We start from the raw sequence: 115343 nt of genomic DNA, 5'->3' as shown, positions 1-115343 counted from the left end.
TCGGCCTGCCGCGTCCGGCCGGGCCGGGCGGGGCCGACGCGCCGGCGACGCACGGCGCCGGAGCGGGCACCGGCGGGGAGACCGTCCCGGCGGAGAACCGGCCGGCCTTCCTGCGGCTCTCCCTCGTCGTGGTCGTCCGCTCCGTCGTGTTCATCGGCCTGAGCACCTTCATCGCGCTGTACGTACGTGAGCGCGGCGGCAGTGAAACCGCCGGCGCCGTCGCCCTGTTCGCCCTGTTCGCGGGCAGCGCCGGCGGCACCCTGCTCGGCGGCCGGCTCGCGGACCGCTGGGGCCGGGTCACCACCGTCCACCGGGCGTACGCCGCCGCCGTGCCCGCCATCGCCGGGATCCTGTTCCTGCCGCTCCCTCTGGTGTACGGGTGCGCGGCACTGGCGGCCACCGCGCTGTACGTGCCGTTCTCCCTCCAGGTCACCCTGGGCCAGGACTACCTCCCGACGCGCATGGGCACGGCCAGCGGGGTCACCCTCGGCCTGACCGTCAGCGTCGGCGGCCTGGCCGGCCCGCTGATCGGCGCCGCGGCGGACACCGCCTCGCTGCGCGTCGCGCTGCTGCCGCTGGCCGTGCTGCCGGTGCTGGCGTGGGCCCTGTCGCGGCGGCTGCCGGAGCCGGAGCCGGCGAGGTCCGCGCAGCCCGTCACCGCGACACCGAAAAACCAGTAAGGCAGACTTGCAAGTTTGACTGTATGTCCCCTAGCGTCGGGATATGTCCACAGAGCATCCCGAACCGGACGTGCGGGAGATCCAGCCGCGCGACACCGCGGAGGAGCTCCAGCTCGCCGTCGGCATGCTGGTCCGCCGGATGCGCGCCGCCTCCGGTGGCGGGGTGAGCCTGTCGCAGGTGTCCGTACTCAAACGGCTCGACCGGCTCGGACCCTCCACCGCCTCCGAACTGGCGCGCGCCGAGAGGATCCGACCGCAGTCGGTGATCGCCACGGTGAACGCCCTGCAGGCCGGCGGGTACGTGACGCGGGCCCCGCACCCCACCGACGGCCGCCGGCTGCTCGTCTCCCTCACCCCCGAGGGCCGGGCCTTCGTCGGCGAACGCCGCAGGGCCGGCCACGGGCTGATCGCCGAGCTGATCGCCGAACGGCTGAGCCCCGCCGAGCGGCATCTGCTCGCGGAGGCGGTCCCGCTGCTGCGCCGCCTGGCCGAGCACTGACAGCACACCCCGAAGGAGCCTCCATGCCCCACGCCCCGACCTCCGCCGCCGACGACTCGAACCGCCTCGCCCTCGGCAGCGACACCGCCCTGGTCCTCATCGACCTCCAGACGGGCATCCTGGCCCTGCCCACCGCCAAGCCGTCCGCCGAGATCCTCAAGAAGGGCCTGGCGCTCGCCGAGGCGTTCCACGCCCGCAGGCTGCCGGTCGTCCTGGTGAGGGTCGCCTGGTCCCCCGACGGCGGCGACCTGCCCACCGTCAACGTGGACCGTCCGGGCCCGGCGTCAGCTCCGCCGGCCGCGTTCTCCGAGATCCCGGCCGAGCTCGCCGCGCTCGGCGACGTCGTGGTCACCAAGCGCCACTGGGGCGCCTTCACCGGTACCGAGCTCGACCTCCAGCTGCGCCGCCGCGGCATCCACCGCATCGTGCTGGCCGGCATCTCCACCAGCGTGGGCGTCGAATCCACCGCACGGACCGCCTGGGAGCACAGTTACGACCTGGTCTTCGCGGAGGACGCCACCGCCGACACGGACGCCGACTCCCACGCCCACAGCTTCGGCAAGATCTTCCCGCGCATCGGCAAGGTCAGCACCACCGACGAGATCATCGCCGCCCTGGATTCCTGACCGGCGCGGGAACGGCCACTTCCAGCCAGACGCACTTCCCCCCGGGCCACGGCGTGGAACCCCACCGGCTGGCCAGCCGTTCCACGATCACCAGTCCGTGCCCGCCGGGCCGCCCCGCCTCCGTGGCCGACCGCGGGCGTATGGGCACCGGCGGGTCCGGGTTCCCGTCGGTCACCTCTATCCGCAGCCGCTCGTCCGTGCAGTCGAGCTTCAGTGCGCCCGGCCCCCCGCCGTGCAGGCAGGCGTTCGCGACGACCTCGGACACGAGCAGGAGCACGTCCTCGGCGGCTTCCTGCTCGGCTTCCGTTGTGGCCGGCAGCCAATTCCACGCGGCCAGCGCCCGGCGTACGAAGTCACGACTGCGCGTCACGACATCGGTGGCCCCGTCCAGCACCAGGGACCGGGTCCGGTCGGGTGACCCCCGCTGTTCCATGACGCTCAGACTCCTCCATGTCGACGCGCTAGCTGGACGGATCGCTGGACTCCCCCAGCGCGTCCGCCACCCCGGCGTGTACGGGGAACAGCCCGTCCGCGCCGGTGATACGGAACATCCGGGCGACCGGCCCGTGCAGCCCGACCAGTTCGAGGCTGCCGCCCGCCTCCCGGGCGGCGAGCCGGCCGTGCAGGAGCACGTTCAGTCCGGTGGAATCGCAGAACCCCAGCCCCGCCAGGTCCACCAGCACCCGCCCGCCCGGAGCGACCGCCGCATCGAGGGCGTCCCGCAGGGGCCGGACCGTGTCGTGGTCCAGCTCCCCCGCGACCTCGAGGACGACGGCATCGTCCGCCGCACGCACCGCGACGGTAAAACGCTCACTGTCCGCTCGCGCGACCATCCGGCACCACCCTTCCGTTCACTTCCTGCACCTTCCCAGAAGCCACGGAGATACGCCTTCCGCCCCGCAGACCCCCTCGCGGGCGGCGGGTGCCGTCAGCGGCGCAGGTACGCCACGCCCGAACGCACGCCCCACCGGTAGGTGGCCAGGGCGCACAGGGCGACCGCCACCGTGTCCCACGGCGCCGGGATCACCCCCGCTCCGCCGAAGCTGCCGAGGGCCGAGAGCACCAGCAGCCACCCGAGGTAGCCGAGGAGCCAGGCACCGGTCCGCAGCTCGGCCCGCAGGTCCAGCGTGCGGCGGCGCAGTACGGAGAACAGGAGCACTGCGGCCAGCAGCTCGGGCAGCGCGATCCGCAGGTTGTCCCAGGCGGACCAGTGGACCAGCTCCGAGGCGACCACGAATCCGGCCGGCGCGATCCACCCCAGCCCGCGGACCCAGCCCGCCAGCCGCTCGGGGGCGGCGGCGCGGAACGTGCCGGCCGCCACGGAGCACAGCGAGTAGGTCAGCAGGGCGAGCGCGCCGACCACGGCGATGAGCTCGCGCCACCCGCTGGACGGCAGCAGGATGACGACGCTCAGGACGTAGTTCAGCACCATCGCGTTGCGCGGCACACCCGCGCGCCGCGACACGGCGGAGAAGCGGCGGGGCAGCGCGTCGTTCTTGGCGACCGCGTAGGTCTCCCGGCTGCCGGCCGCCACCGTCACGTAGGTCGACCCGCCGGGCGAGAAGACGGCATCGGCGTAGATGACCGCGGCCAGCCAGCTGAGGTTGAGCAGCAGCGCGAGCTCGCCGAACGGCGAGGCGAAGTCCAGCCCCTGCCATCCCGCGCCGAGGCTCTCCGTCGGCACGGCGAAGATGAAGGTCAGCTGGAGCGCGACGTGCAGGAGGACCGAGAGCCCGATGGCGGTCAGGACCGCGCGGGGTATGTCCCGCCGGGGGTTGCGGGCCTCGGCGGACAGCTCGATCGGGGAGGCGAAGCCGTCGATGGCGTAGACGATGCCCGCGCTCGCGATCGCGGTCAGTGCGGCCGACCACCCGTAGGGGGCGAGCCCGCCGCCCGCGGAGACGTTGCCGGGGTGGAAGCTCGACCAGAGCAGCGCCACCACGGTGAGCACCGGGACGAGCACCTTGACCACGGTGACGAGCAGGTTCAGCCGGGCGAACAGCTTGACCCCGAACCAGTTCAGCACGACCAGCAGCAGGAGCAGTCCCGCTGCCGCGAACCGGCCCTTGGCGGTGAGCGCGTCGTCCTCGTACACGCCCGGCAGGTAGCGGTTCGCGTACTGGACGATGGCCGAGGCCTGGGCCGCCATCGTGCTGGCCACGGCGAGGAGCATGGTCCAGCCGATCAGCGTGCCCGCGAGCGGCCCGTTGGCCAGCAGCGGCCACCGGACCATGCCGCCGGCCTCCGGAGTGCCGGCGCCCAGCTCGATGAGCACCAGGGCGATCAGCGTCAGCGCGGCGCCGCCGATCACCCAGGAGATCACCGCTGCCGGGCCCGCCGCCTGGGCGCCGTAGAACGAGCCGAACAGCCAGCCCGAGCCGATGATGCCGCCGAAGGCCACCCCGGTCAGGCTCCAGTAGCCGAGCTCGCGCCGGAGGTGGTGGTCCTGTCCCGGTTTGGGCGGGGTCTCCGGGCCCGTTGTCGTGGCCGTCACGCCGGCCCTCCGCGGCTCGTCCCGGCGGCGGGTGCGACGGGTTGGTGCGTTCTCGGTTCCACGGTGTGTCCCCCTGGTTCGCGGCGATCAGCTGGTACGTGCATCGGATTCAGGCGCGGTCGGCGACGAGTGCGGCCAGCCGGCCGAGCCCCAGGTCGATCCGGTCGGCCGACAGGACGCTGAAGGACAGCCGGATCTGGTGCGATCCGCCGTCCCCCGCGTAGAAGTGGTGCATGGGCGTCCACAGCACCCCGAAGCGGCCCGCGGAGTACTCGAGCATGGCGTCGTCCGCGCGGAAGGGCAGGGTGACGACGACGAACATGCCGCCCGCCGGGACGTTCCACGAGACCCCGGACCCGCGCCCGGGAGCATGGTCCGCGAACCGCTCCCGGAGCCCGGTCACCACGGCGCGCAGGTTCTCGCGGTAGACCCGGGCCTCGCGCACGGTGGCGCGCTCCACGCTGCAGTCGTTCTCCAGCAGGAAGCCTCCGACGACCGCCTGGGCGACCGTGGAGGTGTTGAGGGTGAGCATGCTCTTGAGCTTCGCGAGCTCGTCGGCGAACAGCCCGCCGTCCGCCATGGGCTGGTCCGCGACCACGTACCCCACGCGCGCCCCGGCGAAGGCGGTCTTCGCGAAGGACCCGAAGTAGACCACGCGGCGCCCGGTGTCCATGGACTTCACGGTGGGCAGCCGGCCTCCGCCCGCGTGGAACATCGAGTACGGGTTGTCCTCCAGGACGAGGATGTCCTCCCGCTCGGCCAGCTCCAGCAGCCCGCGGCGGTCGGCCGCCGACATGCTGACACCGCTGGGGTTGGCGAAGTCGGGAACCACGTAGCAGGCGCGCGGACGCAGCCCTTCGGCCCGGGCGCGGCGGATCTGCTCCGCCAGGTCCGCCAGGTCGATGCCGCCGGGCCCTTCCGCCACCGGCCGCACCGGCATGTCGACGAGCCGGGTCGCGCCGAGGAATCCGACGTACGAGGGGTACGCCGCGAGGACCACGTCGCGGTCGTCGCGGCGCAGCGCCCGGAGCACCAGGACCATGGCCTCCTGGCAGCCGGTGGTCACCACGACCGACTCGGGGTCGACGGACATCCGCTCGTCGTTGAGCAGGTGCCGGGTGATCAGCTGGTGGATGAACCCCTTGGTGCGGCCGTACTGGAAGAAGGTCCGCCGCACTTCCTCGGGGTCCAGGCCGAGATCGGACACCAGGTGCCGCTCGAAGGTGCGCAGGTGCCTGCCGAGCCCGGCGACCTCGTAGAAGCCTTCGTAGGGGCGTCCCGCGGCGAAGGAGACGGCGTCCGGGTAGCGGCCGGCGATCTCGTTGAGCAGCGTCATCGACGTCAGGGCCGGGTCGCTCACCGAGGCGTGCAGGTCGGCCGGCTCCAGCCGGACACCGGGGGGCGCGTCGGTCAGCTCCACCGCAGCGCTGCCGAAGGCCTGGGAAACACTGGGCATGTGGGGGGTCCTGTTCTCGCCGCGGGGGGCGGCGGATCAGCGGATCGGCGGATCAGCGGATCGGCGGATTCAGTCGGGCAGGACGTCGGCCCGGAGTTCCACCAGGCGTTCGGGCTCGGCGAGGTCGGCCAGGACCCGGTCCAAGTCGTCGCCCACCGCGATGACATGGGCGTAGCGGGTGAGGAACGCGGCGGGCGGGAGGGCCAGTTCGTCTCCGGATGCGGCGGTGATGCCCGTCTCGTGGATCGTCGGTCCGAAGCGGTCCTGGTGGACGACGACCTCCGTGGTCCGGCAGTGCCCCTCGGGCAGCAGGAAGCGGACGGCCGCGGCCTTGCGGTGCTTCGGGGTGAGGTCGCTCTTCGTGCCGGCCGCGGCGTGCGCCGCGGCGACCGTGGGGTCGACGCCGGTGGCGAGCAGGCCGAGGTAGGGGATGAGGTCCCCGCCGAGCCGGGCATTGACCTCCACCAGGCGCGGGCCGTCGGGGGTCAGCTTGAACTCGGAGTGGGTGGCGCCGTGGACGAAGCCGAGGGCACGGTGGATCTCGCGGAGCTGGCCGAGCAGTTCCTCGTCGGCGAACAGCGGATCGGCCGCGTCGACGTCGTGGCCGGTCTCCTCGAAGTACGGTTCGAGGCCGAGGCGCTTGCGGGCGATGACGGTCGGGGTGACCTCGCCGTCGTGGATGACGGCGTCGACGCTGATCTCCGGCCCCGTGAGGAACTCCTCCACCAGCACGTTCGCCGGGTAGCGGGGCAGGTTCATGAAGTCCGCGCCGTCCGCCGCGGCGAACGCGGCGGCGATGTCCGCGGGTCCGTCGGCGCGGACGACGCCGAAGCTGGCGGCCATGGCGCGCGCCTTGACGATCACCGGGTAGCCGATCTTCTCCGCCGCCGCGAGGGCCTCTTCGGCGGTGGTGACGGTGACGGAGGCGGGCTGGGGCACGCCGGCGGCGGCCAGGGCGGAGCGGGTGGCCGCCTTGTCGCGGCAGCTGGTGATCGTCTCGGGCGGACTGCCCGGCAGTCCGAGGTCCTGCGCCAGGCGCGCGCAGAAGACGACCTGCGTCTCGTCGTAGGTGAAGACACCCACGACCGGAAGGGAGTTCACGACGGCCAGCGCCGCATCGCGCACGGCCTCGGCGTTCCGGGTGTCGACGCGGGTGGCACCCGTGCAGTACTCCAGCTGCCAGGTGGCCTCGGCCGAGTCCAGGAGCCACAGCCGGTAGTGCTGCGAGACCGCGGCCAGGATGTACTCGCGGTAGGGGCGGTACCCGCTGCCGACGAGCAGCAGGACCGGTGCCTCCTGCGCGTCGGCGTCCGGGGTGTGAACGGCCAGGTCGGTCATGACGGTTCCTTCGGTCTGTACGGAGACGATCGGTGAACGCGGGCCCGCGGCGCGGCCGGCGGCCGGCCCGTGTCCGGCGGCGGATGCCGAGGGACGGCAGCGGGGCGCGGCAGCGGATGAGGGGTTCCCCGGCCGGCGGGGAGGAACGGGCGCACCGGCCGGGGATTTCGGCTGCTGCGAACAGCCGGCGACCGCCCCACCGGACAAGATTTCGACCAGGCCTGATTCTTACCGTCCCCCTGAATGGATGTCAACGGATTGCAGAATCCCGGCAATTACCATGGATATCCGAATACGCGGACACCGAAATACCCCCGGACCATGGCCGCGTGCGATCCGGGCGGCTAATGTGCGCCGCATGGATCTTCGTACACGGAACAATCGGGGGAACTCCGCATTCCCCCTCGCGGAAAACCGGCCCGGCCGGGGAGGCCGGTCGTGATCACCGTATGGCTGCCGACCGCCGAATCGGAGGCCCTCATGGGCGGGCTCCCGGCGGGATTCCGGGCCGACGTGTGGACCGGGGAAGACGGGCTCCCCGCGTCGGCGGACACCGTGGAGGTGATCGTCCCGCCCTACGGCCTCGGGCGCGAGCGGCTGTCCCTGCTCGCCGGACTGCCCCGGCTGCGGCTGGTGCAGCTGGAGTCCGCGGGCGTGGAGTGGATCAGGCCGTACGTGCCGGGCGGCGTCGTGCTGTGCAACGCCCGGGGCGCCTACGACCGGGCGGTCGCCGAGTGGGTCACCGGTGTCGTGCTGAACCATCTGCTGCGACTGCCCCGTTTCGAGCAGGCCCGGCGCGAGGAGCGGTGGGACTACACGCACACGGACACCCTGGAGGGCAAGCGGGTGCTGCTCGTGGGGTACGGGTCCCTCGGCTCGGCGCTCGCGCCGGTCCTGGCCGGGTTCGGCGCCGAGGTCACGGCCGTGGCCCGGCGGCCGCGCGCGGGCGTGCACGGCGTCGAGGAGCTGCCCGGACTGCTGCCCGGGGCGGACATCGTGGTCCTCCTGCTGCCGTTGACCCCGGCCACCACCGGCCTGGTGGACGCCGCGTTCCTGGGCCGGATGCGGGACGGCGCCCTGCTGGTGAACGCCGGACGCGGCGGCCTCGTCGACACCGACGCCCTGGTCGGCGAGCTGTGCGGCGGCCGGCTGTACGCGGCGCTCGACGTGACCGCCCCGGAGCCGCTGCCGGCCGGCCATCCCCTGTGGTCCGCCCCCGGGCTCCTCCTGACCCCGCACACCGCCGGGTCGAACGGCACGCCGCCGGCCAGGGCCATGGCCCTGGCCAAGGCCCAGCTGGTCCGCTACGCGGCCGGTGAGCCGCTGGCCAACGTGATCGGACCGGCGGGCTACTGACGGGCCGCGGGTGCCGGCCCCCGGGCCCGGAGGCCGGCACCCTGCGCGGCTCACAGCCAGCCGGAGCGGACCAGCGCCTGCAACTGCCCCTCGGCGGGGGCGGGCGGTTCACCCTCCGGCGGGTTCCCGAGCTCGCCCGCACGGACCCGGTCGAGCAGCCTGCGCGTCGCGTCCACGATCTCGGGTGCCGTCCTGCGGAGTTCAGCGGCGTCCGTCGGGCCGGCCGTGTCGGCGGGGAACCCGGCCGTCTTCAGCAGGCCGTCGAGGTCGGCCAGCCTGGCCCCCAGCCAGCCCAGCGGGTCCGCTGACAGTTCCCGGACGAACACCCGGTCGCCCGGGTCCCAGCCGGTGAACACCGGGTGGTGGTGGGTCCGGTCGAAGCTCCCCGGCCTCCCGTCGACCGATTCCAGGAAGTCGGCGCGCCACACCGGCCGGTCCACGGAGATCGGGTAGGCCGCGTAGATGGAGTCGACGAGCGTGCCCTGCTCGACCACCCTGAGCTCCAGGCGGACGCCGTGCTCGGGGCTCTCCTGCCCCTTGATGGGTTCGGGATCGACGAAGTACAGATCCCCCACCACGATGCCGACCTTGTCGAAGGCGAACATGTACAGCATTCGGTTTCCTCTCGCAGAGTGCGGTGCGCGGAGTGCGGTGCGCGGTTGCGACGGTGGCCCCTCGCGGGCCCTGTCCTAGGCTGCCGTCCCGCCTTCCGGTTCGGCCCGCGCTGCGCGGATGCTGCGCGCGCCCGTCCACAGCAGGACGGCCAGGGCCGAGGTGACCAGGGCCGGGGCGAACCGCAGCACCTGCTCCGACAGCGTCACGGACCAGCCGAGGAGCAGCGACGACAGGGCGGCGCCGCCCAGGATGAAGGCGCGCATGACCGCGTTGACCCGGCCCGACATCTCCTCGGGTATCGCCCGGAAGCGGTACTCGTTCGTCGTGACGTTCATGCCTCCCTCGCCGGCCATGAGGGCGCAGAAGCCGAGCACCACCACGGCCTCCCACGGGGCGAGCAGCGCGGCGCAGGCGACCGCGCAGACGGTGAACCAGAGGCCGATGCGCCGCTCCGCGGGCGCGTCCGACCGGACCCGGCCCCCGAGCCAGGCCCCCAGTGCGCTGCCGGCGGCCCCGGCGGCGAGCACCATGCCCGCCCAGCCGCTGGACCAGCCCCAGGTGCGGGCGGCGAGCACCAGGATGACCGTCGGCACGGCGCCCGCGCCGAGGTTGTAGACCGAGAGCACCAGGGTCAGCCGCGGCACGCCGCGGATCCGCCGGAAGCTGCGGAAGCCCTCGACCTGCATGCGCAGGAACCCGCGTTCGACGACCGGTTTCTCCCCGCGCGGCAGTACGGCCGCGACCACGGCGGTGACCAGGAAGGTGGCCGCGTCGATCCACAGCGCCCAGTACCCGCCGAACGCCGCCAGCACCACGCCGGCGACCGCGGGCCCTGCGCAGCGGGCCAGTTCCGTGGCGGCCCCGAACCTGCTGTACGCCTCGGTCACGCGGTCGGCCGGGGCGAGCATGGGCAGCAGGCTGAAGTCGCTGGTCAGGTTGGAGGTCACGGTGCCGCAGCCGGCGACCAGCAGGACCAGCAGCACGAGTTCGACCTGGTCCGCCATGAGGAGGAACGGGGTCAGTGCTACGAGCACGCCCTGCACCAGCTCGGAGACCATGAAGACCATGCGGCGTTCGTAGCCGTCGATCAGGGTGCCCAGGAGGGGCGAGGCGACGAACGGCAGGTACTGCACGCCGAGGCTGAGCGCGGCCATCACGGGCGAGCCGGTACTGGCCAGGATCGTCCACGGCATCGCCAGGTGCAGGAAGGTGTTCCCCAGTTCGGAAACCGACGCCGCGGAGGTCAGCAGCCAGAACTTGCGCCACGTCTCCTGCACGGGCGGCCGCCCCGGCGGGCGGGTCGCGGCCGGGGCCGCCCCGGACCCGTCGGACTCCGTACTGTCCATGCTCTGTCTCCTTGATTCCGTTGCGGACGGCAGCGCCGAGCACGCCCGCTCACCGCGGGCGTGCTCGGCGAAAGGGGGCTCAGCTCACGCGAGCGGCGATGGCCCGGGCACAGTCCAGCGATTCGGTGCGGGTGGTGTCGACCTCGACGTCGTAGACGACGCCCTTGTGCACGATCTCCGCCTGCGAGGCGGCCATGCCGATGACCCGGTCGCCGCGGGCGATCTCCCGGCCGGCCGCGATCTCGGGGTCGCAGTGCACGCCGACCCAGAGGACCTCCAGGCCTTCGAGGTGGGCGCGCAGGCGCTCCTGGGAGGCCGCTCCGCCGAGGAACACGTCGTCGATGATGACCCGGGCCCCGGCGCGCGCCATCGCGGCGATGCCCTCGGTCCAGGCGGCCTCCATCTCGCGGAAGCCGTCTCCGAGCACGACCTCTCCCTGCTGGCCGAACTCGACGCCGGAGCCCGACTCGACCAGGGAGGGCGGCAGCCGGTCGATCAGATCGTCGACACCCAGGCTGATCCACGGATGGGGGAGGATCGCCTTCAGACAGCGGGTGATTCCCGTCTTGCCGGAGCTGGATCCGCCGTTCAGGACAATGACTTGAGTACTCACTTGATCGGCTCGCCTTCGAGAGTGATGCGTTCCATTTTGCGGACGTGCGGCCAGTAGTCGGAGACGGCGTAATGCTGGCTCGCCAGGTTGTCCCAGATGGCCACATCACCCTCCTCCCAGGAAAAGCGGCACTGGAATTCCGGCCGCCATGCGAGCAGGTGCACCATGTCGAGAATGCGCCGGCTCTCGGCCTCGTCGAGGCCTTCGATGCGAACTCCGGAGACCTTGTTCGAGAACAGCGACTTCTCGCCGGTGAAGGGGTGGGTGAGGACCAGCGGGTGGGACTGGGCCGGATACTTGTCCCGCATCCGCTGCAGCGCCTCGTCGTTTCCGTCGAAAGCGGGGAAATAGATCTGCATCCAGTCGTGGACGACCCGCAGTCCGTCCAGCTGCTCCTTGACCTCGTCGCTGAGCGAGGCGTACGCGGCCGCCATGTTCGCCCAGCAGGTGTCGCCGCCGCGGGGCGGGATCTGCACGGCGCGCAGGATGGAGCCGAAGGTCGGGACCTCCCGCCAGTTGAGGTCGCTGTGCCAGGCGTTGAGGTTCCCGGTGTGCTTCTCGTCGTGGTAGATGCCGGTGATCTCGGGGTACTCGCCGTAGGGCTGGAACGGCGAGATGCCGTGCACCACGGGCTCTTCCTCGGAGATGAAGGGGTGCACCTCGGTCCTGCCGAGCCGCTTCGCCACCTCCATGAAGGTGTGCCGGTCGAGGTGCTGGCTCTTGAAGAACACCACCTTGTGCTGGAGCAGCAGCTCCGTGACGAAGTCGCGGAGCCCCGGATCGGCCGGGTCCAGCCGGTAGTCGTCGACGACCACCCCGATGTGCGTGCCGAGCTTCGTGCGGGCCACTAGTCCCCTGCCTTCGTTGTGAGTGTGTAGGTGTTGACGATCCGCGTCATGTCCCGCTCCACCGAGTCGGTGGATTCCCCGCTGACCAGGAAGCGTCCCGCGGTGGGCCAGATGTCGCCGCCGGCGTTGAGCACGTCGCCCGCCGCCGGCGTGTCGACGCCCACCACCGAGGGGGGCAGGGCGTCGAGTCCGGTGACCTCGACGACCCGGACGCCCCCGGTCGTCGCGGCGGCCGGCATGTACAGCCAGCCGGAGGCTCCCACCTCGCGGTGGTCCAGCATGGTCGCGGGCGCGGCCAGTTCCGACGGCCGGCCGAGGCAGGCCAGTACCGCCTCGCGCGCCAGGTCGACGCCGTAGACCGTGCGCTGGTGCCAGCTGATGCCGGCGCCGCCGAAGCGGTTGCCGATCTCGAGGAAGACCAGCTCGTCGTCCGGGGTGTGGAACAGCTCCAGGTGGAACGTGCTGTCCGTGAGCCCCAGGCCGTCCAGCACGGTGGCGGTGAACCCGCGCATCCGTGCCACCAGTTCGGGGTCGTCCGGGGTCACCGCGGCCAGCGGGACGCCGCCGTACTGGAAGTCGAAGCAGGTGTCGAGGTAGCGGGAGGCGCAGAACCAGCGGATCTCCGAGTCCCGGACGACGCCGTCGATGTGGTGGATGGAGCCCGCCACGAACTCCTCGGCCTCGTACCCCTCCTCGATGGCCCCGGCCTCGGCGAGCGCGAGGAGCTCGGCGGCGCCGTCGAGGATGCGCACGCCGATGCTCGCACCCTGGCTGCGGGGCTTGAGGACGATCCGGCCGGGCATCCGGCCGGCGAACTCCTCCAGTTCGGCGCGCCCGGTGTCCGGGCCCACGGCCAGGAACCGCGGCACCCGGATGCCCGTGCCCGCCAGGGCCTGCTTCATCGGCACCTTGTCCCGGCACAGGAGGGCGGTCCGCACGTTCGTGCCGGGCACCCCGAAGTGCTCGCGCAGCCGGGCCGCGGGCAGGGTGGTGTGCTCGTAGAGGCCGACGATCGCCGCGGGCGGGCCGAATTCGGCCGCCAGCTCGGCGACGAGCTCGCGCATGCGGTCCACGGCCCGGTCGTAGGTGTCGAGGTCGTCCGAGTCCGGCAGGTCCAGTACGGCGATCCGGGCGAACCTCGACGCCAGCTCGGCGGGCAGCCGGGCGGCGCTCGCCCGGGGCATCACGGCGGTCACGTGGTCGGCGTCGAAGTCCACGGTGTGCGCCTCGGAGGCGTGGAACCCGACGTGGACGACGTGCTGCTTGCCGGCGTTCACGGGCGCACCGCCATCGTCTCGTGCAGGAACAGCCGCTTCGCGGTGCCGCCCCGCTCCTTGACGTACGCGACCAGCCGGTCGCTGTCGACCATCGCCGGGTGCGTCTCGTCGTATTCGACGCACATCACCGCACCGAGCCAGGGTTCCTGCCCCATCGCGTACACGTAGACGGAGTCCGCCCCGAGGGCGTCGACGATGGCCGCCGCCTGCTCGAAGTTGCTGCCCTTGAGCCGTCGGCCCGCGTCGATCCGGCGGTCCAGCTTCTCGGGGAAGAGCGGACCGTAGAGCCAGCTGACCGCCGCGCCCACGCTCTCCATGCCGATGAACACGGTGTGCACGCGGCCCAGCGCCGCCGTCACCTGCGGGTACAGCTGCGGCGAGACGTTCGTGGAGTCCGCGGCGAACAGCACCCGGGTGCCGTCCAGGTCGAGCATCCAGCCGCACTTGGTGCGGATGCGGATGTCGCCGTGCTCCCCGAGGAACGGCACGGCGGTGATGGTGCCCCCGGGGGTGTCGAGCGTGTCCAGGTCGTCGAGTTCCACCACGTCCCGGAAGCCGAGCAGGGTCAGCACCCGCTTGAGGTCGGGGTCGACGAGGCTGGAGTTGGCGGACTTGGCGATGACGACGCGGCCGACCCGGTGACGGATCCTGAGCAGGGTCTCCAGGAGCATGTGGTCCTGGTGGTTGTGGGTGATCATCACGTGGTCGATGCGTTCGGGCAGGTCGTCGAAGGTGAACCTGCCGTCGCTCTCGCGCGAGTAGCCGCTGTAGCTGATCACGGGGTCGACCAGGAAAGTGGTGCCCCGGTGGCGGACGAACACGCAGGCGTGGCCGACGTATTCGATGACGTCCTCACCGGTGTCCCGCGGTGCGGAGGCCGGCGCGGGATCCTCCTCGAAGAAGCTCAGGAAGGCGGCGGCGCGGTCCCCGTCCAGGCCGAGTTCGGCGGTCACCCGGTCCAGTTCCCCGGAGGTGAGTCCGCCGCGGAAGACCGTGTCCAGCAGCTCGGAGCCCAGGGGCACGGTCACCAGGACCTGCTCGGGGGTGTACTCCAGCACCGGCGTGGTCAGGGCGAACTCGCGTGCGTCCTGGTGGATCTCGGAGAACCTGACCTGCTGGAGGGCGGGGTCGTAGTAGGGGGACGCGTACAGGAACGGTTCGATGAAGCGGTAGTCGGGGGTGCGGTTGTCCCGGTTGTAGAACAGCTCCACCCGGCCCGCCAGCGGCTCGGGCAGCTGCCGGTACACCTCCTCCATCGACGCCCCGGTCAGGCCGGGCAGGATCTTCTGCTCCAGCTCGTCGATGGCGTCGGCGAGTTCGAGGAGCGGAGCCTGCCGTTCGCGCGCGTCGTCGTACCAGCGCCGGATCCGGTCGTAGGAGCCCTCCCGCTCGTGGACGAACGGCCCGCCCTGGAAGCGGGACTGGCGCAGCGCCGTGCGGTGAGTGTCCGGGTCGGCGAGGTAGGACTCGGCGATGTTCCGGTAGTGGTTCTTCAGGTACTTCGCCAGCGTGTGCGGAGGGATCAGGTACGACCATGCGTACCACCCGGCGACGGCCGGCTCCGCGATGACGTTCTTCTTCAGGAACAGGGTCACATCAGCCTCCGTGTTCGCACACGTAGTACTGGAAGAGGTAGTCGTCCTGGCGCGCGACGCTCTGCCGTACGCGCAGTCCGGCGCCCTCCAGGTCCGGGGTGTCGAGCAGGACGGGGCTGTGACCGAGCAGCACCATGGTGCCGCCGGGGCGCAGCGTGCGGACCAGCTCCGGCAGGATCGCCCGGGCCTGTGCGGTGGAGACGACCTCGGAGTTGAGGAAGCGGCTGAACAGGATGTCCACGGTGCCCGGTTCGACGGCGGGGGTCATGGCGTCGCCGCACACCACCCGCTCCAGGCGGGAGGCGGCGAAGTCGGCCATCTGCCTGCTCAGGTCCTGGCCCACGGTGCGGATCCGGGCCGGGTCCAGGGCGGCGAACTCGGACAGGAACTGGCCGGTCGAGCAGGCCGGGTCGTAGGCGAGGACGTCCCCGTCGGCCGCGGCGAGCCACGGGCCGAACCGCTCCCGGGTGTAGCTGCGTATGTGGTCCTCCCCGAGGCCGAGGAAGGCGGCGCGCTCTTCGGTGACGAGCCAGCCGTCGGCGGGGCTGGTCTTCTCCCGGCCCGGTTCGCGCTGCTTGGTGAACGGGTGGACCAGCTCGGTGAGCGGGGTGATCGCCTCGAAGGCCGCCCGGCGCCCGGTTTCGTCCAGCGGGCGGAAGACGATCCGCGCGTCCGCGTCGGAGGTCCGCAGCGACGTCACCGTGCCGACCACGTTGTACCAGTACACGCGGCTGCAGAAGACGCCCGGCATGCCCCGGTCCAGGACGTAGTCGGAGATCGTCTTGCAGCCGGCGTACCAGCGGTCGCCGGCCTGGAAGAGGAACAGGCGCTCGGGGAAGTCCGTCAGCCGCTCGCGCAGTTCGTGACCGCCGGGCTGCTGCCAGCGGGTGAAGTCGCCCCGGCGGAGTTCCTCGCGGATGGCGCTCTCGCCGTCGACGAACGCCGTGTCGAGGGGGTCACCCGGATCCCAGCGCTGCTCGGGGGCCGTGGTGGTGGCCACATCTGGATTCATGTGTCAGATCTCCAAGGTCTGGGTGAGTTCCCGGATGATCGGCCGGCACGTGGTGCGCACCGGCCCGGTCCAGCCCGGCTCGTTCAGCCAGAGCCGTAGGGCGGCCAGCACGCGGGTGTCCGCGGTGCCCGCCTCGGTCACCGTGGTGAGCCATTCCTGCGGGTCCACCAGGCGGACGTCCCCGAGCTCCGCCCGCAGTTCTTCGATGCCGTACGTCCGCTGCACCAGCACGGAGCGCCGCTCCTTCGCCCGGCCGGTGGCGGCGGCCAGAACGGAGCCGGTGACGTCGGCGACGTGGCAGACGGGGACGAGGCCGGTCAGCCGGGGCAGGATGCCCTGCGCCCTGGAGATCCTCAGCAGGTTCGCGAAGACGTCGTCGGCGAGGTGGGCGGCGTCACCCGGCGTGTGCCCGTACACCAGTCCGGCGCGCAGCAGGGTGACCTCGCAGTCGTCCGCTTCCAGGGCGCCGGCGTAGGCCTCGGCCACGAACTTCGACTGGGAGTACGGGTCGCCGACCGCCGCGAGGGCGTCCTCGGTGAACGGCACGAACTCCTGGCCGGCGGACGCGGCGGAGACGAACACGAACCGGTGCGCGCCCCGCCGGGCCGCCGCCCGTACCAGGGTCCGGGTGGCGGCGACGCTGCCCTTGAGGTGCCGTTCCAGCGGCAGTACGTGGTTCACCTCGTAGCCGCAGTGGACGACGGCGCCCCAGCCGCCGGTGTCGCCGGCGGCCGCCTCCAGGTCGCCGTAGGTCAGGAACCGGACGTCCGCGAAGTCAGCCTGCTCGCGTCCGAAGCGTGCGCGGTGGCGCTCGACGAGCCGGCGGGGATTGCTGGTGGTGACGACGGTCAGCGGCCGGCCGGTGCCGAGCAGCCGGTCCAGTACGTGCCCGCCGATGAAACCGCCGGCTCCGGTGACGGTGACCGCCTGCGGGTCGCCGTCGGCTTCCCGCCGCAGCGCGGCGAGGGCGTCGGGGAGGCCGGCCAGTTCGGCGGAGACCGTGCGGAACACGGAGGGCACGGGGGACGCCGCGGGCTGCGGGCGCTCGCCCAGCGCGGCGAGGAAGCCTTCGACGGTGAAGTCGTAGTTGAGCAGGTCGAAGGCCTTCTGCACGTGTTCCTCCCCGTACAGCCGGGAGAGTTTCACCTGGAGTTGCACCAGTCCGAAGGAGTCGCCGCCCGCGTCGAAGAAGGAGGTGTCGGGTGCGATCCGGGTACCGAGGATCCCCTCGACGAGGTCGCTGACGGCCTCCTGCCCTGCCGCCCGGCCGGCGGACGCCTCGGGCGGCGGTGCGGTGGCGTGGCGCTGCGCGAGGGCGCGCAGCGCGTCCTTGTCGGCCTTGCCGGTGTGGGTGACGGGGATGTCGGGGACCGCCAGCACGATGTCGGGCACCTCCCAGTTCGGGAGGAGCTCGCGCAGCCAGGCCTTCAGTTCCGGCTCCGGCCGGTCGGTCGCGCTGTGCGCGAGGACCAGCGAGCCGTCCTGCGTCAGGACCGCGACGCGCGATCCGAGCAGCCGGGACAGTCTGCCCTCCAGGTCGGTGAGGGCGATCCGGTGGCCGAGCCGCTTGATCTGGTCGTCGAGGCGGCCGAGGTAGAACACTTCGCCGTCGCGCAGTTCGACCTCGTCGCCGGTGTGGTAGGCGGGGCGGCCGTCGACCGTGGTGAACGGCCCGTCCGCGGGTTGCGGGCCTTCGTAGCCCAGGGCGACTCCGTCGCCGACGATCACCAGTTCGCCGCGGCCGGACGGGGCGTACGCGTCGCGTTCCCGGTCGTGGACGAGGGCCTCGTACCCGTCGATGGGGCGGCCGACCGAGGTGGTGAACCGGTTCGGCTCCGCCACGGAGAAGCACACGGTGCCCTCGGTGGGGCCGTAGGCGTTGATCACCCGGCTGAACCGGGCCGCGGCCCGGAACTCCACCTCGGTCAGGGCTTCCCCGGCGAAGACGACCGTACCGATGGTCTTGCGCGCCTCGTCCTGGAGCCGTGCGTACACCGACGGCGGCAGCGTGATGACGTCGCAGCCGTGCTCGGCGAGGTGGCGGCCCACGGCGTTGACCCACGAGCCGCCCTCCCACACGGGTACCACCAGCGTCCCGCCGGCGTACAGCGTCACCAGCAGTTCGGCGATGGAGGCGTCGAAGGCGAGGGAGGAGAACTGGAGTACCCGGTCGCCCGGTTCGATGCCGAACAGGCGGGCCTGCGCCCGGCAGAGGTCCTCGATCCCCCGGTGGCCGACGTTCACCAGCTTGGGCAGCCCGCTCGACCCCGAGGTGAACACCGAGTACGCCGCCTCCTGCACGGGCCAGGTGGCCGGCGCCTCGCCGGGCTCCGCGGACGGCTCGCCGGTCAGCTCGTCCGCGCTCACCACCCGCCGCCCGATGTCCTGCTCGCGCAGGGCGCCGGGCGTACAACAGAGCACCAGATCGGGCCCGGCCACCCGCAGGGCCTCGCGCATGCGTTCCGGGGGCAGCCCGGGATTGAGCGGGGTGTAGACCAGCCCTGCCCGCATCACGGCCAGTGCCCAGACGAGCGCCTCCGCGGTGTGCTCGCCGGCCAGCGCGACCCGTACGGCCTCCGGGTGGAGCCTGCGCAGCTGCGCGGCGCGGTCCCGGGTGACCCGGTCCAGGTCGGCGTACGACCAGGTCCGCGCGCCGGATTCCAGGGCGGTCTGGGCGCCGCGCGCGCCGAGGTGATGAGCAAGGAGCGTGGAAAGGTCCACGGGACTTCCCCTCTGGTTGGCTTGTCGGTTGGGAGGGGCCCGCCGCACGGGCGGACGGGCGGGAGGGAAGGGCGGCCGGCGCCTCACGACTCCTCGGGGCCCGTCCGGCCGGCCGTCAGCTCGCGCAGGATGCCGACGTACTCGGCCAGCGTTCGTTCCGCCGTCGGCAGGTCCATGACGTCGGCGCTGTAGGGGAGCACCACCACCAGCTCGTCCCCGACCTCGTTGATCTCGACGGTCAGGTCGGCCTTGGCTGTGCCGTTGTCGACGAGCCAGGGCACGACACGGGTGCCGGCGAGCGCGGCACGGGGCCGCAGCGGCCCCTGATGGGCCAGGACGACCTGGACGAGGGGCTGGCCCGCCGCGCCCGCCCGGGCCCCGACGGCCCGCACCACGTCGTTGAACGCGACGTACTGGTGCTCCAGCCCCTCCTGGATCCGCTCGTCCACCGTGCGCAGCAGGGACAGCGGGTCCGGCTGGTCGTCCAGGGTCACGCGCATCACCACGGTGTTGGTGAAGAATCCGATGACGTCCTCGGCCTCGCGGCTCGGGCGTCCGGAGAACGGGGACCCGATGAGCACGTCGCGCTGCCCCGTCCTCCGCGACAGCAGGAGGGCGAGCGCGAGGAGGCACACGGCGTACGGGGTGGTGCCGGCCTCCCGGGCCAGCCGCTCCACGGCCGCCCGCAGTTCGGCGCCGGTGGCGCGGTTCACCCGGCCGCCGAGGTGGGTGAAGGAGGCGGGCCGCGGGGCGCCGGTGGGCAGGTGCGTCTCGGTCGGGGCGCCGTCGAGCCGGGCGCGCCAGTGGTCCAGTCCGGCGGCGAGCACGGGGTGTCCGGCCGTGGCGCGCTGCCAGAGCGCGTGGTCGCGCGGCCGCAGCGCGGTCTGCGGGAGCGGGTCCGGTTCCTTCCCCGCGAGGCGCGCCGCGTAGCACTCCGACAGGTCGAGGTCCAGCACGTCCTGGGACAGGCCGTCCGCAACCGTGTGGTGGGTGACGAGGACCAGCACCCGCTCGTCGGCCGCCACGGTCAGCAGCACCGCCCTCAGCAGCGGTGCCCGCTCCAGGTCGAAGGGTTCGGCTCCCAGCTCCGCGGCCCGCCGGGCGGCCTGCGCGAGGGGTTCGGCGGAGCCGGTCAGGTCCTCCTCGGCAAGGCCGACCGCCACCTGCGGGGCGACGTCGACGCGGAGGTCGGCGCCGTCCAGGTGCAGGCTGCTGCGGAAGGCCTCGTGACGGTCCGCCAGGTCCTGTACGGCCGCACGCAGGGCGGGCAGGTCCAGCGGGCCGGTCACGTGCAGGGCGGAGGTCTCGTTGTAGGCGACGGACGCGGCCTGCTTCATCCTGGCCTGCGCCCACAGCCGCCGCTGGTGCAGGGAGGCGGGGTGGGACGTGCCGTCGGCGGTGTCGGCCCGGGTGAGCGGGGGCAGCGCGGGGCGCTCCCCGCCGCCGGCGGCCAGGAGCCGTGCCAGCTCCGCGAGGGTGCCGCTGCCCAGCACCTCGCGGACGGTCAGGGGTACGCCGAAGTGCTCGCGGACGCGGTTCTGTACCCGGATGGCCTGCAGCGAGGTGCCGCCCAGGGCGCGGAAGCGGTCGGCGGCGCCGATGCCCTCGACGCCCAGTACGTCCTCCCAGATCCGGGCGAGGTCCGCCTCCGGTCCGGCCTGCGGCGCCGTGAAGGCGGTACGGGAGGCCGTCCCCGTCCCGTTCACCCGGTGCGTGCGGAGCGCCGCCAGGTCCACCTTGCCGTGCTGGTTGAGCGGCAGGCGCTCCAGGCGCACGACGAACGAGGGGACCATGACGGGCGGCAGCTGTGCGGCGAGCCGCTCGGGGAGCTCCTTCTCGATGCCGGGGGTGCCGACGGCGAAGCCGACGAGCCTGGCGTCCGGGCCGTCGCCCTGGACGACCACCGCACACGACTGCACGCCCGGATGGGCGGCCATCACCGCTTCGATCTCGCCGCGTTCCACCCGCTGGCCACGCACGTTGAGCTGGCCGTCCACCCGGCCCAGGAAGTCCAGGTTCCCGTCGGGCAGGAGCCGTACCCGGTCGCCCGTCCGGTAGAGGCGGGCGCCCGGCCGGCCGCTGAACGGGTCCGGCGGGAACTGCCGTTCCGTGAGCTCCGGAAGTCCCCAGTACCCGCGGGCCAGTCCTCGCCCCCCGACGTAGAGTTCGCCGGGCTCCCCCTCGGGCACGGGCCTCATCTGCTCGTCGAGGAGGTGCAGTTCGCGGCCGGGCAGGGCCTTGCCGATGGGGGGCGCGTCGCCGGGTGGGCGTTCGTCCGAGGCGCTGGCCGCGACCGTCACCTCGGTGGGGCCGTAGAGGTTGATCAGGCGCCGGCCCATCCCCCAGCGCTCGGCCGCCTGCGGCTGACATCGCTCACCGATGTAGGCGAGCGTGTGCAGCTCGGGCAGGGGCGGTTCCTCGGCGAGTTCGGCGAGCAGCGCGGGGGGCAGCATCGCCCCGGTGACGCGGGCGTCGCGGAGGAACTCCACCAGGCCGGGCCCCGCCGTCTCGGTCCCAGGGGGCGGGATGACGACGGTGCCGCCGGCGGCGAGCACGGCGTAGATGTCGAGCGCCTGGGTCTCCCAGGTCAGCGGGTAGAACTGGAGGAAGCGGGTGCCGGGCCCCAGGACCAGGTAGGGGCTGATCATGCCCATGAACCAGGCGATGGAGTCGTGCACGGCCATGACGCCCTTGGGGCGGCCGGTGGTTCCCGAGGTGTAGGTGATGAAGGCGAGCCGGTCGGGATCCCCGTCGGGCAGCGCCGTCGTCATCGCGGGAGGCACGGCCCCGTCCGGCGGCGGTGCAGCGGCCAGGTCCTCGGCGGTGAGGAGCTCGATGCCGGTCGCGGGGATCGCGTCCCGCATCGTCCGGCTCGCCACCGCGAGGCGCGGGCCGATGTCCTCCAGGATCCAGCGCAGCCGGGCCTCGGGGTGGGCGGGGTCCAGGGCCACGTAACCGCCCCCGGCCTTCAGGATGCCCAGCAGTGTCACGACCATGGCGACGGAGCGTTCCAGGGAGACGGCGACGAACACGCCGGGGCCGACGCCGTGCGCGCTCAGCCGCTGCGCCGCGGCGTCGGAGCGGCGCTCGAGTTCGCGGAAGTCGAGGCGCTCCGTGCCGTCCTCGACGGCCGGAAGGTCGGGATTCGCCTGGGCCCGTGCGGTTATCAGGCCATGAATGGTGGAGCGACTCATTTACGGTAATCCACGGTGCGTTTTCCTCTGCCATGTGCAATGCGTCCGCCACGGAACGTGCTCTCGGGCGCAACGGAAGGAACGGCGAGCGGACATGAATGTCGCTCATTCCAGTGGAATCCGACGGATCCGGACATACGGATGATCCGGCGGTAATCAAGGATGAAGGATCACGACGGTACGGCGGTGCGTGCGCATCGTGATGAAGGGGCGATATCAGACCCCGAAACGGCCACCGGGCCCGAAAAGGGCAATCTGCGCCCGCAGCAGCGGGCGACCGGCCGATCTGAAGGATGCAGAACGCGCACGCCGAACCCCGGAGCGCGTATGGAAAATGTCCGAAACCGTCCCCGGAGCCGAAAGCGGCGAGCTGGGGAAATTCCACGCGGCGACCAAGGTCCCGTCGCCGGCTGTATCCGCCCTGGACCTCACAGAATATCCCCCGTCAGCACCATGATCGGCCTGCCTCGTGAGCAGCTGGAGGCACTGTAGTTTGGGCTCGGAGGCGAGGCAAGTGGCAATCTTGCGGCCGAACTGCCCCTGGAAGCACATGTCTTGCGCCACCCGATCCTTTCTGTTTCGATGACGAACGCATGAGGCGAAGGCCTTGACACGGGGGTGTCTTGACGGGCGACACAGCCGGGTCATGCCCGAATGCGCCATATATCTCCGCGGCGTTGTGCATTCACAGGCCGTCGGCACCGCAGCCGTTTGCCAATCGGCCCGCAGCCGAGGACTCCGTGGCGCACGTCCGGTCGTGACTCCGTTCGCTCCGGAGTGACCAGACCTTCCGAAGTCGCCGCCGCATCAACTGCCGAAACCGCGCGGTTCCGGCCGCCCTGATGCGTTTTCGCCATTCCCGGCGAGAGGAATGGCCGAATCCGGTGTGCCCTGACCGGCTCGTTTGCCGGCCATGCACACCGGGTCAACAGTGCCGATTCGGACGGCCGAACCCCGGAATCAGTCGTGACGTCAAGGGAGGGTCCTGGTGATTCAGGTACGTGAACCGGCACAGCCACCGGATGCCGTCGGCGGTGATCCCGCCGACGGCACGGTCGCGCCACTCGACGAGGTGACGATCACGCTCACCGACGCCGAACGCGAGGCGGCTGCGGAGGCGTTCGCCTCGTCGGCCCGTGCGCTGAAGGACCGGTCGCTGGACGACGAGGAGTTGCTGACGGAGGCCGAACTCGCCGGCCTCCGGCTGCCGCGGCGGGTGCTGGAGACACTGCGCAGGTTCCGCCGGCACGGGAACGACGCCGGTGTGCTCCTCCTCCGGAACATGCCCACCGACCTCGAGGCCCCGCCGACTCCGCCGGACGGGTTCCTGCCCGACTGGAACGACCTCCCGGTGGCCACCTTCGCGCAGCTCGCCGTGGCCTCGACCGTGGGCGACGTCATCGCCTACGCCGACGAGAAGGCGGGCCGGATCGTCCAGGACGTCGCCCCCGTCGAGGGCGCCGAGCGGCGCCAGGAGAACTCCGGGACGGTGTACCTCGAACTGCACACCGAGGACGGATTCCACCCGCACAAGCCGGAGTTCATCACCCTGATGTGCGTACGTCCCGACCACGAGCGCCGGGCGCACACCGTCGTCGGCGCGGCGGCGCGGGCGCTGCCCCTGCTGTCCGAGCGGAGTGCGGCGCTCCTGCGGGAGCCGCTCTTCCGCCTCCGGGTGAGCAGCTCGTTCGGGGACGGCTCCACCGAACTGCTCACCGGCCCGCTGCCCGTGCTCTCCGGGACGGCCGCCGCGCCGGACCTCCTCGCCGACTTCCACGCCATGGAACCGCTGGACGAGGACGCGCGGGCGGCGCTGGAGGAACTCAAGTCCGCGTTCCTCGCGACCTTGCGGGGCGGCGTCCTCGAGGCGGGCGACCTCCTCGTCGTCGACAACCGCACCGCGATCCACGGGCGTTCCGAGTTCGCCGCCCGGTTCGACGGAACGGACCGCTGGCTCAGGCGCTGCTTCGCCGTCACGGACATCCGCCGCTCACGCGCGGTCCGTCCGCCCGGCTCACGCGTCTGCGCCTCCCTGCGGGACATCGGCCTCTTCGCCCCCGACCCACTCACCCCCACGATACGAATCGAGGACCCGGCGTGCACCGGTTCATAACGAGCCTGGAAGAACTCGCCGACCGGCCGCCGCGGCACATGCTGCTGCTGTACTCCGGCGGGCTCGACGGAACGTACCTCCTCCAGCGGCTGCAGTCCCTGGGTTCCACCGTGACGGCGCTGCACGTGCGCATCGGAGACCGTGAGCCCTCGGCGGCGGCGGCCGAGCAGGCCCGCGCGTTCGGCGCGGGTTTCGTGGACGTCGACGTCACGGACCGCTTCTTCGGCGAGTTCGCGCCCGCCGCCGTCCACGCGGACGCCCTGTACCAGGAGCAGTTCCCGGTCGGCTCGACGCTCACCCGGCCGCTCATGGCGCAGACCGCCGTACGGGTGGCGCGTGAACTCGGCTGCGACGTGATCGGCCACACGGCGACCTACATGCAGAACAGTTCGATCAGGCTGAGCGGTTCGATCGCCGCGCTCGACCCGGAGATCGGCGTCGCCGCGCCCTTCCTCGGTTCGGACCTCCCGCGGGAGACGAAGCTGGCCGCACTGTCGGACGCCGGCATCTCCTTCCCCGAGGGCATCCACAGCGTCGACGCGAATCCCTGGGCGCGCGTCATCGAGTGCGGTTCCCTGGAGAGCCCGGAGAACCGCCTGGACGAGAGCGTGTTCCGGTGGACGCGGGACGTGGCCGACGCCCCCGCCGACCCCGTCGAGATCCTCCTCACGTTCGAACACGGCCTGCCCGTCGCCCTCGACGACCGGCCGGTCGGCTTCGGTGAACTCGTGGAGCACCTCAACGTGCTCGCCGGCGAGCACGGCGTGGGCCGCTCCTCAGGCCTGGAGGACACCCCGTTCGGGGTGAAGAACCACGAGGTGCGCGAGGCTCCCGCCGCGACCGTCCTGATCAAGGCGCACCAGGTCCTGGCCAACGCCGTCTACACGGCCCAGGAGCACGCGGTGCGCGGGTCCATCGCCCGGGAGTGGACCACCACCGTGGTCCAGGGCGGATGGTTCAGCCATCTCGGCGAGAGCCTGGCGAAGTGCCTGGCCGACCTGGACCGCCCGCTGGACGGTTCCGTGCGGCTGCGGCTGCACCGGGGTTCGATTACGGTGCTCAGCGTGAACTCGCCGAACGGCCTCTACTACACGCGCCTCGGCAAGTCCTTCCACGCGTCGATGTCCCAGTACTCCTACACACCATGGCTGTCGCTGGCCACGCTGCCCAGCCGACTGCGACGATTCGGAGATCCGCGATGACCAACGGCAAGAGGGACCTCGTCGACCTGTCGCACGTGGTGCGCGAAGGCATGACCACCTATCCCGGCCTGCCGGGACCGGTTATCGAGGACCACATGTCGCGGGCGGACTCCCGCGACCGGTACTCCCCCGGGACCGAGTTCCAGATCGGGCGCATCACCCTCGTGGCGAACACGGGCACGTACGCCGACGTCCCCTTCCACCGCTTCGACGGCGGCGCCGACCTCTCGGAGGTACCGCTGTCCCGGTTCGTCGACCTGGAGGGGGTGGCCGTCAGTGTCCCCGCCGGGACGAGCGGCATCGGCCCGGAGGTGTTCGAGGGGCTGGAGGTGACCGACCGGGCGGTGCTCGTCCACACCGGCTGGGACCGGCACTGGGCCACCCCGTCCTACGGGGACGCGGGCCACCCCTTCCTCACCGAGGAGGCCGTGGCGTGGCTGGCGGCCCGGCGCCCGGCCCTCGTCGGGATCGACTCGGTCAACATCGACGACATGGCCGACCTGGCCCGGCCCGCCCACACCGGGCTGCTCGCCGCCGGGATCCCCGTGGTCGAGCACATGACGGGCCTGGAGCAGGTGGTGGGCCGGGAGTTCCGCTTCCACGCGGCGCCCATCCCCATCGCCGGAATGGGGACCTTCCCGGTGCGGGCCTACGCCCTCGTCGACGGTCAAGGGTGACCGGACGGGGCCCGAGAGGACACCCAACTACTTCTACGAAGGTCGTGGACATGGAGAAGTACCACCTGGACGCCCAGGCCAACGCGGACATCGACGACCTGGTACGGGAGTTGACCCGTGACCTGTCGAGCGTGCACGACGCGGCGTTCCACAGGAAGGCCGCGGTGCTCGCGCACGGACTGCCGCGGGAGCTCCGGGAGGCGCTCGTCGGGTTCCGGCTCGGCGAGCCGTCGGGGGGGTTCCTGCTCTCCGGCATCCGGGTCGGTGACGCGATCGGGCCCACCCCCGGCCACTGGCACCAGGCCGAGGGCGAGGTCTCGCCGGCGCTCCGCGAGGAGGCCGTGTTCGTCCTGTGCGCGCAGCTGCTGGGCGACCCCTTCGGGTACGCGACCCTGCACAACGGGCTGCTGATGCACAACATCGTGCCCATCAAGGGGCACGAGAAGGAGCAGATCTCCTCCGGCTCGGAGGAGCTGCTGGAGTGGCACACCGAGGAGGCGTTCCACCCCTACCGCTCGGACTACACCGCGCTGATGTGCCTGCGCAATCCGTACGGGGCTCCGACCACCTACGCCGAGATCTCCGATCTCGACATCGACGAGGCGGACCGCGGCATACTCCGGCAGCCGCTCTTCGCGACCCGGCCGAGCGGCTCGCACTCCGCGGAGCGCAACGCGTACACCACCCACCTGCCGGAGGAGCGGCACGCCCGCGCGCGGGAGAGCTTCGACCGGATCGAGGAGCTGCACCGCAACCCGCCTGCCGTCAGCATCCTGTTCGGCGACGACGCCGATCCCTACCTGTGCGTCGACCCGGACTGCATGACCCCGCTGACCGAGGAGGCGGCCGGCGCACTGGAGCGGCTGTGCGCCGAGATCAACCGGAAGATCCAGGACATCGCGCTCACCCCCGGCGACATCCTCTTCCTCGACAACCACAGCGCCATCCACGGCCGTCGGCCGTTCAAGGCGCGGTTCGACGGCTCGGACCGGTGGCTGAAGCGGATGAACATCACGCGCGACCTGCGCCGTTCGCGGGCCCGCCGGCTCTCGGCCGACGGCCGTGTCGTCCAGTAGGGCGTCCGCGCCCGGACATGTGGCGCCTGCGGCTCCGGCCGCAGGCGCCGCACGTGCTCAGCCCACGGCGAGCAGGAGCGGGAAGGCTTCGTCCACCGATGCCACGACCCTGCCCGGGACCGGGCCCCCGGTCGGGAGGAGCCTGCCGCCCGAGACCCAGATCGTGGACATGCCCACCCCGACGGCGCCCGCGATGTCGTGCTCCAGGGAGTCGCCGACCATCCACGCCCCGTCGAGCCCGGTGGCCGCGCGCTCGGCGACCAGCCGGAAGATCTCCGGATCGGGCTTGCGCGTCGCCTCGTCGTCGGCGAAGCACACCACGTCGAAGAGGTCCGCCATGCCGTCCTGCATCTTGGGCTGCTGGTCCGCTTCCGTGCCGTTGGTCAGCAGGGCGGTCCGCCACCCTCGTTGACGCAGTGCCCTGAGATTGTCCAGGACGCCGTCGAACGTCCGGGAAAGCCGCGGTACCCGGTCCAGGAAAATGCTCCGGAGTTCATCGGGGGATTCCGTGAACCCGAATCGGTCGATGATGGCTTGAAAAGACTCCCGAGGAGATACCGGACGCTGTTGTTCCGCCCGAAGGAACTCCAGCCCGTCCGCGCCCAGATTCCGCTGTTCCGTCAATTCGACGAACCACCGGTCCACTGCTCCGACGCTGTCCACCAGCGTGTCGTCGAGGTCGAATATGGCAAATCGGTTCACGTGCGCCCCATCGTTTTTCGGGTACGGAAGGACAGAAGACGGCAGCCGCTATTCGCGGGCCCCCACCGGCTCCGGCAGCGCGTCCAGCTCGGCGAGGTCGGCCGCGGACAGGACGAGCTCGGCCGCCCCGGCGTTCTGCTCCAGGTAGCGCGGGGTCTTGGTGCCCGGGATCGGGACGACGTGGTCCCCCTGCGCGAGCAGCCAGGCCAGCGCCACCTGGGCGGGGGTGGCGCCGAGGCGCTCACCGACCGAGCGGACGACCCCGACCAGCTGGGCGTTGGCCGCCATCGACTCGGCCGCGAACCGGGGCATATCGGCCCGGAAGTCACCGTCGCCGAGGTCCGCCGGTGCGCTGTAGCGGCCGCCCAGCAGGCCGCTGCCGAGCGGCGAGTGACACAGGAAGGCGATGCCGTGCTCGCGGCAGAAGGGGACGACATCACCCTGGAAGTCCCGCGTGAACAGGGAGAACTCGGACTGTACGGCGGCCACCGGGTGCACCTCCCGGGCCCTGCGCACCTCGTCGGCCGACGCCTCGGAGATGCCGAGGCCGCGCAGCTTGCCCTCAGCCACCAGCTCCGCCAGGGCACCCCAGCTCTCCTCGACGGGGACCCGCGGGTCGACGCGGTGCAGGAAGTAGAGGTCCACGTGGTCGGTGCGCAGGCGCCGCAGGCTGGCGTCCACGGCGGACCGGAGGTACTCGGGGCGCCCGTCGAGGGAGAAGTCGACCCCGTCGTAGCGGACACCGCCCTTGGTCGAGAGCACGGCCTCGTGGCGCCGGCCGAGCAGGGCGCGTCCGACGAGTTCCTCATTGGTGAACGGGCCGTACACGTCCGCCGTGTCGATCAGGTTGACCCCGAGATCGAGCGCCCGGCGCACGACGGAAAGAGAAGTCTCGTCGTCCCGGTTCTGCGGATCGTAGGCAAAGGACATCCCCATCGTGCCCAGGCCTATCCGACCGACGACCGGCCCCCCGGAACCCAGCGTGGTGGTGCGCACGGAACATTCCCTTCAGGAGGAGGCGTGAATACGGCCTTGCCGTCGCCACGACGCCATCGGCCGGATCAGCATAGAATCCGCCGACACGGCCCGACAACCCCTCAGGAAAACGGCAGTTGGCATTCCCGGAAGAATCGCGGAGTTCCCCCCTGGAATTCCCGCCCGCCCCGGCCCGCAAGGGCACGCAGGCGTGCGGGGCCACCCCGCGGATCACACCTGCCGCAACGACGTGCGTCGCGCGCCCGTCGGGCGGGGATTGCCGTGGCGGTCCTGGCGACGGCGGCGGGGTACAGAGCCAGCGGGGTGCTGGCCAAGGCCTGGACGGAGTTCCCGTGAGAGACCGCCGACCCCCGCGACCACGTGGTCACGGGGAAGGAGGCAGTCGGGCGGGTTCGTGCCCGCATCGCACAGCCACGAACAGCGGTCTCCGGAGTGCCGCGTTCTCGCCTTGCGGGGGCGGGTGGAAGGCTTGGGGCATGGCCCTTCCGGCATGGTTGGACGTCCGGCGTTTCGGGGAGCCGGGGCACGCGCCCGCGCTGCTGGTGATCCCGCTCGGACTGATCGTCACGGTCTGCGTAGTGGATGTACTGGCTCCGCCGCACGTGCACCTCGGTCCACTGCTCGTGGCAGCGCCCGCGATCACGGTGGCGTTCGCCGGCGCCCGTACGACGGCGGTCATGGGGGCTCTCGCGGTGGCGGCCCAGGTGCTGATCGGCGTGCTCAGGGGGGTCTTCGGCACCGCCAACATCCAGGCCCAGATCGCTGCCCTGATCGTCGTCTCGGCCGTCTGCGTCGCCATCTGTGTGGTGCGGGACCGGCGCGAGCAGCAGCTGCACCAGGTGCGGTCGGTGGCCGAGGCCGCCCAAAGGGTTCTGCTGCAGCCGCTGCCCGCACGCTCCGGCCCGCTGCAGATCGCCGGCCTGTACATCCCCGCCGACGAGGAGGCCGAGCTGGGCGGGGACCTGTACGCGGCCGCCCGCACCGCCCACCACAGCACCCGGCTCCTCATCGGCGACGTGCGCGGCAGCGGTCTGGCCGCCATCAGCAACACCGCCCTGCTTCTCGGCGCCTTCCGGGCAGCCGCCCACCGGCAGGCCACCCTTCCCCGCCTCGCCGTCCACCTGGATGCCGCCTTCCGCTGGGACACCCGACAGTGGCGGTCGCCGACGGAACAGGACACCGTCGAAGACTTCGCCACCGCCGTGCTGCTCGACATCCCCGACGACGAGCCGGTCGTCCACCTCATCAGCTGCGGACACCCACCACCGCTCGTCCTCCGCGGAAACCGGCTCATCCCACTCGTGCCCGAGGCCAGCCACCTTCCGATCGGCTTCGGCGGAACCTTCGGCACCGCCGACTACGAGGTCCAGACGTTCCCGTTCGAGGCCGGTGACCTGCTGCTCCTCTACACCGACGGCGTCATCGAAGCACGCAACACCGACGGGCACTTCTACCCCTTCACCGAGCGCGCACCACAGTGGAGCACCGACGCCCCCGACGCACTCCTGCGTCATCTCCAGGCCGACCTGCTGGCCCACGTCCACGCCCACCTCAACGACGACGCGGCCGTCGTCGCAATCCGCCGCACGGCATCTGACCCTCCGCCGTCCGGCCCGGCCCTGTGAACGAGGGCGGCGCACCGTGTGATCGAGACCGTCACGAAGCGGCTCCAGCAGCTGCGCCCGGATCCGTAGCTATCTCCAATGCCGACCGCTCAGACGCAGCCATCTTCAGGTCATATGCCAAAGATTTGCCAGGAGATTGTCGAATATTCATCGCAGATGCAGGATGAATCGTGAAGGTGTGCGGGTGAGGAGGTGGCCGGTGAACGACGGAGAGAAGCGCGGCGACAGCGTCCGCGAGTGGCTCCGGGGTATCGAGGTGTTCACAGGGCCGTTGCCCGGGTTCACGCCCGAGCAGGCCCCGGACGATCCGGTGCCCCTGTTCCTGTCCTGGCTGTCCGACGCCGTCGCCGACGGCGTGCGCGATCCGCACGCCATGACCCTGTCCACCGTCGACGAGTCGGGCGACCCCGATGCGCGTGTACTGATCCTCAAGGGCGTGGACGGCTCCGGGTGGCAGTTCGCCGGGCATGGCTTCAGCCCCAAGGGGCACCAGCTGGCCGTGCACCCTCGGGCCGCACTGACCTTCTACTGGGCCGAGCACGGCCGGCAGGTCCGCCTGCGCGGGCCTGTCACACCCGGGTCCGCGCGAGACAACGCCGAGGACTTCCTCGCCCGCTCGGCCACCGCCCGCGCCGAGGCCCTCCTGGCCCGTCAGAGCCAGTACCTGGCTGATATGGCCGAGCGCGATCAGGCCCTGGAGAAGGCTCTGGCGAGGGTCGGGAAGGAGCCGTCGCTCGTCGACTCCGCCTGGACGCTCTACACCCTGTCTCCCGTGCAGGTGGAGTTCTGGCAGGCGGCGAAGAACCGCGTCCACACCCGGCTGCGCTACGAGCGGACGACCAGCGGCTGGGAACGGCTCCGCCTCTGGTCGTGACGCCTCCGGTCCGCACCCCCATCCGTCCCCAGGCCCCGCCGGCGCAACCGCGGGCGTGCGGGCTCCCCCAGTTCCTGCTCACAAAGCGAGGTACCCCATGACGGCACGGACCCAGGACGGCAGCGCCGGCGACGTCGACTACGGGGCGATCGGCGACGGCTACGCCTCCTATCGCCGACCCGACGAGCACATCGCCCGGTTCATCGCCCAGGCCTTGGGCGACGCCCAGTCCGTGCTCAACGTCGGGGCGGGCACCGGTTCGTACGAGAACGCGGCCCGCAAGGTGACGGCCGTCGAGCCGTCCGAGTCGATGCGTGCCCAGCGGTCGCCGCGACTGGCCCGCGCGATCGACGCGGTCGCCGAGGACCTGCCGTTCCCGGACGGGGAATTCGACGCGACGATGGCGCTGTTCAGCGTGCACCAGTGGAGCGACGTACAGGCCGGCCTGCGGGAGATGCGGCGCGTGACCCGCGGCCCCGTGGCCATCCTCACCTGCGACCCCGCCCGGGTGCGCGACTTCTGGCTCTACCGGTACGCACCCGAGGTGCTCGACACCGAGGCCCGCCGGTACCCGAGTGTGGAGGAGCTGGCGTCCGGCCTCGGGGGCGACGGAGCCGTGCAGACCGTACCGGTCCCGCTCCACTGCACCGACGGGTTCAACGAGGCCTACTACGGGCGCCCGGAGCTGCTGCTGGACCCGGGCGCCCGCCAGGCCTGCTCGGCCTGGAGCTTCGTCGACGACCAGGTCCGCGAGCACTTCGACAAGTCCCTGCGCAGCGACCTGGAATCCGGCGCCTGGGACGAGGAGTTCGGCCACCTGCGGCGCCAACCCACCTACGAGGGCTCGCTCGTCATCGTGCGCGCCACCCCCTGAACAGGCGAGGAACCGCCCGCCGACCGCGTCATCGGCGCCGATGACACCGGCACCGTCCACTTCGGCCCGCTCCTCGGCGGGCACGGAACGGACCTCAGCCGCACCATCGCCCTCGGCAACGACCCGGCCGGCAGCTGTACGCCGAGCTTCGCACCCTCGCCGACAAGACGGGCTGGGCGCTGGGCGGACGGCACGCCGGTCATCTGGTGGGCGAGACTCCGGCTCCCAAGCCCTGCTCGACGAGCACGTGGGCTTCGGCGGCTCGCACAAGGGGCTCCTCGACCTGCTGTGAAGGGGTTGCCGCGGCACACGGATCCGGTCCGTGGCAGGACTGCAGGCCTCCGCCGGGCCACCAGGGCAGTGGCGGCCGGCCCTGGCCTGGTGGGGCCACTTCTGCTTCCCTGCGTGCTGATCGCCATCGGCTTGATCAGAGCGACGGCGGAGGTGCCGGAGGACAGGCCGAGGGCCTCGACGGCGTCCGACGGGGCCGGTAGGGAGGGCTGCGAACACCACGCGACCACCTACGGCAGATCCGCGAGCCCTCAGCCGACTCCGCTCGGCATGCGCCGCCAGCCTTCAGGCCACGGCCAACCGGCCGCGGACGCACGAAAGGCCGTTCTCTCATCAGTGAGAGAACGGCCTCCGTCCTGCGTTTCCGCGTGGTCGGGACGACAGGATGACCCTTGACCCCTAGCCGGATTATACGGATATACCACGCTTATCTGGGACGCAGACCGTGTACAGAGAGGTGCTTCGTGCACCACCGCTTCCATCGTATGGTCCCCAACTGGTCCCCAAGACCACTGAGGTGACGGTGAGGTACGCGAGCTGTTCGTGATCACTGCAAGGCGGGCGGGCTCTTACCCGGCAGCCTGCCGGTGCCCGCGCACAGCCTGGTGACACGCTCTCGGTTCGCGGTGAGATTCGTCATGTCGTGCTCGGTTCTGACTTCAGGTCGGAGGCCGGGGGGATCCTCATCAGTGCCGCGTGTCTCCCCGCCTGCTCGCAAGCGGGCGGGGAGCCAGGAAGAAGAGGTCAGGAAGGATCAGCGGATCGCTGCTTCTCGGCTCGGCGTCGTTGCTCTCGGACAGCCTCGCGCCAGGGCCAGTGGCCTTCCACACCCCAGCCCTCGCGGCTCCCAGGTTCCCAGTCAGCGAGCTCTTCCAGATGGTTGACGACAGCCTCGATGTCGACCGGAGCTCGGTGTGGCCGACTGTCGTCCAGCTGCCTGGTGATGTCGTGCAGGCTGTGCGCTGCCCGGTAGTACGAGAGCTGGGTGTCGGTCAGCCGGCGTACGGCGTAGCCGCCGCACTTGCTGCACCAGTCGAAGTCGTCGCGGGCCAGCAGATCGGCCACCGTCAGGAGGTCGTCGCTCGCAACAACGCCCCGCTCCCGTGTGTGCCGGCACAGGGGCGAGTGTCCCTTGCCCTCCAGCCGTGGGTCCGCGTTGGTGGTGTAGATCTGAGCGTGGCGCAGCACGCCGAGGGGAAGACCGCTGCCGCTGCGCCAGCGGTCGCTGTTGGGCGGGCGGAACGGGGAGAGGTCAAGCCGAGCAGGCGCGAGGAGGCCTTCCCAAACGGCTGGGGGCAGGGTGGCGGAGCGGCCCGTGTCGAGGGTTCGCAGATCGGAGACGCCGCGTGCCATGGCGAGCAGGCGCAGGTTGTGCTCCTTGGCCCGGTCCCCGTGTGGCCAGCGCACCGCGTCCTGGGCTCCGGCCGTGAGGCTCAGGGCGCCGCCGAACCCAGGCTGCCGTGCGTCGCTTGGGTCTGACGTGTCTGGCGCGAGGGCGACCTGCTCGACCCACGGGCTGATCACGCTGTTCGGGAGGTCCGAAGCGCTGGCCACGATGACCCCGGTCCAGCCCTGGGCGAGTCTCCGCTCGATGGCGTCGAGAGACAGGACTTCGGCGCCGCCGCCCGTCGAGAAGACGATGTACAGCTGGTCGGCCGCGTACGAGTAGGCACGCAGGGCCCGGAGGTGCGCCAGCGTGACGGGCTGGCGGGCGAAGACCTCGGAATCGTCAAAGATCCCGGGGCGGAGGGTATCGGCCTGCTCCCGGACATCGGCCTCGATTGGTGCGTCTTCGGTGCCGCCCGGGACGCAGGTGATGCCGCCCGACATGGCGAGGAGCCGGTCGGCAACGAGTGCGGGAACCTTCAGAGTCAGGATTCCGCGGCTCCAGTCGGCATGGACGGCCCAGGTCACCAGCACGCCCGTGGTCCACGGGTCCATGCCCTCGAGGACGTCCGCCGCGCCCTCACCCGGGCGCGCAGGCTCCTCCTCGCGCTCCGGTAGACGTGCCGTGATGAACAGCGTCGGTTCCATGACCGTCGACTCGGCTACTGCCCGGGCTTTCTCCTCCCAGGACCGAATCAGACGGGCGGCACCGGCCAGGGCTTCGTCGTGCCCCTTCTTGTTGGACCTGATGTCCCGTACGAGGTGGTAGCGAACGATCTCCCGTGAGTCCGGTCCTTCCCACCCTCGCTCGGCGTCGTACTGCCACCGCCTCCAGAGCGCGCTCAGCCCGGCGGAGATCTTCTTGCCGTCGCCGAGCACCGCGAAGGCCGGGTCGTCGGCCGGCAACTGAGGCACCTCCAGTGCCGCAGCGGCAGCAGCGACGACAAGCCCTGCCGGATCCACGAAGAGAGCCGCCTGCGCCCTCAGAGTGGCGAGGTAGTTCTCCTTCACGACCACCTTCGGCCTTGCCCAGTCCGTGAGCCATGGGAAATGAGCGATGACAGCCTGTGACCGATAAAGGCTCTCGGCTGCATGACGCCAGCGGGACAAGACCCGGTCCTGGAGCTCCTCGGCTTCCCGGCGCGCCTCCCTCCGGCTGTCGTCGTCATCCTCTTCCGGATCCGGTTTCGCGCGCAGGAGCTCGGCGGCGGCTCGTACTTCTTCCTGGGTCCAGTACACGTCCTCGTCCGGCTCTGCATAGGCCTGCAGTTGGTGGAGCAGTCCCGCTCCACCGAGTGCGCCCATGAAGATGCCCAGCCCCGTCGTCGGCCGGACCCTCGGCCCCCAGTCCGCGCACCCGGAGCAGAATCTGTCCACGACGGCCGCGTTCAGCGGGACCTCAGTAGTCATTACGTTGGACGTTCGCAGTTGGCCACACTCCCTGCGGACGTGCAGTTTCGCGTTCTTCCCCTTGGCCGAGTGGACCGTGATCTCAGTCCTTTCGAACGGCCCGAGCGGTACGTCGGCTGTCAGCATGCGGTCGCGCACGTAAGGCCCCCTTCTCCTGCCTCGCGAGCTTACGACCGAGCAATGACACCCGCCGATGGACAGAGAATCTCCACCCCCACGATCAGCCACCACATGCCTTCCGTTGCCCGGGCGGCCATGGTGGCGCCCGCGCCAGCAGAGTCGGCGCCCTCCGCTCCGGGAAAGCACCCGCGAAGTCGGCCCGGACACCTGGGCCTCCACGCGACCTGCGGCAAGTACCTCGCCGGTGTCCGGCCGCGGCCGGGCCCAGCGCCAACGATCCGGGGACTGCACGGAGACCGCGCGACGGAATGACGCGCCGTGTCACTCCGGCTGGTCGATCGTTGGCAGGGCATGAAGAAGATCATCACCACCACCGCCCTGGCCCTCGCCACCGTCGCCCTGGCTGCCCCCGCGCACGCCGACAACGATTCGAACTTCGGCGCAGGCGTGAACGCGGCCAACAACTGGAACTTCACCGCTGCCGCCGTCTGTCTGCAGGAAGTCGCCGTCGCACCCCTCCTCGGCGAGTGGGTGGGCGACCACACCAACAACTGCTCGAACGGCAACGTCATCGACCACTCGAAGTAGTCCCGCGAGCCGCACGATCCGCATCACCACCGGGTCCGGCTGCTCCGGTCCCTCTCCGCCGCATCCACCGCGGACGGCGGGCCGCAGCCGGTCGGCCGGGGCCGCCCGCCGTGTGCAGGGCCAGTTGCGAAAGTGATCCTCGCAGGTCCCCAGCGCCCGTGATGCCGAAGCGGCGCAACAGGACGACCATGAGCAAGGGTGCGTCGTGCTTGGAGAGGCGCGCGCTCCCCATCCCAGATGAACTGAGGAGATGGACAAGGAGCAGGTCATGGTGGAGAAAAGCCCGAACAAGACTGCCGCACAGGACGCGCCCCGTACGCCGGAGCGCGAGACGAGCGAGCCTGCGACCGCCAAGAAGCCGTCGGATGTGCGTTACGACTTCTGCCCGCCTGCTGTGCAGGACGGACTCGTCGACCTGCCCGAGCACCTCGACGACAACAACAAGTGAAGGAACGCAGCTCCCTCGAGGCCGCTTCCGGGTCCGCAGCGCTGTAGTGAGCGACTGTCCCTGGCCTGTCGGCAGGCCAGGGACAGTCGCTCACCCTGACGTCAAGCACTCCTCGGGCTGCACTCCTCGAGGTCGAGTAGTGCCCGAGCTGCGGTAAACAAGACCACCTGCCCGCTGGCGACGCAGCGTGGGCTTGGGTGTGCGGTCGGGGGGCTGGACGTCAGGGCCTTTCGACGACCTTGATGTCGGTGATGAGGGGGCCGCAGGCGTGGTTGGTGTCGGAGATGAACTGCAGGCGGCTGAAGCGGTCGGTGCCCCACAGGGTGGCGCGGCGAAGGGTCCAGGTGCTGCTGCGGGCCGGCTTGGTGATGCTGCCGAGGTCGAAGTGCTCGGCGTGCTCGGGGTCGGCGGCGAACTGGACGCGGAACTCCTGGACGACGTCGCGGGCACCGGAGACGCAGTCGGGGTGGTCGTTGATCTTCGTCTTGAAGGTGACCTGTTCTTCTGCGTCCTTCTCGGTCGCGATGGTCTGCTCGATGCCTCCGCGCTCGCTGCCGCCGAGGTCGATGGCCTGTGACCCGTCGGGAGTGCGGGAGGCGGCGCGGCCGAACACGTCGACGCTGCCGAGTACGACGCGCCAGCCGGGGATCGCGTTGCTGCCGAGGGTGACCCGCAGGAGCGAGGAGGCGTTGTCAGGATCGACGTAGGGCTGGATGAACGCCGGATTGGTGACCGGCACGACGGTGGCCGCGCTGGCACTGGTCGCCGCGGTGCCCGCCAGCATCGTGGCCAGCGACACGACCAGGGCAGTACGGGCCGCGGCGCGCGACCGGGAGGTGTTGCCCATCTCGACTCCTCGTTTTCGGGTCTGCCAGGGGAGGGGGGACACCCCTGGCGGCTGCTTCGCCGAGAGGGCGCCGCGGCAAGACCAGCACGGCGATCCAGGCCTGACGACCCCGAGATCGTTTCTGCGCCCTGAAAGATCACCCGGCTGGGCGAGGTCGGCGGAGCAGGACCGTTTTACCAGGTCAGAGCCCATGACCGCGGGCGATGACCACTCATGCCAGGCGGTGCGGAGGCGACTTCCTCCCCGCTGCCGGTGGCGCAGATCGGATGAAAAGGGGTGAGGGTTCGGGCGGTGTGGGCTACTCGGGTGAGGAGCAAACGATCCCGCGCTGCCCGGGGGTTCTTTCCGCTGCTCTGCCGTCGCCACGATGCCGCTGGACGGGCCGCCGCCGGCATGACGGGCGTCGACAGACCCGTCGCGTCGCGTTCTGCGACTGTCCGTGCCCATCTCCTGTGGTTTCCCGAACGAAAGAGGTTCCTCTGTGGCTTTGACGCTTGCGACGATCGACGCAGAGCTGGAAGCAGCCGCCAAGGTCGGAGATCCGAAGGCTGACGCACTCGTCTCGGACCTGATCGACAACAAGGAGATCGACGGGGTCAACGCCCTGTTCCGCACCATCGGCACCCTCAAGCCCGGGATGGACCTGTCCACCCTCCCGCCGCGCCTGGCCGGGTTCCTGAAGGAGGCGGCCGCCCCGCCGCCGGACTGGTCGGAGGCGGACGTCAAGGCCGCGGAGAGCTTCTTCGCGCACCACCACGGCGAGGTGTCCATGCTCCAGGGCACGGTCGGCCTTATCGGCACCTACCTCTCCCCGACCGGGGCCTTCACCCTCCGCTCCACCGGCCGCCTCGGCGGCGTCGAAGGACCCGGCCGCCGCCTGTCGCAGTCCTCGCGCCTGTTCCTCGACATGGGCAACAAGAACGCGCTGCGCGACGGCACCCTGGCCGCCAACGTCACCAAGGTCCGCCTCGTCCACGCCTCCGTGCGCCAGCTCCACAAGAAGAGCGGCGAGTGGGACTACGCCAAGTGGGGCGAGCCGGTCTCCCAGAAGTACACCGCCGGCGCCTCCATCATCTTCTCCACCCAGATCCTCAAGGCCATGGAACGCCTGGGCATCGATGTCTCCAAGGACGACGCCAAGGGCTTCATGTGCGCCTGGCACTACGTCAACCACTACCTCGGCACCCCCGACAAGTGGCTGCTCCCCAAGGACCCCAGCCTCGCCGAGGCTCTCTGGGACCACGAGCGCGACAAGGAGTGGAAGAAGACCGACGACGGGGTCTTCATGACCAAACAGGCTGTCGACTTCTACAAGAAGTTCTACCCGCCGGGCGTCCACGACGCCTTCATCGCGATGGTCCGCCACGCCCTGAGCGACAAGTACGCCGACATGGCCGGCCTGCCCAAGAGCGTCCTGGACGCCGCCGCCAAGCCGATCGCCGCCGGCAACGACCTGATCAGCGGCGTCGGAGGCGGCCTCCTGGGCGGCGGCGCGAAGAAGGCCACCGGCGTCAACCCCTACAAGGAGATCGTCGGCATCGCCTCCAAGGGCTTCAACGAGGTCCAGAAGTTCGCCCTCACCCAGGGCGAGGACGACCAGCCGCAGATGCACCAGGAACTCGGCGACAGCCGCTGAGCACTCCACGCCTGCTGGTCGGCGCGCCCGCGGCTCCGGCACGCTGGCCAGCAGGCATCCGGACGCGACACGCGTCCGCCCCGGGGACGGGACAGCTCACCGGAGACATGCCACTTCACACCCCCGCCGTCCCGCGTGCGGCACGGCCGACCGAGCCGGGTGTGCTGCTGGCACGCGGGAGGAAATGATTCTGCGCCTGTCCTGAGGGTGATTCTGGTGGGATCGCTCCCGACAACCACGTACCGGCCCAGGCCGCTTCCAGGAGAGCAGGAACCGCATGACGCTGACCAGTGGCCACGAGCACCCGGCCGCCGATACCTCACCGAACGCCGCCGACGACGGAAGCGACGATCCGAGCAACAGCAGCACCCATTCCTCCAGTCCCGTGTCGAAGCCCACGAAGTCCCACGGCCCCGACGACTCCAGCCTCTTCTAGCGGCTGGCATCGGTGCGACCAGCAGTGATCGAAGCGGGAGACGACCGGATGCTGGAGCACTCGGTCGGCCGCTTCCATCTGCGGCGCGGGCTGAGTGTCCAGGGCTGCCGGGGCGTGTACGAGGCCGAGGACGGCCAAGGGCAGCCAGTGAGCGTGCGGACCGTCTGCCTCGACGCCGAACGGGGCCTGCACCGGCGGCTGGACAACGAGTACCGCTCCCTGACCCACCTCGCGGGCAGGGGCCCCGCTCCCGCGGTGATCTTCGCCGGCCGCACCGCCACCCTACGGTATCTGGTCACCCAGTGGGTCGACGGGCGGCCGCTACGTGAGCGGGCCAGGCGCAGCGACCTGCGTACCCTGGGCCGGGTGCTGCCCGCCACGGCAACGGCGCTCGCGGGGCTTCATGTCGGCGGTGTGGTCCACGGCGACCTCAACGGCGGCAACATCCTCATGGGCGAGGGCGGCCGGATCTACTTCGTCGACTTCGAGTCCTCGCTGGTGCGCGACGATCCCAGGCCGGTTCAGGACTTACCCAGGAGGGTGACCTGGGTTCACGCCGCACCCGAGCTGTACCGGGCGGCGCAACAGCACCTGCCGCTCGTCCCGACGCCGGCGAGCGACCAGTACGGTCTGGCCTCCCTGCTGTACCGCTACCTCACCGGCCACCGCCACCGCGACATCCCCGCCATACCCGAATCCGACCGCCCCCTGCCCAGCACACCGCCTCTCCCCCTGGAGGGCGCTGCCACCGCCCTATGGCCCCGTCTGCCAGCGGTCCTGGCCACCGCCCTCGCCGACGACCCCGACCACCGCCACCCCACCACCGGCGACTTCGCCCACGCCCTCCACCACGCCATAACGCCCGCAGCCCAGCCACCCGACCACCGCGGGCCCGGCCTGCCGGCCGCCGACAGACACTCGACGGACTGACGAGCCCGGCTTATCGGCAGTGTCGGCAGACGGCGCCCCGGGCAGTGTGCCCATGCGGCCCGTGCGGCCAGGCGGGAAACCGGGACGGGCAACAGCAGTGGCTGGGGGGCGAATGGGTGCGGTGCAGGGTCGTGACGGCGCGGTCTTCCTGCAGGCGCGCCACCAGTCCATTTGGGCCGGCTCCCCGGAACCGGAAGCGCCCGGACGCAGGCTGGTAGTGCATCATGCAGAGGCCCGGCGGCTCCTGACCGATCCCCGCTGCCTCCTCTCCCCCGGGCATCTCGCGCAGGGCCCCGCCTCAACGATGTCGGTCGCCCAGCTGGACCCACCCATGCACACCCGGATCCGTGCTCTGATCAACGGCGCCTTCGCCGCCAAGTCGATGCGGCAACATCAGCCCGTCATCGAACGGCGGGCCCAAGCGTTGGCGGCCAGGCTCCTGGCTCGCGGCCGCCCCTTCGACGCCGTCGCCGGATTCTGCGTGCCCTACGCCTTCGGAATCCACTGCGACCTGCTGGGCGTGCCCCAGGAGTTCAGGCTGCGGCTGTACCGCTGGTCCTGGGCGCGCGCCGCCGACCCCGATGCCGGCCCCGAGCAGAAGCGAACAGCCGAGACTGAGCTGCACCGCATCGTCACCGGTATCCTCCACGCGCTGGGCGGCGACGGCCAGCGCGTGGGTGTGCTGGGCGGTCTGCTCGGCGTCCACGACCGAGGGGTACTGACGCGTGGGGAGGTGCGGGGGCTTGCCGCGTCGCTGTTCTTCGACGGCGCACACCTGGCAGCAGCCCAGCTGGCCACCGCCCTACTGTGTCTCCTCCTGCACCCCGAGCAGCTCACCCTGGTCCGAACCGGCCAGGCCCCCCTGTCCGGGGCAGTGGAAGAAGTCCTGCGCTACAGCCCCGCCATCACCCTCGGCATGGCCCGCGACCGCACCGGACAGTCCCCGTCTGGTCCCGCGACGTGCGTGGCGTTCGGGCCCGTCAACCGCGACCCAGCCGCCTTCACCACACCGGACGTCTTCGACATCACCCAGCACCCCAGCCCCCACCTCAGCTTCGGACGCGGTATCCACCACTGCCTCGGCGCCCACCTCACCCGCCTTCAACTGAGCACCGCTCTGCGCGTCCTGCTCCTCGAACACCCGGTCCTACGTCTCGCCACCCCACCGCACACGCTGGCCTGGACAGCCAGCCCCACCTTGCGCACACTCACCGCCGTTCCCCTCACCTGGCACTAACTCGACGCGGGCAAGGGCTCGGAGGCGGAGCCGACGGACGTTGTGGACGCCGCTTCGATCCAACGCGTCACACAATGACCACCCCTTGCGCCGCCGTCATCGCCGCGGCGGTGACAGAGCTCCGGCAGGTGCAAAGGGTCGCCGGGACGCGAGCGCGTCTGCAGAACCCCTGAACCCCACATCACCGCTGCTGATACACACATCAAGTCCACGCCCACCAGCCGTCGGCGGGTCAACCGATCCAGCTCTCACTGTCAGCATCTGCCCACATCCTGACAGTTGCCTAGTTCGAGGGGGGACGGTGTCAACGGTTCGTTCAAGCCGCAGGATCGAAAGGGCTGGCGCTAACGCCCTGCGCACACTTCTTGAGGACCACGCTCACATCGTTCAGGAGATCGACGGTGGGCGCCCGGAGTCTCGGGCTGCGGCAAGACGCGCAGACCGCTCCGGGCATCGACACGAGGGCCTCTCCCGTCACTCGATCCCTCGGCCCAGACTACGTGAACGTCTTCTGGGTGCTGGCTGAACTGGGATTTCGCCAACAGCCAGCTCGAAAGGGCCTCAACGGCCGCGAGACCTGACACCAACGCATGCGGCGCAGAGAGGTGATCCCCTTGCCCAACAGGCCGGCCGTGCCCCTGCGAGGGCCAAGGGCATGGCCGCCGGCGGAGGGTCAGTGGGATGCGATGTCGTCGGTGATGGCGCTGCTGTACCTGCTGACGCGGGTGTAGACCCCGGGCTTGCGGGGCCGGCCACAGCCGTCTCCCCACGACGTGATGCCGACGAGGACGCCCTGGATGAGCAACGGCCCGCCCTCGTCGCCCTGGCAGGTGTCGACTCCGCCTTCCTGGTACCCGGCGCACAGCATGCTGTCCGCGTTGAAGTGGGAATAGGACTCTTCGCAATCGTCGGGGGCGACGATCGGGACCTGAGCCTTCCTGAGGTGCGAGCTGCGGGTTCGACTGCTCTGAGCGGTGTCACCCCATCCCGCGATGGTGCCTTGCGTACCGGTCGCGTACGAGGCATCCGGTGCAGGAAGGCGCGCGGTCTCGTACGTGGACAGCGGTGTGGCAAGGTGCAGCACGGCGACGTCCCGGCCCTGCTCGACGTTGCTGAAGCCGGGCTGGATCCAGATCCGGGAGACCCGTACCGCTGCACCGGCCTTGGTGCGCTTGTCGTCCCGGCCGGCTACGACAATGAGGGCCGATGCCTTTGTGTTCACCACGCAGTGGGCGGCCGTCACGGCGGCGTCCGGGGCGACGAGGGTAGCTCCGCAGAACTGGGTGCCTCGTGCGTCGAGCAGCATCAGCATGAACGGCAGGTCCTTGGTCGAGGCCACGGAGCCGCCCACGACCGCCTGGGCGGCCGGGGCGGACGCCGCCAAGACGCACGACAGCATGCCCACGAGGGCGAGCAGTTTTCTGATCATGCCGGGCTAACGAGGCCATGCGTCGAACAGGCACGACGGCGCCGGGGGTGGCTCTCAGGCACCGCCTGCCCGAACCGCGGCGGGAACCTGTCCGTCCCGTGCCGTGTGGATGGCCGGGGGTGCCACGCGGTGGGAGACGTGGCCGAGGGCCATGAGGGTGAAGATGTCGCCGAGGACGGGGATGCGGAACACGAAGGGGCGTGGCCCGATGGAGTCGGAGATCGAGTCGACGCTCCCTTCGCTGTTCTGCCTGGCCATCAGGTATTCGATCCCGGCGGCGACCGGGCGCGGGTCCGACTGGTGGCACAGCGCGATCACGGCGTAGGCCGTGCTGACCGGGTCACTGGTCGATGCCGGTTGCTGGCCCCAGCCTCCGTCGGTGTTCTGGCTGTTCAGGATGTGTGTCAGGGCCCGTGATTTCAGTTCTTGCGCGTGCGGTGCGTCGGACTGCGAGACGGCCAGCACGGAACGGAACATCGTGTGGAGCCGGCTGGAGCTCCAGTCCGGAGGGAAGGTGCCGTCCGCGCGCTGTTGGGCGGCGAGGTACTCCAGGGCGGTGCTGAGCACGGCGGGGTCGTGGGATGGCAGGCAGGAGAGCGCGTTGATCGCGGCGGCGGTCATGCAGGCCTCGGAAGGGGCGCCGGCCACGTAGGTGGGAAAGCCCCCGTCGGGGCCGCGGGTGGCGAGCAACGCCTTCGTTCCGCGTTCGATGGCCTGCCGGTGTCCGGAGGAGCCGTGGGTCTGGAGCAGTTCGAGTACGACCGAGGTGTCGTCGACGTCCGTGACCTCGGCGCCATCGGTCACGGACCAGCCGCCGTTCGCCTTCTGCCGCCTGACGAGGTTGTCGGCCATGGCGTGGATGAGGTCGTCGGGTGCGCCCGCGGCCAGGAGCGCCACGCCCGCGGTTGCGGTGCACCAGGTGTCCGTATCGGTGAAGAAGGGGATCCCGCCGTCGCGGCGCTGGTGCTCGAGGAGCGTGTCCACTCCGTTGCGGACGATGTCTTCGTGTCCGCCGAGCCGGTGCAGGGCGTGCAGGGCGGACAGGTGGACCAGGAGGTTGCCCTCCCAGATCTCGCTCCGGTTCTGGGTGGACAGCAGCAGGTCGATGTCCCGGCGTTCGACGATATGCCGTGCGCCCGGTGCCGTTGCCCAGATGACCTTCACGGCCGCGGTCTGGGCTTCGGCCCAGGGGTGGAGTCCGGCGTTGGAGAAGGAGGTCTCGTCCGGCACCCACTTCGTGCCGCTCTCGGCGCCGCAGGCGATGAGCAGCGCCTCGAAGGTGGCGCGCTTGCGCCGGCTCGTGAAGTCGGGTGCCTGCGTGATGTAGGTGTCCAGGTCGAGTGACTGCCTTCCGTCGGCAGGGCTGCCGCAGGCTGCCGCGATGAGCACCTGTTCGAGCGGGTGGGCGGTGGTGCGGCGTCGCTGCAGGTACCCGGTGATCCTCGTGGCGGGGTCGGTCCGGTCGGGCATGGCGCGCAGGAGTGACAGTGCGAGTGCGGACTCCAGTACCCGGCTCTGGCAGGGGTCGCGGACGCCTCCATCGGGATCGACGCGTTCTACCACGTAGGTCGAGAGCCGATCCATCGTGGTACGCCAGCCGGTGGGGAGCGCATTCTCCTGCCAGAGGGGGTGGTGGGGCGGTATGCGGCGAACGCGCACGGGGTCACCTTTCGGGAGTGATGCGGAGGGTGCCTTCAGGCAAGGGGGCGGGCGTCATTACGGCGCGGTGTCGGGGCGGCCGTGAAGGCGGCCAGGTCGTCGATGCGTTCGATGACCCGCCAGGCGTGCTGATGCAGCTCGGTGTTGTGGGGGCACGCCATGAGTACGCCGTGCCCGGTGCAGGCGAACATCTGGAGGTCGTACTCGTTGTCACCCACCACCAGCACCCGGCTGGGACGCAGTTGGTGACGAGCGCAGAAGTCGTGCAGCTGCCGGTGTTTGAGGCCGGCGGCGTCGATCGTGAAATCCACCGAGATCAGGGCGCCGGTGTCGTCGAAACCGAGTTGGACGTTGCTGTAGCGGTCCGTGACTCCCAGGCGCACGGCCATGTGCTCGACATAGGTGCTGAACGAGGCGGAGATCAGCCCCACCCGCAGCCCGGCCTGCTGAACGGTGCGGATCATCGGTGTGACCGAGGGTCGGAGCCTGATCTTGGAGAACACGGTTTCGGCGGCTGTACGGGAAATCCGGCCGGTGGAGGTCAGCAGGTCCAGCAGGTGCTGGTCGGCGACGGCCTGGCTGATCCGCCCGGACTCGGACTCGCGGATCAGCTCGCCCAGCCGTCGCAGGGGAATCCCGAGGGCCGTCAGGAGTTCGGCCGCCGAGTTGTCGAGGGTCAGTGTGTCGTCGACATCGAAGATCACCGCATCGAACGGGCGCAGGCGGCCGTCGGACGGGGCAGGCAGCGACCCGGCCGTGTGCGGAACGTTGTCGGGGCGCTCGTGCGGCTCGGTCATGGCCGCACCCGGAGGGCCGTCAAGGCCCGTAAGGGGAACGTCGGCCGGTAGACGGGAGTGGCTTCCGGTACCGCCGACAGCGTCGGGAGACGGGCGGCCATCTCCTCCAGCGCGATCCGGAGCTCCGCCCGGGCGAGGGCGGCCCCCACGCAGTAGTGCGTGCCCCGGCCGAACGCCAGATGCGGGGCCGCGGGCCACCTTCCCGACAGACATCGGTCCGGATCCGGGTACCGGCCGGGATCGTGGTTGCCGGCGCCGTACAGCAGGAGCACCCTGCTCCCGGCGGGCAGCACGACGCCGGCGACGCTCACCTCCCGCACTGCGGTCCGGTACATGCCGACGACGGGACAGTCCAGCCGCAGGCCCTCCTCGACGAGGTCAGGAACCGCCACGGTGCCGTCGACCAGCGCGGCCCAGCCTCCCGGCGAGCGCAGCTGCTGCCTCACGATGATGGCCAGTGCCTGCGCCAGGGTGGTGTGGCCGGTGATGATCAGGGTCGGGATCAACCCGGCCACCTCGTCCGGCGACAAGCGGTGCCCATGGGGGCTCTCGTGCAGCATGGCGCTGATCAGGTCGTCGCCCGGATCGGACAGCCGCTGCGCCGTCAGCGTTCTGGCGAACTCGCCGAAGGCGCGCAGCCCCGTGGCGTACTCCCGCAGCTGCTCGGGAGTGTGGTCGCGGCCGACCATGAGCTGGACCTTGTGGTCGGACCAGCGCAGACACGCCTGGTGGTGCTCGTCGGGGATGCCGAGGAAACGCAGGATCACCGTCAGTGCGAACGGCAGCGCGAATTCGGTGATCAGCTCGAACTCCGGGGCGCCGGCGAGGGGGTGCAGCAGCTGCACGGCTGCGGCTCTTACATCGGCCTCGGCGGCCTTCAGCGCCCTTGGGGTGAATCCCGCATTGATGACGGATCGGACCCGGGTGTGCTCCGGCGGGTCCATCTCGCCCAGCGAAGCCGACTCCCCGCTCCAGGTACTCAGCATCTCCGACACATCCGCGGGCAGGTCCGTCAAAGGACGCGGCTTGTGGTCCCGAGCGGAGAAGTCCTCGTCGTTGCGGAGGATCGCGGCGATGTCGTCGTACCCGGTCACACACCATGCCTGAAGCTGAGGAGAGTGAAAGACACGGCCCCGTTCGTCAAGCCGCGCCAACGCACCGTAGATGTCATCCCGATCACGGTTCCGGGGATCGAACCCCGCTGGCAGAGCCTCATCGTCAGTCAACCTTCCCGCCAAGAATTCCTCCAGGTGGACGGCGTCAGCGACGTCCACTATTGCTCCGCCCCCATCACCCGTCCAGCAAGGAATCGGCCTCGCCCCAGCACCCGTGTTTCAGCCGCGGCCGGCAAGGATGCGGTCGCCGATTCCGGTGTGCGGCCGGTGGTGGCCGCACCTTTCCCGCCAGTCCGGAGATGCCCAGACTGACTCAGATGGAGGGCGGGTAGGCAGAAGGGCGCTCTCTGAACATCCGAGACGAGGGCCCAGACGCGAACCAGCCCGCTGAAAGGCATCCGATGGACAACAGCCGGTCCGGGACAGGTGACGGGAAATACCCGCCACCGCCATGGCGCTCCACCGCCACCCTGTGGTGCGGCCTGTTCCCCACGGCGCACCAGCTGCCCTGCCCCCTTCCCAGGCGGCTGCCCCTTCCGAGGATGCTCGCGGTGCTGCTGATCCGCTACCGCGGAGACCTCAGCTACGACGAGTTCGCCCTTGCCTCCCTGCGGTTCCACGGCCGTCGGCCGGGTCTGTGGGTCCACCGGATCTGGGTCGACGACGAACTCTCCCTGCGCGGGGGACGGGAGATCTGGGGCCTGCCCAAGAAGCTGGCCGAGTTCTCGTGGACATCGGACACCACGGTGCACATCAGCGACCGCACCGGAGACATCGCCGCGCTGTCGTTCGCCTCCCGCTCCCGCGGCCTGACGCTGCCCCTGAAGATGCGCGGGTTCGGGACGCTCGGTGACACCTTGCTCCTCAGCACCTTCAGCGCACGCGGCCGAATCCGTCCGGCAACGCTCGACATCCTCGGCTGGGCGGACACCCTGCCTCCCCTGTCCCGACGCTCCGCAGCAGCTGCCTTCCACTCGCCGGCCCTGCGCGCCACCGTCGACGCGCCCCTGCGCCTGGGTCCCGTTCCGTCCTCTCCTCTTCGCCACGGAGGCTGACTCATGCCCATCGGCCGCAACTCCCCCGCGGGCTGGACCTGTCTGGTGACGGGGGCCGGCTCGGGCGTGGGTCGCGCCCTGGTCCATACGCTGGCCCGCACCGGTGCCACCGTATGGGGGTGCGACGTCTCCCCCGCCAATCTCGCCGCCACCCGCGCCGAGTTGGCAGAGCGCCCCTACCGTGATGCCGTCGTACTCCACCAGACAGACGTGACCGACAGGGCCGACCTCGAAGAGTGGATTCGCACGGCACATACCGCCACCGGACGCATCGACGTACTAGTCAACAATGCGGCATTCATTCGCTGGCTCGACGTGGCGGAGATGACCGTCGATGATGCGAAGCTGACCATGCAGACCGCTTATGACGCCACGGTATACGGCGTAAAAGCCGTGTATCCCCTCATGGAGGCCGCCCGTCGCGGCCACATCATCACCATTGGATCCTCCGCCGGCCGCATCTACGTCAAAGGCCCCTCTGCCGCGTACGCGGCGTCCAAGGCAGCCCTTGAGGCGTACATGCGCGTTCTGCAACTCGAACTCAAAGGCACACCCATTCGAGCCACCCTGGTCAGGCCAGGAGTCATCGCCGGCACCCAGTTCTTCGGTGAGCACGTCCCCTCTTCACGACTGCCGCGCTTCGCGGACTTCACGCCGATCAGCTCCCCCCAGCAGATCGCCGCCGCCATCGCCACCTCCATCGTCAATCCACGGGACATCATCGACATTCCACGTATTCTGCCTGCCCTCTATTGGGCCTTCGCCGCAATGCCGCGAACCATGCAATACCTCGTCGGCCTGGGCGGGCCGGCCCGCCGTGACTACGGGCCTTCACAGGAGAGCAGCTGAACCTCGCCGCACCGGCCCAAGACGGTCCGCGGGACCATATGCCTGACCGGTCAGGACCAAAATTCAGCTCGCCCCCGGACCACGCTCCCGAACCGCCATTTCACCTGGTGAGCCATTCCCCAACCGCGATCTGCTCGCAGTCTGGAAGTCGACGTCCCTTGGCGCCCGGACAAGGGAAACGCACTGGTCACGGCCGGTATGAGGATCGTGGTGGTCGCATGTGGTCGCACGAGACTGGACGTGTCGGCCCTTCCTCCGCCTCCTGGAGGCGATCCCCATGCGCACCACCGCCGACCGCGGCCGCATCTACCGCCGATGTGGCTGCCGGGACACACTGCATCACCAGCTCGGAGCACACTGCCCGCCTGGTCGCTGACGGTGACCACGGGACGTGGACGTTCGCCGTCGACGTCCCGGCACCGCGCCGCCGGACGACCGTCCGCCGTGGCGGATTCCGCAGCCACGACGCGGCCAAGGGGGCGCTGCGGAGGTTCCTGGAGGGCGAGGCCGGCGGGTTCAACGCCGACCCGAACCAGAGCGTCGACGACTACCTGACCGCCTGGCTCGCCGCCAAGGCGCTCGTGCTCAAGCCGACCACCGTGGCGCGTTACCGGGACTACGTCCACAACGACCTCGTCCCGGCCTTCGGGACCCTGAAGCTGGACGAGCTCGGGCACCGTCACATCGCCGCGTTCGTCACCGGCGAGCTCGCCGCAGGCCGCGGCGAGACCACCCTCTACCGCTGCCTGGCCACCCTCTCCAGCGCCCTCGGTGACGCAGTCCGCCAACACCGCCTCGCCCACAACCCCGCCAGCCCCCCGGCACTTCACCGGCCACCGTCACCCGAGCGCCGGATCTGGACCGCCGACGAGGCCATCCGCTTCCTCCAGCACTGCCATCAGGCAGACCCGGACATGGCCGACCTATTCGAATTCCTCATCGGCACCGGCATGCGCAAAGGAGAGGCCCTCGGTCTGCACTGGGACGACGTCCACCTGGCCGAACGTGTCCTCTACGTACGTTGCACGCTCTCCGCGATCGACAACAACCACCTCGTCATCACCACGCCCAAGACCCGTACCAGTCGGAACTGGGTCGCCCTCTCACCCCGCGTTGCCACTGCACTCGAGCACCGGGCCCGGTCAAGGGCCCGCCGCCACAGCGACCCCAGCGATCCATTCACCGGACTCGTCTTCTGCAGACCCGACGGCCGACCCCTGCGACCCCACACCGTCCTCGACCGGCTCCGGCAACTCTCCAAAGAGGCCGGCGTACCCCAGGTGACCGTTCACGACCTGCGGCACCTGGCCGCCACGATCACCATCACCGCCGGCGTCCCCCTCACCGTGGTCTCCAAGACCCTGCGGCACTCCACCCTGTCGACCACCGCCAACATCTACAGCCACCTCACCCAACAAGCCGCCCGCGAAGCCGTCGACACCATCGACTACACCCTCACCCGGGCCCAGAAACGAAACGACCGGCGAGCCTGGCTGGAACGGCTGCGACCACCACGCGACCACATCCAGCACCTCCGCGAAGCCCTCAACCGGCTCCGCTCCCCCGCCCCGACCGGCTTCCACCCCACCGCCAACCAACCCCAAAGCGGGCGTGCGACCACACTGCGATCACCAGCATTCCGGGCACGGAAAAGGCCGTCCTCTCATGTGTGAGAGAACGGCCTCCGACCTGCGAAAAGCAGAGTCGGGACGACAGGATTTGAACCTGCGACCCCTTGACCCCCAGTCAAGTGCGCTACCAAGCTGCGCCACGTCCCGTTGTGCCTGGGCTGTCTTTCGACCGGGTTTTCCCCGTCCCTGCGGCACATGCAGAACATTACCCCACGCCGAGGGGTGCGCATGCACCGGTGATCGGCGAGGGGGGAGGATGGCCTGGTGAACGCACGGGATCGGGACGTTGAGGGGCGGGCGCGCAGTGCGCGGCCGCGGGACGGGCTGGGGCGGCCGTTGCCCTACGGGGCGCCGGGGGTCGAGCGGCAGCCCGAGGGGGTGGTGCGGTCGGGGGCCGAGACCGTGCGGGAGGCGCAGCGGCTGCTGGACGCCGGGATGCCGTTCCACGCGCACGAGGTGTTCGAGGACGCCTGGAAGTCGGGGCCGCAGGACGAGGCCCCGCTCTGGCGGGGGCTCGCGCAGCTCGCGGTGGGGCTGACGCACGCCGCGCGCGGGAACGCCGTCGGCGGGGCGCGGCTGCTGCGGCGCGGGGCCGACGGCCTGGCCGGGCGCGGCGGTGCGTACGGGATCGACGTGGCCGGACTGGTCGGCTGGGCCCGGGCACTCGCGCACCGGGTGGAGGCGGGCGAAGGGATCGACGCCGCGGGCGAGGCGCCCGGGCTCACCGGCCCGCCGGGCCCCGCCTGACCACCCGGCCAGGGCCTACGCGGCGGGCTGGAGCAGGTCCCAGCGGTTTCCGTAGAGGTCCTCGAAGACGGCGACGGAGCCGTACGCCTCGTGGCGGGGCTCCTCCAGGAAGCGGACGCCCTCGGCGGTCATCCGGGCGTGGTCGCGGGCGAAGTCGTCGGTGTAGAGGAAGAAGCCGACGCGCCCGCCGGTCTGGTCGCCCACGCGGGAGCGCTGGGCGTCGTCCTTGGCGCGGGCCAGGAGGAGGGCGGACTCGGTGGCGCCGGGCGGGCGGACCACGACCCAGCGGGAGCCGTCGGGGCGGGGCGTGTCCTCGGCGAGCTCGAAGCCGAGGGCGCGGGTGTAGAAGTCGACGGCCTCGTCGTAGTCGTGGACCACGAGGGCGGTGAGGGCGATGTGGGAGGGCATGCCCCTATTGTGCGCCGAGGAGGATCACCTCCAGGGTGCGGGGGCCGTGGACGCCCTCCACGCGGTCGAGTTCGATGTCGCTGGTGGCCGAGGGGCCGGAGATCCAGGTCAGGGGGCGGGTTGGGTCGAGGCGTTCGAGCGCCTGGGGGACCGAGTCCACCACCTGGCCGGGGACACGGACCACACAGATGTGGTGGTCCGGGACGAGGGTGATGCGGCGGCGCCCCTGCTCCGGGCCGCCGTCGAGGACGATCGTGCCGGTCTCGGCGATGGCCAGGGCGCAGCCGGTCACGACGCTGTCGACGGCGTCGAGTTCGTACGGGGTGGAGGCGGCGCGGTCGGGTACGCGGGCCGGGTGGGCGTCCGCGAGCCAGTGCGGGGGCAGGGCGGGCGGGACGAGGACCGTCGCGGAGCCCCGCTCGGAGAGGAGCCGGGCCAGCAGCCCGGGGAGGCCGTCCTCGTCGGTGCGGTGGACCTTCGCGCGGTATTCGGCCAGGTTGGCGGCGAGGAGGTCGGCGCTCTCGGCCGGGGTGCGGGCGCCGTGGACCCGGAGGTAGTCCCGGGGGACCGCCACGTCCGGCCCCGGGTCGGGCACGGCGCGGCGGATGCGGGCCAGGATGCGGTCCCTGCTGGTCACTGCGGGGTCTCCCGTTCTCGGGTCGTCCACCAGTCGCGGAAGGACTGCGCCGGTACGGGTGGCAGTTCGCGGGTGTCGGTCCAGGCCCGGCCCGGTCCGGGCAGCCTGCGGGGCGCCAGCCTGCGGGCCCGGGCCAGCAGCCGCTCCCCCGCGCGGAGAGCGCCCGGACGGTCCAGGAGCAGCCGGGCCGCGCGCATGGCGGCCCGTTCGGCGGTGTGGCCGTGCGCCGGGCGGATCCGCACGCGGATGCCGTCGCGTGTCACCGGGCCGCCCTGGGCCACCCGTTCGCGCAGGTGGACGAGGACCTCGGGGATGTCGATGGCGACCGGGCAGACCTCGTAGCAGGCCCCGCACAGGGTGGAGGCGTAGGGCAGCGAGGCGTCGATCTCGCTGCCGGTGCCGCGCAGTTGGGGGCTGAGGATGGCGCCGATGGGGCCCGGGTAGACGGATCCGTAGGCGTGGCCGCCGGCGCGCTCGTAGACCGGGCAGACGTTGAGGCAGGCGGAGCAGCGGATGCAGCGCAGGGCCTGGCGGCCCACCTCGTCGGCGAGGGTGTCGGTGCGGCCGTTGTCGAGGAGGACGAGGTGGAAGACGGACGGCCCGTCGCCGTCGGTGGTGCCGGTCCACATGGTCGTGTACGGGTTCATCCGCTCGGCCGTCGAGGAGCGGGGCAGGGTCTGGAGGAAGACCTCCAGGTCCCGGAAGGTCGGGACGACCTTCTCCACGCCGACGACCGAGATGAGGGTCTCGGGCAGGGTCAGGCACATCCGGCCGTTGCCCTCGGACTCGAAGACCACCATCGTGCCGGTCTCGGCGACCATGAAGTTGGCCCCGGACACGGCGACTTTGGCGCGCAGGAACTTCTCCCGCAGGTGCAGGCGGGCGGCTTCGGCCAGCTCCCGGGGGTCGTCGCCCAGCCCGTCGGGCGCCGGGCGGCCCCAACTGCCCATCTCCGTACGGAAGATGTCGCGGATCTCACCCCGGTTGCGGTGGATGGCGGGGACCAGGATGTGGGAGGGCCGGTCGTGGCCCAGCTGGACGATGAGCTCGGCGAGGTCGGTCTCGTAGGCGGCGATCCCGGCCGCCTCCAGGGCCTCGTTGAGGCCGATCTCCTGGGTGGCCATGGACTTGACCTTGACGACCTCGCGTTCACCGGTGGCGCGCACCAGGTCCGTCACGATGCGGTTGGCCTCGTCGGCGTCGGCCGCCCAGTGGACGGTGCCGCCGGCCGCCGTGACCGAGGCCTCCAACTGCAGGAGGTAGCGGTCGAGATGGCGCAGGGTGTGGTCCTTGACGGCCTTGCCGGCGGCGCGCAGCCGGTCCCAGTCCTCCAGTTCGGCGACCGCGCGGGCCCGCTTGTCGCGGATGGTGTGCGTGGCGTGCCGGAGGTTGGCGCGCAGCACGTCGTCCCGTACGGCCTCGCGCGCGGCGGAGGGGAAGGCGGGCATGCCCAGGTACGTCCCCGTCATGGCAGGGGGTCCTCCTCCGTGGCGGCCAGGATCTCGGCGAGGTGCAGGGCGCGGACCGGGGAGCCGGTGCGCCGCAGCAGGCCGTCGAGGTGGGCGAGGCAGGAGTTGTCGGCGCCGCACAGCACCTCGGCGCCCGTCGCGGCCGCGCTGCCGATCTTGTCGGTGCCCATCGCGGTCGAGACGTCGGGGTTCTTGACGGCGAAGGTGCCGCCGAAGCCGCAGCACTCCTCGGCACCGGGCAGTTCGACGAGGTCCAGGCCCTTGACGGCGGCCAGCAGCCGCCGCGGCCGGTCCCCCAGCCCCAGGCCCCGCAGGCCGTGACAGGACGGGTGGTAGGTGACGGTGTGCGGGAAGTACGCGCCCACGTCGGTCACGCCGAGCACGTCGACGAGGAACTCGGTCAGCTCGTACACGCGCGGGGCCAGCGAGCGGGCGGTCTCCGCGAGCTCCTCGCCCCGGCCCTCCGCCGCGGCCTTGCGGCCGATGCGCGGGTAGTGCTCGCGGATCATGGCGGCGCACGACCCGGAGGGGGTGACCACGTACTCGTAGCCGGCGAAGGCCCGCGCCGTGCGCGCCATCAGCGGTTCGGCCTCGCGCCTGTAGCCCGTGTTGTACTGCGGCTGCCCGCAGCAGCTCTGGGCCGCGGGGAAGTCCACGGTGACGCCGAGGCGCTCCAGGAGGCGTACGACGGCGATGCCCGTGCGCGGGTACAGCGCGTCGTTGACGCAGGTGACGAACAGGGCGACGCGCATGATGGGCACAATAGCCGGGTGAAGAAGTTCTCAGTGATCGGCATAGGCGCGGGCGACCCGGACCACCTGACCCTCCAGGCGGTCAAGGCGATCGGCGCGGCGGACGCATTCCTCATCCTGGAGAAGGGTGAGGAGAAGGCGGACCTGACCGGGCTGCGGCGCGCGATGCTCGACGAGCACGCCCGCCCCGGCCACCGGCTGGTGGAGGGCCGGGATCCGGACCGGGACCGGACCCCCGCCGACTACACGCCCACGGTGGACGGCTGGCGCAGCGCGCGGGCCGAGCTCTTCGAGCGGTTCATCGCGGAAGACCTGGCGGAGGGTGAGACCGGGGCGTTCCTGGTGTGGGGCGATCCCTCCCTCTACGACTCCACGCTCGCGATCCTCGACGAGGTGCTGGAGCGCGGCCGGGTGGCCTTCGAGCACGAGGTCGTCCCGGGCATCAGCAGTGTCTCGGCGCTGCTGGCGCGGCACCGCACCAACCTGAACCGGGTCGGGCGGCCGGTCCAGATCACCACCGGGCGGCGCCTCGCGGAGGGCTGGCCGGACGACGTGGACGACGTGGTGGTGATGCTGGACGCGCGGCACGCCTTCACCGCCCACCTGGACCAGGACCTCTTCATCTACTGGGGGGCCTACGTGGGCACCCCGGACGAGATCCTGGTCTCGGGGAAGCTGGCGGAGGTCTCCGGGCGGATCGAGGAGCTGCGGACCGAGGCCCGCGCCCGCAAGGGCTGGATCATGGACACGTACCTGCTGCGGCGCGGCTGACGCGACCGCGGCCGGTGCGGCCGGCCGCCCGGCCGGCGTCAGTCGAGGTAGCCGGGCAGGGCCGCGGCGAGGCGTTCGTACTCCTCGGGCCGGTTGTAGATCTGCCCGCAGACGCGGATGCCGCCGCCGCCCGGCCAGGGCCAGATGAGCACGCGGACGCGCCGGCGCGCCGCGATGTCCTCGCGCAGCGCGGTGGCGGCGTCCTGGGTCTCGGCGACGCCGGGCGGCAGGCGCAGGGTGCGCATGGCGATCCCGGCGGTGTGCGGGAGCGGGGTCAGGCCGGGGATCCGGGCGAGCAGCGCCGCGCCGTGGGCGGCGAGGGCGCTGTTGTGGGCGCGTACCCGGTCCGCGCCGAGGCGGTCCTGGAGGTCCAGGCCCTCGGGGGCAGCGAGCCAGCCGGTGTAGTCGGCGGTGGCGCGGTACTCGACGGACCGGGGGAATCCGTGCTGGTCCTCCCAGGACGGTACGAGGGCCCGGATCCGGTGGCGGTGCTGCGGGGCGACGGCGAGGACCGCGGTGCCTGAGGGGGCGTAGCCCCATTTGTGGAGGTTGCCGAACCAGAAGTCGGCGCCGCCGGCGAGCGGGTCGGCGAGCATGCCGGGGGCGTGCGCCCCGTCGACGATGCTGATGACCCCGCGTTCCCGCAGGTCGGCGAGGAGCCGGGGGCTCGCGATCAGGCGGGCGGTGGGCGAGCTGACGTGGTCGAGGAGGGCAACGCGGGTGCGGGGCGTCAGGGCGGCCAGCACGGTTTCGCGTACGGCGTCCTCGTCGGGCAGGTGGGGGTCCAGGGCGACGGTGGTGACCGTGGCGCGGCGGGCGGCGGCCGCGACGACGGTGCGGTAGCCGTGATCGGTGACCAGGATCTCGTCGCCGTCGGCGAAGGGGACGGCGTCGAGGGCGAGGTTGGCGCCTTCGGTGGCGTTGGAGATGAAGGCGATGCCGTCGGGGTCGGCGCCGAGGTGTGCGGCGATCCGGGCACGGGCTCCGGCGAGCCGGTCGGAGACGGTGGTGAAGAAGGCGTCGGGATCGGCGTGGGCCTCGGCACGCAGGGCCGCCTGTGCCTCTTCGACGGGGACGGGCACCGCCCCGAAGGAGCCGTGGTTGAGGTGGGCGACCGCGGGGTCGAGCCGGAAGAGCTCCGGCCCGCCGGGAAACGCATCAGGCTGCCCGCCCGGCACCTCGGCGGGCAGCCCGGCCCACGGTTCGGCGGGCGGGCCCGCGGGGCGTATCGGGTTCGACGTCACTGGTCCTCCGTGGGTGCGGCACGGTTGTCCTCCGGATCATCTCCCGCCGCGGCCGGCGCCGGTAGCCCGCCCGCGAAGGCCCGGCGGGCGTGCGTGACGAGCTCGCGGACGGCGGGGCCGTGCGTCCCGCGCCAGACGAGGGAGAGCAGGGCCGGGGTGTCGACGTCGTCGATGACGCGGGCGACGAGCCGGCCGCGGTGGACCCCGGCCATCGATTCGCTGAGCACGGCGACCCCGAGTTCCCGGGCCGCGAGGTCGGCGATCGCGTCCGCGGCTCCGGCCTGCAGGGCGATCACCGGTTCGATCCCCTGCGCGGCGCAGGCCCGGTCGAACACCGTACGCAGCCCCGTGCCCGGCGGCATGCACACGAGCGGGTGCGCGCCGAGGTCGCGGAGGGCGACCCGGCTCCGGCCGGCCAGGGGGTGCCCGGGCGGGACCGCGACGACGAGCCGCTCGCTGACGATGGTCAGCGCCTCCAGCCCGGCCGGGTTGGCGGTGGCCGTCCCGATGAGGGCCAGGTCGACGGTGCCGGCGTGCACGCCCTGGACGAGCCGGTCGGAGTTGTCCTCCACCAGGGCGATCTCCACACCGGGATGGGCCCGGTGGAAGGCGGCGAGGGCGTCGAAGAGCGGGGTGACGGTGCAGCCGACGACCATGCCGACCGTGATCCGGCCCCGGAGCAGGCCCGTCACCTCGCCGACCGCCTGGCCGACGGCCTCGGCCGCGGCGAGGGCCGCCCGGGCGGGTCCGAGCGCGGCCTCGCCGGCGGCGGTGAGCGTCACGGTACGGGCCGACCGGTCGAACAGCTCGGCGCCCAGCTCCCGTTCGAGCTGCCGGATCTGGGCGCTGACACCGGACTGGCTGATGTGCACCCGTTCGGCCGCGCGGGTGAAGTTCCGCTCGTCGGCGACGGCAATGAAGTAGGCGAGCTGCCGCAGTTCCATGACTGTGGATTCTAGCTCGCAGAAGATCCATCTGTTGGACTTCTGATTGGCGGGCGACCACCCTGGAAGCACGAAGAGCCCATCCCGGCTGCACCAGCAGGAGGACACCGTGCACGAGTACGAGAAGGCCATGCGTCCCGAGGACATCACCCGCCTGTTCGTCGAGCGCTCCAACGCCGGGGACGCGGCCGGTGTCGCCGCGCTCTACGCGCAGGACGCGGTGATGGCGTACCCGGCCGGCCGGACCACCGTGGGGCGGGAGGCGATCCGCGCCCTGTGGGAGGAGGTGCTGGCCCACCGGCCCCGCTTCGAGCCGGAGGCGCCGCTGCCGACGCTGATCTGCGGGGACATCGCGCTCACGTCGACGCCGCCGAAGGACGGCGCGGGCGCCCGCGCCCAGGTGGTCCGGCGCCAGCCCGACGGCAGCTGGCTGCGCGTGCTCGACCAGCCGGAGTTCGTCCGGCCGGAGTTCGTCCGGCCGGAGTCCGACGGGCCCCAGGCCGTCCGGCCCGCGTCCGCCCAGGCCCGGACCGCCTAGCGGCGCCCGCTGGTGGCCGCGTGGTACTGGAGGTCCTGGACCTCCACCGTGCGGTCCACCGGATACGGCAGCTCCACCTCCGCCCGCGTCTTCCCGCCCCGCACCACCCGCGCCGACGCGGCGCCCGGCTTCAGCGGAAGCAGCTCGGAGTGGACCCCGGCCGGCGCCTCGTACGAGGCCCCGGCGCCTCCCACGGTCGTGCGGACGGCGCCGGGCGCGGTGAGGAAGCTGAGCACCTCCACCGTGTCCCGGGGAGCGGCGCTGCCCTTGCGCACCGTCATGAGCAGCGACTGGCGGCCCGTCGGATCGGCGTCCGCGAACTGGGTGCGCGCCGTCAGGTAGAGGGTGTCGCGGACGATCTCCGGCCAGCTGCCCGTCTTGAACCTGGTGAGGTAGTAGGAGGTCAGGTCCAGGTAGGCGTGGCCGTTGTGCAGGGAGGGCGCGAACTGGCTGCCCTCGGAGTAGTCGTTCCAGGTGGTGAGCTGCACCCAGTCGGCGCCGTCCTCGATGGCGTGCGTCCAAGTGGAGCGCAGGGTCGCGGTGTTGCCGGCCTCGTCGTAGATCCCCTGGTTGGGCCGGGCGTCCTGGACGGACACGGGCTGCATCCAGATCTTGCCCATGCCGTGCGCGCGGCCGACGTCGCGGGTGTTGCTCTCCTGGCCGACGTAGCTGCGGCTGCCCCACTCGGAGAAGCCGTAACTGATGGGGGCGAACTCGCCGTTGTGCGCGCCGAAGTCGAGGAAGAGCGGGACGAAGGCGGTGCGGACGCCGTGCCGGGAGGCGAGGAGGGCGATGACCTCGCTCCACCAGGCGGCGCTCTTCTCCTCCGCCTTGAAGGGCGAGACGACGAGCCGGCCGTCGGGGAGCCGGTGGGCGGCGGGGGCGTCGCCGAGGGTGGCGATGGCGTCGGCGAGCACGGCCGGGTCGTCGGTCTTCAGCGAGGTCATGTCCGGCATCAGCATGATCTTGAAGGCGGGGTCCACCGAGTGGGCCGCCGCCATCAGCAGGTTGGAGCGGTCCCAGTTCCTGCCGGAGAAGGAGAGCACGTCGAGGGTGAAGCCGTCGATGCCGGCCGCGCGGGCCGTGCGCACCTCCTGCTGGAGGTTGGCGTACTCCCAGTCGCCGCTCTTCGGCCGCACGGGCAGCGGCCGGTCGCGCAGCAGGCCGCCGTACTTCTCGTGCTTGCCGTTCTCGCCGTCCGGGGCGAGGTAGTGGCGGGTGTAGTAGTCGCCGTCGGCGCTCGCGTTGTCGAGGGAGAGCGGATACGGGGTGAAGTAGTGGGCGAACACCAGCTTGCGGCCCGCCGCGCCGGAGCGCAGGGCGGCGGGCGCGGGCATGTCGAACGGCAGCGCGCCGGTGGGGCGTTCGGCTGCGGTGTCCTCGCCGCTCCGGGGGTCGCCCTCGGTGGCCGCGGAGTCGTCGGCCGGGCCGCTCCGGGTGGGCTGACGGGGGGTGGCGGCCGGGGCGGAGGCGGCCGGTGAGGGGACCCCGTCGGGCCCGGTGGACCAGGGGGCGCCGACGTCCGGGGCAGAAGCGCCGTGCGCGGAGGGGGCGTTGAAGGGGTCCCAGGCGATGCCGGTGGCCGCGCAGACCCCGACGAGGAGGAAGGCGGAGATCAGCAGAGCCAGCAGCGGGCGCCGGCCCCGGAACCGGGGCCGGCGCCGGTGCGACACGGGGCGGGCAGCCGACCGCCGCGCCCGCCGGTCCACCCGCGAGCCCGGTCTCCGGTCCGATCGCCGGTCCGCTGTCATCCTGGGGTCCCTCCCGCCCGTACGGCGCCCCGAGGCGGGGCTGCACAGCAGTAGAGCCGATGACCGGCCTCCGGACAACCGTCCCCGGGCGCGCGGCGCGGACGCGTACGTCACAGAGGGGACGCGGGGGTCAGGTGCGCGTGGAGGCGATGTCGGCGTTCTCGAGGATGCCGATCGCGTCGGGGACGAGGATCGCCGTGGAGTAGTAGGAGCTGACCAGGTAGGACATGACCGACTTCTGGTCGATGCCCATGCAGCGGACGTTGAGGCCCGGTTCGATCTGCTCGGGGATCGCGGTCGGGCGCAGGCCCACGACGCCTTCGTTCTCCTCGCCGGTGCGCAGGGCCAGGATGGAGCTGGTGTGGCCGCCGACGACCGGGATCTTCCCGCAGGGCAGTACGGGGAGGCCGCGCCAGGAGGGGACCTTCTTGCCGTGCACCTCGACCGTGTCGACGGCGATGCCGCGCTTGTTGCACTCGCGGAAGAAGGCGGCGATGGCCTTGGGGTGGGCGAGGAAGAACGTGGTGCCGCGGCGCATGCTGAGCAGGTCGTCCATGTCGTCGGGGGTGGGCGGGCCGGACCAGGTGCTGATGCGCTGCCCGTAGTCGGCGTTGTGGAGGAGCCCGAAATCACGGTTGTTGAGGATTTCGGACTCCTCGCGTTCGCGCATCGCCTCTACGGTCAGGCGCAGTTGCTGCTCGAACTGGTTCATCGGGTCGTTGTAGAGGTCGGCGACACGGGTGTGGATCTGGAGCACGGTCTGCGCGAGGCTCAACTCGTACTCACGCGGGCGTAGTTCGTAGTCGACGAACGTGGCGGGCAGTACGGCCTCGCCCTCGTGGCCGGAGGAGAGCTCGATGTCGGCCTCGCCGCGCCGGTTGACGGGCCTTCGGCCGTTCTCGACGTACTGCTCCAGGTGGGCGCGCAGGCTCGCCGAGCGGCCCAGCACCTCCTGGAACGCGCTCCACCGCAGCACCATGACGGTGCCGGCGGTGGCGGCGCGGACGGCGTAGCCCCAGCGCGGGTCCTCCTGTCCGAGGGCGTCGTCGCCGAGCTGGTCGCCGTCGGCGACCACGCCGAGGAGTTCGGCCCCGCCGTACTTGCCCTCGGCGCGCTTCTCGAAGCGGCCGTGCGCGATGACGAACACCTCGTCGACCGGGGTGCCCGCGGTCACGAGGGCGTCGCCGGCGCGCAGGTCGCGCTTGACGAAGCGCTGCGCCAGCTCGTCGAGGACGCCGCCGTCGGCGTAGCCCTTGAGGGTGGGGAGTTCGGCGAGGGTGGGGGCGAGGATGCGTACGTCGTCCGCGCCGGTCTGGACGAAGGAGACCCGGCCGCGGCCCACGGCGTGGGTGAGGCGGCGGTTGACCCGGTAGGTGCCGGCCCCGAGGTGCACCCAGGGCAGCATGCGCAGGAGCCAGCGCGAACTGATGCCCTGCATCTGGGGGACGGACTTGGTGGTCGTCGCCAGATTGCGGGCCGCTGCGGTGCTCAGGCTCAACTGCCGTTCGTCGGCGGGGTCCAGGGGCGGCGGCGCTGCTGAGGTCATGGGGGGTTCCTCCCTGCGTCGGTCCACGAGGAGCGCGCGGCTCGGCTCCGCACGGTTCACGGTGGGGTGCCGGGCGGCGGGAGCGGTACCCGCGCGGGGCGGGGGGCCTGTTGAAAATCACGGCGGGTTGAAGCCGTGCACGCCAGTGCGAAGCCCGGCCTGCGGGGACCCGGCGGGCACGCGGGCGGACGGTGTCCGCACACCAGTGCAGGCTTTCAACGCGGCGGCATCTTCAACGGGCGGGCGGGAGGCGGGGGCTACCGGGGCGGTGGCCGGGCCGCGCTCCATGGGTGGGTGTGCCGACCCGCAGGAGGACCTCATGGACCGCGCCCTCGTTCCCGCCCTCGACGCACCGGAGGACGTGCTGCGCCGGCTGCTCGGCGGCCGCAGCGGACTGGGCGCCTCACCGGGGCGTGCGCCCGCCCCGGTCTGCGACACCGGTACGGGCAGCCGTGCGGGCGGCGTCGTGATCCCCCCGCTGTACTGCCCCGACCCCGTACGGGACGACCCGGCCCTGGCGGAGGTGGTCGACGATCGGCTGGTCCGGTGGGCCGCCGAGGTCGGGATCTACGAGGGGCGCCTGGACATGCTGCGCTCCTGCGGCTTCGGCCAGCTGATGATGCTCGCGCACCCGGACTGCGACGACCCGGACCGGCTGCTGGCGGCCGCCAAGTGCGGGCTCGCCGAGTGGGCCGTCGACGACCACTGGGTCGACGAGGGCCGGGACCCCGACCCCGCGCTGATCGGGCTGCGGTCGGCGCTCGCGCACGCCGTGGTGGACCCGGTGCGGATGCCGGCGGGCTACGCGCGGCGGTTCGAGGAGCGGGTGGCGGCCGAGCCGGTGCTGCGCGCGTTCCGCTCGGCCCTGGAGCACCTCGCCGAGTTCGCCTCCCCGACCCAGGTGACGCGCCTGCGCTACCAGTTGGCGGTGATGTTCGTCGGGTACAACCACGAGGCCGAGTGGCGGATGTCGGGGCGGCGGCCGCCGGTGTGGGAGTACCTGTTGCACCGGTACGAGAACGGCTTCTTCCCCTGCATGGTCCTGACCGACCCGGTCGGGGGGTACGAGGTGCCGGCGCAGGAGTTCGCGGATGCGCGGGTGCGGCGCACGTACATGTACGCGGGTGCGGCCACGTGCCTCCTGAACGACCTGTACTCGATGGCCCGGGAGGATCCCGCCGACACCAACCTCCCGAACCTGATCGCAGCGGAGGAGGGCTGTTCGCTCCAGGAGGCGGTGAACCGGACGGCTGCGATCCATGACGAGATGATGCGGATGGTCGAGGCGGAGTCGGCGGCCCTGGCCGGGCTCGGCTCGCCGCTCCTGGCCCGCTTCCTGGAGGGCATCCGCAACTGGATGGGCGGCTCGGCGCGGTGGCACGCGACGAGCCCCCGGTACCGGGCCCCGGCCTGAGAAACCCCTCCCCTGTCAGGGGAGGCGGGACAGGAGGGTGCGGGCGGCGCGGTGGGCGCGCAGGGGGTGGAGGCGGCCGCGCAGTCTGCGGACCGCCTCCTCCACCCGCACCGAGTCCAGCTGCGGCACGAGGTCCAGCAGGTCGTGCCACGCGGCACAGGCCCGCTCCACGTGCCCGCGCCCCAGGTGGAGCTCGGCGAGCCGCGCCGTCGTGATCGCCCGGGCCCGCCGCTCACCGGCCGGCCGCTGCCGGAGCGAGGCGCCGAGCGCGGATATCGCACCCCGCACGTCCCCGAGCGCCGCCAGCGCCTCCGCCTGCTGATGGGCGAGGGCGGCGTGGTGGTAGTCGCCGATGGCCGGCTGCTGACCCGCCGAGCGCTCCAGCAGCCGTTCCGCCTCGCCCAGATGGGCCACAGCCGCCCGCCGGTCGCCGCAGCCGGCCTCGGCCACGGCCAGCTGCCCGGTGACGAAGGCGGCCTGGAGGGAGGGGAGCCGCCCGGCCTCCCGGGCGGCCGCCTCCGCCAGCTCCCACGCCTGCTTGCGGTGGCCCAGCTGATGGGCCTGCACGCTCATCGCGCGCAGTACGGGCGCCCAGCAACCCGGATCCCCCGCCTCCTGCCCGAGCCGCAGCGCCGCCCGGTAGTACGCCTGGGCCATGCCCTGCTGGTTCCCGTCGAAGCAGAGGAATCCCGCGGTGTAGGCGAGCCGGGCGGTGCAGCCCAGCAGCCGGTGGCGTACCGCCGGCGCGGCGGCGGCGCGCAGCCAGGGCGCCACCGTGGTCGCGAGGTAGCGGGTCAGGGCGGGCCGGGCCAGGCCGCTGCCGGACGTCATGTCGGCGTTGCGGAAGACCGGCAGCACGGCTTCGGCGGCCGCCACGTGCTCCGCCCCGATCCGCCCGGAGGCCCGCGCCGGGCCCTCGCCCCCGCCCGGCGGCCCACCGGGCGGCCCGCCCGGCGGCCGCCAGACGGAGGAGTAGACGGGGATCTCGCCGAAGAGGGCCTCGGCGTCGCCCGGCGTGAGGGCGTCGGCGCCGCGCGGCTCGCCGCCGCTGCGGTCCCGCACCCTGATGCCCGCGGGCCGGGTAAGCCCGGTGTCGGCCGGGCTGACCGGCCGCCCGGTGCGCCGGCTGAGCGCTTCGGCGGCGAGGGCGACGACATGGGCGGGCGGCCGGGTGCCGGCGAGCCAGTGGGAGACGGAGGTCCTGTCGTAGCGCAGGGTGAGGCCGGTCTCGGCGGCCACCCCGTTGACGGCGCGGGCGAAGTCCTGCCCGCTCCAGCGGGCGTCGGTCAGGAGGGTGCGGAGTCGTCCGTTGGGTTCACGCTTGGCCATCAGAACCGCCCAGCTCGCACAAACGTCCAGCCCTTCAACGCGTGGGGACATTCAACAGGGTGAGGGCGGGGCCTCCGTAGCCGGTGAAGCGCTCCTGCCCCTAACTAAGACGTGTGCGCCCGTCGGCACGCGATCACACCGCGTGCCGCTGGCGTACGGGAGCGCAGCAGATCACTGGAAGCGGGATCGCTCCTTCCGATCACCCCCGTTCACGACCCCCGCCCGGCCGCCGCGCCCAGGAAGACCGACCGAGAGGAAGGCCTGCCATGTCCGTCGACCCCGCCCCCGAAGTGAGCTCCGCACACCTGGCCGCCGCCGCCCGGCAGAGCCTGAGCACCGAGGCCGCCCGCAACCTCGCCACCACGACGAAGTCCGCCCCGCAGATGCAGGGCATCAGCTCGCGCTGGCTGCTGAAGATCCTGCCGTGGGTGCAGACGGGCGGCGGCACCTACCGGGTCAACCGCACCGTCAGCTACACCCTCGGCGACGGCCGCATCACCTTCGTCAAGACGGGCACCGAACTCCGCGTCATCCCGCCCATGTTGCGCGAGCTGGGCATGCTCCGTTACTTCCCCGACGACCGGGTGGTCGAGTCGATCGCCGAGCGGTTCGTCAAGGAGGAGTTCCGCAAGGGCGATGTGATCGTCCGGCGCGGCGACCCCGTCGACAAGATCTACCTCGTCGCCCACGGCCGGATCGAGCGGCTCAGCGTCGGCTCCTACGGGGACGAGGCCAGCCTCGGCGTCCTCAGCGACGGCGACCACTTCGGCCACCACCCCCTGCCGGACGCCCGCTGGGAGTTCACGGCCCGCGCCCTGACCGACGTGGTGACGATGACCTTCAACCGCGGCGACTGGGACGTGGCCCTGAACAGCTCCCCCGCCCTGCGCCGGCACGCCGAGGCCTATCTGGAGGCCGAGCGCGTCGGCCGCAAGGGCAGCGACGCCGTGGACCTGTCCGCCGGCCACACCGGCGAGGTGATGCTGCCCGGCACGTACGTCGACTACGACCTGAGCCCGCGCGAGTACGAGCTCAGCGTCGCGCAGACCGTACTGCGCGTGCACTCCCGCGTCGCCGACCTCTACAACCAGCCCATGAACCAGGCGGAGCAGCAACTCCGGCTCACGGTGGAGGCGTTGAGGGAACGCCAGGAGAGCGAGCTGATCAACAACCCCGAGTTCGGGCTGCTGCACAACGCCGACTACGAGCAGCGCATCTTCGCCCGCACCGGTCCTCCCACCCCCGACGACATGGACGAACTCCTCAGCCGGCGGCGCGGCTCGGAGTTCTTCCTCGCCCATCCGCGGACCATCGCCGCCTTCGGGCGCGAGTGCAACCGGCGCGGCCTGTACCCGGCCGCCGTGGACTTCCAGGGGCACGCGCTGCCCTCCTGGCGCGGGGTGCCCCTGCTGCCCTGCAACAAGATCCCGGTGACGGAGGAGCGGACCAGCTCGATCCTGGTCCTGCGCACGGGCGAGGACAACGAGGGCGTCATCGGCCTGCACCAGCTGGGGCTGCCCGACGAGTACCAGCCGGGCCTGTCCGTGCGGTTCATGAACATCAACGAGCAGGCGATCATCTCCTACCTGGTCACCGCCTACTACTCGGCGGCCATCCTGGTGCCCGACGCCGTCGGGGTCCTGGAGAACGTGGAGATCGCCCGCTTCGACGACCGGGAGGGGCCCTCCCATGACCGCTGAGCAGCCCTTCGAGCTGCCCGAGTTCTACCTGCCGCACCCCGCGCGGCTCAATCCGCACCTGGAGGAGGCCCGCACCCACAGCCGGGCCTGGGCCGGGGACCTGGGGATGCTGGAGGGCTCGGGGGTCTGGGACCTCGCCGATCTGGAGGCACACGACTACGCACTGCTGTGCGCCTACACCCATCCCGAGTGCGACGGGCCGACGCTCTCGCTCGTCACCGACTGGTACGTGTGGGTGTTCTTCTTCGACGACTGGTTCCTGGCGCGCTTCAAGCGCACCGGCGACCGCAGGGCCGGGCGGGACGCGCTGGAGCGCCTCGCCCTGTTCATGCCCGCCGATCCGCGGACGCCGGTGCCCGAACCCACGGGCCCGGTGGAGGCGGGCCTGGCCGACCTGTGGCGGCGCACGGTGCCGGGCCACTCGGCGGACTGGACCGCGCGTTTCGGCCTCAGCACCCGCGACCTCCTGCACGAGTCGCTGTGGGAGCTCGACAACATCCGCATCGGCCGCGTCTCCAACCCCATGGAGTACGTGGAACAGCGCCGCAAGGTGGGCGGGGCGCCCTGGTCGGCGGGGATCGTCGAGCACGCGGTGGGCGCGGAGGTGCCCGCGTCGGTCTCCGGGGAGCGGGCGCTGCGCGTGCTGCGCGACTGCTTCGCCGATGCGGTCCACTTCCGAAACGACCTGTTCTCGTACCAGCGGGAGACCGGCGCGGAGGGGGAGCTCAGCAACGGGGTGCTGGTCCTGGAGAGGTTCTTCGGCTGCACCACCCAGGAGGCCGCCGACCGGCTGAACGACCTGCTCACCTCGCGGCTCCAGCAGTTCGAGACCACCTTCTTCACCGAACTGCCCGCGCTGTGCGCGGAGAAGGGCCTCGCCCCGGCCGAGGTCCTCGCGGTCCTCACGTACGCCCGCGGACTCCAGGACTGGCAGTCCGGCGGCCACGAGTGGCACATGCGCTCCAGCCGGTACATGAACGGCCGCCCGGGCCGGGGCGAAGCGGGTCCGCCCGGATGGCTGCGCGGCCCCACCGGTCTGGGCACCGCCGGCGCCGGCGTCCGGGCCCTGCTGGGGCTGACGGGCGGCGCCCCGCGCCTGCGCCGGTACGGCAACACCCCGCGCGCGGTCGGCCCTTCGGTGATCCCGGACTTCTACCTGCCGCTGCGCAACGTGCTCAATCCGCACCTGGACGGCGCCCGGGAGCGGCTCATCGAGTGGATCCGGCGGACGGGCCTGCTGGAGGAGGGCATCTGGTGGGAGGAGAAGGCCCGGGGCTTCGACTTCGCACTGTGCTCGGCCGGCATGGACCCGCACTGCCCGCCGCAGACCCTGGACATCAACGCGGGCTGGCTGTGCTGGGGCACGTACGCCGACGACGCCTATCCGCTGCTCTTCGGCACCACCCGCGCCCTGCCCGCCGCCCGGGCGCAGACGGCGCGGCTGCGCGCCTGCATGCCGCTCGACCTGTCCGCGCCGCCGCCCCCGGCCAACGCCATGGAGCGGGGGCTGGCGGACCTGTGGCGGCGCACGGCCGGGCCGATGCCGATGCGGGGCCGGAAGATCTTCCGGGCCGCCATGGACCAGGTACTGGACAGCTGGCACTGGGAGTTGGAGAACCAGGCCGCCAACCGGGTGCCGGATCCGGTGGACTACCTGGAGATGCGCCGGGTGACGTTCGGGTCGCCGATGACCATCGCGCTCTCCCGGCTGGCGCACCTGGACGTCGTACCGGAGGAGGTGTACGCGAGTTCGGCCATGCAGTCGATGCAGGCGGCGGCCTTCGACTACGCGGCCGTCATGAACGACGTGTACTCCTACCAGAAGGAAGCCGAGTACGAGGGCGAGCTGCACAACCTCCTGATCGTCGTGGAGAACTTCTTCGACTGCGGCCATCCGACGGCCCTGCGGATCGCGAACGATCTGATGACCTCGCGGATGAAGCAGTTCGAGCACGTGGTGGAGAGGGAACTCCCCGTCATGTGCGAGGACCACGGGCTGGACGCGGCGGCCCGGGCGGCCGTGGAGCGCAGCGCCGACGAGCTGCGGTGGTGGATGGCGGGCATCGCGTACTGGCACGAGCGGACGAAGCGCTACCGGGAGGAGGACCTCAAGCGCCACCACGCGCACCGGACGGGCGCGGCACTGCGGGCGGGCGCGGGCCGCCCGCCGGAACCGGTGCGCCCGGCGGGCGGGAGCCGGCCGCCGCTGCCCGCGGCAGCGCACCGCGCCGCGTGGGCGACCTGACCTGCGAAGGAGCGGACAGCAGCACCGGAATGCGACATTCCCCTGGTCTTGTGGCGCAAGTGGCGCATAATCGTCGTCACGCGGCTTGAAAGAGAACCCTGTCGCCGCGCTTGGTCACGCATGCAATGGGGGGCATCGTGCCGATGAGGGAATCCGGATCGACCGGAACACTGCCCGCTACGTCCGCCGAGATGTCCCGGCTGCTCACCGCCGTCCGGCGGGGGCGCGTCCTGACCGTGGCGGGCGGCTTCCGGGAGCCGCGCGGCCTGCTGGTGCGCGAGATCGCGCGCCGGCTCGCCTCCAACTTCTACGACGGGGTGGCCGTCATCGCCCTGGACCCGCTCCACGAAGGCTACGGCGTACGCGAGTTGACGGCCGAACTGGGCCACGTGCCCGGCATGCCCTTCCTGCCGTGCGGAACGGCCAACGCCGCCTCGTGGCTGGCCGAGCGGGACATGCTGCTCGTCCTGGACGGCACCGACCGGCTCGCCCCGGCGGCCCTGGCCTGGCTGCGGGACCTGCTCTCGGTGGCTCCGGGGCTGCGGATCCTCGCCGCCGGGCGGTCCCCGCTGGGCTTCGAGGGGGAGCGGGTCCACCGGCTCTGAACGTCATGTCATGTGCGGGACATAACGCCGCCATGACGGCGCCACAGCACTGGCACAGCACTGCCATGCGGCGGGCATTGAGTGACCGGTGCCCGAATTCTAGGGTCTGACCTGCAGGTTCCGGTTGGGCGCGAGCGCCGCCGGAAGCCCCCCGGTTCGTACGTCACACTCCCCCGCACGTACAGGAGACCCTCGTGAGCGAGCACATCGGCACGCCCAGGACCGGCTCGGTCGGCAGACGCGGCTTCCTCGCCGGCGCCGCAGCGGTGGCGGCGGCAGCGGCCACCCCGTCCCTCGCCCAGGCGGCCACGCCCGCCGCCGCGGCCGCGGCCCGCCCCAACATCCTGCTGATCGTCACCGACGACCAGCCCAAGCACACCGACTGGGCCATCCAGAAGACCATCGACTGGATCGCCGGCCAGGGCGTGAAGTTCACCAACGGCCACGTCGCCACCCCGCTGTGCGCCCCTTCCCGTTCCTCCGTCTTCTCCGGCCGCTACGCCCACAACCACGGCGTACGCAACAACGCGGCCTCGCACAGCCTCGACCAGCACACCACCGTGCAGCGCTACCTCAAGCAGGCGGGCTACCGCACCGGACTGTTCGGCAAGTACCTCAACTCCTGGACGCTGGCGGACAACCCGCCGCACTTCGAGGAGTTCGCCCTGCTCCAGCCCGCGTACACCAACGCCGACTGGAACGTGAACGGCACCGTCCAGACGATCAACGGCTACACCACCAACATCATCAAGAACAAGACCCTGAACTTCCTGGACAAGGCCGCGACCGACAGCCGCCCCTGGTTCGCCTACGTCACCCCGTACGCCTCGCACGGGCCGCGCACGCCCGAGGCCAAGTACGCGGACGTCGCCGTCCCTGCCTGGAACGGGCGCCCCTCCGTCCCCGAGGCCAACCGGAACGACAAGCCGGCCTACATCCAGAACGCGACCGGGACCCTGGCCGACGGCCAGCAGATCCGCGCCGAGCAGCTGCGGACCCTGCTGACCGTGGACGACGCCGTCCAGGCCTTCCACGACAAGCTGGCCGCCCTCGGACAGCTGGACAACACCCTGGTCATCTACATCGGCGACAACGGCTTCGGCTGGGCCGACCACGGCTGGACCGCGAAGTCGGTTCCCTACCGCCCGGCGCACGAGGTGCCCTTCTACCTCTCCTGGCCGGCCGGCGGCCTGGGCGCGGGTACGGTGGACAACCGCGTCGTCGCCAACATCGACATCGCGCCGACCATCCTGGACGCGGCCGGGATCACCCCCGACACGCCGCAGGACGGCCACTCCCTGCTCACCGGTTACAGCCGTGACCACCTGCTCGTCGAGTGGTGGAAGCAGGGCACGGGCGGGACCGGCCCGAAGACCTGGGCCTCCTACGTGGCCAAGGACAAGCAGTACACCGAGTACTACGACCTGCACACCGATGCCACGGGCGCGGTGTCCGGCACCGGGCAGGTCACCTTCCGGGAGTACTACGACCTGGAGAGCGACCCGTACCAGCTGCAGAACCTGCTCTACCAGGCCACCCCGCAAGAGGAACAGGCGCTCGGCATCCCCGCGCTCGCCGCGGCGCTGGCCGCCGACCGCACGGCCTGATCCCCACCCGTCCCCCAGGAGAACCCCATGCCGCCCAAGCCCTGCTGCACCCCCGGCCGCGAGCCGTCCGCCGACCTGCTGACGCTGGTCCGGCGGCCGGAAGCACCGCCGGCGGCGGATCCCGCGGCCGCGCGTGCCGTCCGCGGTCTCGTGGACCTGGCGGGCGGGCGGTTCCTGATGGGGACCGAAGACCCCGACGGGTTCGCGGCGGACGGCGAGGGCCCGGTACGGGAGGAGGTGGTCGGGGCGTTCCGTATCGCCCCGACCACCGTCACCAACGCGCAGTTCGCCTCGTTCGTGAAGGCCACCGGCCACGTCACGGAGGCCGAGTCCTTCGGTTTCAGCTTCGTGTTCGCCGGTTTCCTGGCCGGCGAACTCGCCGACGCCTCACCGGCGGTGGCCGGCACCCCGTGGTGGCGGGCGGTCTCCGGTGCCGACTGGCGGCACCCCGAGGGCCCCGGCTCCTCCTTCGCCGCACGCCAGAACCACCCCGTGGTGCACGTCTCCTGGCACGACGCCCAGGCGTACTGCGCCTGGTCCGGAACCAGGCTGCCCACGGAACCCGAGTGGGAGTTCGCGGCGCGCGGCGGCCTGGAGCAGAAGCGCTACCCGTGGGGCGACGAGCTGCGCCCCGGCGGGCGGTACATGTGCAACATCTGGAACGGCGACTTCCCGGTCCACAACACGCGGGCCGACGGGTACGCGGGCACCGCTCCCGCCAAGTCCTTCCGGCCGAACGGGTACGGGCTCTACAACGCGGTCGGCAACGTGTGGGAGTGGTCCGCCGACCGGTTCGCGCCCACCGGCCCGGAGCGGGCCATGCGCGGCGGCTCGCACATGTGCCACGACTCGTACTGCAACCGCTACCGGGTCGCGGCCCGCACCCGCAACACCCCGGACAGCTCCGCCGGAAACATCGGATTCCGCGTGGCGGCCGACCCCGTCGGGTGAAACGGGTCCGCCCCGGCCGGGCACGAGGCCGGCCGGGGCGGAACACATGCCGCTAAGGGTTTCAGGCCAGGGTCGCGATGGCCTGGTTGAAGGTCGCGGACGGGCGCATGACCGCCGCGGCCTTGGCGGCGTCGGGCTGGTAGTACCCGCCGATGTCGGCCGGGGAGCCCTGCACCGCGATGAGCTCGCCGACGATGGTCTGCTCCTGCTCGCCCAGCGTCTTGGCCAGCGCCTCGAAGGAGGCGGCGAGCTCGGCGTCGTCGGTCTGCCTGGCCAGCTCCTGCGCCCAGTACAGGGCGAGGTAGAAGTGGCTGCCGCGGTTGTCGATGCCGCCGAGGCGACGCGACGGCGACTTGTCCTCGTTGAGGAAGGTGCCGGTGGCGCGGTCCAGGGTGTCGGCCAGCACCTGGGCGCGGGCGTTGCCGGTGGTGGTGGCGAGGTGCTCGAAGGAGACGGCCAGCGCCAGGAACTCACCGAGGGAGTCCCAGCGCAGGTAGTTCTCCTTGACCAGCTGCTGGACGTGCTTCGGGGCGGAGCCGCCGGCGCCCGTCTCGAAGAGGCCGCCGCCGTTCATCAGCGGGACGACCGACAGCATCTTGGCGCTGGTGCCCAGCTCCAGGATCGGGAAGAGGTCGGTCAGGTAGTCGCGCAGCACGTTGCCGGTCACCGAGATGGTGTCCTCGCCGCGGCGGATGCGCTCCAGGGAGTACGCGGTGGCCTCGACCGGCGAGAGGATCTCGATGGTCAGGCCCTCGGTGTCGTGGTCGGCGAGGTACGTGCGCACCTTGGCGATCAGCTGCGCGTCGTGCGCGCGGTTCTCGTCGAGCCAGAAGACGGCCGGGACGCCGGTGGCGCGGGCGCGGGTGACGGCGAGCTTGACCCAGTCCTGGATCGGCGCGTCCTTGGTCTGGCAGGCCCGGAAGATGTCGCCCTCGGCGACCTCCTGCTCCAGGACCACGTTGCCCGCGGCGTCGACGAGGCGGACGGTGCCCGCGGCGGCGATCTCGAAGGTCTTGTCGTGGCTGCCGTACTCCTCGGCCTTCTGGGCCATGAGGCCGACGTTCGGCACCGAGCCCATGGTGGCCGGGTCGAAGGCGCCGTGCGCGCGGCAGTCGTCGATGACGACCTGGTAGACACCCGCGTAGCTGCTGTCCGGGAGGACGGCCAGGGTGTCGGCCTCGTTGCCGTCCGGGCCCCACATGTGGCCGGAGGTGCGGATCATGGCCGGCATGGAGGCGTCGACGATGACGTCGGACGGCACGTGCAGGTTGGTGATGCCCTTGTCGGAGTCGACCATGGCGAGGGCCGGGCCCTCGGCGATCTCGGCGTCGACGGAGGCCTTGATCGCGTCACCCTCGGGCAGCGCGCCCAGACCGTTCAGGATGGCGCCGAGGCCGTCGTTGGGCGACAGGCCGGCGGCGGCGAGGGTCTCGCCGTAGCGCGCGAAGGTCTTCGGGAGGAAGGCGCGGACCACGTGACCGAAGACGATCGGGTCGGAGACCTTCATCATCGTGGCCTTGAGGTGCACGGAGAACAGGACGCCCTCGGCCTTGGCACGCTCGATCTGGTCGTTCAGGAAGGTGCGCAGCGCGTCGACGTGCATGACGGACGCATCGACGACCTCACCGGCGAGGACCGGTACGGACTCGCGCAGCACGGTGGTGGCGCCGTCGGCGGCGACGTGCTCGATGCGCAGGGTGCCGGCCTCGGCGACGACGGCGGACTTCTCGGTGGAGCGGAAGTCGTTCTCGCCCATGGTGGCGACGTTCGTCTTCGACTCGGGGGTCCAGGCGCCCATGCGGTGCGGGTGGGCCTTGGCGTAGTTCTTGACCGAGGCGGGAGCGCGGCGGTCGGAGTTGCCCTCGCGCAGGACCGGGTTGACGGCGCTGCCCTTGACCTTGTCGTAGCGGGCGCGGATCTCGCGCTCCTCGTCCGACTTCGGGTCGTCCGGGTAGTCAGGGAGGGCGTAGCCCTGGCCCTGGAGCTCGGCGATCGCGGCCTTCAGCTGCGGGATCGAGGCCGAGATGTTGGGCAGCTTGATGATGTTGGCTTCAGGCGTCTTCGCCAGCTCGCCGAGCTCGGCGAGGGCGTCCGCGATCCGCTGGCCCTCTTCCAGGTGCTCGGGGAAGCTGGCGATGATCCGACCGGCCAGGGAGATGTCACGGGTCTCGACATTCACACCGGCCGTCGACGCGTACGCCTGGATCACAGGCAGGAAGGAATACGTCGCGAGGGCCGGGGCCTCGTCAGTGTGCGTGTAGATGATGGTCGAGTCAGTCACCGGATGCTCCGCTCCACAGTCTGGTCTCTCGTCTGCAACATTGCTCGACATCAAGATATCTCCTGATCGGGCCTGTCAGGACAGCCCCCCGGCACGAGCTGCGGGAGACGCGCATCACGCCGTCGCATGCGCGAGCGCCGCCGCCGACCGGTGGGGTCGGCGACGGCGCTCGGCCGTACGGGTCAGGCGTGGATCGACTTGGGGCTCGGGCCGTACTCGTTCGGCCCCGGGGTGCCCTCGGTGGCCATCAGGACGATCGCCCAGATCCAGCCGACCAGGGGGATGGCTCCGACGAGGATCCACCAGCCGGACTTGCCCTGGTCGTGGAGCCGGCGCACACCCACCCCGAGCGTGGGGAGGAAGAGGCCGAGCACCAGGATGAAGTAGAAGAGCGGGTAGGTGCCGAGCGCGAAGTCGACGATCATGAAGATGATCAGGAGCGCCGCGTACCACAGCGTGTACATCCAGTATTCCTGGCGGCGGGCGCGGCCGTTGAAGTCGGCGTACCGCTTGACGACGTCGGTGAAGTAGTTCACAGGTCCCCCCAGAGGACAGTGTTCCGGCCAGTCCTGCTGGAGCAAGCCGGGGCAGAACTTATGCCCGGCTTACGGCGCGGTCAAGCCACTTTGCAGGGTGGCAAATCGGCCCCGCAGGAGGCTTTCCGGTGACGGAGGAATTACGCCGGGGCGCGAGGAGAGGCGGCCTGTCCCCTGACGTCCGTAACGTCCCCGCCCTGCGCGCGCTCGTCGCCGGCGGAGCCGGGCCCGCCGGCTCCCACATCGTTATCGCACTGCGACACCACGGACGCGGAACCGGGGCGGGGAGGGGTCCGCCCCGGGCCGCCGCTGCCGTCCGGTCAGCCGATGTGGAAGGAGTCCCCGTAGACCTTCCAGTCGAGCGGGGTGTGGAGGTCGAGGTTGCCCTTCTTCAGGAACACCCGCTGCGCGGTGTCGACGCGGCTGGTGTCGCTGTGCGCCTCCTCCTGCTTCATCGCCCAGACGCGGGCGTCGAGGAAGGCGTTCAGCCAGGTGGTCTCGTTGCCGCCCTGGGAGGGGGGCTTGGCCTTGGACAGGGCGCGCTTGCGGATGTTGCGGAAGCTCGTGGAGTCGGTGCCGTCACCGTGCATGACGATGGCGTCGTAGTAGATGAACTGGCCGAGGGTGCCGACCCCGTCGGACTTGCCCTGCTTGACGGCCGGGTTGAAGTAGACCCGGTCGCGTTCGTGGTCCTGGGCCTTCCTGAACTCGCCGTCCTGGGCGGCCTTCGCCCAGTCCTTGGTGAAGTTCGGGTCGAGGCCGGCGTGCGAGTCGGTGCCGTCGACCTTGCGCAGCGCCGGGAGGTACTTGGCGAGGACGTTGCCCGGCTTGACCTGGGTGTAGTACTCGACGAGGTCGAGCATGTCGCCGGTGCCGGAGCAGAAGCCGATGATGCCGGCGGTGTAGCCGCGGCCGTCGTCTATGTCCTCTATGTACTTGTACTGCGCCTTCCAGTCCAGCGAGGAGTTCTCCGCGCTGGAGACGATCTGCATGGCGATCTCCTTCTTCGCCGGATCGTCGAGCCCGACGGCCGCCGTCGCCGTCACCTGCGTGGGGGTGGGGACGGCGTCGGTGGCGTGGGCGGTGACCGGAACGGCGATCAGCGCACTGCCGAGCAGTGCACTGATGGCCAGCAACTTGCGGTGGGGGGTGAACACAAGGCCTCCGTGGGGTAGTTGAGGCTTCCCGGTTTGGTTAGGAAACTTTACTACCAGAGATCCGGCGCACTCAAGACCCGTGCACGCGCGCCTCCAACGCCCGCTTGACGTCCGGCCATTCGGGCCGCGTGATGCTGTAGACGGCGGTGTCCCGGATCCACCCGTCGCGCATCACCATGTGATGACGCAGCACCCCCTCGTGCGTGGCGCCGAGCCCTTCGATGGCCGCCCGCGACCTGGCGTTGCGCACGTCGGTCAGGAGCTCGACCCGGTTCATGCCCATCACCTCGAAGGCATGGGTGAGCATGAGCAGTTTGGCCTCGGTGTTGAGCCCGGTGCCCTGCCAGGACGCACCGAGGAAGGTGAAGCCGATCTCCAGCCGCCGGTAGAGGGTGTTGATCATCATCAGCCGGGTGGAGCCGGCCGTCCGGCCGGTCGCGAGGTCCACCGTGGCGTACGCGAGCTGCGTGCCCGCCTCGCGCGCCGCCAGCGCGTCCTCGATGAAGGCGGGCACGTCTTCGGGGTGCGGGACGATCGTCACCGGGAGCTCCCACAGCCTCCCGTCGCGTATCGCCTCGCAGAGCCCGTCGTGGTGCCGGCGTTCGAGCGGCTCCAGCCGTACGCGCCTGCCCACCAGTACTCCACCGTGCGGCTCCGCCGATGTCCGTTCCATGTCCGGCCTGCCCGTTCCCTGTTGATCTTGGATGACAGGCGGACCCTACCGGTGGCTTCGTCAGAGCCAGCCGTTGCGCCGGAAGCCGCGGTGGATGACGAAGCAGGCGACGGCCATGACGCCGAGGACCAGCGGGTACCCGTACGTCCAGTGCAGTTCGGGCATGTGGTCGAAGTTCATGCCGTAGACCCCGCAGACCATGGTCGGGACGGCGACGATCGCCGCCCATGCCGTGATCTTGCGCATGTCCTCGTTCTGGGCGACGGTCACCTGCGCGAGGTGGGCCTGGAGGATGGAGTCGAGCAGGTTGTCGTAGGCGCCGATCTGGTCGGTGGCGCGGGTCAGGTGGTCCGCCACGTCCCGGAAGTACGCGCGGATCTCCGGCGGGATGACCGGTATCGGCTGCGTGGCCAGCTGCTGGAGCGGGCGGCTCAGCGGAGCCACCGCCCGCCGCAGCTCAAGGAGTTCACGCTTGAGCTGGTAGATCCGGCCGGCGTCGCCGCGCCCGCCCGCCTCGCTGAACACCGCCGTCTCGACGGCGTCCATGTCGCTCTGCACGGCGTCCGTGACGGCCGTGTAGTCGTCGACGACGTGGTCGGCCATGGCGTGCAGCACGGCCGCCGGCCCCTTGGCCAGCTGCTCCGGGGACGCCTCCAGCTCCTCACGGACCGGCCCGAGCGTGCCGCGGCCGCCGTGCCGGATGGTGATGACGAAGTCCTCACCGGTGAAGGCCATCAGCTCGCCGGTCTCCACCACCTCGCTGGTCGCGGTCAGTTCCTCGTGCTCGACGTAGCGCACGGTCTTGAAGACGGAGAACAGCGTGTCGTCGTACCGCTCGATCTTCGGACGCTGGTGCGCGTTCACGGCGTCGTCGACGGCCAGCGGGTGCAGCCCGAACAGCTCGGCGAGACCGGCCAGTTCCGCCTGGTCGGGTTCGTGGAGGCCGATCCACACGAAGCCCTCGCCCGTCTTGCGGACCCGGCGCAGCGCCTCCTCGACCTCCGCGCAGCCGTCCTGCCGCACGCCGTCGCGGTAGACGACGCAGTTGACCACGGCGCTCCCGAGCGGGGAGCGGGCGGGGTGGCTGAGGTCGACGGCCCGCCGGTAGCCGCGGCGCACGGCCCGGCGCAGGGTGCTGAACATGGACAACGGCGTACTCCTCTTCGGGCTGGTCAGCGGCCAGTCTGCCACCGCCGCCGCACGGCTCCCGCCGGGTGCCGCTCCGGGCCCGCTCAGGTCCGGTCGATGAACACGCTGGTGGACTTCACCCGCGCGGTGGCCCGGGCGCCCACCTCCAGGCCGAGTTCCTCCACGGCCTCCCGCGTCAGCAGCGACACGATGCGGTGCGGCCCGGCCTGGATCTCCACCTGTGCGTCGACGGTGCCCAGCTTCACCCCCGTGACGATCCCGGGAAAGGCGTTGCGCGCCGAGGTGTACGGGGCCTCGTCGCCGTCTGCGCCCTCCTGCGCCGCTTCCACGCAGAACGCGGCCAGGTCCGGCCCGTCCACCATGCGCCGCGTACCCTCGCGGCGGGTCGGGAACCGCTCGGCATCCGCCCACCGGCGCGCCGTGTCGACGCTGACGCCGAGCAGCCGTGCCGCCTGTCCGATCGTGTAGGACTCCATGGGCGGCAGCTTAAGCCCCGCCCCTCGCGGGACGGCGCAGGGCCTCCCGGGCCGCCGCCGCGATCACCTCCGCCACCATCGACAGCACCGGCGAGTCCAGCTTCCACTGCTGCCAGTACAGCGGGACGTCCAGCGGCCGCCTCGGCACCACCAGCACCAGTTTCCCCGTCCGAATCAGAGGCCCCGCCTGCTGCTCGGGCACCAGCCCCCACCCGAGCCCCGCGACCACCGCGTCGCGGAACCCCTCCGAGGTCGGTACGTGGTGCCGCACCGGCCCCGCGCCGCCGGCGGCGTCCGCCGTCAACGACCGTACGAAGGCGTCCTGGAGGTCGTCCTTCCGGTCGAAGACGATCGTCGGGACGTGCCGCAGGTCCCGCTCCGGCGCCCCCGTCAGGTGGCGCGCCGCGAAATCCGGGCTCGCCACCGGCAGATAGCGCGCCAGCCCCAGCATCCGTACGGCGCACCCCGCCACCGGATCGGGCGAGGAGGTCACCGCCGCCATCACCTGCCCCTCCCGCAGCAGCGCGGTGGTGTGCGACTCGTCCTCGCGGTGCAGCTCCAGGCAGACCGGCGGATCCTGCGGCACCCGCTTGAGCGCCGGCAGGAACCAGGTGGCGAGGGAGTCCGCGTTCACCGCGATCGGCAGCCGCACCGGCCCCGCCCCTTCGGCGGCCATCCCCAGCTCGGCCCGCGCGTCGCGCTCCAGCCGGGCCAGCTGCCGGGCGAACCGGACCACCACCTCCCCCGACTCCGTGGCCCGCACCGGCTTGGTCCGCATCAGCAGCACCCGCCCGGTCCGCTGTTCGAGGGCCTTGACGCGCTGGCTCACGGCGGAGGGCGTCACGTGCAGGGCGGCCGCCGCCGCGTCGAAGGTGCCCTCGTCCACCACGGCCAGCAGGGTCCGCACCTGGTCCAGGGGAAGCTCGTCCATCACAAGCGCTAATGGTACGTAAAAATCTTTAGCTGTACTGAACCGGCATGCCTGCCTACGGTCGAAGCCATGACACACGGCATCATCACGGCGGCCCTCGCCGGCTTCGGCACCGGACTCTCCCTCATCGTCGCCATCGGCGCACAGAACGCCTTCGTCCTGCGTCAGGGAGCCCGCCGCCACGCGGTCCTGGCCGTGGTCGCCATCTGCGCCGTCTCCGACGCGCTCCTGATCGCCCTCGGCGTGGCCGGCGTCGGCGCGTTCGTCACCGCCTGGCCGGCCGCCCTCACCCTGGTCGGACTGGCCGGCGGGGGCTTCCTCATCTGTTACGGGGTCCTCGCGGCCCGCCGGGTGCTGCGACCCGACCCGGACGCCGCCCTCACCACCGAGGGGACCGCCGCCGGATCCGCCCGCCGGGCCGTGCTGACCTGTCTGGCCATGACCTGGCTCAACCCGCACGTCTACCTGGACACCGTCCTGCTGCTCGGCTCGCTCGCCGCCGACCGCGGGGACCTGCGCTGGGCCTTCGGCATCGGCGCAGCTCTGGCCAGCCTGACGTGGTTCGGCACCCTGGGCTACGGGGCCCGGCTGCTCAGCCGCCTGCTCGCCCGCCCCTCCGCGTGGCGCGTGCTGGACGGCCTGGTCGCGGCCACGATGGTCACGATGGGCGGCATGCTGGTGGCCCGTGCCTGACCACACCCCACAGGAGCCGCCGTGCCCGACCGCCCCAGCCCCGACGCGGTGCGGGAGTACTACGCCACCCAGCCCTCCCCGCTCGTGGCCGCCACCGGGATCGTCCTGGACGCGCTCGGGCGGGTCCTCGTACTGACCACCTCGTACAAGGCGGATCTGGAGCTTCCGGGCGGCACGGTCGAGGACACCGAGACCCCGGAGGAAGGGCTGGCCCGCGAGCTGGAGGAGGAGCTCGACCTCGGCCGGCCCGTCGGCCGGCTGCTCGCGGTGGACTCCCGGCCGCCCGGCGCCCTCGGCCGCTCCCTGATCGTGCACGTCCACCTCGTCGGCCCGCTGACGCCGGAGGAGGCCGCGGCGATCACCTTCCCGGACGGCGAGATCACCGAGGCTCGCTGGCTGGAGCCGGAGGAGGCCTGCGCGGCCCTGCCCGCCCGGCTCGCGCCCCGGGTGCGCGCCGGCCTGGCCGCCCTGCGCACCGGGTCGTTCGCCCATCTCGTCGACGGCGTCCCCCAGCCCGGATCGCCGGCCGGCCTGGAGCCCGCCGCCCGGCTCGCCCTCGAACACACCGGGACCCTCGGCCCCGCCGGCCACCTGGCCAACCGCCCCAAGGCCCTGACCTCGGCGAGCGTGCTGTTCACCGACACCGAGGGACGGATCCTGCTCGTGCAGCCCGCCTACGGCAACACCCGGCGCTGGCACCTGCCCGGCGGCGGCGTCGACAGCGACCTCGGCGAGGGCCCGCGCGCCGCCGCCCGCCGGGAGGTCCGCGAGGAACTCGGCCTCGACCTCCCGACGGGCCGGCTGCTCGCCGTCGACTGGTCCCACAAGCCGGGCCGGCTGGCCCGCGTCCGCTTCCTCTACGACGGCGGCGTCCTCGACGCCCCCGCCCTCGCCCGCATCCGCCTGGCCCCCGGCGAACTCCTCCAGTGGCGCACCGCTGCGCCCACGGAACTCCCCGCCCTGGTCAAACCGGCCCTGCGCCGCCGCATCACCTCGTGCCTCACCGCCCGCACCACCGGCACGGGCCCCCTGGAACTGCGCGCGGGCCGCCCGGCGGAGGAGCGCTGACCGGTTACTCGTGGGAGCCGAGGGGCACGTCGGTGCGCGCGGGGGTTTCCTCCAGGAAACCGCCCGACTGGTGCTGCCACAGCTTCGCGTAGGCACCGGCGGCGGTGAGCAGTTCCTGGTGGGTGCCCTGCTCGACGATCCGGCCGCGGTCGAGGACGACGAGGCGGTCCATGGTGGCGACCGTGCTCAGCCGGTGCGCCACCACCAGCGCCGTCCGCCCGTCCATGAGCCGCCACAGGGCGTCCTGGACGAGGATCTCGCTCTCGGAGTCCAGGGCGCTGGTCGCCTCGTCGAGCAGGAGGATCGGCGCGTCGCGCAGGATCGCCCGGGCCAGGGCGACCCGCTGGCGCTGGCCGCCGGACAGCTTCACGCCGCGCTCGCCCACCATGGTGTCGAAGCCCTCGGGGAGTGAGTCGGCGAACTCGGCGACGTGCGCCGCCTCGGCCGCGCGGCGGATGTCCGCCTCGGTGGCGTCCGGGCGCGCGAAGGCGATGTTCTCCCGCAGCGTGCGGTGGAACATCGCCGGGTCCTGCGGAACGTAGGCCATCAGGCTGCGCAGTTCGGCCTGCCGCAGCCTGCTGATGTCCTGGCCGCCGATCAGGATCCGGCCCGCGTCGATGTCCGTCATCCGCAGCAACAGCCGGGTGAGCGTGGTCTTGCCGCCGCCGGACCGGCCGACGAGACCGATCTTCGTCCCGCTGGGCACGTCGAGGTCGAGTCCCTCGAACAGCGGCCGGGCGCCGGCGTGGGCGAAGGTCACCCGTTCGAAGCGCACGTCGGCCGCCTTCGACGGCAGCGGTTCCGGGGACGGCGGGTCGAGTACGGTCGGCGGTTCCAGGAGCAGTTCGGTGAACTGCGCGGCCTCCGTCATCGAGCTTTCCAGGCGGCGGTAGATCTGGTTGAACTCGAACATGATCCGCGTCGCGCCGGCGTAGTAGGTGAAGGCGACGATGACGGCCTCCACCCCGTGTTCGCCCGCGCCGAGCGCGATGGCGAGCAGCAGGCCCAGCAGGTTGGTCACGACGGACATCGGTGCGACCACCGTGTCGATGCGCAGGTTGCCGTAGTCCCACGAGCGCAGCGTGAGCCGCCGCGACTCCGCGACGCGGGACCGGTGTTCGGCGGCCTCGCGCGCCTCGGCCGCGAAGGAGCGCACCGTGTCCATGTTCATCAGGCTGTCGGCGACGTGGCCCGACACCCGGGCGATGGCCTCCTCCCGTTCGGCGACGAGCACTTGGCGGCGCCGGATCAGGGGTGCCACGCACACCCCCGTGATCGTGATCATCACCAGGAGTCCGGCGACGAGCAGCGGGTCGTACTGCCACAGCACCACCGACGCGAACAGCAGCGGCACGAAGCTGCCCATGACCGAGAAGGTCAGCGTGTCGACGAACTCCTCGAAGCGGGAGGCGAAGCCGAGGACCCGCTTGGTCAGCGCGCCGGCGAAGTTGTCGTGGAAGAACGCCGCGTCCTTGGCGAACAGCTCGTCCATGCCGATCACGTACAGGTGCTCGATGCCGCGGGCGTCGAGGCGGTTCAGGCAGTGCAGCCCGATGCGCCACAGCGTCTCGCCCAGCAGCAGGACCCCGGCGAAGCCGAGGACGTAGGGCAGGGTCCAGCCGCTGCCGGTCGCCGTGCGGTCGCCGCCGTCCCCGGCGATCCGGCCGACGAGCTTCGCGACGACCAGCGGCGCGATGTAGTTGATGCCGATGTTCCCCAGCGCCGGCAGCAGCAGCGCCGGCGCGGTGAGCCATCGGAGCCGAGTCAGTTCCCGTCCGTAGTGGCGAAGCGCGAGGAGTACCGGACCTTCGCCCGGCGAACCTTTGCGCGATTCAGGCGATCCCATCCCACACCCTGTCTTGTCGGACCAGCAGGCAGGAATCGGAGTGTTCCGCAAGCAAGTCCTCGCGGTCCAAGGGTTTTCGGGCGGGCGCTAGCCGCCCAGCACGGCGGGGGTGGGGCCGTCGGGGCGGACGGTGATGCCGTACGCGGTCTTGGACGGCGTGGACCGGAAGCGCGGGGTGTGGGCCGGCAGCAGGTGTTCGAGGAGGGCGGTGGACTCCCGCAGGGCGAACTGCAGGCCCAGGCAGGCCCGGGGCCCGATGCCGAACGGGAGGTAGCTCCCCGGGTGTGCGGGGCGCCGTCCGGGGGTGGTGAAGCGCGCCGGATCGAACCGTCCGGGGTCTTCCCACAGGGCGGGGTCCCGGTGGGTGAGGTAGGGGCACACCAGTACGTCGGTGCCCTCCTCGACCCGGTATCCGGCGAGGACGTCGTCCTGCGCCGCGCAGCGCGGCAGCATCCAGGCGGACGGGTAGAAGCGCAGTGTCTCGTGGACGAGCGCCTGGAGGGCCTGCCGGCGTTCGGGCGAGCCCTCGGGCCCCGCGGCGAGGGCCTGTTCCCGCGCCTGCGGGTTGCCGTCCAGCAGGAGGTAGAGCCAGGTCAGGGTGGTGGCGGTGGTCTCGTGCCCGGCGACCAGCAGGGTGACCAGCTCGTCGCGGATCAGCCGGTCGGTGTATTCGGGGCGCGTGCCGGCCGCCTCCAGCAGGACGTGCAGCAGGCCCGGGCCGTCGGGGCCGGCCGCGCCGTCGCGGGCGGCGGCGATGGCGCGGCTCGCGACGGTGTCGATGCGGGCCAGCTCGGGGGCCAGCGTCTCCTGGGCGGCGGCGCCGTCGGGGGGCAGCTGGGGCAGCGCCGCCACCACGGCGGGCACGGCGGCCAGTTCGCGCTCCGTACCGGGGTCGAGGGGATGGCCGGTCAGTGCGCGCCAGATGACGTCGACGGCGAACCGGCGCATGTCCTCGCCGAGGTCGAAGACCTGCCCGGTACGGGCGTACCCGGCCCAGCGCTCCGCGGTGGTCCGGGCGGCCGCGGTGATCCGCTGCTCGTAGCGGCGCATGCCCGGCCCGGTGAACTGGGACTGCAGCAGCCGCCGCTGCCGCTGCCACGCCTCGCCCGTCGCGGCCAGCACCCCGTCGCCGATCAGCAGTCGGGCGCGGTGGGAGCGCTTGACGTACCGGTCGGGGTGGCGCGCGAGCACGTGCTGCACGGCCTCGGGGGCGGTGACCAGTACGGTCGGCCGCGGCCCGAGCGCGAACGAGGCGACTCCGCCGACCCGTTGCTGCGCCTGGGCGAACAGGTCGACGAGCTCCCCACCCCCGGCCTGCCACTCCCGTACGAGGGCGGGATCCAGCTCGGGGACCCGGCGCTCCGCCGGGGAGGGGCTCGGGAGGGAGTCGGGGCGGGCATGGGTGGCCACGGTCTGCTCCTGTTCGGCGGCTGTCGGCGTCGGCGCCTGTACGTCGTCACGGGGCCGGATGCGGGCATCACGCACTGTAGGGGAGCCGACGCGGTGGGCGACAGCCCGCCTCGGGCGCCGCCGGGCCGTGGTGGCGAAATTCCGGCCGGATCGGAGGAGCATCTATAGCTACGAGGGGTGGGTGGCGCGCTGCGCCGCCCTCGACGGGCGGCGGGTCGGCCGGGCGCTGGGAGGAACACCATGATCGTCGACTGCGCACACTACCGGGACGGGCGCCGGCAGCACGTGGGCCCGATGCCGCTGGAGGAGGCGGCCGCCCACTGCAGGCAGGGCGGATTCGTCTGGCTGGGCATGTTCGAACCGGGTCCCGAGGAGTTGGCCCGGGTGCGCGAGAGCTTCGGACTGCACGAACTCGCCGTCGAGGACGCCCAGGCCTTCCACCTGCGGCCGAAGGCCGAGCAGTACGAGGACGGCACGGAGCTGATCATCCTGCGCACCGCACGCTACGACGACGAGCGCGAGGAGATCGACACCGGCGAGATCAGCGTGTTCCTCGCCGAGCAGTTCGTGATCACCGTTCGCCAGGGCATCGCCAGCGAGCTGACCGGCGCCCGGACGAGACTCGAACACCGCCCGGAACTACTGCGGACCGGCAGCGCCTCGACGCTGTGGGCGATCCTCGACCAGATCGTCGACAGCTACGCGCCCGTCGTCGCGGAGCTCGAACGCGACATCGAACAGATCGAGGCGACGGTGTTCTCCGGAACGGTCGCCCCGACCGAGCGGATCTACTCCCTCCGCCGCGAGGCCACCGATTTCTACCGCGCCGTGCACCCGCTGCTCGCCGTGCTCGCCCGACGCCTGATGCCCGGCAAATCGCCCCCCGAACTCCTGCCGTACTTCCGCGACGTGCACGACCACCTGCTGCTGGTCAACGAGGAGGTCGCCGCCCAGCGGGACCTTCTGACCACCGTCCTGGAAGCGAACATCGCGGTGATCTCCGTCGAACAGAACAAGATCACCCTCAGGCAGAGCGCCACCATGGAACGGCTGACGATCATCGCGACCGTGTTCCTGCCGCTGTCCTTCGTGGTCGGCTTCTTCGGGCAGAACTTCCCCTGGCTGGTCAGCCACATCAGCACCTTCTCCGCGTTCCTCACCCTCAGCATCTGCGGAGTGCTGCTGCCGTGCCTGGCGCTGTACGTCTGGCTGCGCCGGCAGCGCCGCCACGCGGCAGCGCAGCTACAGCACGCGAGCACCGCCGCCCCGCCGGCCCGCGAGTGACCCCGGAGACGACCGGAGGCCGTATCGGAAATACTCCGATACGGCCTCTGACCTGCGACTCTTTCGAGTCGGGACGACAGGATTTGAACCTGCGACCCCTTGACCCCCAGTCAAGTGCGCTACCAAGCTGCGCCACGTCCCGATGCCCGCTGACCTGGGGTTTCCCCTGGTTGAACGCGCAGGAGAACAATACCGCACTTCGCAGGGTGGTCGCGCGCACCTTTCCGTCACCACCCCCGGGAGGCCGCAGCTCAGCCCCGGCGGTCCTCCCGCTCGTGGAGCAGGGCCACCAGCTCCGCCGCCAGCGTCTTGGCGGTGGCGAGGCCCTCCGTCCCCCACCGGCGGGGCACCACGTCCACCGCGCACACCGTGCCCAGGACGATCCCGCGCCGGTCGGTGAGCGGCGCGCCCACGTACGAGCGCACGCCGCTCTCGTCGACCACCGCGTTGCCCGCGAAGCGCGCGAAGTCCCGTACGTCCTCCAGCACCAGCGCCCGCCGGCGCACCACCACGTGGGGACAGTAGCCGTGGTCGCGGGCCAGCACCCGGGCCGGGTAGCCGCTGGCCGGGGCGTCGGCCGCGTGGTGCAGGCCGGCGAAGAACTGCCGTTCCTCGCCGATGAAGTTGACCCCCGCGAAGGGCGTCGCCAGCTCGTCGGCGACGCGCCGGGCGAAGGCGTCCAGTTCGGTGTCCACCCGCTCGCCGAGGCCCAGTTCGCGCAGCCGGACGGCGCGGGCCGGCGCCTCCCGGTCGACGGGCGTGAGCAGCAGGTGTCCGGTCGATTCGTAGTACGTCATGACGGTTCCCCCGACTCCGAAGACGAAGAGCTGGCTGAAGGACTGGTTATGGACGTGGTCGTGCAGAGGAGGTGGCGGACCAGGGCGGCCAGCGCCCCCGTCCCCGAGCTGGCCAGACGCGCGTCGCACCGTACGACGGGCACCTCGGGCCCGAGCCCCATCGCCTCGCGGACCTCGTCGGGCGCGTAGCGGTGGCCGTCGTCGAACTCGTTGACGGCGACGATGAAGCCGATGCCGCGACGCTCGAAGAAGTCCACGGCGGGGAAGCAGTCGGCCAGGCGGCGGGTGTCGGCGAGGACCACCGCCCCGAGCGCTCCCGCGCACAGTTCCTCCCACAGGAACCAGAAGCGGTGTTGCCCGGGCGTGCCGAAGAGGTAGAGCACGTTGCGCCGGTCGAGCGTGATGCGGCCGAAGTCCAGCGCGACGGTCGTCGTGGTCTTCTCCTCGACTCCGTCGAGCGGATCGGCGGCCTCGCCGAAGCCGCTCAGCAGCTCCTCCGTGCTCAGCGGTGCGATCTCGCTCACCGCGCCCACGAAGGTGGTCTTTCCCGCCCCGAAACCCCCCGCGACCAGGATCTTCAGGGTCGCGGGAGCGTCACAGTCGTTTGCGTAGGCCATCGAGCACCGCCTGGAGCAGGGACTGGTCGGCGGCGGCGAAGGCGCCGCCGCCCGGGAACCGCGGCGCCTGCGCCGTGACGGCCCCGTGTTCCATCAGATCGGACAGCAGCACCTTCACCACCACGGCGGGCAGGCGCAGCTGTCCTGCCACCTCGGCGACGGTGACCGCGGCGGCGCCGGCGCACAGCCGGAGCGCGAGGATGTGTTCCGCCCCGAGCGGCACGCGCGGGCGTACGCCGGTCGCGGTCACCAGGGAGAGCAGGTCGAGGGTGAAGCCGGGCCGGGTCCGCCCGCCGCTGGCGGTGTACGGGCGCATCAGGCGGCCGGCCGAGTCGTCGAGCCAGGGGGTGTCCCGGCCCTTCGCGTACGCCCCCGTCGCGCGGGTCCGCATCACTCCGGGTCGGCGGCGGGGCGCCGGGGCGGGGCCGCCAGGTACGGTCGGACGCTCTTGACCAGCATCGCCATCTCGTAGCCGAGCACCCCGGCGTCGGCCTCCCGGTCGGCGAGCACGGCCAGGCAGGTGCCCGATCCGGCCGCGGAGACGAAGACGAGCGCGGTGTCGAGCTCGACGACGACCTGCCGCACCTCGGCTCCGTCGCCGAACCGGGAGCCGGCGCTGCGGCCCAGCGAGTACAGGCCGGAGGCCAGCGCCGCCATGTGGTCCGCGCTGTCGGGGTCCAGGCCGTGCACGCAGGTCACGAGGCCGTCGGCGGTGAGGAGTACGGCGCTGCGCGTGTACGGCACGCGCTGCACCAGGCCGCTGAGCAGCCAGTCGAGATCCGAGAGCCGGCCGCCGGTCTTCGTTGCCACTTCGCCGCTCATGGGGGTGCGCTCCTTGCTGAGGTGGGGGGTCGGGGTCATACCTGGTTCTCCGACTGCGCGAGGCCGAAGCCCCGCTGGAAGGCGGCCATCAGGCCGGGGTCGTGGACGGGTTGCTCCGTGTCCGGGGCGCGGCGGGGGGCGGGGGTGTCGCGCAGTTGCGGTGCGATGTGCGTCTGCGCTCGCCGCTTCGGCAACGGGGGGCGGGTCCCGCTCGGGGCCTCGGCCCCGGTCCCCGTCCGGCCCGCGGGGCGGGCCTCTGCCGCGGAGGCGGGCCCGGCCGGCACCGCCACCCCTGGCGCGGGCGCAGGAGGCAGGGCCGCCTCCGGTGCGGGGGGCGGGGACTCGGGCCGCGGCCCGTACCGCTCGGCTGCCGCCTGCTCGGGCAGCACCACGGCCGCGGGCCCGGGCCCGGTCGCCCGCCCGGGCAGGGCCATGGCTGCGGCCGCGGGATCCGGCTCGGTTTCCGGCCGGGCCGGGTGCGTGCCGGGGCGCCCCCGCAGGGCGCCGGACTCACTCCCGATGCCACCCTCCGCGCCCGGGCCCCGTTCGGCGCCCGAGGAGGTGCCCCGGCGCGCGCCCGGCCCCGTCGGGAACCGCGGGTCGGGGCCGGCACCGGTCCGGGCCGCGCCGCGCGGAGCCGGCTCGGCCGTGGTCGCGGAGCGGTGGTCGGGTCCCGGCTCGGGGGCCGCCGTGGGCCACGTCTCGGGCGTGGGCTCCCGCAAGGGGTGCGGTACGGGCTCCAGCGGCGGCGGCAGCGGCAGCGGCGTGCCGGTCTGGGCGGTGCCCCAGGAGGTGGCGCGGGAGCCGCCCGCCGCGTCGGCGGCGCTCGGGGCCTCCGCGCCCAGCAGCTCCTGCGGAAGCACCAGCACGGCGAGGACACCGCCGTAGATGTTGGACTTGAGCTCGACGGCGATCCCGTGCCTCCGCGCCAGCGCCGAGACGACGAACAGGCCGATCCGCCCGTCGGCCAGCAGGTGCCGGACGCTGATCTGGTCGGGGTCCGCCAGCAGGGCGTTCATCCGGTGCTGCTCCTCGGCCGGCATGCCCAGCCCGCGGTCCTCCACCTCGACCGCGATCCCGGCGGTGACCCGTTCCGCCCGCAGCACCACATCCGTGTCGGGGGCGGAGAACACGGTGGCGTTCTCGACCAGTTCGGCCAGCAGGTGCACCACGTCGGCCACGGCGTGCCCGCGCACGCTGCCGCCCGCCGGGGGCACGACCTTGACCCGCGTGTACTGCTCCACCTCCGCCACCGAGGAGCGGAGCACCTCGCTGAGGTCGATGGGCCGCGTCCACTGGCGGCGCGAGGCGGCGCCGCCGAGCACGGCGAGGTTCTCGGCGTGGCGGCGGATGCGGGTGGCGAGGTGGTCTACGTGGAAGAGCTCCTTGAGCAGGTCCGGGTCCTCGACCGTGTCCTCCAGGTCGTCCAGGAGCGAGATCTCCCGGTGGACGAGGGACTGAAGGCGGCGCGCGAGGTTGACGAACACCTCGACCTTGCGCTCGCTGTCGGAGGGGGCGGCGGGACCCGCCAGCCGTACGAGGGTGGCGTGGGCCTGTTCGCGGGCGCCGCGCAGCTCCTGCGAGAGCAGCCAGAACTCGTCCACCCCGGCCGGATCCGTCCCGAGCGGCGGCGCGCCCGGGCCGCCGCGCACCGGGCGCGGCGGGGCCTCGCCGCGCTCCAGCCGGTCGGCGGCCGTGCGCAGCTCCTGGCGGCCGCGCACGCTGGAGCGGCGCAGCGCCTCGCACCGGTCCCGGACTGCCTTGGCGGCACGCTGGGCCCCGAGGAGGGCCGCCGCGAGGGCGGCGGCGAAGAGGAGCGCGCAGCCCGTGAGGACCGGCCAGAGCCGGGCGTCGCGCTCGCCCGCTCCCCCGCCGAGCTGGAGGGTGAAGATGACCGCGGCGGCGCCGCTGAGCCCGGCGGCGAGCGTGGGCAGTACGGCGGCGCGGACCAGCTGGGGGCGTATCTGCCGGCCCGGACCGGTGACGGCGTGTCTCGACGGGGCGTGGCGGGCGGCGCGGAGTCCGGACATCGGCGTCCTCGGTACGTGGGGCCCGGCCCCCAGCGATCCCGGGGCCCGGTGTTGATCACCGGATACCCACGCTAGACCGCACCGTCCCGCCCCGGACTGCCAGTTGGGGAAGTTCGCGGGGCTGCTTCCCGCTCCCGGTGGAGCGCTCGTACGGACGCCCGAATCCGCCGGGTCGCCTGCGGCGGGCTCGGCGGATTGCGCTCCGCGCCCGGGGCGTGCGGGCGGTTTCGGCGGGGCCGGGCGCGCGCCGGGGCACCTCCTCGGGCGCCGAACGTGACCACGGGCCGGAGGGTGGCAGCGGGACAGCGTTCGGCGCCCTGCGGGGGCGCCCCGCCACACACCCGGCCCCGCCGAAACCGACGGCGGCGTTGCTACGAGCCGACCGCCTCCGGCTCCTCGTGGATCAGCGGGTGGGGGTGGTCCGTGGGGACGTGGCGCGGGGGTGTGGGGGGCGGGGTCGGGGAGCCCGCCGCGAACGGGCGCCACCACGGGGTCGCGGGGGCGTCCGCCGTGCCCGGTTCGAACGGCTGGCCCGGGATCGGCAGGGCGACGGCCGCGCCCGCCCCCTCGGCCGCGGCCAGGGTGCCCTCGCCCGGCTCGTCCCACGGGTGCGGGGCCAGGTTGAAGGTGCCCCAGTGGATCGGCAGCATCGTGCCGTGCGGCGTGCCGCCCTGGAGGTCGAGGTGGGCGCGCATGCCCTCCTCGGGCGTCATGTGGATGTCGGGCCAGTACTCCGAGTACGCGCCGATCTGGATCATCGTCGCGTCGAAGCGCCCGTGCTCGGCGCCGATCTCCTTGAAGCCGGGGAAGTAGCCGGTGTCCCCGCTGTGGTAGATCCGGTGCTCGTCGCCCGCGACCGCCCAGGAGGCCCACAGGGTGTGCTGCTGGTTGCGCAGCCCGCGCCCGCAGAAGTGCCGGGCGGGGGTCGCGGTGAGCGAGAGGCCGGCGACCTTGGTGCTCTCGTTCCAGTCCAGCTCGCGCAGCCGGTCGAAGGAGACTCCCCAGCGCTCCAGGTGCGCGCCGACCCCGAGCGGGACGGCGAAGACCGTGTCCGTACCGGCCAGGTCCTTGATCGTGGGGAGGTCGAGGTGGTCGTAATGGTCGTGGGAGATGACCACGACGTCGACCTTCCCGAGGGAGGCGAGGGGTACCGGTACGGGGTGCAGGCGCTTGGGGCCGGCGAAGGGGAAGGGGGAGCAGCGCTCGCCCCACACCGGGTCGAAGAGCACCCGGCGCCCGTCGATCTCGGCGAGCACGCTGGAGTGGCCCATCCAGGTCAGCCGCAGTCCGCTCGCGGGCGGCTTCGCCAGCTCCGCGAGGGTGGTCGGGTACACGGGGATGGGGGCGCCGGGGCTGCGCCGGAGGCGCTGCTCCTTGTGGAAGTAGATCTTGGCGAACTCCTTCATGGACCCGGAGGGACGGGTCCGGGCGCCGACCGGGTTCTGGAAGACGCCGTCGGCGAAGTTCGGCGAGCGGTGGATCCGCTCCAGGCGGGCGCCGGACGGGTCCGCGCCGAAGGCTTCGGGCCGCAGGGCGCGCAGCCGAGGACGCAGGGGACTGGAGCCGGTCAAGGCGCCTCCTGGGAGGAAGGGTCGGGACGGTCGTCGGTCTACGACCATCCCAACGCACACCTGCCCCGAAGGATTCCGCTTGCGGCCCCCGCTCCCCTCCCGTCCCGCCTAGAGCGGGAGCAGGTCCGGCCGCTTCGCCTCGACGTGGTCCCCGGAGGACTCCCCGCGCAGGCGCCGGCCGATCCACGGCACCAGGTGCTCGCGCGCCCACTGGATGTTGTCCCGGGTCACGTCCACCGAGCCGCGGGCCGGCAGCGGCGGCCACGGCTGGTCGGGGTCCGTGGGCACCTCCAGCCCGAGCACCTGCGCGGCGCGCAGCGCGACCCGCGTGTGCCCCTCGGGCGACAGGTGCAGCCGGTCCGCGTCCCAGGCCCGCCGGTCCTGTACGGACTTCAGCGACCAGAGGTCGAGCACCGGGCAGTCGTAGCGGTCGGCGATGGCGCGGACGTGCGCGCTGTACGTCGCCACCTTGCCCCGCAGGTGCTTGAGGACGGGCACGCCCCGGGTATCGAAGCCGGTGGTGATCATGACCTGGCCGACGGCCCCGGTGAGGTCGGCGACGGCGGCTTCGAACCGCTCCGCGACGTCGTCGGGGTCGCTGCCGGGCCGGATGATGTCGTTGCCGCCCGCGCAGAAGCTCACGAGGTCAGGGGCGAGCTCCTTGGCCCGCGGGACCTGTTCGGCCACGATCTGGTCGAGGAGCCGGCCGCGCACGGCCAGGTTCGCATAGCGGAAGTCGTGCTCTTCGCGCTGATCGGCCAGGAGCACGGCGAGCCGGTCCGCCCAGCCGAGATAGGAGTCCCCCGGCCCCGGGTCCCCCACGCCCTCGGTGAAGCTGTCCCCGATCGCCGCGTACGAGCCGATGGTCTTGAGTGTCGTCGTCGTCGCTGCCACGACGCCATCCTTCACTCCCGTAACCAACCTACGCCAACGTAATGAGGGGTTGACGGACCGTGATCTATACCACCCGGGGGATAAGGAATAAGTACACGTGAGGCCGGGACCCCCCTCGGGTCCCGGCCTGACGTGTGTCCCTGCTCCGACGGCGGGTGCCGTCAGATGGTGACGCCCTTGGAGCGGAGGTAGGCGATCGGGTCGATGTCCGAGCCGTAGGACGGGCCCGTGCGGATCTCGAAGTGCAGGTGCGGGCCGGTGGAGTTGCCCGTGGAGCCGGAGAGGCCGATGGTCTGGCCGCCGGTGACGCTCTGGCCCACCGAGACGGAGAGCTGGGACAGGTGGCCGTACTGCGAGTACTTGCCGTCCGCGTGGCGGATGACGACCTCGTTGCCGTAGGCGCCGCCCCATCCGGCGGAGACGACGGTGCCCGCGCCGACGGCCTTGACGGTGGTGCCGGAGCTCGCGATGAAGTCGACGCCGGTGTGGTAACCGCTGGACCACATGGCACCGGGGGTCTTGTACTGGGTGGAGATCCCGCCGCCCACCGGGGCCACGAAGCCCGCGGCGCTCGGGGCCTTCGCGCCGGTGGAGGTGCCGGTGCTCTTCGGCTTCTGGGCCTGCTTGGGCTGCGGGGCGGGGACGGGCGCGTCCTGCTCCTCGCCGGAGGCCTCGTCGGTGGAGGCCTCGGCCGGGTCGTCGGCCGGGGCGTCCGCCGGGGCCTCGGCCGGGGCGGGGGCCTCGGCCGGGGCGGAGTCGCCCTTCGCGCCGAGCGTCAGCTTCAGGCCGGGGTGGATGAGGGAGGGGTTGCTGCCGACGGCCTCGCGGTTGTCGGCGTACAGCCGCTCCCAGCCGCCCGACAGGTGGCGCTCCGCGGCGATCTTGGAGAGGTAGTCGCCCGGGACGACCGTGTACACGGTCGGCGCGGCCTGGAGCGCGGCCGGGACCTGCGGGGCGGCGGCCGGAGCGACGGCGGGGGCCACCGCGGGAGCCGAGACCGGGGCGGCGGCCGGGGCGCCGGCCGCGTGGGCGCCGGCGGCGCCCATGAGCGGCAGCGCGAGGGCCGCGCCACCCGTGCCGGCCGCGGCGAAACCGCGGGATATCGAAAGCGACTTGGGGCGGCGGTGCTTACCCTTTGCAGGCATGGCGAATTCCTCTCCGGCGCCTGCGAGGTGAGCTGTCGGGTTCGGACTGGAGATGTCCGGCCGGCCATGTGCGGAACATGTACGGCTTCACCCCGAGCCGTCCCGGAATCAAAGATCCGGACCGGCGGCCTACCTGGTTCCCCCGCTCCTGCCGCGCGCGTGAATAGTCGGGTGCGGTTCCCGGGCGGCGGCAGGATTCGGCGGTCCACCCGGATCGATCGCGAAGGTAATCGAGTTCGGCCGCACCTAACAAGCCATGAATTTCCTGACGGATTCCCAGGGATGAGGGATCAATGGAATTCCGGTCACCCTCCGTCCATTCCCCACCGCCAACAGCCGCCCCGGCCGGGCCTTTCCGTTTTAGCGATCAGGCACTCACGGTCACCGTATGATCTGGCTCACGGGGAGGCGCCCGATCTCGCCTCCGCTCATGGCAAGTTGGCGCCAAGTAGTGTAATTCGGACACCTACGACGAAGCGGAGGAGTTCCTTGACCCAGCAGATACCCCCGGCCCCGCCGGCGCGCCCGCAGTCCGAGCCGGAATTGACCGGAGTGCGCAATTTCCGTGATGTGGGCGGATTGCCGACATCCGACGGACGAAGGGTCAGGTCGGGACGACTGTTCCGAAGCGGACATCTGGCACATGCCACCGAAATCGATGCAGAATTCCTCGGTTCGCTCGGCCTGCACACGGTCTTCGACTTCCGCAACGCGGCCGACCACGCCCTGGAGGGGCCGGACGTCGCGCTCCCCGGCGTGCGCAACGTCAACATCCCGCTGTCGGATCCGGCCGACGGCCGGGAGTTCTGGAAGATGGTCCGCGACGGCGACCTCGACCAGCTCCGCTCGATCCTCGGCGACGGCAAGGGCGTGGCCCGGATGTCGAACTCGTACCGCGGGATCATCAGGCACCGCACCGCCGAGCACAGCCGGGTGGTGCACTCCCTCGCCGAGGACAGCGTCCCGGCCCTCCTGCACTGCGCGGCCGGCAAGGACCGGGCGGGCCTGTCGATCGCCGTCACCCTGCTCGCGCTCGGCGTCCCGCGCGAGGCGATCGTCGCGGACTACCTGGAGTCCAACGCCCCGCACAACCGCTACCGGGTCCGCCGCAGCAGCGAGTCGGCCGAGGCCCGCTCCCCCGAGGTGATGGAGCTGCTCGCGCCGCTCTTCGACGCCCGCGCCGAGTACCTGGTCGCGGCCTTCGACACCATCGAGGAGGTCTGGGGCGGCGTGGACGGCTACCTGTCGCAGGGCCTCGGGCTCGCCCCCGAGACCCTGGACCGCCTCCGCGGGCGGCTGCTCGACTGAGGTCCGGGCCGGAGGGGTGCCCGCGGAGCACCCCTCCGGCAGGCCGTCACCGGTTGCCGACGGCCTGCTTCACCAGCGTCCTGCCGAAGTCCCACATCAGCCCCGACCCGCCGTGCGCCTCGTCCATGACCTCGCGGAAGGCGCCGACGAACCGGTCGACGTCCCGCTCGTCCACGATCAGCGGCGGAATGAGCTTGATGACCTCCAGGTGGTCCCCGGACACCTGGGTCAGGATCCGGTGCTTCTGCAGCAGCGGCACCACGACCATCTGGGCGAAGAGCCCCTTGCGGGCCGCCTGGAGCACGGTCCACCGGCTGCGCAGCCCCAGCGAGGACGGCCGGCCGAACTCGATGCCGATCATCAGTCCGCGCCCCCGCACCTCGTGCAGCAGCTCGTACTCGTCCACCAGGGCCGCGAGCCGCCCGCGCAGCAGGTCACCCATGGCCCGGGCGTTGGCCACGACCTCCTCGTCCTCCATCACCGACAGCACCGCCAGCCCGGCCGCCATCGCCTGCGCGTTGGAGCCGAAGCTCGCGGAGTGCACGAGCACCCGGTCCATGGACGAGTAGACCTTCTTGAAGATCCAGTCCTTGCCCAGGGTCGCGCCGACCGGCACGTACCCGCCCGAGAGGGCCTTGGCCACGCACACCAGGTCCGGCTCCACGCCCGGCTCGTGCTGGTACGCGTAGAAGTCGCCGGTACGTCCGAGGCCGGTCTGCACCTCGTCCGCGATCAGCAGCGCCTTGTGGCGGCGCAGCAGCTCCTGCGCCGCGGGCAGGAAGCCGGGTGGGGCGGCCTGGACCCCCTTGCCCTGGATCGGCTCGACGACGAAGGCGGCCACGTCCCCGCGCCCCAGTTCGCGCTCCAGGGCGGCCAGGTCGCCGAGCGCGATCTTCGTGTCGGGGAGCAGGGGCGCGAAACCGTCCCGGAAGCCGCCCTCCCCGTTGACCGACAGGGAGCCCGTGGTGAGCCCGTGGAAGGCGTGGTCGCAGTAGAGGATCCTGGGCCGCCCGGTGGCGTACCGGGCGAACTTCAGGGCCGTCTCCACCGCCTCGGTGCCGCTGTTGCCGAAGAAGACCCGGTCCAGGTGCGGGCTGTGGGAGAGCAGCTTCTCGGCCAGCAGCCCGGGCAGCGGCTGGCAGTCGAAGCGGGTGAGGTCGGCGAGCTGGGCGTCCAGGACGTCGTGCAGGGCGCGGCGGACCACCGGGTGGTGCCGTCCCAGGCCCATCACTCCGAAACCGGCGAGCATGTCGAGGTAGTCGTTGCCCTCGGCGTCCCAGAAGTGGGCTCCCTCGGCTCGTTCGTAGACCTTGTCGAAGCCGATGGTGTGCAGCATCCGGGGCAGCTGGTGGTTGAGGTGGCGGCCGTGCAGCTCGTACCGTTCCCCGCCCCGCTCGTCCAGCAGGGCGCGCAGGTCGAAGCCGGTCACTGCTTCTCCCGGTTCCCCGAGACCGTCTCCCGGGCCGCGCGCAGGGATTCCTTCAGGGAACCCATGGTGGCGAGGACGGCGGTGGGTTCGTAGCCGCAGTGCGCCATGCAGTTCGCGCAGCGCGGGTCCTTGCCCCGGCCGTACTTGCTCCAGTCGGTGTCGTTGATCAGTTCCCGGTAGGTGGGGACGTAGCCGTCGCTCATCAGATAGCAGGGCCGCTGCCAGCCGAAGAGGGAGTAATTCGGAATGGCCCACGCGGTGCAGGGGAAATCTGCCTTTCCTTCCAGGAAGTCGAGGAAGAGCGGCGAGTGGTTGAGCCGCCAGCGCCGCCGGTTGCCGCCCGCGAAGGCCTTCTTGAAGAGTTCCCGGGTCTGTTCGACGCCGAGGAAGTGTTCCTGGTCGGGGGCCTTTTCGTAGGCGTAGGCGGGCGAGATCATCATCTCGTCCACCTTGAGGTCGTCATTGAGGTAGTTGAGCACCTCGATGATGGTCTGCGGGGTGTCGGTGTTGAAGAAGGTGGAGTTGGTCGTCACCCGGAAACCGCGCCGCTTCGCCTCCTTGATGGCCGCGACCGCCTCGTCGAAGACGCCTTCCTTGGCGACCGACTCGTCGTGGCGTTCGCGCAGGCCGTCGATGTGCACGGCGAAGGCGAAATACGGGGACGGGGTGAACTTCTCGATCTTCTTGCGCAGGAGCATCGCGTTGGTGCAGAGGAAGACATACTTCCGCCTGGCCACCAACTGGCGCACGATCTCGTGGATCTGCGGGTGCATCAAGGGCTCGCCGCCCGCGATGGACACCATGGGCGCGCCGGACTCCAGCACGGCGCCGACCGCCTGGGCGACCGGCATGCGCTGCTTGAGCACGCCGGCCGGATGCTGGATCTTCCCGCACCCCTCACAGGCCAGGTTGCAGGCGTAGAGCGGCTCCAGCTCGACGATCAGCGGGAACTTCTCACGCTTGCGGAGCTTCTGTTCGAGCAGATAGGTCCCGACCCTGATGGTCTGGCGCAGCGGCATGGCCATCTGGCTCACCTCCTGGGGAGCAGCAAAGAACGGTGCCAGTCATAGAACGCGGGCAGTACGGCACGCAGGACACGGAAGGCCGATATTCCTCCGCGGACGGTGCCGATACGGACGAGCTCATGCTCCGGAGCGTCCACGATCACCCGGACGGCCGCAACCGGACGTCCCCCTCCCGACGGGGGGCGGTCGCCGCGGGTGGCGGTCCACAGGGTGGCCGCGGACTCCATGTCGACCGCGATGGCGCCGGTGGCGCGCAGCTGCGCGCGCTCCTGGCCGCGGACGACGTGGTCGGATCCGGTCAGTGCGCCGAGGTGCACGGTGCGGCCGGGGGCGGCCCGGGCCAGTGCCTCGGCGAGCAGGGGGGTGCCGGTGCACGGGACGGTCCCGTGCGGGTCCCGGGTCTCCTCGGCAACGACCAGGTCGCCGGGGTGCATGCCGGGGACCAGCCCGGCGCAGAACCCGGTCGCGAGGACGGCGGCCCGGTCCATGCCGGGCCGCTCCAGGGCCCGGCCGACGGCCCGCTCCGCCGCGCGCGGGCCCATGCCGGTGCGCAGGAGCCCGTACGCCTGCGGAGCGCCGCGGGCCGAGCTGCGCAGGGCGGCCTGCTCGATGCGCAGGGCGCAGGCGACCAGCAGCGGGTCCGGGTTGCCCGGTCTGCCGCCCCGGGCGGCGGACATCAGGATCCCCCGGCGGGGACGAACGGTTCCCCGTGCAGGTAGCGGCCGAGGGCGGTGAGCGGGAAGACCTGGCGGTACAGGTGGTAGTTGATGGAGAAGTCCCAGGGGAAGCCGGTGCCGGTGAAGTAGGGCTCGTCCCAGGTTCCGTCCTGGGCTTGCGTCCGAACGAGGTAGTCGATGCCCCGTTCGACGGCCTTGCCGTCCCGCTCTCCGGCCGACAGCAGGGCCATCAGCGCCCACGCGGTCTGCGAGGCGGTGGAGGCGCCCTTCCCGGCCCACGACCGGTCCCGGTAGGAGCGCTGGTCCTCGCCCCACCCGCCGTCCTCGTTCTGTACGGTTTCCAGCCAGTGCACGGCCCGCCGGATCGCGGGATGCGCCGGGGCGATGCCGGCGGCGGTCAGGGCCGGTACCACCGAGCCGGTGCCGTAGACGTAGTTGGTGCCCCAGCGGCCGAACCAGGCGCCGTCGGGCTCCTGTTCGGCGAGCAGCCAGGCGATGCCGCGGCGGGTGCGGGTGTCCGCGGTCCGGCCTTCAAAGGCGAGCATCTCGACCACGTGGGCGGTGACGTCGGCCGAGGGCGGGTCGATGACCTCCCCGAAGTCGCAGAAGGGCAGCCGGTTCGGGAAGGGGCTGGTGTTGTCGGCGTCGAAGGCGGCCCACGCGCCGTTCTTCGACTGCATGCCGAGGTTCCAGGAGACGCCGCGGGCGATGGCGGCCTCGACGCGGGCGGGGTCGGGGTGCCTGATGCGGCGCAGTGCGAGGACGACCTCGGCGGTGTCGTCGATGTCGGGGTAGGTGTCGTTGTGGAACTCGAACGCCCAGCCGCCGGGGGCGAGCCCGGGCCGCCGGACCGCCCAGTCCCCGCTGCGGCCGATCTCCTCGCCGAGCATCCAGTCGGCGGCCTTGACCAGCGCCGGGTGGTCGGGGGGCAGGCCCGCGTCGGCGAGCGCGATCGCGGCGAGGCAGGTGTCCCAGACGGGTGACTGGCAGGCCTCGATCATGCGGGCGCCGTCCTCGCGCCACACCGCGAACCGGTCCAGGGAGTCCAGGCCGGCCCGCATCACCGGGTGCCCGAGGTCGTAGCCGAGCAGGTGCAGGGCGATCACGGAGTACACCGCGGGCGGCTGGATCCCGCCCCAGCAGCCGTCGTTCTCCTGGCGTTCGATGATCCAGCGGGCGGCGGTGGCCATGGCCGCCTTGCGGAGCCGGCGCGGGGCGAACCGGCGGTAGACGTGCAGGACCTTGTCCATCCGCTGGAAGGCGCCGTCCCAACTGGCCATCGGCGCGAGCGGTTTGACGGGGTACGGCGTCCGCGCGTCGGTGTGCAGCTCGTCCAGGGCGAAGGGCGCCGGGCGGACGGGCCGCAGCGCGGAGACCACGGTGAGCGGCACGATGGTCTGGCGGGCCCAGCAGCCGAAATCGTAGATGTTCAGCGGCACCCAGGGCGGCAGGAAGACCAGCTCGGGCGGGAGTTCGGGCAGGTGGTCCCAGCTCCACCAGCCGAAGAGGGCCAGCCAGATCCGGGTGAAGACCCGGGCGGCGGCGATCCCGCCGTGGGCCCGGATCCAGGCGGAGGCCCGGGCCATGTGCGGGGCGTCCGGGGCGTCCCCGGCGAGGCGCAGGGCGACGTACGCCTCGATGGTGGCGGAGAGTTCGGGCGGTCCGCCGTGGAAGGTGGCCCAGGTGCCGTCGTCGCGCTGCTCGCCGCGGATGAACAGGGCGGCGGCCCGGGTGGTGGCCTCGTCCCGGATGCCCAGGAACTGCCGCAGCAGCAGGTCCTCGGCGTCCATGGTGACGTTGGTCTCCAGGTCGCCCTTCCACCAGCCCTCGGGGTCCTGCCGTTCCAGCAGGTGCCGGGTCGCTCGCGCGGCGGCCTCGTGGACCCCCCGCGGGTCGCCGTCGGGCGGCCCGTCGGGCACCGCGGCCGCCCGCCCGGCGCCGGGCCGGGCCGGCCGTGGGCCGGAGGGCGGGTCCGCGGGCGGGCTCACGCGCGCCCGGCCGGGCCGCGGGGCGCCCGGGGCGGTTTCGCTGCCAGCGTCAGCGCTGTCCGCGCTGCCGTCGGTCGTCGCTGTCATGGCTTCCCCTTCGTGCAGTCTGTCCTCTGCTGTGCTGGGGTCTGCCGTCGGCCGGCGCCGCGCCCTTCAGTGCGAAGAGGTGGCTCCGGCCGGCGACTCGCGAGTCATATCCGCTTGCGGGCGGCGTTCACCTCTTGCGCACGACGACGAAGTCGGCGAGTTCGACGAGCTGTTCGCGCACCCGCTGCGGCATGTCGACGTCGTCGAGGGCCTTGATGGCGACGGCGTGCTGCCGGCGCGCCTCGTCGGCGGTCCACTGGCGGCCGCCGGCCGCCTCGATGAGCGCCGCGCGCGCCGCGAACTCCGCCTCGGAGAAGTTCTCGAAGTCGCTGCTCTTCGCGTCGGCGGCGAGCAGCTCGGCCAGTTCCGACGAGGCCGGGCCGCCGGCCGCGAGGGCGGCGACGACGGGCAGGGACTTCTTGCGCTGGCGCAGGTCGCTCCAGGTCTGCTTGCCGGTGGACTCCGGGTCGCCCCAGATGCCGAGGAGGTCGTCGATGGCCTGGAAGGCGAGGCCCAGGTGGTAGCCGTACTCCTCCAGCTTGTCGGCCGTACGGTCGTCCGCACCGCCGAGCACCGCGCCGATGGAGACCGCGCAGGCGAGCAGGGCGCCGGTCTTGTTGCCCTCCATCTCCAGGCACTCCTCGACGCTGACGCGCTCGCGGTGCTCGTAGGAGATGTCCTGGGCCTGGCCGTCGATGAGCTTGCGCGTGGCCGTGGTCAGCCGGCGCGCGGCGCGTCCCGCCTCCACGGTGCCGAGCTCCAGCAGCAGCTCGTTGGCGAGGGCGAACAGGGCGTCGCCGACCAGGATCGCCTGGGCGGGGCCGTGCACCTTCCACACCGTGTCACGGTGGCGGCGCTGCTCGTCCCCGTCCATCAGGTCGTCGTGCAGCAGCGAGAAGTTGTGCACGAGCTCCACGGCCACGGCGCCCGGGATGCCGACCTCGGCGGAGGCGCCGGCGGCTTCGGCGGAGAGCAGCGCGAGGGCGGGCCGGACGGCCTTGCCCTGGTCGCCGTCCGCCGGGTTGCCCTGGGCGTCGATCCAGCCGAAGTGGTAGGCGGCGACGGTGTCCATGGGCGCCGCGAGCCGGTCGACGGCGGCGCGGAGCACGGGCGTCGACAGCGTGCGGCCGCGCTCCAGGAGGGCGAGCGTGTCCGCCTTCTCCGCTCCCCCGCCGGCTGTGCCCGCACTGGCATCCGTGTTCTCGACAGCCGGATTCCCCGGGTTCACTGGCTCTCCTCTTTTTCCTGTACGTGCTGTGCCGGTCGTGCTGGTGATCGTCGTCATGCCGCCTCCTGCAGAGGGTGTTCGCGGGGGCGGCCGAGCGCGGCGAGTGCGGCGTGCGCCGCGCTCAGTCCGCTTCGGACGGCGCTCTCCATGGTCGCGGGCCAACCGGTGGCAGTCCACGCACCGGCCAGGTAGAGCCCCGGCGTGTCGGTCCGCGCACCGGGGCGCAGCCGGCCGACTCCGGGGGTGGGGGCGAACGTTGCCGTCCGCTCCCGGGTGACGAAGAAGTCCCGTACCTTGGCGCCGCGCGCGGCCGGCAGCAGCCGTTCCAGCTCGGGCAGGTACTTGGCGCGCAGGACGGAGACGGGTTCGTCGATGTCGTCCTGGGCGACGGACTGCGAGAGTGCGAGGTACTGGCCGCCGTCGGGGAGCCCGGAGGAGTCGGTGCGGTCGAAGACCCACTGCACCGGGGAGCCGAGCGCCGCGAAGAAGGGCGCCTTGAGCACCTTGCGGTCGTAGACGACGTGGACGTTGAGGATCGGCGCGGTGCCGATGTCGAGGAGCTTGTCCGGGTCGGCCAGCGCCCCGGCCGGGAGCAGGCCGTGCGCCTCGCGCTGCGGGACGGCGAGGACGACGGTGCCGGCGTCGAGGGACTCGGACTCGGTGTCGACCCGCCAGTTCCCTTCGGGCGTACGGGAGATGTCGGTGACCCGGGTGCGCAGTTCGGTCCGTACGCCGGCGGCGTCCAGAGCCTTGCGGGCGAGGGTGTCGTGGAGGTCGCCGAGCGGTACGCGGGCCCAGCCGATGTCGGCGGCGCCGTTCTCGGAGAGCAGGCCGGTCTTGAAGACCATGGCGGCCAGGCCCAGCGAGGACTGCTCGGCGGTGGCGTTGAGCGTGGCGATGCCGACGAGGTCCCACAGGGCCTCGATGGTGCGCGGGGACTGGCCGTAGCGGCCGAGCCAGGTGGCGAAGTCCAGGCCGTCGAGCGCCGGGTCGGCGGGGTCGAGGCGGCGCAGCGCGAGGGCGGCCCGGCCGACGCTCACGCGCTCGGCGAGGGACAGGTGCGGGTAGCGGGCGAGGGAGCCGGCCAGGTGCAGCGGCACGGGCAGGGCGCTGCGGCGCAGCCGGCCGAGGCGGGGGCCCGCGGGGTGCGCGACGTCGAGGACGGGCACGTCGAGCCGGTCCTGGAGGGGGGCGAGTCCGGCGCCCTCGACGCGGTCGAGGAACCAGCGGTAGGCGGTGCAGCAGCGCAGGTAGACGTGCTGGCCGTTGTCGACGGTGAGGTCGCCGCGCTTGAAGGAGAAGGCGAGCCCGCCGAGCCGCGGGCGGCCTTCGAGCAGGGTGACCCGCAGTCCGGCGTCGGCGAGTTCGAGCGCCGCGGTGACCCCGGCGAGCCCGCCGCCCACGACGACGGCGCGGTTGTCGCTCATGCGGCCTCCCCCGTGGTGCGGTGGCCCTCCGGGCCGGTCGGGCGGTGGTGCGCGGGCGCGGCCTCGCCGCGTGCCGCGGCCCGCCCGGCGCGGCCGGAGCCCGCCGGAAGAGACGCGCCCGCCGCGGCGGTGGTTGCCCGGGCACGCCCGGGACCCGGACGCCCCGCGGGCCGCGGGTGCGGCGCGGTGGACGGGCCGGTCCGGACCAGGGTCCGGGTGGCGCGGCCGGCCGCCGGGCGCCGGCACGGCGCGGTGGACGGGCCGGTCGGGGACGGGGGGCGGGTGGTCGGGGGCATCAGATCCGCCTCCGGGTGCTCTGGCGGGAGATGGTGCGGGCGTCGAGGCCGGACAGGCCGCGCACGGCGACGTACGCCTTCTCGTGCGGCGGCAGGGAGACGCGGCCCCGCAGCACCGCCTCCGGTTCCCGCTCGATGCGGTCGAGGAGGCGGCGGTAGATGCCGGCCATGGCGGCCACGCAGGCGCCGCTGCGCCGGTCGAGCATCGGCAGCAGCCGGTAGCCCTCGGCGAACAGGGCCCGGGCGCGCCGGACTTCGTGGTGGACCAGCCCCGCGAAGTCGGAGCCCTCGGGGGCCCGGTCGCCGTGGAAACCTTCCGAGCAGCCGAACTTGGCGAGGTCCTCGGCGGGCAGGTAGGTGCGCCCGTTGCCCGCGTCCTCGCGAACGTCCCGGAGGATGTTGGTGAGTTGCAGGGCGAGGCCGAGGGTGTCGGCATACTCGGCGGCCTTGGCGGCGTGCTCGGAGCCGGCCGCGCCCGCGGTGGTGCCGAACACGCCGAGCGAGAGCCGTCCGATGGCGCCGGCCACGCAGCGGCAGTAGACCTTGAGGTCGTCCCAGGTCTCGTAGGTCTCGCCGCGCACGTCCATCAGGACGCCGTCGATGAGCTCGTCGAGTCCGCCGAGCGGGATGGGGAACCGGCGCGCCGCGTACGCGAGGGCGACGGCGACCGGGTCGGTGTCGTCCTCGTCGATCTCCTCGGCCCGGATCCGCCCGAGCAGGGCGCGGGTCTCCTCCAGCCGGGCGAGCTTGGCCTCGGGCGCCAGGGTGCCGTCGCCGATGTCGTCGACGCGCCGGGAGAAGGCGTAGAGCGCGGACATCGCCTGCCGCTTGTCGGTCGGCAGCAGCCGGATGCCGTACGCGAAGTTGCGCGCCTGCGATCCGGTGACGGCCTCGCAGTAGCTGTACGCCGCCGAAACCGGTGCCGACGGTGCGGTCGGTGCGGACACGTGTGTGGGGCCCTCCACCGGGCTCACCCCTTTCTCGGCGCTGTGCGCAGGACGGCGGCCACCTCGCGGAGCAGGCCGCTCCGGGTGGGCTTGGGCGGGCCGGGGAGTACGTCGAAGCCGGCGGCGGTGACGGCTCGCAGGGCTGCACGCCCCCCTCCCACGAAGCCCGCGAGGAGCAACCGGAGTCTGCCGTGCACGCTACCCACGAGCGGGGTGCCTTCATTCAGAAGCTCGCGTGCGCGCTCGGTTTCGAATGCGACCAGGGCGCGTACGGACGCGCCGGCGCTCGGGGCCTTGAGGTCCGCCTCGGCGACGCGGAAGCGCCGCATGTCCTCGGCGGGCAGGTAGATCCGGTCGCGGCCGAGGTCCTCGGCGACGTCCTGGAGGTGTTCGGCGATCTGCAGGGCCGTGCAGATCGCGTCGGAGCGGCGGATCCGCTCGGGGGTGGCGGTGCCGGTGAGCGAGAGCACGAGGCGGCCCACGGGGTTGGCGGAGAGCTCGCAGTAGGCGAGGAGGTCCCCGTACGTCTCGTAGCGCGTGACCCGCTGGTCCTGACGGTTGGCCTCGATCAGCGCGAGGAACGGCTCGGGGGTGAGGCCGTGGTCGCGGACGACGGGCTGGAGGGCGAGGAGCAGGGGGTGGCGCGGCGGCCCGTCGGTGCCGCCGAACACGCGCAGCAGGTCGGCCTCGAAGGCGTCGAGCATGGCGAGCCGGTCGTCGACCGCGGCCGGGTCGAGGCCGAGGAGGACGGCGTCGCGGCCGCCGGGGGCGAGGTCGCCGTCGCCGATGTCGTCGACGAGGCGGGCGTACCCGTAGACCGCCGTCAGGCCGTCCCGCCAGGCGCGGGGCAGGAAGGCGGGGGCGACGGGGAAGTTCTCCGTCGCGGCCTTGTCGAGGGTGGCGCGCGCGTGGGCCGTGTCGGACTGGGGACGGATGCCGTGCCCCGGGGTCACCGCCCGCCGCCCGGGGCGGGGACGGCCGTAATGCCTGGGGGCCGGAGAATTCCCGTAGCCATTGCCGTCACATCTCCCGTTCTACACTGCTGACCCAATACATCCTATTTCGGACACGCCGCCGGGGTTTTGCCGGGGTGGCTCCAGGGCCTTCCACCTGCGGGGAATCGTCCCCTCTTGCCGCGATTCAGGACTGCTTCAGCTTACGCTGTACAACGCCGCGGAAGCCTCTGGGGTATTCGCTCCGGCCCCTCATGTCGCCGGGCATGTCGCCGGCGGCTGCGCGGGGGGCACCGCGGGGACGCGCCGGGCGCGCGCCGTGGACGCGCCGCCGACACGCCGAGGCCCCCGCCGCGCTGAGCGGCGGGGGCCTCTGGCGCTCCTCCCGGGGCGGCCCGGGGGGTGGCGCGGCGGCGGTCAGCCGTTGGTCGCCTTCTCGTACGCCGAGACGACTTCCTCCGTGGGCCCGTCCATCAGGAGCTCGCCCCTCTCCAGCCACAGCACCCGGTCACAGGTGTCGCGAATGGACTTGTTGTTGTGGCTCACCAGGAAGACCGTGCCCGCCTTCTCCCGCAGTTCGCGGATGCGGTTCTCCGAGCGCACCTGGAAGCTGCGGTCACCGGTGGCCAGGGCCTCGTCGATCATGAGGACGTCGTGGTCCTTGGCCGCGGCGATGGAGAAGCGCAGGCGCGCCGCCATGCCGGAGGAGTAGGTGCGCATGGGCAGGGAGATGAAATCGCCCTTCTCGTTGATGCCGGAGAAGTCGACGATGTCCTGGTAGCGCTCCTTGATCTGCTCGCGGCTCATGCCCATCGCGAGACCGCCGAGGACGATGTTGCGCTCGCCGGTGAGGTCGTTCATCAGCGCCGCGTTCACACCGAGCAGCGAGGGCTGGCCGTCGGTGTAGACCTTGCCCTCCTCGCAGGGCAGCAGGCCGGCGATGGCGCGCAGCAGGGTGGACTTGCCGGAGCCGTTGGATCCGATCAGCCCGATGGCCTCGCCGCGGTACGCGGTGAAGGAGACCCCGCGCACGGCGTGGACCCGGCGCACGCCCGGCGCGTCGCCCTTGCCCCGGCGCATTATCTTGCTCAGGGCCGCGGTGGCGCTGCCCTTGCCGGAGCTGCCGGTGTTGACGCGGTAGACGATGTGCACCTCGTCGGCGATGACGGTGGGGATGCGCCCCTTGTTGTTCTCAGCCACGGCCGTAACGCTCCTCAGCCTTCCAGAAGTACACGAAACCGCCGAGGCCGAACAGGACGGCCCAGCCGACGGCGAAGGCCCACACGTGCGGCGGCAGGTTGCTCGCGCCGTAGTTGTCGATGAGGGCGAACCGGATGAGGTCCATGTAGATCGAGGCGGGGTTCCACTGGAGCACGTCGGCGATCCACGAGGGCTTGCCCTTGAGCATCTCGCTGATGGAGAACATGACGCCCGAGGAGTACATCCACGTACGCGTGACGAACGGCATCAGCTGCGCGAGGTCGGGGGTCTTGGAGCCCATCCGCGCGAAGATCAGCGCGATACCGGTGTTGAAGAGGAACTGCAGCGCCAGGCAGGGGAGGACCAGCAGCCACGACAGTCGCGGGTAGTTCCCGAAGGACACCACGACGATGACCACGACGATCATCGAGTAGAGCAGCTGCTGGAGCTGCTGCATCGCGAAGGAGATCGGGAGGGAGGCGCGCGGGAAGTGCAGGGCGCGCACCAGCCCGAGGTTGCCCGGAATGGCCCGGACGCCCGCCATCAGCGAGCTCTGGGTGAAGGTGAAGACGAAGATGCCCACCACCAGGAAGGGGATGTAGACCCCCTTGTCCATGCCCCGGCCCGCGTTCATGATCAGGCCGAAGATCAGGTAGTAGACCAGGGCGTTCAGCAGCGGCGTCGCCACCTGCCAGACCTGCCCGAGCTTGGCCTGGCTGTACTGCGCGACCAGCTTGGCCCGGGAGAAGGCCATGATGAAGTGGCGCCGACCCCAGAGCTGCCGCACGTACTCGACCAGACCGGGCCGGGCGCCGCTTACGGAGAGGCCGTACTTCCTGGCGAGCTCCGCAGGGCTCAGCCCCGCGTCTGCGGACGGCGGCTTGCTCGTGGCGAGGGCGCCGTCGTGGGTTGTGTCACTCACAAGTTGAAACTTTCGTCTTCAAGATGCGGCAGGAAGGGCATCAGGCTGGTGGCGCGAGGCCCGTGATCGCGCCATGTTGCCAGACGCGGGCTCGTCAGATGACAGGTGGTCGTCCCAGTCGGGTCAACCGCCAGACCGTACGCCACCGCATCGGGCGGCGGGGTCCGCAGGGAGTGGTCCACCCCTCCCTGAATCCGCCGAACCAAGCCTTGAGCGCCGGCACGGAAGGCCTGCGCAGGAGCGTCAGGAGGAGCCAGACGCCCAGGTAGACCGGGACCAGCGGAGCGGGAAGGTTGCGGCGCGCGAGCCACACCCGGTTACGGGCCACCATACGGTGGTAGACCGCGTGCCGGGAGGGGGCGGTCGTCGGGTGCAGCAGCACCATGTCCGCCCGGTAGTCGATCGACCACCCTGCGTCGAGCGCCCGCCAGGCCAGGTCGGTCTCCTCGTGGGCGTAGAAGAACTCTCCCGGAAGCACTCCGGCCTGCTCGAACACCGTCGTGCGGACGGCGTTCGCGCCGCCCAGGAAGGTGGTCACGCGGGAGGAGCGCATCGGGTCCGAGGCGCGCAGCCGCGGCACGTGCCGGCGCTGGGTCTCGCCGGTCTGCGGATCGGCGATCCGGAAGCTGATGATCCCGAGCCCCGGGTCCTCGGCGAAGGCCTGGCGGCACAGCTCGGCGGTGTCGGTGCGCTCCAGCAGGCCGTCGTCGTCCAGGAAGAGCAGGGCGTCGACCTCGCGGCCGGCGGGGCCGAAGGCCTCGATGCCGACGTTGCGGCCGCCCGGGATGCCCAGGTTCTCGGGCAGCGACACCGTGCGCACACCCTCGGGGAGCCCGGTGACCTCGACGCCCTGGCCCACGACGACCACCTCGACGGGGTCGCCCTCCTGGCGGGCGACCGAGTCGAGGAGCGCCTTGAGGTCGTCGGGCCGGTTGCCCATGGTGATGATCACGGCGCCCAGCCGCATCGGGGCGGTCACTTGAGCCTGCTGGAGGCCAGGACCGACACCAGGTGCAGCACCGTCTGGAGCAGCGCGATGCCGGCCAGCACGGCGACGCCGAGCCGGGAGAAGTACAGGTCGCCGCGGAGCTGGTCCAGGACGGCCAGCACCAGGATGAGCAGGGAGGCCTCGATGCCGAGGATCAGGCGGTGGAACTTCAGCGCGGCGGCGGCCCGGCGGGCGAGCGCCATGCCGGACGAGCGCGGCTCGGACGCCGCTTCCTTGACGGGCTCCTTGCCGACCTGGTGGCGGGCCACGCCGACCAGGTCGGTCTCGGCCTTGATCAGGATCGCGCCGAGCGCCGCGAGGGTGCCCAGGAAGGCCCACAGCCAGTCGATGCGGCCGCCGCCCCACAGGTCGGCCGCGCGCAGGCCGAAGCCGACCAGGACCGCCGCGTCGCACAGGTACGCGCCGACGCGGTCCAGGTACACGCCGGACAGCGAGAACTGCTTCTTCCAGCGGGCGACCTCCCCGTCGACGCAGTCGAGCAGCAGGTACATCTGCACCGCGACCACGCCGAGGACGGCGCCCCAGACGCCCGGCACCAGCAGGGCCGGGGCGGCGAGCACGCCGGCGAGGGTCATCACGTAGGTCAGCTGGTTCGGCGTGACCTTGGTGGTGACCAGGAAGCGGGTGATGCGCAGGGAGATCTCGCGCATGTAGAGGCGCCCGCCCCAGTGCTCGCCGCTGCGCCGGTCCTTGACGCCCGGCGGGTGGACGACGGGCCGGAGTTCAGCTACGGATGGTCTGGGCATAGTCGGCGTACGCGTCCCTGATCTCGGCGGCGGACAGGTTGAGGTGCTCCAGGATCGTGAAGCGTCCCGGGCGGGTCTGCGGGGCGTACTCGACGGCCTTGACGAACTCGTCGACACTGAACCCGATCTCCTCGGGCAGCACAGGCAGGCCGTGCCGGCGCAGCACCTCGGCGAAGAGCCCGGACTGCTGCTCGGCCCCGCGCAGGTGCATCGCGAAGGCGGCGCCGATGCCGACCTGCTCGCCGTGGAGCGCGGAGCGCCCGGGGTAGAGCAGGTCGAAGGCGTGGCTGATCTCGTGGCAGGCGCCGGACGAGGGCCGGGTGTCGCCGCTGATCGACATGGCGATGCCGGAGAGCACCAGGCCCTCGGAGAGCACGGTGAGGAACTCGTCGTCGCCGCAGCCGCCGGGGTGGCGCAGCACGGACTCGCCGGCCGTACGGGCCATGGCGGCGGCCAGGCCGTCGACGGGCTCGCCGTTGATCTGGTGGGAGAGCTCCCAGTCGGCGATGGCCGAGATGTTGGAGATCGCGTCGCCGATGCCGGCGCGGACGAACCGCACCGGGGCTTCCTTGATCACGTCGAGGTCGATGACCATGGCGATCGGCGTCGGGACGCCGTAGGAGCCGCGTCCGTTGTCGTTGTCCAGGATGGACACCGGCGAGCAGATGCCGTCGTGCGAGAGGTTGGTGGCGACGGCCACTATGGGCAGCCCGACCCGCGCCGCGGCGTACTTCGCCACGTCGATGATCTTGCCGCCGCCCAGGCCCACGACGGCGTCGTAGCGGCGGCCCTTTATGTCGTCGGCCAGCTTGACCGCGGAGTCGATGGTGCCGTCGACGACCGGGTACCAGTCGGCGTTCGGCAGTACGGGCTCCAGCTTGGCGCGCAGCGCGACGCCGGAGCCCCCGCTGATCGCGATCGCGAGCGTGCCGGACGCGGAGATCCGCTGGTCGGCGAGGACGCCGTCCAGCTTGTCCATCGCCCCGCAGCTGATGTCGACGACGACCGGCGAGGGGATGAGCCTCGTCAGTACTGGCATGCGATCGTCCGGCCCTTGGCGAGGTCGTCGTGGTTGTCGATCTCGACCCACTTGACGTCGCCGATGGGGGCCACGTCGATGGTGAAGCCGTCGTTGACGAGCTGCTGGTAGCCGTCCTCGTAGTAGAGGTCGGGGTCGCGCTCGAAGGTGGTCTTCAGGGCCTCGGCGAGCTGCTCGGCGGCCTCGGGCTCGATGAGGGTGACACCGATGTACTCGCCGGTGGCGTCGGCGGGGTCCATCAGCTTCGTGATCTTCTGCACGCCCTGACCGTCGGTCGTGACGACCTTCATCTCCTCGTCGGCCAGGTTCTTGACCGTGTCGAGGGCGAGGATGATCTTCTGGCCGTTGCCGCGGGCGGCGAGCAGGGTCTTCTCGACGGAGACCGGGTGGACCGTGTCGCCGTTGGCGAGGATCACACCCTGCTTCAGGACGTCACGCGCGCACCACAGGGAGTAGGCGTTGTTCCACTCCTCGGCCTTGTCGTTGTCGATCAGGGTGATCTTGACGCCGTACTTGGCCTCCAGCGCCTCGCGGCGCTCGTAGACGGCCTCCTTGCGGTAGCCGACGACGATGGCGACCTCGGTGAGGCCGACCTCGGCGAAGTTGCCCAGGGTCAGGTCGAGGACCGTGAGGCTGTCCTCCTGGCCCTCGGGACCGACGGGCACGAGGGCCTTGGGCAGGGTGTCGGTGTAGGGACGCAGGCGGCGTCCGGCACCGGCCGCGAGTACAAGGCCGATCATGCTGGTTCTCCTTCGTCATGTACGGCGGGTGCTCCGGAGGAGACCCAGAAGCGGATGCTCTCCACGAGCACCACGAGTGCCACGAACACGGCCATGGCCGTGAGCGCGACGGGGAAAGCGTCCCGGGGGAGGACGGCGGCCAGGGCCACGGTCAGCAGGACCCGGCCCTCGTGGCCGCCGATCGTCCGCACCAGCCAGTGCGGGGGCGCGCCCGAGCCACCGCGGATGCGGTAGACCGTGTCGTAGTGATGGTAGGCGACGGCCGCGACGAGGCCGAATGCCGCGGGAAGGGCCCGTGCGGTGTCCGCCTGGGCAGCCAGGATCAGTATGGTGCCGTACTCGGCGGCCCGGAACAGCGGCGGCAGCAGCCAGTCCAGGGGAGCCGTCAGCGGCTGCGCCACGGCGGCTCCGGCGGCCAGCGCGTACAGACCGGCGAAGGCGATCAGCCAGGGGCTGGCGAACGGCATCGTGTACGCGGCGGCCAGCAGCACGACCGTGGCACCCATCCCGCTCGCCATGAACGCGGGCGCGGTATAGGTGGGCAGCCTGCGCAGGGCCCCGGCGATCAGCTCGCCCACCGGGCCGGTGTCGGCCAGGTCCGCGAGGGCGCGGGCGGCGCGGTCGGTCCGCTTGGCCTTGCGGGTCAGCGAACGCAGGACGCGGCCGGCGGTGGTGTAGAGGGCGCCGAAGGCGCAGCCGATGAGCAGGGCGTAGAAGACGATGCGGGGGGTCGTCGCGGCGGTCAGCACCGCGATCATGGCCCAGCGTTCGCCGATCGGCAGGATGATCATGCGTCGGACCCAGACCGTCCAGCCGACGCTGTCCAGCCGGTCGGAGAGGGCCGCCGTGGGGCTCGTGTTCGCCGTGGCGTCGTGGTTGGCCTCGTTGAACGAGAAGTCGACGACGTGCCGGCAGGTCATGAGGACCATCGCGCCGAGCGCGAGGGCCCACACGTCGTCGCCGCTGCGTGCGGCGCCGAGCGCGAGGCCCGCGTAGAAGGAGTACTCCTTCGCGCGGTCGAAGGTCGCGTCGAGCCAGGCGCCCATCGTCGAGTACTGGAGCGAGTAGCGGGCCAGCTGCCCGTCGGTGCAGTCCAGGACGAAGGAGACGAGGAGCAGCACGCCGGCGGCGACGTAGCCCCAGCGCTCGCCCGTGGCGGCGCAGCCGGCCGCGATCAGCGCGGTGATCAGCGAGGCGGTGGTGACCTGGTTCGGGGTCAGGCCGCGGCGCGCGCACCAGCGGGCGATGTAGCGCGAGTACGGGCTGATGAAGAAGGTGGTGAAGAAGCCGTCGCGGGACTTCACGGCGGTCCGCAGGCGTACGGCCTCGTCGTCGACGGCGGCGACGGCGGCGCTCGCCGCGCGGTGCTCGGCGTCGGTGGCGGGGACGGCGGCGACGAGCGTGCCGAGCTCCGGCCGCTGGAGGGCGGTCCCGGCGGCCTCCACCTCGGCGGCGAGCAGGTCGGGGTACGGCAGCGGGCCGCCGCCCACGGTCGCGGCGGCCTCGTCCAGGGCGGCCCGGGCGGCCGGCTGCACGGCGAGGGCGCCGGTGACGGCGCAGGCGTCGAAGCGGGGGTCGGTCAGCGCGAGGCGCAGGGCGTGCCGGTGTCCGACGAAGGCGCTGTCCACGACGGCCACCCGCTGGTCGGCGGGTACGGCGCCCAGCACGGCGGCGACGTCCTCGGGGCCCGCGGCGGGGCGGACCTCGAAGCCGAGAGAGCGCAGCTCGTCCGCGAGCGGTGATCCGGGGACCGGCAGGCCGGTGAGGATGACGGTCGGCAGACGAACTCACTCCTTGTAACGGGCGCCTCGGGGGGCGGCGGCACGTCGGCAGAGGCTATCGGATGAATGGAAGCGGGGGTTCACCGCCCGTTTGCACCCCGATAAGCCGTACGTCCCGGGGCTCCGGGCTCTGCCGGGCCATCATTGACGATCACCGCGCCGTACCACAAACGGCGTCGGTGTTACGGTGGACACGCCCCTGATCGAGACGAGTGGGAAGAGGTGGGTTGATGACCGTCGCAGTGGTCGCGGCCATGCGCAGCGAACTCCGGTGCATCCCCCCTTTCCTCCGGGCATCCGGCCGGGCCTGATCATCCGCTGATCCGCCTCGTCGGCCGGGGCCCCCGTTCTTCAAGGGTTCACGTTGACCGACACCATCGACAACATCGACAACACCGACGACGCCGCCTTCCGGGAGGCGTTCTTCGCGCTGCACCACGGCCTGCCCCGGCAGGCTCCCGGTTCCGACGCGAGCACCCGCCATCTGCTGTCCCTGTGCGGACCGCTGCCCGAGCGGCCGCGCGTCCTGGACCTGGGGTGCGGTCCGGGCCGCAGCGCCCTGCTGCTCGCCGCCGAGGCGGGCGGGGCCGGCGGCGCCGAGGTGACCGCCCTCGACCGGCACCGTCCCTTCCTCGACGAGCTCCGCGCGGCCGCCGGGGCCCGCGGGCTCGCCGGCCGCGTCCACCCGGTCGAAGGGGACATGGGCGCGCTCCCCTACGGGGACGGCTCCTTCGACCTCGTGTGGGCGGAGGGCTCGGCGTACATCATCGGCTTCGACACCGCGCTCGCGGGGTGGAAGCGGCTGCTCGCCCCGGGCGGCACCCTCGTCGTGACCGAATGCGAGTGGACCGTCGCGGAGCCCTCCGCCGGGGCGCGCGCCTTCTGGGACCCGCAGTGCCCGCTGCGCTCCACCGCGCAGAACCTCGCGGCGGCCCGGGCCGCCGGGTACCGGGTGCTCGGCGTCCACCACCTGCCCGACTCCGACTGGGCCGAGTACTACGGCCCGCTCGCCGAGCGGGTCCGCAGCGCCGAGCCCTCGACCTCCGCGATGGCGGCCGCGCTGGCCGCCGTCCGCGAGGAGCTCGACGTACGGGACCGTCACGGTCACGAGTACGGGTACACGGGCTACGTCCTGCGTGCCCCTTACCACGAGGCGGGGGGCGGACATGCGCGGAACCCGTAAGTGCGGGCAAGCCCGTTTTGTACGGCAGACTGAAGGCCGAAGTCCGAAGCGAAGGATGGGTATGCCGACCTCACCAGCCACCGCCGCGAACAGCGCGTCCACCGGCACCGGGACCCAAGAACCGATCATGCTCGAACTGGTCGACGAGTCCGGGAACACCATCGGCACGGCGGAGAAGCTCTCCGCCCATCAGGCGCCCGGGCAGCTGCACCGGGCGTTCTCCGTGTTCCTCTTCGACGAGCAGGGCCGCCTGCTGCTCCAGCAGCGGGCGCTCGGGAAGTACCACTCCCCCGGCGTCTGGTCGAACACGTGCTGCGGTCACCCGTATCCGGGGGAGTCGCCGTTCGCGGCGGCGGCCCGGCGGACCTACGAGGAGCTGGGGCTGTCGCCCTCGCTCCTGGCGGAGGCCGGGACCGTGCGCTACAACCACCCGGACCCCGCGTCGGGTCTGGTGGAGCAGGAGTTCAACCACCTTTTCGTGGGACTCGCGCAGGCGGCTCTGCGGCCGGATCCGGAGGAGATCGCGGACACCGCTTTCGTCACCGCCGAGGAGCTGGCGAAGCGGCACGCCGAAGCGCCGTTCTCCGCCTGGTTCATGACCGTGCTGGACGCGGCCCGGCCGGCGATCCGCGAGCTGACGGGTGAAGCGGCCGGCTGGTAGCCGTCGTCACCGCCGTCCGCCCCCGGACCCTCGACCCCCGCGTCGTTCAGAGCGCGGGGGTGGCGGGGGCCGGTGCGGTGAGCGGCAGCGCCGCCCAGATGACCTTGCCGCCGGTCGAGGTGTGCTCGACGTCGCAGACCCCGCCGGCCTCCAGCGTGACCTCCCGTACGAGGAGCAGCCCCCGGCCGCCGGTCTGGCCGAAATCGGCCTCCAGCGCCTTGGGGCGGTACGGGTGGTTGTCCTCGACGGCCACCCGTACCCATTCGCGGCCGATCGCCACCTCGACGGCGACCTCCGGCGAGAGCAGGGCGGCGTGCCGGACCGAGTTCGTCACCAGTTCGGAGACGATCAGCAGCAGCGAGTACACGAGGTCCTGGTGGGCCGGCACCCCCTGCCGGCCGAGCAGGTCCCGGACCGCGCGGCGCGCCTGCGGAACGGATTCTTCTACGGCGGGAGCGGTGAACCGCCACACTCCCTCGTACGCGAGGGGGTCGGCCGGAGCCTGTTGCTCCCCCTCCCTGGCTGGCGGGACGCTCCCGCTGACATCCATCTTCCGTCCCCCGTCTTCGCGCTCGATCGTCTCCACGCCTCCAGAGTGGTGAACGGGCCGGTCCGGACCGGAGCGCTGACCAGAAGTCAGCATCAATCGGACACTTTCTGACCACTGGCGTATGACAGAGTCAGTTGTTCGACTGTTCCTGATCTTCTGTGGGGTGCTTCCCGGCCGCCTGGCGGACATCGTCCGCCGCCGTCCCCGCGCCGGGTTCCGTACCGTCGTCCCTGACCAACCCCAGGATGCGCCGGGCTCCCATGCCCAGGGCGATCAGGCTCAGCCCGTCGAACAGGAGGGCGAGGGAGAAGAAGGTTCCGATCACGTACAGGCTGCTGCCGGGCCAGCTCGACAGGATCAGGATGCCCAGCAGGACGCCGAAGGCACCCTGGACGAGCGAGAGCCCGAAGTTCGGACCGCGCACCACCAGGGAACCGGCCAGCCGGAACACCCCGCCGGTCAGGAAGAGCAGCGCGGCGAACATGGTCAGGGCCTCGGCGCTCGCCTCCGGGCGGCGCAGGATCACGAAACCGGCCGCCAGGTTGATCGCGGCGACGATGACGGCGAGCCAGAAGTAGTTGCCCTTGCGCGACTGCACGGCGTGGAGCAGGCCCACCACACCGCCGACCAGCAGCAGCCAGCCGAAGAGGAACATCGAGGTCAGGGTGGCCACGCCGGCGTAGACCAGGCCGACCAGGCCCGCCAGCACGAGGATCACGCCGAGCAGGGCCAGCAGCCCGAAGCTGCGGCTGAGCTTCTTCCTGTCCTGCTGCGGTTCCGGGCCCTTGGCGTCCTTCCGGCCGGTACGGTCCGCGCCCATGAGCGTGCCACCTCCTCGCACCCCCCGGACGAACTCGCCTTGATCCCTCTTGATCATAGGATCGGCGGGCCGGGATAGCATCCGGCGCATGGACGCAGCCCGGGACGCAGCCCTCTTGCACACGGTTTCCGACGGGGTCGCCACCGTCGTCATCTCGCACCCCGCCAAGCGCAACGCCATGACGGCCGCCATGTGGCGCTCGCTCCCCGGGCTGCTGGCGGGCCTCGCGGACGATCCGGCCGTACGGGTGCTCGTGCTGACCGGGGCGGGACCCACCTTCTGCGCGGGGGCCGACATCTCCTCCATCGGCGGCGACGACGACCCGCAGGCGCTGGCCGTGGTGGCGGAGGAGGCGCTGGCCGCCTTCCCGAAGCCGACGCTGGCGGCGATCCGGGGCTTCTGCGTGGGCGGCGGCAGCCAGCTGGCGGCCGCGTGCGACCTGCGCTTCGCGGAGGAGGGCGCGTCGTTCGGGGTGACCCCGGCGAAGCTGGGCATCGTCTACCCGGCGTCCTCCACGCGGCGGCTGGCGGGTCTGGTGGGGCCGGCGTGGGCCAAGTACCTGCTGTTCTCGGCCGAGTTGATCGCTGCGGAGCAGGCGCTGCGGGCCGGATTCCTGAACGAGCTGGTACCGGCCGGCCAACTCTCCAAGCGGGTCTCGGACTTCGCCCGCACCCTGGTCGGGCGCTCGCAGCTCACCCAGGCGGCGGCGAAGGAGTTCGCGGACGGCCGCACGGACCGGGATGCGTACTGGACGGCCCAGGCGGCCGGAAGCGGCGACACCGCGGAGGGTGTCGCCGCCTTCCTGGAGCGCCGCGAGCCCCGCTTCACGTGGACGTGGACTACTTCAGGATGAAGCGGCTCTTGCCGCGCCACTCCTCGACGATGTCGGCCGGAGCCTTGTCGGGCGAGCCCGCGTCGTAGGGCGGCTGGGGGTCGTACTCGGTCAGCAGCTGCACGGACTGCGCCAGCCGGTCCCCGCCGATGCGGCCGAGCAGGGTCAGCCCCATGTCGATGCCGGAGGACACGCCGGCGGCGGTCACGTACTTGCCGTCGGTGACGACCCGCTCCCCGGTGGGGTGGGCGCCGTAGGCCGTGAGCTGGTCGAGCGCGAGCCAGTGGGAGGTGGCGCGGCGCCCGCGGAGCAGCCCGGCGGCGGCCAGCAGCAGCGAGCCGGTGCACACGGAGGTGGTCCAGGTGCTGGTGGCGTCCGCGGTCCGCAGCCAGTCGAGGAGGACCTCGTTCTCCATCTGGTCACTCTGCCCGGGCCCGCCGGGGACCAGGATGATGTCCGGATGCGGCACGTCCCCGAGCGCCTTGTCCGCGACGAGCGCGAGCGAGCCGGAGTCGTTGCGCACGGGCCCGGGGCGCTCGGCGACGAAGACGGTCTCGGCCCCGGGCATGCGGCCGAGGGTGTCGTAGGGCCCGACGGCGTCGAGCGAGGTGAATCGGTCGAAGAGCAGTACGGCGATCTGCATGGCTCCTCCGGAGCGTCGATTGTCGGTTGCGCACCGCCCCGGGCGGGGCGGCGTCCTGTGCGGTGTTCCGGGCGCGGCGCCGTTTCCGGGGCGCTGCCGCTGGATGTGCCGGGTGCGGCGCCGTTGCCGGGGGCGCTGCCC

General features: G+C 71.9%; 100 protein-coding genes, 2 tRNA genes, 2 pseudogenes and 1 riboswitch (1 of these 105 running past the window's edge). Of the genes and pseudogenes, 36 read left to right on the top strand and 68 right to left on the bottom strand.

Annotated elements, in window-relative coordinates:
- The 3 genes in view from ACFTXQ_RS11555 to ACFTXQ_RS11545 are tightly spaced (at most 43 nt apart) and all read left to right on the top strand, a layout consistent with a single transcriptional unit that may run on beyond the window.
- Positions 1-680 carry the 3' portion of an MFS transporter gene (locus ACFTXQ_RS11555; RefSeq protein WP_382638682.1) on the top strand. Its footprint begins 526 nt before the window's first position, so only the last 680 of its 1206 coding nucleotides appear in the window; the start codon falls outside the window, past its left edge; the stop codon is at positions 678-680.
- A 43-nt stretch (positions 681-723) separates the two neighbouring features.
- Positions 724-1179, top strand: coding sequence for a MarR family winged helix-turn-helix transcriptional regulator (locus ACFTXQ_RS11550; protein WP_382638680.1), 456 nt, complete (start codon positions 724-726; stop codon positions 1177-1179).
- A gap of 23 nt (positions 1180-1202) precedes the next feature.
- Positions 1203-1805, top strand: coding sequence for a hydrolase (locus tag ACFTXQ_RS11545; protein ID WP_382638678.1), 603 nt, complete (start codon positions 1203-1205; stop codon positions 1803-1805).
- Here the strand turns inward: ACFTXQ_RS11545 and ACFTXQ_RS11540 are convergent.
- The 5 genes from ACFTXQ_RS11540 to ACFTXQ_RS11520 all read right to left on the bottom strand — a co-directional run bounded on the left by ACFTXQ_RS11540 (position 1783) and on the right by ACFTXQ_RS11520 (position 7093).
- Positions 1783-2238, bottom strand: a complete 456-nt coding sequence (locus ACFTXQ_RS11540) for an ATP-binding protein (RefSeq protein WP_382638675.1) — start codon at positions 2236-2238, stop codon at positions 1783-1785. The genes ACFTXQ_RS11545 and ACFTXQ_RS11540 overlap by 23 nt on opposite strands.
- A 28-nt stretch (positions 2239-2266) precedes the next feature.
- Complete coding sequence (locus ACFTXQ_RS11535) at positions 2267-2599, bottom strand: STAS domain-containing protein (RefSeq protein ID WP_382638672.1); 333 nt, start codon at positions 2597-2599, stop codon at positions 2267-2269.
- Positions 2600-2733: 134 nt separating this feature from the next.
- Entirely contained in the window at positions 2734-4299 is a 1566-nt protein-coding gene (locus ACFTXQ_RS11530) for an APC family permease (protein WP_382638670.1), read from the bottom strand.
- 109 nt (positions 4300-4408) lie between these two features.
- Positions 4409-5755, bottom strand: coding sequence for a PLP-dependent aminotransferase family protein (locus tag ACFTXQ_RS11525; protein WP_382638667.1), 1347 nt, complete (start codon positions 5753-5755; stop codon positions 4409-4411).
- Between the two features lie 69 nt (positions 5756-5824).
- Positions 5825-7093 carry an ATP-grasp domain-containing protein gene (locus tag ACFTXQ_RS11520; RefSeq protein ID WP_382638664.1) on the bottom strand — a complete coding sequence of 423 codons (1269 nt, stop codon included), beginning with the start codon at positions 7091-7093 and terminating at the stop codon, positions 5825-5827.
- Positions 7094-7531: 438 nt separating this feature from the next.
- Here ACFTXQ_RS11520 and ACFTXQ_RS11515 point away from each other — a divergent pair, with 438 nt between their 5' ends.
- On the top strand, positions 7532-8449 hold the full coding sequence (locus ACFTXQ_RS11515; protein ID WP_382638661.1) for a 2-hydroxyacid dehydrogenase: 918 nt from the start codon (positions 7532-7534) through the stop codon (positions 8447-8449).
- A 50-nt stretch (positions 8450-8499) separates the two neighbouring features.
- Here ACFTXQ_RS11515 and ACFTXQ_RS11510 read toward each other — a convergent pair whose 3' ends face one another.
- From ACFTXQ_RS11510 to ACFTXQ_RS11470, 9 genes are all read right to left on the bottom strand, one after another.
- Positions 8500-9063 (bottom strand): hypothetical protein, encoded by a 564-nt coding sequence (locus tag ACFTXQ_RS11510; RefSeq protein ID WP_382638658.1) that lies wholly within the window; start codon positions 9061-9063, stop codon positions 8500-8502.
- A 75-nt stretch (positions 9064-9138) separates the two neighbouring features.
- Positions 9139-10410 (bottom strand): MFS transporter, encoded by a 1272-nt coding sequence (locus tag ACFTXQ_RS11505; RefSeq protein ID WP_382638655.1) that lies wholly within the window; start codon positions 10408-10410, stop codon positions 9139-9141.
- Between the two features lie 79 nt (positions 10411-10489).
- Positions 10490-11023: a chloramphenicol phosphotransferase CPT gene (gene cpt, locus ACFTXQ_RS11500; protein ID WP_382638652.1), complete on the bottom strand. Its 534-nt coding sequence runs from the start codon at positions 11021-11023 to the stop codon at positions 10490-10492.
- Positions 11020-11871, bottom strand: coding sequence for a TauD/TfdA dioxygenase family protein (locus ACFTXQ_RS11495; protein ID WP_382638649.1), 852 nt, complete (start codon positions 11869-11871; stop codon positions 11020-11022). The genes cpt and ACFTXQ_RS11495 overlap by 4 nt, the downstream gene beginning before the upstream one ends.
- Positions 11871-13148 carry an acetyl-CoA carboxylase biotin carboxylase subunit family protein gene (locus ACFTXQ_RS11490; protein ID WP_382638647.1) on the bottom strand — a complete coding sequence of 426 codons (1278 nt, stop codon included), beginning with the start codon at positions 13146-13148 and terminating at the stop codon, positions 11871-11873. The genes ACFTXQ_RS11495 and ACFTXQ_RS11490 overlap by 1 nt, the downstream gene beginning before the upstream one ends.
- Positions 13145-14743, bottom strand: a complete 1599-nt coding sequence (locus tag ACFTXQ_RS11485; protein WP_382638644.1) for an MBL fold metallo-hydrolase — start codon at positions 14741-14743, stop codon at positions 13145-13147. Before ACFTXQ_RS11485 ends, ACFTXQ_RS11490 begins: the two co-directional genes overlap by 4 nt.
- Before the next feature lies 1 nt (position 14744).
- Positions 14745-15755: a class I SAM-dependent methyltransferase gene (locus ACFTXQ_RS11480; RefSeq protein ID WP_382638641.1), complete on the bottom strand. Its 1011-nt coding sequence runs from the start codon at positions 15753-15755 to the stop codon at positions 14745-14747.
- A 3-nt stretch (positions 15756-15758) separates the two neighbouring features.
- Positions 15759-18476, bottom strand: coding sequence for an AMP-binding protein (locus ACFTXQ_RS11475; protein ID WP_382638638.1), 2718 nt, complete (start codon positions 18474-18476; stop codon positions 15759-15761).
- Between the two features lie 83 nt (positions 18477-18559).
- Entirely contained in the window at positions 18560-21670 is a 3111-nt protein-coding gene (locus ACFTXQ_RS11470) for an amino acid adenylation domain-containing protein (RefSeq protein WP_382638636.1), read from the bottom strand.
- 988 nt (positions 21671-22658) lie between these two features.
- Between ACFTXQ_RS11470 and ACFTXQ_RS11465 the strand changes: the two genes are divergently transcribed.
- Genes ACFTXQ_RS11465 through gntD form a run of 4 tightly spaced genes read left to right on the top strand, consistent with a single transcriptional unit; the run spans position 22659 to position 26738 of the window.
- Entirely contained in the window at positions 22659-23783 is a 1125-nt protein-coding gene (locus ACFTXQ_RS11465) for a clavaminate synthase (protein WP_382638633.1), read from the top strand.
- Complete coding sequence (locus tag ACFTXQ_RS11460) at positions 23768-24985, top strand: argininosuccinate synthase domain-containing protein (protein WP_382638630.1); 1218 nt, start codon at positions 23768-23770, stop codon at positions 24983-24985. The genes ACFTXQ_RS11465 and ACFTXQ_RS11460 overlap by 16 nt, the downstream gene beginning before the upstream one ends.
- Complete coding sequence (locus ACFTXQ_RS11455; protein ID WP_382638627.1) at positions 24982-25662, top strand: cyclase family protein; 681 nt, start codon at positions 24982-24984, stop codon at positions 25660-25662. The genes ACFTXQ_RS11460 and ACFTXQ_RS11455 overlap by 4 nt, the downstream gene beginning before the upstream one ends.
- Positions 25663-25712: 50 nt before the next feature.
- Positions 25713-26738, top strand: a complete 1026-nt coding sequence (gene gntD, locus ACFTXQ_RS11450) for a guanitoxin biosynthesis L-enduracididine beta-hydroxylase GntD (protein WP_382638624.1) — start codon at positions 25713-25715, stop codon at positions 26736-26738.
- A 57-nt stretch (positions 26739-26795) separates the two neighbouring features.
- Here gntD and ACFTXQ_RS11445 read toward each other — a convergent pair whose 3' ends face one another.
- Together ACFTXQ_RS11445 and ACFTXQ_RS11440 are read right to left on the bottom strand one after the other, a co-directional pair.
- Complete coding sequence (locus tag ACFTXQ_RS11445) at positions 26796-27440, bottom strand: HAD family hydrolase (protein WP_382638622.1); 645 nt, start codon at positions 27438-27440, stop codon at positions 26796-26798.
- Positions 27441-27488: 48 nt separating this feature from the next.
- Positions 27489-28436, bottom strand: a complete 948-nt coding sequence (locus ACFTXQ_RS11440) for an aldo/keto reductase (RefSeq protein ID WP_382638620.1) — start codon at positions 28434-28436, stop codon at positions 27489-27491.
- A gap of 476 nt (positions 28437-28912) precedes the next feature.
- Between ACFTXQ_RS11440 and ACFTXQ_RS11435 the strand changes: the two genes are divergently transcribed.
- From ACFTXQ_RS11435 to ACFTXQ_RS11425, 3 genes are all read left to right on the top strand, one after another.
- Positions 28913-30061, top strand: coding sequence for a PP2C family protein-serine/threonine phosphatase (locus tag ACFTXQ_RS11435; RefSeq protein ID WP_382638618.1), 1149 nt, complete (start codon positions 28913-28915; stop codon positions 30059-30061).
- A 199-nt stretch (positions 30062-30260) separates the two neighbouring features.
- Complete coding sequence (locus tag ACFTXQ_RS11430) at positions 30261-30935, top strand: pyridoxal 5'-phosphate synthase (RefSeq protein ID WP_382638616.1); 675 nt, start codon at positions 30261-30263, stop codon at positions 30933-30935.
- A gap of 97 nt (positions 30936-31032) precedes the next feature.
- Positions 31033-31809, top strand: coding sequence for a class I SAM-dependent methyltransferase (locus ACFTXQ_RS11425; protein ID WP_382638614.1), 777 nt, complete (start codon positions 31033-31035; stop codon positions 31807-31809).
- 1035 nt (positions 31810-32844) lie between these two features.
- Here the strand turns inward: ACFTXQ_RS11425 and ACFTXQ_RS11420 are convergent.
- Positions 32845-35034: a hypothetical protein gene (locus ACFTXQ_RS11420; RefSeq protein ID WP_382638611.1), complete on the bottom strand. Its 2190-nt coding sequence runs from the start codon at positions 35032-35034 to the stop codon at positions 32845-32847.
- Positions 35035-35367: 333 nt separating this feature from the next.
- Here ACFTXQ_RS11420 and ACFTXQ_RS11415 point away from each other — a divergent pair, with 333 nt between their 5' ends.
- Entirely contained in the window at positions 35368-35604 is a 237-nt protein-coding gene (locus ACFTXQ_RS11415; protein ID WP_382638609.1) for a hypothetical protein, read from the top strand.
- A 250-nt stretch (positions 35605-35854) separates the two neighbouring features.
- Positions 35855-36052 (top strand): hypothetical protein, encoded by a 198-nt coding sequence (locus ACFTXQ_RS11410; protein WP_382638606.1) that lies wholly within the window; start codon positions 35855-35857, stop codon positions 36050-36052.
- A 220-nt stretch (positions 36053-36272) separates the two neighbouring features.
- Here ACFTXQ_RS11410 and ACFTXQ_RS11405 read toward each other — a convergent pair whose 3' ends face one another.
- Positions 36273-36899 (bottom strand): DUF642 domain-containing protein, encoded by a 627-nt coding sequence (locus ACFTXQ_RS11405; RefSeq protein ID WP_382638604.1) that lies wholly within the window; start codon positions 36897-36899, stop codon positions 36273-36275.
- Between the two features lie 481 nt (positions 36900-37380).
- Between ACFTXQ_RS11405 and ACFTXQ_RS11400 the strand changes: the two genes are divergently transcribed.
- From ACFTXQ_RS11400 to ACFTXQ_RS11385, 4 genes are all read left to right on the top strand, one after another.
- Positions 37381-38535, top strand: a complete 1155-nt coding sequence (locus tag ACFTXQ_RS11400) for an oxygenase MpaB family protein (RefSeq protein WP_382638601.1) — start codon at positions 37381-37383, stop codon at positions 38533-38535.
- A gap of 277 nt (positions 38536-38812) precedes the next feature.
- Positions 38813-38971: a hypothetical protein gene (locus tag ACFTXQ_RS11395; protein ID WP_382638598.1), complete on the top strand. Its 159-nt coding sequence runs from the start codon at positions 38813-38815 to the stop codon at positions 38969-38971.
- Positions 38972-38995: 24 nt separating this feature from the next.
- The gene (locus ACFTXQ_RS11390) at positions 38996-39901 is read left to right on the top strand and encodes a serine/threonine protein kinase (RefSeq protein ID WP_382638596.1); all 906 of its coding nucleotides are present in this window, start codon (positions 38996-38998) and stop codon (positions 39899-39901) included.
- A 331-nt stretch (positions 39902-40232) separates the two neighbouring features.
- A complete protein-coding gene (locus ACFTXQ_RS11385) occupies positions 40233-41138 on the top strand; it encodes a cytochrome P450 (protein ID WP_382638594.1) in 906 nt (301 codons plus the stop codon).
- A 673-nt stretch (positions 41139-41811) separates the two neighbouring features.
- Here ACFTXQ_RS11385 and ACFTXQ_RS11380 read toward each other — a convergent pair.
- Genes ACFTXQ_RS11380 through ACFTXQ_RS11365 form a run of 4 tightly spaced genes read right to left on the bottom strand, consistent with a single transcriptional unit; the run spans position 41812 to position 46117 of the window.
- Positions 41812-42567 carry a S1 family peptidase gene (locus ACFTXQ_RS11380; RefSeq protein ID WP_382638591.1) on the bottom strand — a complete coding sequence of 252 codons (756 nt, stop codon included), beginning with the start codon at positions 42565-42567 and terminating at the stop codon, positions 41812-41814.
- Between the two features lie 54 nt (positions 42568-42621).
- Positions 42622-44226, bottom strand: a complete 1605-nt coding sequence (locus ACFTXQ_RS11375) for a prenyltransferase/squalene oxidase repeat-containing protein (protein ID WP_382638589.1) — start codon at positions 44224-44226, stop codon at positions 42622-42624.
- A 35-nt stretch (positions 44227-44261) separates the two neighbouring features.
- Positions 44262-45023: an HAD family hydrolase gene (locus ACFTXQ_RS11370; RefSeq protein WP_382638587.1), complete on the bottom strand. Its 762-nt coding sequence runs from the start codon at positions 45021-45023 to the stop codon at positions 44262-44264.
- Positions 45020-46117 (bottom strand): cytochrome P450, encoded by a 1098-nt coding sequence (locus ACFTXQ_RS11365; RefSeq protein ID WP_382638584.1) that lies wholly within the window; start codon positions 46115-46117, stop codon positions 45020-45022. The genes ACFTXQ_RS11370 and ACFTXQ_RS11365 overlap by 4 nt, the downstream gene beginning before the upstream one ends.
- A gap of 572 nt (positions 46118-46689) precedes the next feature.
- Between ACFTXQ_RS11365 and ACFTXQ_RS11360 the strand changes: the two genes are divergently transcribed.
- The 3 genes from ACFTXQ_RS11360 (at position 46690) to xerC (ending at position 49715) form a co-directional block, all read left to right on the top strand.
- Entirely contained in the window at positions 46690-47193 is a 504-nt protein-coding gene (locus tag ACFTXQ_RS11360; protein ID WP_382638581.1) for an acetoacetate decarboxylase family protein, read from the top strand.
- Positions 47194-47196: 3 nt separating this feature from the next.
- The gene (locus tag ACFTXQ_RS11355; RefSeq protein ID WP_382638578.1) at positions 47197-48042 is read left to right on the top strand and encodes an SDR family NAD(P)-dependent oxidoreductase; all 846 of its coding nucleotides are present in this window, start codon (positions 47197-47199) and stop codon (positions 48040-48042) included.
- A 317-nt stretch (positions 48043-48359) separates the two neighbouring features.
- A complete protein-coding gene (gene xerC / locus ACFTXQ_RS11350; RefSeq protein ID WP_382638575.1) occupies positions 48360-49715 on the top strand; it encodes a tyrosine recombinase XerC in 1356 nt (451 codons plus the stop codon).
- A 31-nt stretch (positions 49716-49746) separates the two neighbouring features.
- Here xerC and ACFTXQ_RS11345 read toward each other — a convergent pair.
- Positions 49747-49820: transfer RNA gene (locus tag ACFTXQ_RS11345), tRNA-Pro, on the bottom strand.
- 114 nt (positions 49821-49934) lie between these two features.
- Between ACFTXQ_RS11345 and ACFTXQ_RS11340 the strand changes: the two genes are divergently transcribed.
- Positions 49935-50420 carry a DUF309 domain-containing protein gene (locus ACFTXQ_RS11340; protein WP_382638889.1) on the top strand — a complete coding sequence of 162 codons (486 nt, stop codon included), beginning with the start codon at positions 49935-49937 and terminating at the stop codon, positions 50418-50420.
- Between the two features lie 15 nt (positions 50421-50435).
- Here the strand turns inward: ACFTXQ_RS11340 and ACFTXQ_RS11335 are convergent, their stop codons facing one another.
- Genes ACFTXQ_RS11335 through ACFTXQ_RS11320 form a run of 4 tightly spaced genes read right to left on the bottom strand, consistent with a single transcriptional unit; the run spans position 50436 to position 53686 of the window.
- On the bottom strand, positions 50436-50828 hold the full coding sequence (locus tag ACFTXQ_RS11335; protein WP_382638572.1) for a VOC family protein: 393 nt from the start codon (positions 50826-50828) through the stop codon (positions 50436-50438).
- A 4-nt stretch (positions 50829-50832) separates the two neighbouring features.
- Positions 50833-51465: a lactate utilization protein C gene (locus tag ACFTXQ_RS11330; protein WP_382638569.1), complete on the bottom strand. Its 633-nt coding sequence runs from the start codon at positions 51463-51465 to the stop codon at positions 50833-50835.
- On the bottom strand, positions 51462-52934 hold the full coding sequence (locus ACFTXQ_RS11325) for a lactate utilization protein B (RefSeq protein WP_382638566.1): 1473 nt from the start codon (positions 52932-52934) through the stop codon (positions 51462-51464). The genes ACFTXQ_RS11330 and ACFTXQ_RS11325 overlap by 4 nt, the downstream gene beginning before the upstream one ends.
- On the bottom strand, positions 52931-53686 hold the full coding sequence (locus tag ACFTXQ_RS11320) for a (Fe-S)-binding protein (protein ID WP_382638563.1): 756 nt from the start codon (positions 53684-53686) through the stop codon (positions 52931-52933). Before ACFTXQ_RS11320 ends, ACFTXQ_RS11325 begins: the two co-directional genes overlap by 4 nt.
- Before the next feature lie 18 nt (positions 53687-53704).
- Between ACFTXQ_RS11320 and cobF the strand changes: the two genes are divergently transcribed.
- Positions 53705-54457, top strand: coding sequence for a precorrin-6A synthase (deacetylating) (gene cobF, locus ACFTXQ_RS11315; RefSeq protein WP_382638560.1), 753 nt, complete (start codon positions 53705-53707; stop codon positions 54455-54457).
- 38 nt (positions 54458-54495) lie between these two features.
- Here the strand turns inward: cobF and ACFTXQ_RS11310 are convergent, their stop codons facing one another.
- On the bottom strand, positions 54496-55701 hold the full coding sequence (locus ACFTXQ_RS11310) for an aminotransferase class V-fold PLP-dependent enzyme (RefSeq protein ID WP_382638557.1): 1206 nt from the start codon (positions 55699-55701) through the stop codon (positions 54496-54498).
- A complete protein-coding gene (locus ACFTXQ_RS11305; protein WP_382638554.1) occupies positions 55698-56645 on the bottom strand; it encodes a LysR family transcriptional regulator in 948 nt (315 codons plus the stop codon). Before ACFTXQ_RS11305 ends, ACFTXQ_RS11310 begins: the two co-directional genes overlap by 4 nt.
- 109 nt (positions 56646-56754) lie before the next feature.
- Here ACFTXQ_RS11305 and ACFTXQ_RS11300 point away from each other — a divergent pair.
- Positions 56755-57111, top strand: a pseudogene (locus tag ACFTXQ_RS11300) (YybH family protein); the annotation flags it as partial.
- 68 nt (positions 57112-57179) lie between these two features.
- On the opposite strand, the gene ACFTXQ_RS11295 reads toward ACFTXQ_RS11300, so the two are convergent.
- Positions 57180-58856 (bottom strand): glycoside hydrolase family 71 protein, encoded by a 1677-nt coding sequence (locus ACFTXQ_RS11295; protein ID WP_382638551.1) that lies wholly within the window; start codon positions 58854-58856, stop codon positions 57180-57182.
- Positions 58857-59064: 208 nt separating this feature from the next.
- The gene (locus tag ACFTXQ_RS11290; protein WP_382638548.1) at positions 59065-60480 is read right to left on the bottom strand and encodes a family 2B encapsulin nanocompartment shell protein; all 1416 of its coding nucleotides are present in this window, start codon (positions 60478-60480) and stop codon (positions 59065-59067) included.
- 319 nt (positions 60481-60799) lie between these two features.
- Here ACFTXQ_RS11290 and ACFTXQ_RS11285 point away from each other — a divergent pair, with 319 nt between their 5' ends.
- The gene (locus ACFTXQ_RS11285) at positions 60800-61894 is read left to right on the top strand and encodes a family 2 encapsulin nanocompartment cargo protein terpene cyclase (protein ID WP_382638545.1); all 1095 of its coding nucleotides are present in this window, start codon (positions 60800-60802) and stop codon (positions 61892-61894) included.
- 15 nt (positions 61895-61909) lie between these two features.
- Here the strand turns inward: ACFTXQ_RS11285 and ACFTXQ_RS11280 are convergent, their stop codons facing one another.
- The gene (locus ACFTXQ_RS11280; protein WP_382638542.1) at positions 61910-63223 is read right to left on the bottom strand and encodes a tol-pal system YbgF family protein; all 1314 of its coding nucleotides are present in this window, start codon (positions 63221-63223) and stop codon (positions 61910-61912) included.
- Positions 63224-63489: 266 nt separating this feature from the next.
- On the opposite strand from ACFTXQ_RS11280, the gene ACFTXQ_RS11275 reads away from it, so the two are divergent.
- From ACFTXQ_RS11275 to ACFTXQ_RS11255, 5 genes are all read left to right on the top strand, one after another.
- A complete protein-coding gene (locus ACFTXQ_RS11275) occupies positions 63490-64923 on the top strand; it encodes a family 2B encapsulin nanocompartment shell protein (RefSeq protein ID WP_382638539.1) in 1434 nt (477 codons plus the stop codon).
- Positions 64913-67168, top strand: coding sequence for a germacradienol/geosmin synthase (locus ACFTXQ_RS11270; protein WP_382638536.1), 2256 nt, complete (start codon positions 64913-64915; stop codon positions 67166-67168). The genes ACFTXQ_RS11275 and ACFTXQ_RS11270 overlap by 11 nt, the downstream gene beginning before the upstream one ends.
- Positions 67169-67359: 191 nt before the next feature.
- Positions 67360-67773, top strand: coding sequence for a hypothetical protein (locus ACFTXQ_RS11265; protein ID WP_382638533.1), 414 nt, complete (start codon positions 67360-67362; stop codon positions 67771-67773).
- A gap of 194 nt (positions 67774-67967) precedes the next feature.
- On the top strand, positions 67968-69380 hold the full coding sequence (locus ACFTXQ_RS11260; RefSeq protein ID WP_382638530.1) for a sulfatase: 1413 nt from the start codon (positions 67968-67970) through the stop codon (positions 69378-69380).
- A gap of 27 nt (positions 69381-69407) precedes the next feature.
- Positions 69408-70331: a formylglycine-generating enzyme family protein gene (locus ACFTXQ_RS11255; RefSeq protein WP_382638527.1), complete on the top strand. Its 924-nt coding sequence runs from the start codon at positions 69408-69410 to the stop codon at positions 70329-70331.
- Between the two features lie 61 nt (positions 70332-70392).
- Here ACFTXQ_RS11255 and ACFTXQ_RS11250 read toward each other — a convergent pair whose 3' ends face one another.
- The 7 genes from ACFTXQ_RS11250 to ACFTXQ_RS11220 all read right to left on the bottom strand — a co-directional run bounded on the left by ACFTXQ_RS11250 (position 70393) and on the right by ACFTXQ_RS11220 (position 77534).
- Positions 70393-72612, bottom strand: a complete 2220-nt coding sequence (locus tag ACFTXQ_RS11250) for an NADP-dependent isocitrate dehydrogenase (RefSeq protein WP_382638524.1) — start codon at positions 72610-72612, stop codon at positions 70393-70395.
- Between the two features lie 182 nt (positions 72613-72794).
- A complete protein-coding gene (locus ACFTXQ_RS11245; protein WP_382638521.1) occupies positions 72795-73148 on the bottom strand; it encodes a DUF805 domain-containing protein in 354 nt (117 codons plus the stop codon).
- 320 nt (positions 73149-73468) lie between these two features.
- A complete protein-coding gene (locus ACFTXQ_RS11240; RefSeq protein WP_382638518.1) occupies positions 73469-74305 on the bottom strand; it encodes a chitosanase in 837 nt (278 codons plus the stop codon).
- 70 nt (positions 74306-74375) lie between these two features.
- Complete coding sequence (locus ACFTXQ_RS11235; RefSeq protein ID WP_382638515.1) at positions 74376-74939, bottom strand: GNAT family N-acetyltransferase; 564 nt, start codon at positions 74937-74939, stop codon at positions 74376-74378.
- A gap of 99 nt (positions 74940-75038) precedes the next feature.
- Complete coding sequence (corA, locus tag ACFTXQ_RS11230) at positions 75039-76121, bottom strand: magnesium/cobalt transporter CorA (protein WP_382638886.1); 1083 nt, start codon at positions 76119-76121, stop codon at positions 75039-75041.
- Between the two features lie 89 nt (positions 76122-76210).
- On the bottom strand, positions 76211-76603 hold the full coding sequence (locus ACFTXQ_RS11225; RefSeq protein ID WP_382638512.1) for a molybdopterin-binding protein: 393 nt from the start codon (positions 76601-76603) through the stop codon (positions 76211-76213).
- 10 nt (positions 76604-76613) lie between these two features.
- A complete protein-coding gene (locus ACFTXQ_RS11220) occupies positions 76614-77534 on the bottom strand; it encodes a LysR family transcriptional regulator ArgP (RefSeq protein WP_382638510.1) in 921 nt (306 codons plus the stop codon).
- 69 nt (positions 77535-77603) lie between these two features.
- Here ACFTXQ_RS11220 and ACFTXQ_RS11215 point away from each other — a divergent pair, with 69 nt between their 5' ends.
- Positions 77604-78227, top strand: a complete 624-nt coding sequence (locus ACFTXQ_RS11215; RefSeq protein ID WP_382638507.1) for a LysE/ArgO family amino acid transporter — start codon at positions 77604-77606, stop codon at positions 78225-78227.
- A gap of 21 nt (positions 78228-78248) precedes the next feature.
- Positions 78249-79295: an NUDIX domain-containing protein gene (locus ACFTXQ_RS11210; protein ID WP_382638505.1), complete on the top strand. Its 1047-nt coding sequence runs from the start codon at positions 78249-78251 to the stop codon at positions 79293-79295.
- Between the two features lie 4 nt (positions 79296-79299).
- Here the strand turns inward: ACFTXQ_RS11210 and ACFTXQ_RS11205 are convergent, their stop codons facing one another.
- Complete coding sequence (locus tag ACFTXQ_RS11205) at positions 79300-81141, bottom strand: ABC transporter ATP-binding protein (protein ID WP_382638502.1); 1842 nt, start codon at positions 81139-81141, stop codon at positions 79300-79302.
- An 87-nt stretch (positions 81142-81228) separates the two neighbouring features.
- The gene (locus tag ACFTXQ_RS11200) at positions 81229-82551 is read right to left on the bottom strand and encodes a cytochrome P450 (protein WP_382638499.1); all 1323 of its coding nucleotides are present in this window, start codon (positions 82549-82551) and stop codon (positions 81229-81231) included.
- A 240-nt stretch (positions 82552-82791) separates the two neighbouring features.
- Between ACFTXQ_RS11200 and ACFTXQ_RS11195 the strand changes: the two genes are divergently transcribed.
- A complete protein-coding gene (locus ACFTXQ_RS11195; RefSeq protein WP_382638496.1) occupies positions 82792-83835 on the top strand; it encodes a magnesium and cobalt transport protein CorA in 1044 nt (347 codons plus the stop codon).
- Between the two features lie 68 nt (positions 83836-83903).
- Here the strand turns inward: ACFTXQ_RS11195 and ACFTXQ_RS11190 are convergent.
- The 9 genes from ACFTXQ_RS11190 to ACFTXQ_RS11150 all read right to left on the bottom strand — a co-directional run bounded on the left by ACFTXQ_RS11190 (position 83904) and on the right by ACFTXQ_RS11150 (position 91711).
- Positions 83904-83977: transfer RNA gene (locus tag ACFTXQ_RS11190), tRNA-Pro, on the bottom strand.
- 109 nt (positions 83978-84086) lie between these two features.
- The gene (locus ACFTXQ_RS11185) at positions 84087-84632 is read right to left on the bottom strand and encodes a GAF domain-containing protein (protein WP_382638493.1); all 546 of its coding nucleotides are present in this window, start codon (positions 84630-84632) and stop codon (positions 84087-84089) included.
- Positions 84629-85249 carry an ATP/GTP-binding protein gene (locus tag ACFTXQ_RS11180; protein ID WP_382638490.1) on the bottom strand — a complete coding sequence of 207 codons (621 nt, stop codon included), beginning with the start codon at positions 85247-85249 and terminating at the stop codon, positions 84629-84631. Before ACFTXQ_RS11180 ends, ACFTXQ_RS11185 begins: the two co-directional genes overlap by 4 nt.
- Positions 85227-85640, bottom strand: coding sequence for a DUF742 domain-containing protein (locus ACFTXQ_RS11175; protein WP_382638488.1), 414 nt, complete (start codon positions 85638-85640; stop codon positions 85227-85229). The genes ACFTXQ_RS11180 and ACFTXQ_RS11175 overlap by 23 nt, the downstream gene beginning before the upstream one ends.
- The gene (locus ACFTXQ_RS11170) at positions 85640-86071 is read right to left on the bottom strand and encodes a roadblock/LC7 domain-containing protein (RefSeq protein WP_382638485.1); all 432 of its coding nucleotides are present in this window, start codon (positions 86069-86071) and stop codon (positions 85640-85642) included. The genes ACFTXQ_RS11175 and ACFTXQ_RS11170 overlap by 1 nt, the downstream gene beginning before the upstream one ends.
- Before the next feature lie 35 nt (positions 86072-86106).
- Positions 86107-88101: an ATP-binding protein gene (locus ACFTXQ_RS11165; RefSeq protein WP_382638482.1), complete on the bottom strand. Its 1995-nt coding sequence runs from the start codon at positions 88099-88101 to the stop codon at positions 86107-86109.
- A 371-nt stretch (positions 88102-88472) separates the two neighbouring features.
- Positions 88473-89672: an MBL fold metallo-hydrolase gene (locus tag ACFTXQ_RS11160; RefSeq protein ID WP_382638479.1), complete on the bottom strand. Its 1200-nt coding sequence runs from the start codon at positions 89670-89672 to the stop codon at positions 88473-88475.
- Positions 89673-89780: 108 nt separating this feature from the next.
- A complete protein-coding gene (locus tag ACFTXQ_RS11155; RefSeq protein ID WP_382638477.1) occupies positions 89781-90566 on the bottom strand; it encodes an SGNH/GDSL hydrolase family protein in 786 nt (261 codons plus the stop codon).
- 161 nt (positions 90567-90727) lie between these two features.
- Positions 90728-91711: a peptidoglycan DD-metalloendopeptidase family protein gene (locus tag ACFTXQ_RS11150; RefSeq protein WP_382638474.1), complete on the bottom strand. Its 984-nt coding sequence runs from the start codon at positions 91709-91711 to the stop codon at positions 90728-90730.
- 4 nt (positions 91712-91715) lie between these two features.
- Positions 91716-91891, bottom strand: a riboswitch (cyclic di-AMP (ydaO/yuaA leader).
- A 309-nt stretch (positions 91892-92200) separates the two neighbouring features.
- Between ACFTXQ_RS11150 and ACFTXQ_RS11145 the strand changes: the two genes are divergently transcribed.
- On the top strand, positions 92201-93019 hold the full coding sequence (locus tag ACFTXQ_RS11145) for a tyrosine-protein phosphatase (RefSeq protein ID WP_382638471.1): 819 nt from the start codon (positions 92201-92203) through the stop codon (positions 93017-93019).
- Between the two features lie 46 nt (positions 93020-93065).
- Here ACFTXQ_RS11145 and ACFTXQ_RS11140 read toward each other — a convergent pair whose 3' ends face one another.
- From ACFTXQ_RS11140 to ACFTXQ_RS11070, 15 genes are all read right to left on the bottom strand, one after another.
- Complete coding sequence (locus ACFTXQ_RS11140) at positions 93066-94448, bottom strand: aspartate aminotransferase family protein (protein ID WP_382638468.1); 1383 nt, start codon at positions 94446-94448, stop codon at positions 93066-93068.
- Positions 94445-95473 (bottom strand): adenosyl-hopene transferase HpnH, encoded by a 1029-nt coding sequence (hpnH, locus tag ACFTXQ_RS11135; RefSeq protein ID WP_382638466.1) that lies wholly within the window; start codon positions 95471-95473, stop codon positions 94445-94447. The genes ACFTXQ_RS11140 and hpnH overlap by 4 nt, the downstream gene beginning before the upstream one ends.
- 5 nt (positions 95474-95478) lie before the next feature.
- A complete protein-coding gene (locus tag ACFTXQ_RS11130; protein WP_382638463.1) occupies positions 95479-96150 on the bottom strand; it encodes a 1-hydroxy-2-methyl-2-butenyl 4-diphosphate reductase in 672 nt (223 codons plus the stop codon).
- Complete coding sequence (shc, locus tag ACFTXQ_RS11125) at positions 96150-98225, bottom strand: squalene--hopene cyclase (protein WP_382638461.1); 2076 nt, start codon at positions 98223-98225, stop codon at positions 96150-96152. Before shc ends, ACFTXQ_RS11130 begins: the two co-directional genes overlap by 1 nt.
- A 127-nt stretch (positions 98226-98352) precedes the next feature.
- The gene (locus ACFTXQ_RS11120; protein ID WP_382638458.1) at positions 98353-99453 is read right to left on the bottom strand and encodes a polyprenyl synthetase family protein; all 1101 of its coding nucleotides are present in this window, start codon (positions 99451-99453) and stop codon (positions 98353-98355) included.
- Between the two features lie 53 nt (positions 99454-99506).
- Positions 99507-100880, bottom strand: coding sequence for a hydroxysqualene dehydroxylase HpnE (hpnE, locus tag ACFTXQ_RS11115; RefSeq protein WP_382638455.1), 1374 nt, complete (start codon positions 100878-100880; stop codon positions 99507-99509).
- Positions 100881-101175: 295 nt separating this feature from the next.
- Complete coding sequence (gene hpnD, locus ACFTXQ_RS11110) at positions 101176-102123, bottom strand: presqualene diphosphate synthase HpnD (RefSeq protein WP_382638452.1); 948 nt, start codon at positions 102121-102123, stop codon at positions 101176-101178.
- A 23-nt stretch (positions 102124-102146) separates the two neighbouring features.
- A complete protein-coding gene (gene hpnC / locus ACFTXQ_RS11105; protein WP_382638449.1) occupies positions 102147-103076 on the bottom strand; it encodes a squalene synthase HpnC in 930 nt (309 codons plus the stop codon).
- Positions 103077-103493: 417 nt separating this feature from the next.
- Complete coding sequence (locus tag ACFTXQ_RS11100; RefSeq protein ID WP_382638446.1) at positions 103494-104276, bottom strand: ABC transporter ATP-binding protein; 783 nt, start codon at positions 104274-104276, stop codon at positions 103494-103496.
- Positions 104269-105198, bottom strand: coding sequence for an ABC transporter permease (locus ACFTXQ_RS11095; RefSeq protein WP_382638443.1), 930 nt, complete (start codon positions 105196-105198; stop codon positions 104269-104271). The genes ACFTXQ_RS11100 and ACFTXQ_RS11095 overlap by 8 nt, the downstream gene beginning before the upstream one ends.
- Before the next feature lie 94 nt (positions 105199-105292).
- Positions 105293-106165: a glycosyltransferase family 2 protein gene (locus ACFTXQ_RS11090; protein WP_382638884.1), complete on the bottom strand. Its 873-nt coding sequence runs from the start codon at positions 106163-106165 to the stop codon at positions 105293-105295.
- An 8-nt stretch (positions 106166-106173) separates the two neighbouring features.
- Positions 106174-106953, bottom strand: a complete 780-nt coding sequence (locus ACFTXQ_RS11085; protein WP_382638441.1) for a CDP-alcohol phosphatidyltransferase family protein — start codon at positions 106951-106953, stop codon at positions 106174-106176.
- Positions 106931-107992 (bottom strand): iron-containing alcohol dehydrogenase family protein, encoded by a 1062-nt coding sequence (locus tag ACFTXQ_RS11080; protein WP_382638438.1) that lies wholly within the window; start codon positions 107990-107992, stop codon positions 106931-106933. Before ACFTXQ_RS11080 ends, ACFTXQ_RS11085 begins: the two co-directional genes overlap by 23 nt.
- A complete protein-coding gene (locus tag ACFTXQ_RS11075) occupies positions 107980-108732 on the bottom strand; it encodes a sugar phosphate nucleotidyltransferase (RefSeq protein ID WP_382638435.1) in 753 nt (250 codons plus the stop codon). The genes ACFTXQ_RS11080 and ACFTXQ_RS11075 overlap by 13 nt, the downstream gene beginning before the upstream one ends.
- Positions 108729-110513, bottom strand: a complete 1785-nt coding sequence (locus ACFTXQ_RS11070) for a DUF5941 domain-containing protein (RefSeq protein WP_382638881.1) — start codon at positions 110511-110513, stop codon at positions 108729-108731. The genes ACFTXQ_RS11075 and ACFTXQ_RS11070 overlap by 4 nt, the downstream gene beginning before the upstream one ends.
- 385 nt (positions 110514-110898) lie before the next feature.
- Between ACFTXQ_RS11070 and ACFTXQ_RS11065 the strand changes: the two are divergent.
- Together ACFTXQ_RS11065 and idi are read left to right on the top strand one after the other, a co-directional pair.
- Positions 110899-111651, top strand: a pseudogene (locus ACFTXQ_RS11065) (class I SAM-dependent methyltransferase); the annotation flags it as partial.
- Positions 111652-111757: 106 nt separating this feature from the next.
- Complete coding sequence (gene idi / locus ACFTXQ_RS11060; protein WP_382638433.1) at positions 111758-112357, top strand: isopentenyl-diphosphate Delta-isomerase; 600 nt, start codon at positions 111758-111760, stop codon at positions 112355-112357.
- 46 nt (positions 112358-112403) lie between these two features.
- Here idi and ACFTXQ_RS11055 read toward each other — a convergent pair whose 3' ends face one another.
- Both ACFTXQ_RS11055 and ACFTXQ_RS11050 read right to left on the bottom strand, forming a co-directional pair.
- Positions 112404-112907, bottom strand: a complete 504-nt coding sequence (locus ACFTXQ_RS11055) for an ATP-binding protein (RefSeq protein ID WP_382638878.1) — start codon at positions 112905-112907, stop codon at positions 112404-112406.
- 130 nt (positions 112908-113037) lie between these two features.
- Positions 113038-113727, bottom strand: coding sequence for an HdeD family acid-resistance protein (locus ACFTXQ_RS11050; protein WP_382638430.1), 690 nt, complete (start codon positions 113725-113727; stop codon positions 113038-113040).
- Between the two features lie 88 nt (positions 113728-113815).
- On the opposite strand from ACFTXQ_RS11050, the gene ACFTXQ_RS11045 reads away from it, so the two are divergent.
- Positions 113816-114580 carry an enoyl-CoA hydratase/isomerase family protein gene (locus ACFTXQ_RS11045; protein ID WP_382638427.1) on the top strand — a complete coding sequence of 255 codons (765 nt, stop codon included), beginning with the start codon at positions 113816-113818 and terminating at the stop codon, positions 114578-114580.
- Here the strand turns inward: ACFTXQ_RS11045 and ACFTXQ_RS11040 are convergent.
- A complete protein-coding gene (locus tag ACFTXQ_RS11040) occupies positions 114567-115202 on the bottom strand; it encodes a DJ-1/PfpI family protein (RefSeq protein ID WP_382638424.1) in 636 nt (211 codons plus the stop codon). The two genes, ACFTXQ_RS11045 and ACFTXQ_RS11040, sit on opposite strands and share 14 nt — an antisense overlap.
- Positions 115203-115343: the final 141 nt, after the last annotated feature.

It is taken from the genome of Streptomyces sp. NPDC057010 (genome assembly GCF_042673805.1).
Classification (GTDB): domain Bacteria; phylum Actinomycetota; class Actinomycetes; order Streptomycetales; family Streptomycetaceae; genus Streptomyces.
The sequence above is the reverse complement of the archived record's forward strand: the minus strand, read 5'-3'. Positions and strand labels throughout refer to the sequence as shown.

Coding starts and splice junctions, on each gene's coding strand:
- ACFTXQ_RS11550 (WP_382638680.1), top strand. CDS start 724: ATGTCCACAGAGCATCCCGAACCGGACGTGCGGGAGATCCAGCCGCGC.
- ACFTXQ_RS11545 (WP_382638678.1), top strand. CDS start 1,203: ATGCCCCACGCCCCGACCTCCGCCGCCGACGACTCGAACCGCCTCGCC.
- ACFTXQ_RS11540 (WP_382638675.1), bottom strand. CDS start 2,238: ATGGAACAGCGGGGGTCACCCGACCGGACCCGGTCCCTGGTGCTGGAC.
- ACFTXQ_RS11525 (WP_382638667.1), bottom strand. CDS start 5,755: ATGCCCAGTGTTTCCCAGGCCTTCGGCAGCGCTGCGGTGGAGCTGACC.
- ACFTXQ_RS11520 (WP_382638664.1), bottom strand. CDS start 7,093: ATGACCGACCTGGCCGTTCACACCCCGGACGCCGACGCGCAGGAGGCA.
- ACFTXQ_RS11510 (WP_382638658.1), bottom strand. CDS start 9,063: ATGCTGTACATGTTCGCCTTCGACAAGGTCGGCATCGTGGTGGGGGAT.
- ACFTXQ_RS11505 (WP_382638655.1), bottom strand. CDS start 10,410: ATGGACAGTACGGAGTCCGACGGGTCCGGGGCGGCCCCGGCCGCGACC.
- ACFTXQ_RS11480 (WP_382638641.1), bottom strand. CDS start 15,755: ATGAATCCAGATGTGGCCACCACCACGGCCCCCGAGCAGCGCTGGGAT.
- ACFTXQ_RS11470 (WP_382638636.1), bottom strand. CDS start 21,670: ATGAGTCGCTCCACCATTCATGGCCTGATAACCGCACGGGCCCAGGCG.
- ACFTXQ_RS11455 (WP_382638627.1), top strand. CDS start 24,982: ATGACCAACGGCAAGAGGGACCTCGTCGACCTGTCGCACGTGGTGCGC.
- gntD (WP_382638624.1), top strand. CDS start 25,713: ATGGAGAAGTACCACCTGGACGCCCAGGCCAACGCGGACATCGACGAC.
- ACFTXQ_RS11435 (WP_382638618.1), top strand. CDS start 28,913: ATGGCCCTTCCGGCATGGTTGGACGTCCGGCGTTTCGGGGAGCCGGGG.
- ACFTXQ_RS11425 (WP_382638614.1), top strand. CDS start 31,033: ATGACGGCACGGACCCAGGACGGCAGCGCCGGCGACGTCGACTACGGG.
- ACFTXQ_RS11415 (WP_382638609.1), top strand. CDS start 35,368: ATGAAGAAGATCATCACCACCACCGCCCTGGCCCTCGCCACCGTCGCC.
- ACFTXQ_RS11410 (WP_382638606.1), top strand. CDS start 35,855: ATGGACAAGGAGCAGGTCATGGTGGAGAAAAGCCCGAACAAGACTGCC.
- ACFTXQ_RS11405 (WP_382638604.1), bottom strand. CDS start 36,899: ATGGGCAACACCTCCCGGTCGCGCGCCGCGGCCCGTACTGCCCTGGTC.
- ACFTXQ_RS11395 (WP_382638598.1), top strand. CDS start 38,813: ATGACGCTGACCAGTGGCCACGAGCACCCGGCCGCCGATACCTCACCG.
- ACFTXQ_RS11385 (WP_382638594.1), top strand. CDS start 40,233: ATGCACACCCGGATCCGTGCTCTGATCAACGGCGCCTTCGCCGCCAAG.
- ACFTXQ_RS11380 (WP_382638591.1), bottom strand. CDS start 42,567: ATGATCAGAAAACTGCTCGCCCTCGTGGGCATGCTGTCGTGCGTCTTG.
- ACFTXQ_RS11370 (WP_382638587.1), bottom strand. CDS start 45,023: ATGACCGAGCCGCACGAGCGCCCCGACAACGTTCCGCACACGGCCGGG.
- ACFTXQ_RS11355 (WP_382638578.1), top strand. CDS start 47,197: ATGCCCATCGGCCGCAACTCCCCCGCGGGCTGGACCTGTCTGGTGACG.
- ACFTXQ_RS11335 (WP_382638572.1), bottom strand. CDS start 50,828: ATGCCCTCCCACATCGCCCTCACCGCCCTCGTGGTCCACGACTACGAC.
- ACFTXQ_RS11325 (WP_382638566.1), bottom strand. CDS start 52,934: ATGACGGGGACGTACCTGGGCATGCCCGCCTTCCCCTCCGCCGCGCGC.
- ACFTXQ_RS11320 (WP_382638563.1), bottom strand. CDS start 53,686: ATGCGCGTCGCCCTGTTCGTCACCTGCGTCAACGACGCGCTGTACCCG.
- ACFTXQ_RS11305 (WP_382638554.1), bottom strand. CDS start 56,645: ATGGAACTGCGGCAGCTCGCCTACTTCATTGCCGTCGCCGACGAGCGG.
- ACFTXQ_RS11290 (WP_382638548.1), bottom strand. CDS start 60,480: ATGACCTCAGCAGCGCCGCCGCCCCTGGACCCCGCCGACGAACGGCAG.
- ACFTXQ_RS11285 (WP_382638545.1), top strand. CDS start 60,800: ATGGACCGCGCCCTCGTTCCCGCCCTCGACGCACCGGAGGACGTGCTG.
- ACFTXQ_RS11280 (WP_382638542.1), bottom strand. CDS start 63,223: ATGGCCAAGCGTGAACCCAACGGACGACTCCGCACCCTCCTGACCGAC.
- ACFTXQ_RS11275 (WP_382638539.1), top strand. CDS start 63,490: ATGTCCGTCGACCCCGCCCCCGAAGTGAGCTCCGCACACCTGGCCGCC.
- ACFTXQ_RS11270 (WP_382638536.1), top strand. CDS start 64,913: ATGACCGCTGAGCAGCCCTTCGAGCTGCCCGAGTTCTACCTGCCGCAC.
- ACFTXQ_RS11265 (WP_382638533.1), top strand. CDS start 67,360: ATGTCCCGGCTGCTCACCGCCGTCCGGCGGGGGCGCGTCCTGACCGTG.
- ACFTXQ_RS11255 (WP_382638527.1), top strand. CDS start 69,408: ATGCCGCCCAAGCCCTGCTGCACCCCCGGCCGCGAGCCGTCCGCCGAC.
- corA (WP_382638886.1), bottom strand. CDS start 76,121: ATGTTCAGCACCCTGCGCCGGGCCGTGCGCCGCGGCTACCGGCGGGCC.
- ACFTXQ_RS11225 (WP_382638512.1), bottom strand. CDS start 76,603: ATGGAGTCCTACACGATCGGACAGGCGGCACGGCTGCTCGGCGTCAGC.
- ACFTXQ_RS11220 (WP_382638510.1), bottom strand. CDS start 77,534: ATGGACGAGCTTCCCCTGGACCAGGTGCGGACCCTGCTGGCCGTGGTG.
- ACFTXQ_RS11215 (WP_382638507.1), top strand. CDS start 77,604: ATGACACACGGCATCATCACGGCGGCCCTCGCCGGCTTCGGCACCGGA.
- ACFTXQ_RS11205 (WP_382638502.1), bottom strand. CDS start 81,141: ATGGGATCGCCTGAATCGCGCAAAGGTTCGCCGGGCGAAGGTCCGGTA.
- ACFTXQ_RS11195 (WP_382638496.1), top strand. CDS start 82,792: ATGATCGTCGACTGCGCACACTACCGGGACGGGCGCCGGCAGCACGTG.
- ACFTXQ_RS11185 (WP_382638493.1), bottom strand. CDS start 84,632: ATGACGTACTACGAATCGACCGGACACCTGCTGCTCACGCCCGTCGAC.
- ACFTXQ_RS11180 (WP_382638490.1), bottom strand. CDS start 85,249: ATGGCCTACGCAAACGACTGTGACGCTCCCGCGACCCTGAAGATCCTG.
- ACFTXQ_RS11175 (WP_382638488.1), bottom strand. CDS start 85,640: ATGCGGACCCGCGCGACGGGGGCGTACGCGAAGGGCCGGGACACCCCC.
- ACFTXQ_RS11170 (WP_382638485.1), bottom strand. CDS start 86,071: ATGAGCGGCGAAGTGGCAACGAAGACCGGCGGCCGGCTCTCGGATCTC.
- ACFTXQ_RS11165 (WP_382638482.1), bottom strand. CDS start 88,101: ATGTCCGGACTCCGCGCCGCCCGCCACGCCCCGTCGAGACACGCCGTC.
- ACFTXQ_RS11150 (WP_382638474.1), bottom strand. CDS start 91,711: ATGCCTGCAAAGGGTAAGCACCGCCGCCCCAAGTCGCTTTCGATATCC.
- hpnH (WP_382638466.1), bottom strand. CDS start 95,473: ATGGCCATGCCGCTGCGCCAGACCATCAGGGTCGGGACCTATCTGCTC.
- ACFTXQ_RS11130 (WP_382638463.1), bottom strand. CDS start 96,150: ATGTCCGCCGCCCGGGGCGGCAGACCGGGCAACCCGGACCCGCTGCTG.
- shc (WP_382638461.1), bottom strand. CDS start 98,225: ATGACAGCGACGACCGACGGCAGCGCGGACAGCGCTGACGCTGGCAGC.
- hpnE (WP_382638455.1), bottom strand. CDS start 100,880: ATGAGCGACAACCGCGCCGTCGTCGTGGGCGGCGGGCTCGCCGGGGTC.
- ACFTXQ_RS11090 (WP_382638884.1), bottom strand. CDS start 106,165: ATGCGGCTGGGCGCCGTGATCATCACCATGGGCAACCGGCCCGACGAC.
- ACFTXQ_RS11085 (WP_382638441.1), bottom strand. CDS start 106,953: ATGCCCAGACCATCCGTAGCTGAACTCCGGCCCGTCGTCCACCCGCCG.
- ACFTXQ_RS11080 (WP_382638438.1), bottom strand. CDS start 107,992: ATGCCAGTACTGACGAGGCTCATCCCCTCGCCGGTCGTCGTCGACATC.
- ACFTXQ_RS11075 (WP_382638435.1), bottom strand. CDS start 108,732: ATGATCGGCCTTGTACTCGCGGCCGGTGCCGGACGCCGCCTGCGTCCC.
- idi (WP_382638433.1), top strand. CDS start 111,758: ATGCCGACCTCACCAGCCACCGCCGCGAACAGCGCGTCCACCGGCACC.
- ACFTXQ_RS11055 (WP_382638878.1), bottom strand. CDS start 112,907: ATGGATGTCAGCGGGAGCGTCCCGCCAGCCAGGGAGGGGGAGCAACAG.
- ACFTXQ_RS11050 (WP_382638430.1), bottom strand. CDS start 113,727: ATGGGCGCGGACCGTACCGGCCGGAAGGACGCCAAGGGCCCGGAACCG.
- ACFTXQ_RS11045 (WP_382638427.1), top strand. CDS start 113,816: ATGGACGCAGCCCGGGACGCAGCCCTCTTGCACACGGTTTCCGACGGG.
- ACFTXQ_RS11040 (WP_382638424.1), bottom strand. CDS start 115,202: ATGCAGATCGCCGTACTGCTCTTCGACCGATTCACCTCGCTCGACGCC.